This window comes from Hymenobacter glaciei, from assembly GCF_039539585.1.
Taxonomy (GTDB): domain Bacteria; phylum Bacteroidota; class Bacteroidia; order Cytophagales; family Hymenobacteraceae; genus Hymenobacter; species Hymenobacter glaciei.
Genome location: NZ_BAABDK010000035.1, coordinates 111558 through 226900 on the forward strand (window position 1 = coordinate 111558; position 115343 = coordinate 226900).

The 115343-nt window shown below is 63.0% G+C and carries 92 protein-coding genes and 1 pseudogene (2 of these 93 cut by a window edge); 48 read left to right on the plus strand and 45 right to left on the minus strand.

The window, feature by feature from the left end; genetic code table 11:
- The 3 genes from ABD837_RS23895 to ABD837_RS23905 all read left to right on the plus strand — a co-directional run.
- Nucleotides 1-489, plus strand: the 3' portion of a protein-coding gene (locus ABD837_RS23895; protein ID WP_345059619.1) for an alpha/beta hydrolase. The gene continues 312 nt to the left of window position 1, outside the view; only the last 489 of its 801 coding nucleotides appear in the window; its start codon lies beyond the left edge, outside the window; it ends in the stop codon at nucleotides 487-489.
- A gap of 185 nt (nucleotides 490-674) precedes the next feature.
- Nucleotides 675-1175, plus strand: coding sequence for a hypothetical protein (locus tag ABD837_RS23900; protein ID WP_345059620.1), 501 nt, complete (start codon nucleotides 675-677; stop codon nucleotides 1173-1175).
- A 75-nt stretch (nucleotides 1176-1250) separates the two neighbouring features.
- Nucleotides 1251-2147: a hypothetical protein gene (locus tag ABD837_RS23905; protein ID WP_345059622.1), complete on the plus strand. Its 897-nt coding sequence runs from the start codon at nucleotides 1251-1253 to the stop codon at nucleotides 2145-2147.
- A 64-nt stretch (nucleotides 2148-2211) separates the two neighbouring features.
- Here the strand turns inward: ABD837_RS23905 and ABD837_RS23910 are convergent, their stop codons facing one another.
- From ABD837_RS23910 to ABD837_RS23920, 3 genes are read right to left on the minus strand one after another with little or no spacing between them, the layout of a single operon-like run.
- On the minus strand, nucleotides 2212-2400 hold the full coding sequence (locus ABD837_RS23910; RefSeq protein ID WP_345059624.1) for a PKD domain-containing protein: 189 nt from the start codon (nucleotides 2398-2400) through the stop codon (nucleotides 2212-2214).
- A gap of 24 nt (nucleotides 2401-2424) precedes the next feature.
- A complete protein-coding gene (locus tag ABD837_RS23915; protein ID WP_345059626.1) occupies nucleotides 2425-2802 on the minus strand; it encodes a cupredoxin domain-containing protein in 378 nt (125 codons plus the stop codon).
- Nucleotides 2803-2814: 12 nt separating this feature from the next.
- On the minus strand, nucleotides 2815-5091 hold the full coding sequence (locus ABD837_RS23920; RefSeq protein ID WP_345059628.1) for a heavy metal translocating P-type ATPase: 2277 nt from the start codon (nucleotides 5089-5091) through the stop codon (nucleotides 2815-2817).
- 259 nt (nucleotides 5092-5350) lie between these two features.
- On the opposite strand from ABD837_RS23920, the gene ABD837_RS23925 reads away from it, so the two are divergent.
- The 9 genes from ABD837_RS23925 (at nucleotide 5351) to ABD837_RS23965 (ending at nucleotide 15559) form a co-directional block, all read left to right on the plus strand.
- Complete coding sequence (locus tag ABD837_RS23925; RefSeq protein ID WP_345059630.1) at nucleotides 5351-6385, plus strand: DUF1259 domain-containing protein; 1035 nt, start codon at nucleotides 5351-5353, stop codon at nucleotides 6383-6385.
- Nucleotides 6386-6624: 239 nt separating this feature from the next.
- Nucleotides 6625-7092, plus strand: a complete 468-nt coding sequence (locus ABD837_RS23930) for a hypothetical protein (RefSeq protein ID WP_345059632.1) — start codon at nucleotides 6625-6627, stop codon at nucleotides 7090-7092.
- Nucleotides 7093-7222: 130 nt separating this feature from the next.
- A complete protein-coding gene (locus tag ABD837_RS23935) occupies nucleotides 7223-7354 on the plus strand; it encodes a hypothetical protein (RefSeq protein ID WP_345059634.1) in 132 nt (43 codons plus the stop codon).
- Between the two features lie 46 nt (nucleotides 7355-7400).
- Nucleotides 7401-8345 (plus strand): heavy metal-binding domain-containing protein, encoded by a 945-nt coding sequence (locus tag ABD837_RS23940; RefSeq protein WP_345059636.1) that lies wholly within the window; start codon nucleotides 7401-7403, stop codon nucleotides 8343-8345.
- A 26-nt stretch (nucleotides 8346-8371) separates the two neighbouring features.
- Nucleotides 8372-9196 carry a DUF305 domain-containing protein gene (locus ABD837_RS23945; protein ID WP_345059638.1) on the plus strand — a complete coding sequence of 275 codons (825 nt, stop codon included), beginning with the start codon at nucleotides 8372-8374 and terminating at the stop codon, nucleotides 9194-9196.
- Between the two features lie 89 nt (nucleotides 9197-9285).
- On the plus strand, nucleotides 9286-10527 hold the full coding sequence (locus ABD837_RS23950; protein ID WP_345059640.1) for a TolC family protein: 1242 nt from the start codon (nucleotides 9286-9288) through the stop codon (nucleotides 10525-10527).
- Complete coding sequence (locus tag ABD837_RS23955; RefSeq protein WP_345059642.1) at nucleotides 10524-11144, plus strand: hypothetical protein; 621 nt, start codon at nucleotides 10524-10526, stop codon at nucleotides 11142-11144. The genes ABD837_RS23950 and ABD837_RS23955 overlap by 4 nt, the downstream gene beginning before the upstream one ends.
- On the plus strand, nucleotides 11128-12273 hold the full coding sequence (locus tag ABD837_RS23960) for an efflux RND transporter periplasmic adaptor subunit (RefSeq protein WP_345059643.1): 1146 nt from the start codon (nucleotides 11128-11130) through the stop codon (nucleotides 12271-12273). Before ABD837_RS23955 ends, ABD837_RS23960 begins: the two co-directional genes overlap by 17 nt.
- A gap of 28 nt (nucleotides 12274-12301) precedes the next feature.
- Nucleotides 12302-15559: an efflux RND transporter permease subunit gene (locus ABD837_RS23965; RefSeq protein WP_345059645.1), complete on the plus strand. Its 3258-nt coding sequence runs from the start codon at nucleotides 12302-12304 to the stop codon at nucleotides 15557-15559.
- Between the two features lie 324 nt (nucleotides 15560-15883).
- Here ABD837_RS23965 and ABD837_RS23970 read toward each other — a convergent pair whose 3' ends face one another.
- From ABD837_RS23970 to ABD837_RS23995, 6 genes are all read right to left on the minus strand, one after another.
- Nucleotides 15884-20167 (minus strand): T9SS type A sorting domain-containing protein, encoded by a 4284-nt coding sequence (locus ABD837_RS23970; protein ID WP_345059647.1) that lies wholly within the window; start codon nucleotides 20165-20167, stop codon nucleotides 15884-15886.
- Between the two features lie 202 nt (nucleotides 20168-20369).
- Nucleotides 20370-21707 (minus strand): sensor histidine kinase, encoded by a 1338-nt coding sequence (locus ABD837_RS23975; protein WP_345059649.1) that lies wholly within the window; start codon nucleotides 21705-21707, stop codon nucleotides 20370-20372.
- A 107-nt stretch (nucleotides 21708-21814) separates the two neighbouring features.
- A complete protein-coding gene (locus ABD837_RS23980) occupies nucleotides 21815-22489 on the minus strand; it encodes a response regulator transcription factor (protein WP_345059651.1) in 675 nt (224 codons plus the stop codon).
- 20 nt (nucleotides 22490-22509) lie between these two features.
- The gene (locus ABD837_RS23985) at nucleotides 22510-23397 is read right to left on the minus strand and encodes a TorF family putative porin (protein WP_345059653.1); all 888 of its coding nucleotides are present in this window, start codon (nucleotides 23395-23397) and stop codon (nucleotides 22510-22512) included.
- A 2-nt stretch (nucleotides 23398-23399) separates the two neighbouring features.
- Entirely contained in the window at nucleotides 23400-23735 is a 336-nt protein-coding gene (locus ABD837_RS23990; RefSeq protein ID WP_345059655.1) for a hypothetical protein, read from the minus strand.
- 134 nt (nucleotides 23736-23869) lie between these two features.
- Complete coding sequence (locus tag ABD837_RS23995; RefSeq protein ID WP_345059658.1) at nucleotides 23870-24271, minus strand: hypothetical protein; 402 nt, start codon at nucleotides 24269-24271, stop codon at nucleotides 23870-23872.
- Nucleotides 24272-24475: 204 nt separating this feature from the next.
- Between ABD837_RS23995 and ABD837_RS24000 the strand changes: the two genes are divergently transcribed.
- The 8 genes and pseudogenes from ABD837_RS24000 to ABD837_RS24040 all read left to right on the plus strand — a co-directional run bounded on the left by ABD837_RS24000 (nucleotide 24476) and on the right by ABD837_RS24040 (nucleotide 33036).
- Entirely contained in the window at nucleotides 24476-25108 is a 633-nt protein-coding gene (locus ABD837_RS24000; RefSeq protein WP_345059660.1) for a ketopantoate reductase family protein, read from the plus strand.
- A gap of 345 nt (nucleotides 25109-25453) precedes the next feature.
- The gene (locus ABD837_RS24005; RefSeq protein ID WP_345059662.1) at nucleotides 25454-26242 is read left to right on the plus strand and encodes an MBL fold metallo-hydrolase; all 789 of its coding nucleotides are present in this window, start codon (nucleotides 25454-25456) and stop codon (nucleotides 26240-26242) included.
- 397 nt (nucleotides 26243-26639) lie between these two features.
- Nucleotides 26640-27119: pseudogene (locus ABD837_RS25105) on the plus strand (Kelch repeat-containing protein); the annotation flags it as partial.
- A 56-nt stretch (nucleotides 27120-27175) separates the two neighbouring features.
- Nucleotides 27176-27706, plus strand: a complete 531-nt coding sequence (locus ABD837_RS24020) for a T9SS type A sorting domain-containing protein (protein ID WP_345059668.1) — start codon at nucleotides 27176-27178, stop codon at nucleotides 27704-27706.
- Nucleotides 27707-28002: 296 nt separating this feature from the next.
- The gene (locus ABD837_RS24025) at nucleotides 28003-28629 is read left to right on the plus strand and encodes a (2Fe-2S)-binding protein (RefSeq protein ID WP_345059670.1); all 627 of its coding nucleotides are present in this window, start codon (nucleotides 28003-28005) and stop codon (nucleotides 28627-28629) included.
- Nucleotides 28626-29606, plus strand: coding sequence for an FAD binding domain-containing protein (locus tag ABD837_RS24030; protein WP_345059672.1), 981 nt, complete (start codon nucleotides 28626-28628; stop codon nucleotides 29604-29606). The genes ABD837_RS24025 and ABD837_RS24030 overlap by 4 nt, the downstream gene beginning before the upstream one ends.
- An 87-nt stretch (nucleotides 29607-29693) precedes the next feature.
- Nucleotides 29694-31928, plus strand: a complete 2235-nt coding sequence (locus ABD837_RS24035) for a xanthine dehydrogenase family protein molybdopterin-binding subunit (protein WP_345059674.1) — start codon at nucleotides 29694-29696, stop codon at nucleotides 31926-31928.
- Between the two features lie 358 nt (nucleotides 31929-32286).
- Nucleotides 32287-33036 carry a sterol desaturase family protein gene (locus ABD837_RS24040; RefSeq protein ID WP_345059676.1) on the plus strand — a complete coding sequence of 250 codons (750 nt, stop codon included), beginning with the start codon at nucleotides 32287-32289 and terminating at the stop codon, nucleotides 33034-33036.
- A gap of 164 nt (nucleotides 33037-33200) precedes the next feature.
- Here ABD837_RS24040 and ABD837_RS24045 read toward each other — a convergent pair whose 3' ends face one another.
- Together ABD837_RS24045 and ABD837_RS24050 are read right to left on the minus strand one after the other, a co-directional pair.
- The gene (locus ABD837_RS24045) at nucleotides 33201-34754 is read right to left on the minus strand and encodes an alpha-N-arabinofuranosidase (protein ID WP_345059677.1); all 1554 of its coding nucleotides are present in this window, start codon (nucleotides 34752-34754) and stop codon (nucleotides 33201-33203) included.
- Nucleotides 34755-34891: 137 nt separating this feature from the next.
- A complete protein-coding gene (locus ABD837_RS24050; protein ID WP_345059679.1) occupies nucleotides 34892-36940 on the minus strand; it encodes a glycoside hydrolase family 127 protein in 2049 nt (682 codons plus the stop codon).
- A 487-nt stretch (nucleotides 36941-37427) separates the two neighbouring features.
- On the opposite strand from ABD837_RS24050, the gene ABD837_RS24055 reads away from it, so the two are divergent.
- The 16 genes from ABD837_RS24055 (at nucleotide 37428) to ABD837_RS24130 (ending at nucleotide 63119) form a co-directional block, all read left to right on the plus strand.
- Nucleotides 37428-38000, plus strand: a complete 573-nt coding sequence (locus ABD837_RS24055; protein WP_345059681.1) for a Pvc16 family protein — start codon at nucleotides 37428-37430, stop codon at nucleotides 37998-38000.
- 2 nt (nucleotides 38001-38002) lie between these two features.
- Nucleotides 38003-39133 carry a hypothetical protein gene (locus tag ABD837_RS24060; protein WP_345059683.1) on the plus strand — a complete coding sequence of 377 codons (1131 nt, stop codon included), beginning with the start codon at nucleotides 38003-38005 and terminating at the stop codon, nucleotides 39131-39133.
- A 49-nt stretch (nucleotides 39134-39182) separates the two neighbouring features.
- The gene (locus ABD837_RS24065) at nucleotides 39183-41807 is read left to right on the plus strand and encodes a phage tail sheath family protein (protein WP_345059685.1); all 2625 of its coding nucleotides are present in this window, start codon (nucleotides 39183-39185) and stop codon (nucleotides 41805-41807) included.
- Nucleotides 41808-41857: 50 nt separating this feature from the next.
- Nucleotides 41858-42313, plus strand: coding sequence for a phage tail protein (locus ABD837_RS24070; protein WP_345059687.1), 456 nt, complete (start codon nucleotides 41858-41860; stop codon nucleotides 42311-42313).
- 156 nt (nucleotides 42314-42469) lie between these two features.
- Nucleotides 42470-42928 carry a phage tail protein gene (locus ABD837_RS24075; RefSeq protein ID WP_345059689.1) on the plus strand — a complete coding sequence of 153 codons (459 nt, stop codon included), beginning with the start codon at nucleotides 42470-42472 and terminating at the stop codon, nucleotides 42926-42928.
- Between the two features lie 155 nt (nucleotides 42929-43083).
- Nucleotides 43084-43260: a DUF5908 family protein gene (locus tag ABD837_RS24080; protein WP_345059691.1), complete on the plus strand. Its 177-nt coding sequence runs from the start codon at nucleotides 43084-43086 to the stop codon at nucleotides 43258-43260.
- Between the two features lie 55 nt (nucleotides 43261-43315).
- Entirely contained in the window at nucleotides 43316-43972 is a 657-nt protein-coding gene (locus ABD837_RS24085; RefSeq protein WP_345059693.1) for a CIS tube protein, read from the plus strand.
- A 199-nt stretch (nucleotides 43973-44171) separates the two neighbouring features.
- A complete protein-coding gene (gene vgrG / locus ABD837_RS24090) occupies nucleotides 44172-45953 on the plus strand; it encodes a type VI secretion system tip protein VgrG (RefSeq protein WP_345059695.1) in 1782 nt (593 codons plus the stop codon).
- A gap of 177 nt (nucleotides 45954-46130) precedes the next feature.
- Complete coding sequence (locus tag ABD837_RS24095) at nucleotides 46131-46430, plus strand: PAAR domain-containing protein (protein WP_345059697.1); 300 nt, start codon at nucleotides 46131-46133, stop codon at nucleotides 46428-46430.
- Between the two features lie 3 nt (nucleotides 46431-46433).
- On the plus strand, nucleotides 46434-46892 hold the full coding sequence (locus ABD837_RS24100) for a GPW/gp25 family protein (protein WP_345059698.1): 459 nt from the start codon (nucleotides 46434-46436) through the stop codon (nucleotides 46890-46892).
- On the plus strand, nucleotides 46893-50744 hold the full coding sequence (locus tag ABD837_RS24105; protein ID WP_345059700.1) for a baseplate J/gp47 family protein: 3852 nt from the start codon (nucleotides 46893-46895) through the stop codon (nucleotides 50742-50744). It abuts the gene before it with no gap.
- A 36-nt stretch (nucleotides 50745-50780) separates the two neighbouring features.
- Nucleotides 50781-51695: a hypothetical protein gene (locus ABD837_RS24110; RefSeq protein WP_345059702.1), complete on the plus strand. Its 915-nt coding sequence runs from the start codon at nucleotides 50781-50783 to the stop codon at nucleotides 51693-51695.
- A 42-nt stretch (nucleotides 51696-51737) separates the two neighbouring features.
- Entirely contained in the window at nucleotides 51738-54257 is a 2520-nt protein-coding gene (locus ABD837_RS24115) for a hypothetical protein (RefSeq protein WP_345059704.1), read from the plus strand.
- A 78-nt stretch (nucleotides 54258-54335) separates the two neighbouring features.
- The gene (locus tag ABD837_RS24120; RefSeq protein WP_345059706.1) at nucleotides 54336-59297 is read left to right on the plus strand and encodes a contractile injection system tape measure protein; all 4962 of its coding nucleotides are present in this window, start codon (nucleotides 54336-54338) and stop codon (nucleotides 59295-59297) included.
- On the plus strand, nucleotides 59288-60637 hold the full coding sequence (locus tag ABD837_RS24125) for an ATP-binding protein (protein WP_345059708.1): 1350 nt from the start codon (nucleotides 59288-59290) through the stop codon (nucleotides 60635-60637). Before ABD837_RS24120 ends, ABD837_RS24125 begins: the two co-directional genes overlap by 10 nt.
- A gap of 52 nt (nucleotides 60638-60689) precedes the next feature.
- Nucleotides 60690-63119: a glycosyl hydrolase family 18 protein gene (locus ABD837_RS24130; RefSeq protein ID WP_345059710.1), complete on the plus strand. Its 2430-nt coding sequence runs from the start codon at nucleotides 60690-60692 to the stop codon at nucleotides 63117-63119.
- An 18-nt stretch (nucleotides 63120-63137) separates the two neighbouring features.
- Here the strand turns inward: ABD837_RS24130 and ABD837_RS24135 are convergent, their stop codons facing one another.
- The 8 genes from ABD837_RS24135 to ABD837_RS24170 all read right to left on the minus strand — a co-directional run bounded on the left by ABD837_RS24135 (nucleotide 63138) and on the right by ABD837_RS24170 (nucleotide 70219).
- Nucleotides 63138-63353 (minus strand): hypothetical protein, encoded by a 216-nt coding sequence (locus ABD837_RS24135; RefSeq protein WP_345059712.1) that lies wholly within the window; start codon nucleotides 63351-63353, stop codon nucleotides 63138-63140.
- Nucleotides 63354-63528: 175 nt separating this feature from the next.
- Entirely contained in the window at nucleotides 63529-64629 is a 1101-nt protein-coding gene (locus ABD837_RS24140) for an eCIS core domain-containing protein (RefSeq protein WP_345059714.1), read from the minus strand.
- A 70-nt stretch (nucleotides 64630-64699) separates the two neighbouring features.
- Nucleotides 64700-65659, minus strand: a complete 960-nt coding sequence (locus ABD837_RS24145; protein WP_345059716.1) for a LysR substrate-binding domain-containing protein — start codon at nucleotides 65657-65659, stop codon at nucleotides 64700-64702.
- Nucleotides 65660-65706: 47 nt separating this feature from the next.
- Nucleotides 65707-67422 carry an ATP-binding protein gene (locus tag ABD837_RS24150; protein ID WP_345059718.1) on the minus strand — a complete coding sequence of 572 codons (1716 nt, stop codon included), beginning with the start codon at nucleotides 67420-67422 and terminating at the stop codon, nucleotides 65707-65709.
- Nucleotides 67415-67756 (minus strand): circadian clock KaiB family protein, encoded by a 342-nt coding sequence (locus tag ABD837_RS24155; protein ID WP_345059720.1) that lies wholly within the window; start codon nucleotides 67754-67756, stop codon nucleotides 67415-67417. The genes ABD837_RS24150 and ABD837_RS24155 overlap by 8 nt, the downstream gene beginning before the upstream one ends.
- A gap of 9 nt (nucleotides 67757-67765) precedes the next feature.
- Nucleotides 67766-68068, minus strand: a complete 303-nt coding sequence (locus ABD837_RS24160) for a circadian clock KaiB family protein (protein ID WP_345059722.1) — start codon at nucleotides 68066-68068, stop codon at nucleotides 67766-67768.
- Between the two features lie 48 nt (nucleotides 68069-68116).
- Nucleotides 68117-69868, minus strand: a complete 1752-nt coding sequence (kaiC, locus tag ABD837_RS24165; RefSeq protein WP_345059724.1) for a circadian clock protein KaiC — start codon at nucleotides 69866-69868, stop codon at nucleotides 68117-68119.
- Nucleotides 69869-69991: 123 nt separating this feature from the next.
- Nucleotides 69992-70219 (minus strand): DUF1153 domain-containing protein, encoded by a 228-nt coding sequence (locus tag ABD837_RS24170; protein ID WP_345059726.1) that lies wholly within the window; start codon nucleotides 70217-70219, stop codon nucleotides 69992-69994.
- Nucleotides 70220-70488: 269 nt separating this feature from the next.
- On the opposite strand from ABD837_RS24170, the gene ABD837_RS24175 reads away from it, so the two are divergent.
- Nucleotides 70489-70647 carry a hypothetical protein gene (locus ABD837_RS24175; protein ID WP_345059728.1) on the plus strand — a complete coding sequence of 53 codons (159 nt, stop codon included), beginning with the start codon at nucleotides 70489-70491 and terminating at the stop codon, nucleotides 70645-70647.
- Between the two features lie 155 nt (nucleotides 70648-70802).
- Nucleotides 70803-72737, plus strand: coding sequence for a T9SS type B sorting domain-containing protein (locus ABD837_RS24180; protein WP_345059730.1), 1935 nt, complete (start codon nucleotides 70803-70805; stop codon nucleotides 72735-72737).
- A gap of 49 nt (nucleotides 72738-72786) precedes the next feature.
- On the opposite strand, the gene ABD837_RS24185 is transcribed toward ABD837_RS24180, so the two are convergent.
- Nucleotides 72787-73053: a hypothetical protein gene (locus tag ABD837_RS24185; RefSeq protein WP_345059732.1), complete on the minus strand. Its 267-nt coding sequence runs from the start codon at nucleotides 73051-73053 to the stop codon at nucleotides 72787-72789.
- A gap of 347 nt (nucleotides 73054-73400) precedes the next feature.
- Between ABD837_RS24185 and ABD837_RS24190 the strand changes: the two genes are divergently transcribed.
- The 3 genes from ABD837_RS24190 to mgrA all read left to right on the plus strand — a co-directional run bounded on the left by ABD837_RS24190 (nucleotide 73401) and on the right by mgrA (nucleotide 76282).
- Nucleotides 73401-73802: a hypothetical protein gene (locus ABD837_RS24190; protein ID WP_345059734.1), complete on the plus strand. Its 402-nt coding sequence runs from the start codon at nucleotides 73401-73403 to the stop codon at nucleotides 73800-73802.
- Between the two features lie 314 nt (nucleotides 73803-74116).
- Nucleotides 74117-75202: a class II fructose-bisphosphate aldolase gene (gene fbaA / locus ABD837_RS24195; RefSeq protein WP_345059736.1), complete on the plus strand. Its 1086-nt coding sequence runs from the start codon at nucleotides 74117-74119 to the stop codon at nucleotides 75200-75202.
- A 90-nt stretch (nucleotides 75203-75292) separates the two neighbouring features.
- A complete protein-coding gene (mgrA, locus tag ABD837_RS24200; RefSeq protein WP_345059738.1) occupies nucleotides 75293-76282 on the plus strand; it encodes an L-glyceraldehyde 3-phosphate reductase in 990 nt (329 codons plus the stop codon).
- 485 nt (nucleotides 76283-76767) lie between these two features.
- Here mgrA and ABD837_RS24205 read toward each other — a convergent pair whose 3' ends face one another.
- From ABD837_RS24205 to ABD837_RS24235, 7 genes are all read right to left on the minus strand, one after another.
- Entirely contained in the window at nucleotides 76768-77427 is a 660-nt protein-coding gene (locus ABD837_RS24205; RefSeq protein WP_345059740.1) for a hypothetical protein, read from the minus strand.
- Nucleotides 77428-77564: 137 nt separating this feature from the next.
- A complete protein-coding gene (locus ABD837_RS24210; protein WP_345059742.1) occupies nucleotides 77565-79058 on the minus strand; it encodes a hypothetical protein in 1494 nt (497 codons plus the stop codon).
- A 209-nt stretch (nucleotides 79059-79267) separates the two neighbouring features.
- Nucleotides 79268-80413 (minus strand): hypothetical protein, encoded by a 1146-nt coding sequence (locus ABD837_RS24215; RefSeq protein ID WP_345059744.1) that lies wholly within the window; start codon nucleotides 80411-80413, stop codon nucleotides 79268-79270.
- Nucleotides 80414-80426: 13 nt separating this feature from the next.
- Nucleotides 80427-83834, minus strand: a complete 3408-nt coding sequence (locus ABD837_RS24220) for a hypothetical protein (protein ID WP_345059746.1) — start codon at nucleotides 83832-83834, stop codon at nucleotides 80427-80429.
- Nucleotides 83835-83935: 101 nt separating this feature from the next.
- Nucleotides 83936-85417: a hypothetical protein gene (locus ABD837_RS24225; protein ID WP_345059748.1), complete on the minus strand. Its 1482-nt coding sequence runs from the start codon at nucleotides 85415-85417 to the stop codon at nucleotides 83936-83938.
- A gap of 152 nt (nucleotides 85418-85569) precedes the next feature.
- Nucleotides 85570-85980, minus strand: coding sequence for a hypothetical protein (locus ABD837_RS24230; protein ID WP_345059750.1), 411 nt, complete (start codon nucleotides 85978-85980; stop codon nucleotides 85570-85572).
- Between the two features lie 16 nt (nucleotides 85981-85996).
- Nucleotides 85997-87334, minus strand: a complete 1338-nt coding sequence (locus ABD837_RS24235; RefSeq protein ID WP_345059752.1) for a hypothetical protein — start codon at nucleotides 87332-87334, stop codon at nucleotides 85997-85999.
- Between the two features lie 254 nt (nucleotides 87335-87588).
- On the opposite strand from ABD837_RS24235, the gene ABD837_RS24240 reads away from it, so the two are divergent.
- The 3 genes from ABD837_RS24240 (at nucleotide 87589) to ABD837_RS24250 (ending at nucleotide 89666) form a co-directional block, all read left to right on the plus strand.
- Nucleotides 87589-87978 carry a hypothetical protein gene (locus ABD837_RS24240; protein WP_345059754.1) on the plus strand — a complete coding sequence of 130 codons (390 nt, stop codon included), beginning with the start codon at nucleotides 87589-87591 and terminating at the stop codon, nucleotides 87976-87978.
- A gap of 214 nt (nucleotides 87979-88192) precedes the next feature.
- Nucleotides 88193-89209, plus strand: a complete 1017-nt coding sequence (locus ABD837_RS24245) for an NAD(P)/FAD-dependent oxidoreductase (RefSeq protein WP_345059756.1) — start codon at nucleotides 88193-88195, stop codon at nucleotides 89207-89209.
- Nucleotides 89210-89339: 130 nt separating this feature from the next.
- Complete coding sequence (locus ABD837_RS24250; RefSeq protein WP_345059758.1) at nucleotides 89340-89666, plus strand: 2Fe-2S iron-sulfur cluster-binding protein; 327 nt, start codon at nucleotides 89340-89342, stop codon at nucleotides 89664-89666.
- Nucleotides 89667-89909: 243 nt separating this feature from the next.
- Here the strand turns inward: ABD837_RS24250 and ABD837_RS24255 are convergent, their stop codons facing one another.
- The 3 genes from ABD837_RS24255 to ABD837_RS24265 form a co-directional block, all read right to left on the minus strand.
- Nucleotides 89910-90164: an anti-sigma factor family protein gene (locus tag ABD837_RS24255; RefSeq protein ID WP_345059760.1), complete on the minus strand. Its 255-nt coding sequence runs from the start codon at nucleotides 90162-90164 to the stop codon at nucleotides 89910-89912.
- A gap of 15 nt (nucleotides 90165-90179) precedes the next feature.
- Nucleotides 90180-90761: a sigma-70 family RNA polymerase sigma factor gene (locus ABD837_RS24260; RefSeq protein WP_345059762.1), complete on the minus strand. Its 582-nt coding sequence runs from the start codon at nucleotides 90759-90761 to the stop codon at nucleotides 90180-90182.
- A 69-nt stretch (nucleotides 90762-90830) separates the two neighbouring features.
- Nucleotides 90831-91586, minus strand: a complete 756-nt coding sequence (locus ABD837_RS24265) for a DUF1223 domain-containing protein (RefSeq protein ID WP_345059764.1) — start codon at nucleotides 91584-91586, stop codon at nucleotides 90831-90833.
- A gap of 308 nt (nucleotides 91587-91894) precedes the next feature.
- On the opposite strand from ABD837_RS24265, the gene ABD837_RS24270 reads away from it, so the two are divergent.
- Nucleotides 91895-99169, plus strand: a complete 7275-nt coding sequence (locus ABD837_RS24270) for an IPT/TIG domain-containing protein (RefSeq protein ID WP_345059766.1) — start codon at nucleotides 91895-91897, stop codon at nucleotides 99167-99169.
- 71 nt (nucleotides 99170-99240) lie between these two features.
- Here the strand turns inward: ABD837_RS24270 and ABD837_RS24275 are convergent, their stop codons facing one another.
- On the minus strand, nucleotides 99241-100182 hold the full coding sequence (locus ABD837_RS24275) for a DUF4440 domain-containing protein (protein WP_345059767.1): 942 nt from the start codon (nucleotides 100180-100182) through the stop codon (nucleotides 99241-99243).
- Between the two features lie 182 nt (nucleotides 100183-100364).
- Between ABD837_RS24275 and ABD837_RS24280 the strand changes: the two genes are divergently transcribed.
- Entirely contained in the window at nucleotides 100365-100868 is a 504-nt protein-coding gene (locus tag ABD837_RS24280; RefSeq protein ID WP_345059769.1) for a KdsC family phosphatase, read from the plus strand.
- A 302-nt stretch (nucleotides 100869-101170) separates the two neighbouring features.
- Here the strand turns inward: ABD837_RS24280 and ABD837_RS24285 are convergent, their stop codons facing one another.
- Nucleotides 101171-101821: a LuxR C-terminal-related transcriptional regulator gene (locus ABD837_RS24285; RefSeq protein ID WP_345059771.1), complete on the minus strand. Its 651-nt coding sequence runs from the start codon at nucleotides 101819-101821 to the stop codon at nucleotides 101171-101173.
- Nucleotides 101822-102082: 261 nt separating this feature from the next.
- On the opposite strand from ABD837_RS24285, the gene ABD837_RS24290 reads away from it, so the two are divergent.
- Entirely contained in the window at nucleotides 102083-102736 is a 654-nt protein-coding gene (locus ABD837_RS24290) for a response regulator (protein ID WP_345059773.1), read from the plus strand.
- Between the two features lie 93 nt (nucleotides 102737-102829).
- On the opposite strand, the gene ABD837_RS24295 is transcribed toward ABD837_RS24290, so the two are convergent.
- Complete coding sequence (locus tag ABD837_RS24295; RefSeq protein ID WP_345059775.1) at nucleotides 102830-103591, minus strand: DUF1345 domain-containing protein; 762 nt, start codon at nucleotides 103589-103591, stop codon at nucleotides 102830-102832.
- Between the two features lie 81 nt (nucleotides 103592-103672).
- Between ABD837_RS24295 and ABD837_RS24300 the strand changes: the two genes are divergently transcribed.
- Nucleotides 103673-105163 (plus strand): nicotinate phosphoribosyltransferase, encoded by a 1491-nt coding sequence (locus ABD837_RS24300; protein ID WP_345059777.1) that lies wholly within the window; start codon nucleotides 103673-103675, stop codon nucleotides 105161-105163.
- Between the two features lie 190 nt (nucleotides 105164-105353).
- Here the strand turns inward: ABD837_RS24300 and ABD837_RS24305 are convergent, their stop codons facing one another.
- The 12 genes from ABD837_RS24305 to ABD837_RS24360 form a co-directional block, all read right to left on the minus strand.
- Nucleotides 105354-105668 carry a hypothetical protein gene (locus ABD837_RS24305; RefSeq protein ID WP_345059779.1) on the minus strand — a complete coding sequence of 105 codons (315 nt, stop codon included), beginning with the start codon at nucleotides 105666-105668 and terminating at the stop codon, nucleotides 105354-105356.
- A 41-nt stretch (nucleotides 105669-105709) separates the two neighbouring features.
- Nucleotides 105710-106135 (minus strand): hypothetical protein, encoded by a 426-nt coding sequence (locus tag ABD837_RS24310; RefSeq protein ID WP_345059781.1) that lies wholly within the window; start codon nucleotides 106133-106135, stop codon nucleotides 105710-105712.
- 333 nt (nucleotides 106136-106468) lie between these two features.
- Nucleotides 106469-107131: a hypothetical protein gene (locus ABD837_RS24315; protein ID WP_345059783.1), complete on the minus strand. Its 663-nt coding sequence runs from the start codon at nucleotides 107129-107131 to the stop codon at nucleotides 106469-106471.
- Nucleotides 107132-107152: 21 nt separating this feature from the next.
- The gene (locus ABD837_RS24320; RefSeq protein WP_345059785.1) at nucleotides 107153-108244 is read right to left on the minus strand and encodes an AIR synthase-related protein; all 1092 of its coding nucleotides are present in this window, start codon (nucleotides 108242-108244) and stop codon (nucleotides 107153-107155) included.
- 122 nt (nucleotides 108245-108366) lie between these two features.
- Nucleotides 108367-109869: an amidophosphoribosyltransferase gene (gene purF / locus ABD837_RS24325; RefSeq protein WP_345059787.1), complete on the minus strand. Its 1503-nt coding sequence runs from the start codon at nucleotides 109867-109869 to the stop codon at nucleotides 108367-108369.
- Nucleotides 109870-109953: 84 nt separating this feature from the next.
- Complete coding sequence (gene purN / locus ABD837_RS24330) at nucleotides 109954-110655, minus strand: phosphoribosylglycinamide formyltransferase (RefSeq protein WP_345059789.1); 702 nt, start codon at nucleotides 110653-110655, stop codon at nucleotides 109954-109956.
- A gap of 23 nt (nucleotides 110656-110678) precedes the next feature.
- Nucleotides 110679-111968, minus strand: coding sequence for a phosphoribosylamine--glycine ligase (purD, locus tag ABD837_RS24335; protein WP_345059791.1), 1290 nt, complete (start codon nucleotides 111966-111968; stop codon nucleotides 110679-110681).
- Entirely contained in the window at nucleotides 111955-112335 is a 381-nt protein-coding gene (locus ABD837_RS24340) for a nuclear transport factor 2 family protein (protein WP_345059793.1), read from the minus strand. The genes purD and ABD837_RS24340 overlap by 14 nt, the downstream gene beginning before the upstream one ends.
- Before the next feature lie 22 nt (nucleotides 112336-112357).
- Nucleotides 112358-112564 carry a hypothetical protein gene (locus ABD837_RS24345; protein WP_345059795.1) on the minus strand — a complete coding sequence of 69 codons (207 nt, stop codon included), beginning with the start codon at nucleotides 112562-112564 and terminating at the stop codon, nucleotides 112358-112360.
- A 49-nt stretch (nucleotides 112565-112613) separates the two neighbouring features.
- Complete coding sequence (locus ABD837_RS24350; RefSeq protein WP_345059797.1) at nucleotides 112614-113462, minus strand: GNAT family N-acetyltransferase; 849 nt, start codon at nucleotides 113460-113462, stop codon at nucleotides 112614-112616.
- Between the two features lie 11 nt (nucleotides 113463-113473).
- On the minus strand, nucleotides 113474-114892 hold the full coding sequence (gene purC / locus ABD837_RS24355; protein WP_345059799.1) for a phosphoribosylaminoimidazolesuccinocarboxamide synthase: 1419 nt from the start codon (nucleotides 114890-114892) through the stop codon (nucleotides 113474-113476).
- 89 nt (nucleotides 114893-114981) lie between these two features.
- A protein-coding gene (locus tag ABD837_RS24360; protein WP_345059801.1) for a phosphoribosylformylglycinamidine synthase subunit PurQ crosses the window boundary here: on the minus strand, nucleotides 114982-115343 show its final stretch. 1012 nt of this gene lie beyond the right edge of the window; 362 of the gene's 1374 nt are visible here — the last part of the coding sequence; its start codon lies off the right edge, out of view; its stop codon occupies nucleotides 114982-114984.

A 115343-nucleotide genomic window follows, 5' to 3' on the forward strand; every position in this document is an offset into this window, starting at 1 on the left:
GCGGTGGCTGGCGTGGCCATCGAGTCGGCGCCGCCGCTGGGGGTGGTGGTGGCCAACTGGTCGCTGGTCCGGTCGGTGCTGCCCATGCTGGGCCTGTTTTCCTCCCTCAAAACCACCTTTCTGCCCACCTTCGCGCAGTGGCAGTACGCCATTGCCAACGGCCTGGCGCTGGCCGACCAACGGAAATACTACGACCAGCTGGCGGCGCCCGAATCGAAGAAGACCATTCGCGGCGCCCTCAGCCTGGGGGCCCGCGTCGACTTCGGCCGGCCGCACGCGCCGCTGTTGTTTCTGGCCGGTGGCGCCGACCGCATCATGCCGGCGGCCCTTAACCGCGCCAACCACCGCCGCTACCAGCACGCCGAGTCGGTGACCGACTTTGAGGAGCTGCCCGGCCGCTGCCACGCCATGCTGGGCCAGGCTACCTGGCGCAAAGACGCGGCCTTGATTTTACGCTGGCTCGCCTCCCATGCTGTTGAAAGTAAATGAGCCGCCGGCCCCAAACACAAACAACTGAGCAGGCCTAGTAGTCCGCCCGCTTCGTTTCCACCCTGCCACTGTCCTTAAATCTGGCCATTGGCTCCCATAGCTGCCGCACTCCCGGCGCTTATCACCTTGGCATCATCTTCGCACTCTACCTTCCAGCATCTTCAACCGCTAAGCTCTCATTTCTCATGAAAAACTTCCTGCTCGCCGCTTCGGCTGCCCTCTTCTCATTCGCTGCCGCTGCCCAAACCGGCCCCACCACCGTCGCCGGCCAGACGCCCGCCGACGGCCGCGCCTATGGCCAGGCCGTTTCCACGGCCGCCCAGGCCCGAAACGACAAGTACACCAAAACGCCGAAGCCAGTGAAATACGCCAAGCCAGGCAAGCTGGCCAAGCCCCTCACCGAAGAGCAGAAAGCCGCCTACAAAGCCCAGCAAGAGGCGCGCAAGGCTGAATACAAAACCATGACCCAGCAGCAAAAGGACGCGTACAAGGCCCGCGAAGAGGCCCGCAAGGCCGACTACAAATTGCAGCACGATGCCCGCAAGGATGCCGACAAAGCCCAGCACGAAGCCACCAAAAACGCCGACAAGCTGGTGAAGCACGAGCGTAGCGCCCGGGGCGAGCACGCCCACGGAGCTGGCCACATGGGCCACGTCAAAGCAGCCAAAGCCCCGAAAGTTAAATAAGCGGCCCTCTCCGACCATCTTTGCCAGCCGCTGCCTTTCCGGGAGCGGCTGGTTTGCTTTTTGCCCCTTCCCACCATGTCCCACTTTGTTGCGCGCCTGGCGTTGGCCAGCGCCCTGTTGCTCGCCGGCACTGCCGCCTGGGCCCAGTCCAAGCCCCACGCCCAGGCCAGCGCCACTCACCCGGCCACCGCGCCGCCGGTGCAGGACGACGACGACGAGGCCACCGGCTTGCTGAGCGCTGCCCTCGGCTACGGCAACAACTCCGCGTTTTTCGGCCGCACCCAGGCCACCACCTACCCCTATTTCACCCAGGAGCTCACCTACACCAGCAAATACGGCGTATGGGGCTCGGTTTACAACTACGACCTGTTCGACACCGGTTCTCACTTCGACGAAACCGACCTTTCCATCGGGTACGACAAGGACCTGACCAAGAAAGTCGACCTGTCCCTGGCCTACTCCCGCTTCCTGTACGCCCCCAACAGCCCCCTGGTCAAGTCCGCCGTCAACAATTCCATTGATGCGGCGTTGGGCTACGATTGGGGCTACATCTACACCCGCCTCAACGGCTCCTACCTCTTCGGCACCGACGCCCACGACACATTCCTGGTCCTCGACAACTCCCGGGCTTTCGACATCGACGGCGTGCTTACTCCCAAGGACTACTTCACCATCACCCCCAAGTTCAGCCTCGTGGCCGGCACCCAGGACTTTGTGCAAGTCAGCGACGCCCAGCAAGTCCTGCGCGGCAACAAAAAGCCCAAAACCAAACCCGGCACTGCCGCAACCACCAGCACCGACGCCACCCGTTTCACCCTGCTCAGCTACGGCCTGCGCCTGCCCGTGGCCTACACCCTCGGCAAGGTTTCGGCCGAAGTGGCTTACCGCTACCTGCAGCCCGTCAACGTGCTGCCCGAGGATGACTCCGCCGGCCGGTCCTACTTCACCGCCACCCTCACCGTTACCTTGTAGCACTGCACGCACATAAAAAGGTCCGCCCATCCCGGTGGTTTTTTTTAGCTTGTTGCTGCCAGCGTTAGGGCACAATGTTCACCTGCTTGCTGGTCGTCGGTTCTTTGCTGCTGTTCTTCGCCGTGAGCTTAATGGTGAACTGGCCCACCGCGTTGTATTTGTGCTTGGCCTCGGCCCCGGTCGTGCTGAAGCCGTCGCCGAAGTTCCAAACGTAGTTGTCGGCGTCGGTGCTGCAGGCGGCGTTCACTTCCACGTCCTCGTTGGGATTGTTGAGTGCTTACTTCACCACCAGAGCCCCGCGCAGCATGCCCATGCCGCAGGTAAACTCGAACCGGCCCGCTTCCTTGGGCAGCAGCTCCACCAGCGTGGTTTGGAACGCCGGCAGGTCGCGCCGGATGCTGAAGTCGGGCATCAGCAGCTCCTCCGAGCAGCTGTTTTCCTCGTCGCGGTAGAAGTGCAGCTGCACCGGCTTGCCGCGTTCCACCTCAATCACGTCGGGCGAGTAGCCGCCCTTCACCGTGATATCCACTTCCTGCACCCCGCTCGACGAGGACACCGCGCTGGCCGTTTGCCGCGCCGAAAAGAAGAAGTACCAGAGCACCAACCCCGCCAGGCCCAGCCCAACAATGGTCACCATTACTGCTGTCGTATCCATGGTTGCGAAGTATTATTTGTTGTTGAAAGCCCGCAGGCGCAGCGAGTTGGTGAGCACTGACACCGAGCTCAGAGCCATGGCGCCAGCTGCCAGCATGGGCGAGAGCAGCCACCCGAAAAACGGATAGAGCAAGCCCGCCGCAATGGGAATGCCGAGCGTGTTGTAAATAAACGCAAAAAAAAGGTTCTGCTTGATGGTGCGAATGGTTTGCCGCGACAGCGATATGGCCGTCACCACCCCGTTCAGGTCCGAGCGCATGAGCGTGATGCCGGCCGCTTCCATGGCCACGTCGGTGCCGCCGCCCATGGCCAGGCCGATATCGGCCTGCGCCAGGGCAGGCGCGTCGTTGATGCCGTCGCCCACCATGGCCACCACGCGGCCTTCGGCCTGCAGCTCCTTCACCTTGCCAGCCTTGCCGCTCGGCAGCACCTCGGCGAAGTAGCGTGTGATGCCCACCTGCTCGGCCACCTTGGCCGCCGTTTGGGGGTTGTCGCCGGTCATCATCACCACCTCCAGGCCCAGGGCCTGCAGCCGCTGAATGGCGGCTTTTGATGTCTCGCGCACGGTATCGGCTACCCCAATCAGACCCACGGCCTGGCCCGCCACAGCCACGTACAGCACGGTCCTAGCCTGGCTCAGCAGCTGCTCAGCCTGGCGGGTGAATGCCTCCGAAAAAGCCACCTTTTCATCCCGCAGCAACGCTTGGTTGCCAATCAGCACCGCCTGCCCGTTCACCGTAGCTGCCGCGCCTTTGCCTTCAATGGCCCGGAAATCTACTGCCCGTAGCGTGGCCGCTCCCTGCGCATCAGCGTAGCGCACCACAGCCTCTGCCAACGGGTGCTCGCTCTGTCGTTCCAGCGCCGCTACCAGTTGCAGCAGGTGCGCGGCATCCTGGCCAGCCACCGGCACAAAGTCCGTCACGGCCGGCTCGCCCCGGGTGATGGTGCCGGTTTTGTCCAGCAGCACAGTGTTCACTTGGCAGGCCTTTTCCAGCGCTTCCGCGTTGCGAATCAGCACGCCGTATTCTGCGCCCTTGCCGGTGCTTACCATGATGGCTGTGGGCGTGGCCAGCCCCAGCGCACAGGGGCAGGCAATGATGAGGACGGACACGAAGCTGACCAACGCCAAGGGCAGCCGCGTGGCCACCGGCGCCAAATCAAACCACAGCACAAACGTCAGAATGGCAATGACGACCACCGTGGGCACGAAAATGGCGCTGACCTTATCGGCCAGCCGCTGAATGGGGGCCCTACTGCCCTGCGCATCTTCCACCAGCTTCACAATCTGCGCGAGCATGGTGTCGGCGCCCACCTTCGTCACCCGAAAGCGGAAGGAGCCGGTCTTGTTGAGCGTGGCCCCAAACACCGGGTCGCCGGCTTTCTTTTCCACCGGCAGGCTCTCCCCCGTGAGCATGGCCTCGTCCACGGCCGACTGGCCCTCGGTAATTACACCGTCGGTGGCCACCTTTTCGCCAGGGCGCACTACCACCACATCATCCAGCTGCACCTGCTCGATGGGCACGTCGGTTTCCTGTCCGTTGGGCCGCACCACGCGGGCTGTCTTCGCCTGCAGGCCCATCAGCGAGCGAATGGCGGCCGAGGTCTGCGTTTTGGCGCGCAGCTCCAGCACCTTGCCCAGCAGAATCAGGGCAATGATGGTGGCCGTGGTGTCGTAGTACACCTCCGGCATCAGCCCGTGCCGCATAAAAAACCCCGGCACCAGCGTGGCGGCCAGGCTATACAAAAACGCCGCGCCCGTACCCACCGCAATCAGGGTATCCATGTTGGCCGAGCGGTGCTTAAACCCATTCCAGGCCGAGCTATAGAACTCCCGGCCGCTGTACAGCAGCACGGGCAGCGTGAGTAGCAGCAGGGCGTAGTTAAGCGTTTGCATGTTCACGCGCTGCATCATCGCGGGCCACAGCATGAGCATGCTCAGCGGCATGATGACCACGGCCAGCCCCACCGCTACTGCAAAACGCCACTTGAGCTTGACATAGGCGGCCGCTTTCTGGCGGTCAATCTCAGCCTGCCGGTCGGCGGCGCTGGTGTCAGGTGCGCGCTCCGTTACCCCATAGCCCGCATTCACCACCGCTTCTTTCAGCGTGGCGGGGCTGGCCTGGCCCGGCAGGTAGTGTACAGTGGCTTTTTCGGTGGCGAAGTTCACCAGGGCGCTTTGCACGCCCGGCGCCCGGCTCAGCGACTTTTCCACCGCCGACGCGCAGGAGGCGCAGGTCATGCCCTCGATGTCGAGGGTCGCGGTTTCCGTATTTTTGGTGGTAGGTGACATAGTGCAAGGGATTGTGAAGGGCTTGGCAGGCGCAGTTTGAACTGCTTCAGCACGGCGCCAGAAGACCGAACAAAGGAACGGCTGCAAATGGCCCCGGTTGGTACGGAATCCTGCGCCAGACTTGCATAATTTGACGCCTGTTGCCAGCAGGGGACACAGCACCGGCATCGTCTTGTTGTTTATTCGATGCCAGTTGTTGCCCTTGCTATTTCAGCAAACGTGCTACCTTCAGTCATTCCACTTCTACACCGAAACCCTCATGAAGGAAAACATTTCCCGGCGTGATGCCTTGCGCGCCACCGCCTTATTGGGGGCCACTTCCCTGCTAAGCATCGACGACGCACGGGGCGCTGTTTCCGCCCCACCCAAAGGAAAAACGCCCGCTCTAAGCCCCGCTAACGTAGCCGCTATCGACGCGGCCATGGGCAAAAAAGGCACCTACAACGAGGACCAGGCCACTCACCTCATTGGCTTGCCTCGCAACGACCTCAAGATAACCATCAAAGGAGAGCCCGTGCCCATTGCCTTTGGCTTTGGCGGGTGGGTCGCCATCAAGCACACGCTCGACGGCAAGTCGGCCATGCTGATGAGCGACACCGTGCTGCTGCAGGAAGAAGTCAACCCGCTCATATCGGCGGCGCTGGCAAACGGGCTTGAAATCGGAGCCGTGCACAACCACTTTTTCTACGAAGAGCCGCGCATTTTCTACATGCACATTTCGGGCATGGGCGCCCCGGCCGACCTCGCCCGAAAGTTTGCCGCCACCCTCAAGAATTCCAAGCTATTTCCTGCCAACCAGCCGCCGGCTGCCGCGCCGGCCGCGGCCCAATCCGGCAACAACGCGGCCCCGGCCGCCGGCCCGCCCACCGGCAAGGAGCTATTCGACCTGCTGGCCCTCGATGCCGTAGTGAAGTACAAGGGCGTGGTGAACGGCCCCACCTACAAATACACCGTGGGGCGCGACGACCTGCAGGCGCTGATGATGAACACGGAGATGACCGCTGCCATCGGCCTAAACTCGTGGGCGGCCTTCGCCGGCAAGCAGGACAATGCCCACATCGCCGGCGACATCGCCATGCTCGAACACGAAGTCAACCCGGTCATCAAGGCCTTGCGGGCTCACAACCTGGAAGTAGTGGCCGTGCACAACCACATGCTGGGCGACACTCCGCGCATGATGTTTCTGCATTACTACGGCAGAGGCCCGGCCACCCTGCTGGCCACCGGCTTCCGCGCCGCACTCGACCAGCTCGGCAAAGGCAAGCCCATGCGCATGGATGGAATGAAACACTGAACGCGACCTACAAAATCGGGCTGCGAACTTGCATAATTCAGGCGCAGGCTCGTGCTTTTCCGTCGCGCCTTAAGGTTCTTAGCTGAGTGAAAAGCGTGAACGCATCGCATTAACCTGCTTTCGCGGAAGCCAGGCCTCCGCGCCCGGAACATTACATTCGGCAAAATGGTAAAAGACTAGTTCAACCGCTCCCGGGTAATTCTCTACTTTTGCGGTTGCCCGTGTTTTCCCACCGCAGTATGTTCCATAGCCTGTTTCCCTTCCGCCGTTTGCTGGCGACGAGCTTTCTGCTCGTCTTCGTCAACGTGCTGGCGGGCCAGTGCTACTGTGCGAGTATGCGGCCCGTGGCAAGCGCAGCTGCCAAGCCCGCCCCCATGGCTCCGGGCCACGCTTGCTGCCGGGCCGCAGCGGCTGCAAAAGCGAAGCAGGCAGCTAGCAAGTCAACGGCAGCTTCCCACGAAAAGCGCCCGGTGGGTGCCGATGACTGCTGCCGCAAAAAGGCCGCTTCCGTGGTGGCCGGGCTCGACAGCCCCGCTGCGAAGCTGCTGGTGCCGGCTCCGGCCGTGCTGCCCACGGCATTAGCATTTCACTTCCGGCCCGTGGCTGGCAAATGGGACCGCATGGGCGCTGTGGCGCTGGTTCCGCCGAGGCAGCTAAAGCCCAAAATACCCGACATCCGCATTTTCATCCAGTCGTTGACTGTCTGATTCTTCCGACGCGCTTAGGCTCGCGCCGGCATAGCCAAGCTATGCCCGGGGCGGGCCTTTTCGTTTGCCCGTCGTGCCGCCCAAGCTGGCCTTTTCCTCCTTCCATCTTCCGGGTTTGCTCTTTCCAGCAATGCAAGATTGTTGCGAACCGGCGGCCGGCCTGCCACCCCGCGGCCTGCCCTGCATCCTGCGAGCCGGCCTGCTCTACGCCGCACTGGCGGCTGTCGTGGGCTTCGCGCTCTGGCAGCAGCTCCAGGCCTGAGTGCACCGAAGCCCGGCCTCTTCTTACCACGTTATTGCCCCCATTCATGAACCGTTTCCTCGTTTCCCTGCTGGCCACCGCCAGCCTTTTCACTGCCGCAAGCTGCTCTTCGGACTCATCCAGCAGCGCCACCAATACCGTTACCACGCCCACCGATGCCGCGGCCGACAGCACCGCCAGCCACGCCGGTGGCCACACCTACGCCTGCCCCATGGACCCCGAGGTGACCAGTACCAAGGAGGGCGAGAAATGCCCCAAGTGCGGTATGGCCCTGGTGCACAACGACCAGGTGAGCAACGGCAAAACCTACCAGATGAAGTTTGAGCCGCAGCCCATGCAGCTTGTAGCCGGCCAGCCGGCTACGCTCACCTACACCCCGCAGGAAACCGGCAACGAAAAAGCCCCGGTGCCGCTGGCCGTGGTGCACGAAAAGAAAATCCACCTCATCATCGTGCGCAAAGACCTGTCGGCCTTCTACCACGAGCACCCCGAGTACACCGCCGAGGGCAACTACCGCGTACCCTTCACCTTCGCCAAGGGCGGCGACTACGTGCTGTTTCAGGACTACACGCCCGACGGCAGCGGCCACCAGCTTGGCCGCCAAGTGGTCTCGGTGCAGGGCCCCAAGTACACGCCCGTCAAGTTCCGGCAGGACCAAATGCAGTGGCAGCAGGACGGCTACCAGGCCACGCTTTCCTTCGATAAAGACCTGAAAGTGGGGCAGCTGCTGGCTATGAAAATCAATCTCACCAAAGGCGGCCAGCCCGTAACGGACCTCGACAACTACCTCGGCGCGCTCGGCCACGTCGTGGTTATCAGCGAAGACACCGAGCGCTACCTGCACGTGCACCCCAACGACCAAGCCGACAAAGGCCCCAACATTGGCTTCAACACCAGTTTCGAAGCCCCTGGCCTGTACCGCGTGTTCCTGCAATTCAATCACGCCGGCCAGATTCACACCGGCAACTTCACCATCAACGTCAAAGCCTAACCCACGCCAACCTCTCAACCCAACCCATGAAAAAGTCCGTTTTCATCCTCGCTTCTTTGTGCCTCGGCACTGGCCTGCTCAGCAGCTGCAGCGACAACAAAACCGCTGAAACCAGCACCACAACCAGCACCACCGAAACCACCGCACCTGCCGATACCGCCGGCAGCATGGCCGGTATGGACCATTCAACAATGGCCGAAACCAGCGCCGCCGGTAACTCCGGCATGATGACCGCCATGAACACCATGATGAAGAACATGGAGGCGTTCAAGCCCGAGGGCAACACCGACCACGACTTCGCCCACATGATGATGGCCCACCACCAGGGCGCCGTGGAAATGTCGGCCCTGGAGCTGAAGGAGGGCAAAGACGCCACCCTGCGCGCCATGGCCGAGAAAATCAGTGCCGACCAGCAGAAGGAAATCAAGGCCCTCGAAGCCATTGCTACCCGCCTCGACGGGGCTCCCACCAACTACAAGCCCCAGGACCCCGCCGACCCATTCACCAGCAAAATGAAAAGCTCAATGGCTGGCATGATGAACATGGGCCAGCCCAGCGGCAACGTGGATATGGATTACGCCATGATGATGGTGCCTCACCACCAGAGCGCCGTTGACATGGCCAAAGCGGAAGTAGCCCACGGCCGCGACACCAAGCTCAAGGAAATGGCCCAGAGCATGATTGATGCCCAGCAAAAGGAAATTCAGCAGTTCAAGGACTGGCAGGCCAAAAACGGCGGCAAAATGAAGGCCAGCGCCGCTACCTACGAGTGCCCCATGGGCGATGGCGGCAAGAGCAACGCCCCAGGCAAGTGCCCGAAATGCGGGATGGACCTCGAAAAGAAAGCCTAAGCGGGCGCCGGGACTTCCCTGGCTCCTCTCTATTTGGAATACCCGCCCCGCGCCCACAACTGGCACGGGGTGTATGCCACCTCACTCTCATGCAACACCAACCAAGCTCTTCCTGGCCCGCCTGGCTGCTGATGCTCCTGCTGGCGCTGGCCACTGTTCCGGCTCAGGCGCAGCAGGTCATCGTGCGGCCCGACAGCGCCGAAGCCCTTGCCCTCCGGCGGCATCCGCGCCTGCGCCAGTCGGCTCAGGAAATAGAGGAGCAGCGGGCCCTGAAGCGCGGCAGCTTTTCGCTGCGCAACCCTGACTTCCTGTTCTCCGCCCCCACGGGTGAGCGGTGGGCTCCGGGCGTGGTGCAAACCATCGACTTTCCTACGGTGTACCGCCAGCAGGCCCGCAACGCCCAGGCCGGCATCACCCTGGCTGAGCGTGGCCTCGACGTAAACCGCGCCACCGTGCGCCGCGACGTGCGCCTGGCCTACCTCGCCCTGCAAGTGGCCGAGGCCCAGGTGCGCCAGCTCACCTACCAGGACAGCCTGTATCGGGCACTGCAAGTTGCCACCGACCGCCTTTTCAAAGCCGGAGAAGTCACTTCCCTCCAACGCATCAGCACCGAAGCCGAAGCCCGCCAAGTAGCCAACCAGCTGGCCCAGGCGGTGGTAGACCGCCGCTCGGCCCAGCGCCGCTTAGGCTTGCTGCTCGGCCTGCCCGAGGCCGACCTCACCACCGGCACTGACCTGCGCCGCACCGGCCAGGAGCTGGCCCGCGTGGGGACCGAATTGCTGGCGGGCCTGCCCGCACAGGACAGCACCGCCCTGGCCCAAAGTCCCACCCTGGCTTACTATGCCCAAAACGTAGGCCTGAGCCAGTCGGGCATCAGCCTGGTGCGGGCCCGGCGCACTCCGGCCCTCACCGTAGGCTATCAAAACCAGGCCTTCGCCGACTCCCCCATCAAATACCGCCTGCAGTTCGGCGTGTCGGTACCGCTGTATTTCTGGACCTACCGCTCGCAGTTGCAAGCCGCCACGGCCCGCACCAAAGCTGCCCAGGCGCAGGCCCAGGTGCAGCAGTTGGAGCTCGGCACCCAGTACCAGCAGGCCCTGGCCGATACCCGCAAGTTCGCGGCCTCCCTCACCTACTTCGAGCAAACCGGCCTGCCCCAGGCCACGGCCATCATCAGCCAGTCGCAGCGCCTGTTTCGGGCCGGCGAAATCAGCTACCTCGTCTTTATCCAGAGCCTCAACCAGGCGTTTGACATCCAGAATAACTACCTGGCTACCATCCGCGACTACCGGCAAGCCATCACCGAACTCAACTACCTCCGCGGCCAATGAGACAGTCCCTAAAAATCCTTTTGCTGCTCGTGCTGCTGGTGGTGCGCCTGGCTCCGGCCCACGCCCACGGCGGCGAAGACCACGGCGATGCCGCTAAAGCCTCGGGTGGCGCCTTTCCCACCACCTTTTCAGTCGCGGCCCTCTCCGAGAAGTTCGAGCTGATGCTGCGCTTCGAGCCCCTCGAAAAGGGCAAGGATGCTGACATGCGCCTGTTCGTGTCGGATTACGCCACCAACGCGCCCATCAAGGGGGCCAAGCTCACCGTCACCTGCCCCGAAGCCCCCGCGCTCAAGTTTGCGGTGGCGGAGAAAGAGCCCGGCAGCTACCTGGTCGAGGGCACCTTTCCTGAGAATAAGAAGTATAGCCTCGCGGTCAACATCGTGGCTGGCACCCAGGCCGACCTCATGGCGCTGCAGGGTCTGGAAGTCGGCAAGAAGCTTCCTGTGGCGCCCGGCCCACTGGCGGTTGTGGGTGGCCTTTTCTCTTCCTGGAAAACCATCCTGGCCCTCGTTGGGGCCTTTGCCCTGGGTATTCTGCTCACGGTGCTGCTCATGCGCCGCCGGGCGGCTTCTCCCAATTCACCCGCTACGTCTCCTGTCTATGAGAACCACGCGTAAGTTCCTCGCGGCCACGGCCGCCGTGGCGGCAGTGCTCACTGTGCTGCTGCCTCCGCCTAACAACCTCATGGCTCATGGAGGCGAAGACCACGGTGGCGCCAAGCCCACCGCGGGCGTGGGCCTGGTGGATGCCGTGGGACTGCCCAAGGAAAGCCAGTTCCTATTTGGCGTGCGCACGGCTTTGGCGGGTTACTCGGCCACCTACAACCGCCTCACACTTTACGGCACCGTTTCCTCAGCGGCCGGCGGTGAGGGCCGGGTAGTAGTGCCCCAGACGGGGCGCATCGTCAGCCTCACGGCGCAGGTCGGCCAGCAGGTGCGTGCCGGCCAGGCCCTGGCCGTGGTCGACCAGACCCTCGACGCCACCCAGCAAATCGGCCTCAGCACCGAGCGCGCCAATGCCCAGGCCGAGTTGCGCGCCGCCCAGCAGGACTACGCCCGCCTGCAAACCATCGCCGACATCGCCGCCCGCAAAGACGTAGTGGCCGCCGAGTTGCGCCTGCGCCAGGCTCGCCAGAACGCGGCCATCTACAACGGCCAAGCCAGCAGCCGGCGCGTCGCCATTACCTCGCCCATCAGTGGGACGGTCGATGTATTCAACCTCGCCGTGGGCCAGCAGGTGACGCAGGGCGACGAGTTGTTCCGCGTCCTCAACCCCGGCAAGCTGCGCGTAACGGCCGAAGTCTTTGCCCAGGACCTGCCCAAAATCACGCCCGGGGCCCAGTTTCGCATCGAAGGCCTGCAGGGCCAGAAGGGAAGTGCCCCCGCCCGGCTCGTGGTGTTTAGCAACGCCGTCAACCCCGTCAACCAGGCCCGTCAGCTTATTCTAGAGCTTGATGGCGCTGGAACCGACACCTTCCGCGCCGGCCAGGCCGTGAACGTGCAGGTCGTCGGCCAAGCCGGCAACGGCCCCAAGCAGCTCGTGGTCCCCACCTCGGCCCTCACCGACCTCAACGGCAAGCCTGTGGTGTTTGTGCACACTGACCCCGAAACCTTCAAAATCCGCTATGTGCAGCCCGGTGCCGCCAACGGCGAGCAAACGGTCCTGCTCGGGGGCACCGTCAACGAAAACGACCGCGTGGTAACCGTGGGCACTTATCAATTGAAGTCGATTTACCTCAACCAGTAGGGTGCGGGGTCGTACCCTACCTGATACTATGCTCGATAAAATCATCCGCTTTGCCCTGCAGAACCGGCTGCTCCTGCTGGCCTTTGCGGCGGGCCTGCTCATTGCCGGCACCTACACCGCCCGGCAACTGCCCGTCGATGTGCTGCCCGACCTCGACCGGCCCCGCGTCACAGTGTTCCTGGAGTCGCCGGGCATGGCCCCCGAAGAAGTCGAAGCCCTGGTCACGCTGCCCGTCGAAACCGCGCTGAACGGCGCCACTGGCGTTTCCGCCGTACGCTCCAACTCCGCCATTGGCCTCGGCCTGGTGTTCGTGGAATTCGACTACGGCACCGAAATTTTCACGGCCCGCCAGATTGTGGCCGAGAAGCTGCAAACCGTGCAGGGGCAGCTGCCCACGGGCGTCACGCCGGTGCTCGGCCCTATTTCCTCGGTTATGGGCCAGATTATGCTCGTCGGCATGTCCAGCAGCACTGGCAAAACTTCGGCCGCTGACCTGCGCACGCTGGCCAACTACACCGTGCGCCAGCGCCTGCTCAGCATTCCCGGCGTGGCCCAGGTCATTCCCATCGGCGGCGACAACCTGCAGTACCAGGTGCTGCTCGACATGCCTCGCCTCAACGCCGTGGGCCTGACCGTGACGCAGGTGGAAGACGCCCTGCGCCGCTCCAACCTCAACACCACCGGCAACTTCTTCGACCGCAACGGCTCCGAGGTCCTCATCCGCAACCTCGGCCGTCTGCGCTCGGTGGCCGACATCGAGAACATCATCGTCGGCTACCGTGAGAACTCGGCCATTACCATCAAGCAGGTGGCTGCCGTGGCCTTCGGGGCCCGCTTCAAGCGCGGCGACGGTAGCGTGAACGGCAAGCCTTCCGTCATCCTCAGCATCGAGAAGCAGCCCGGCGCCGCTACCGTGGGCCTCACCTCGGCGGTGGAAAAAGCCATAGCCGAACTGCAGCCCTCGCTGCCCAAAGACGTGCAGCTCAACACCCGCCTCTTCAAGCAGGCTGACTTCATCGAGTCCTCGATTTCCAACGTGGAAGATGCCCTGCGCGACGGCGCCATCCTGGTCGTCATCGTGCTGTTTGCCTTCCTGCTGAACGTGCGCACCACGTTTATCTCGCTGGTGGCCATCCCGCTGTCCTTGCTGGTCACAGCCCTGGTGTTCCGCTTCGCCGGCATCAGCATCAATACTATGACCTTGGGCGGCTTGGCCATTGCCATTGGCGAGCTGGTGGATGACGCCATCGTGGATGTGGAAAACGTGTTCCGCCGACTGCGCGAAAACCAGCATCTCCCACAGCCCAAACCGGCGCTGCAAGTCATCTACGCCGCCAGCTCGGAAGTGCGTAACTCCATCGTGTACGCCACCATCATTGTGGTGCTGGTGTTCCTACCGCTATTTGCGCTCGAAGGCATGGAGGGCCGCATTTTCGCCCCCTTGGGCATTGCCTACATCACGAGCATCGTGGCTTCCCTCTTCGTGTCGCTCACCGTCACACCGGTGCTGTGTTACTACCTGCTGCCCCGCATGAAGCAAATTCGAGAAGCCGAGCAGGAAGGCCGCCTCATCCGATGGCTCAAGGGCTGCGACACGCGCTTGCTGAATTGGGGCCTACTGCATCCCAAAGCCATTCTTTCTACCACGGCACTACTGTTCATCGCTGCTGCTGCCATGGTGCCCTTCTTCGGCACGGAGTTCCTGCCACCGTTCAACGAAGGCTCACTTACCGTCAATTTTTCGGCCCCCGCCGGCACCTCGCTCACCGAATCCAACAAGCTCGGCACCTTGGGCGAGCAGCAGATGCTCAAGATTCCGGAAGTGGCCTTCACCGCCCGCCGTACCGGCCGCGCCGAGTTGGACGAGCACGCCGAATCGGTGAATAACTCCGAAATCGAAGTCGCCTTTAAAACCGAAGACGAGCTCAAGAAGGAAGGCAAAACCATGCGCAGCCGCGAAGAAATCCTGGCCGACCTGCGCCAGCGCCTCAGCCTCATTGCCGGAGTGAACGTGAACATCGGCCAGCCCATTTCCCACCGCCTCGACCACCTGCTGAGCGGCGTGCGGGCCCAGGTCGCCATCAAAGTCTTCGGCAACGACCTGCTGGAGCTGCGCCGCTACGCCAGCGACATCCGCAACGCCGCCAGTACCGTGCCCGGCGTGGTGGACCTGCAGGTGGAGAAGCAAGTCCAGATTCCGCAGCTGCTGGTGCGCCCGCGCGATGCCGCCCTGCGCGCCTACGGCCTGGAGCGCGGCCAGGTAGTGGCCACCCTCCAAACCCTCTTTCAGGGGGAGGTGGTATCGCAGATGCTCGATGGCCAGCAACGCTTCGACCTTATCGTGAAGCTGCCCGAAGCCCAGCGCTCCGACGTGGCCACCATCGCCAGTACCCGCATCGAAACGCCGGGCGGCGCCCTCATTCCCGTGAGCCAGGTGGCCGACGTCAGCTACGAGCCCGGCCCCAACACCGTCAACCACGAAAACACCCAGCGCCGCATCACCATCTCGATGAACGTGGCCGGCCGCGACCTCGGCAGCACCGTGCAGGAAGTGCAGGCCCGCATTGCGCAGCAGGTGAAGCTGCCCGCAGGCTACTACCTCACCTACGGCGGCCAGTTCGAGAGCCAGCAGTCGGCCTCCAGCAAGATTCTGTGGCTCAGCTTATTTTCGCTGGCCGGCATCTTCCTGGTGCTGTATTCGCACTTCAAGTCCACCCTGATGGTGGGCCAGATTATGCTCAATATACCGCTGGCGCTTATCGGCTCGGTGGTGGCGGTGCTGCTCACGGGCGGCACCTTCAGCATTGCCTCGCTGGTGGGCTTCATCACCCTCACCGGCATCGCCTCGCGCAACGGCATCATGATGATTTCGCACTACATCCACTTGGTGGAGCACGAAGGCGAGCAGTTCGGCAAGCCCATGATTATCCGCGGCTCGCTCGAGCGCCTGGTGCCCGTGCTGATGACGGCCCTGGTGGCCGCCCTGGCCCTGGTGCCACTCACGCTGGCCAAGGACGCGCCGGGCAAGGAAATCCTCTATCCCGTGGCCACCGTCATCCTCGGCGGCCTGCTCAGCTCCACTTTCCTCGACATCATCGTGACGCCGGTGGTCTTCTGGCTATTCGGCGAACGAGCCCTCGCCCAGTACCGGAATGGCCACAGCGACGTCAGCCTCGACGCGCACCCGCAGGAGCTCGACGCTCAGCCCCTCACACCGCCCGCCGACCAGAATTCGGTGCAGCCCGGGGCATACATCCATCCCGGCTCAGGCTCAACAAACCAGTAGGCGCGGGCGCAAAGCTATGCAAGTGCCCAACCTAATTCCGTACCCATTCCAGCGCCCGCACCAACAACTCTACCTGCTCCTAATCCGATGCCAGACACCTTGGCATTCCGCATTTTGTTGTGCTTGTCACCAGTTCCAGTCCGGTGAGGGCCAGCACCCACACCCGCGCCCGGTTCTTAAGTACTCGTTTACTTTAGCTTGAGTACTTAAAGCCCGCACCAGCCCCAAGCTCAACCCCGTTTCCCAGACGCCAAAGAGCCGCTCCGAAAACATTCGGAGCGGCTCTTTACATAGCATAGTGTATCGTGGACGGATATAATTCGCTTACTGCCGCACCAGGCGGCGCGTCACGCTGCCCTCGGTGCTGGTCACTTTCAGCAGGTACACCCCAGTAGCCAGCGTAGTCAAATCCAGCTCAGCCGTGGCTGCGTTGGCAGCCAGGGTGTTGGTCAGCATTTCCTGGCCCAGAGTGTTGTACACAACCAGTCCGGCCCGGGAGTGGGGGCCGTTCAGCGTCACCGTAAGGCGGCCGGTGGTGGGGTTGGGGAACACCGTCAGTTCCACACCGGCCAAGCCAGCGCGAGTGGCCGTCACCACCACCGGTACCGGGGCCGAAGGCAGCGAAGCGCAGCCCGTGGCGTTAGTTACCACCACGGTGTAGCTGCCGTTCTGCGTGGCGGTGTAAGTGGCGTTGGTGGCGCCGGCAATGGCCACCCCGTTCAAGTAGAACTGGTAGGTGGCGCCCGGTGCGGATGAGGCCGTGAGCAGCGCCCCATTAGCCGTGAGCGTGGGCTGGGCCGGCAGCGCGTTGATGGTAACCGTAGCCGTGGCCGTAACCGCCGCGCAGCCCCCACTGGGCGCCACCGTATTGGTCACCGTGTAGGTACCAGCCGTCGAGGCCGCCAGGTTGATAGCGCCCGTGACGGCGTTCACGCTCAGGCCGGTAGTGGACGCGAACGTGCCGGCGGCACTGCCCGTGGCCAGCGTAGCAGCCGTCGTGCCGGTGGCGCAGTAGCTGCTGTTGGCGTAGCTGAACGTGGCCACGGCTGGGGTCGTGATGGTCACGCTGGCCGTGCCCGTGCTCGGGCAGGGACCGCCCACGGTGTAGGTCACCGTGTAGGTACCGGCCGTGCTGGCACCGGGCCCAATAGCCCCCGTGCTGGTGTTCAAGCTCAGCCCGCTTGGGGCGGCAAACGTGCCGCCCGCCGTTCCCGTTACCGTCGGCGTTGTCACCAACGAACTGCTGCGGCAGAAGCTCGCCGCCGGGTACGCGAAGGTGGCCGTGGTGGCCGGATTCACGGCAACCGAGGTAACTGCCGAAGTGGTGGCGCAGCCGCTGGCGTTGGTCACCGTCACGGCGTAGCTGCCTGCCGCGGTGGCAGTGTAGCTGGCCGTGGTGGCGCCGCTGATGGGCTGCCCGTTGCGCAAAAACTGGTAGGTGAGGCCCGTGCCCGTGGGGGCCGTGAGTGCTACCGAGCCGCCGGCGCAGAACGTCGTTGGCCCACTGGCCGCGAGGCTGGCTATTGGCGCCGCGTTAATCGTCACGGACGCCGTGGCCGATACCGCCGAGCAGGCTCCCGAAGCGGCAATGGTGTTGGTCACGGTATACATGCCGGGCTGGCTCTGCATCAAATCAATGGCGCCCGTGGCCGCGTTCAGGCTGAGGCCGGCCGGAGCTGCGCTGAAGGTGCCCGCGCTGCCGCCGCCCGAGAACGTGGGCAGGGCCGCAATGGCTGCCCCGGCACAGTAGCCGCCCGCCGTGCCGTAGGCGAAAGTGGCCACCGGGGCCGTCGTAATGGTTACGTTCACGATGCTGCTGGCCGGGCAGGAGCCGGCCACGCTGTACGTTACGGCATAGGTGCCGGCCATGCTGGTTTGCAGGTTGATGGTGCCGGTAGCGGGGTCAATCACCAAACCTGCCGGGGCCGCAAACGTGCCGCCGGCCGCTCCCGAAACCGTGGGCGAGGGATTGGCTGCCGTGGGGCAGAACGTGGTGCCGCCCGCGTAAGCAAATGCTGCGCTCGGCGTGGCCGTGATGGTTACCGAAGCTGTGGTGCTGCCCGGGCAGGGGCTGCCGCCGGTGTAGGTAACCGTGTAGGTGCCGGGCTGGCTTTGGCCCAGGTCCAGCACGCCCGTGGCGAGGTTGATGCTCAGGCCCGTGCCCGAAGCCGAAAAGCTGCCGCCGCTAACAGATACTGTAGGGCTGGCCGTGCCCGCGCCCTGGCAGAAGCTGGCCGCCGCGTAGCTGAGCGTAGGCGTGGCAATGGGATTCACGGTAACCGGCGTGGCGGCCGATGTGGCCGAGCAAACGCCCCCGTTGGTAATCACTACGCTGTAGGAGCCGCTGGCCGAAGCCACGAACGTGGCAGTGGTGGCCCCGCTAATGGCTTGGCCGTTGTTCAAAAACTGGTAGGTGCTGCCCGCGCCCCCGCCGTTGGCGGTGAGCGTAACGTTGCCACCCTGGCAAAAAGTCGTTGGCCCGCTGGCGGCCAGGCTGGCCACCGGCACGGTGCTGATGCTGACCTGAGCCGTGGCTGTCGCACTTGGGCAGCCACCCGCCGCGGCCACCGTGTTGGTTACGGTATACGTGCCGGGCTGGCTCAGGCTCAAGTCAACGGCGCCGGTGCTGGCGTTGAGCACCAGGCCTGCCGTCGAGGTAAACGTACCGGCCGAGGCGCCGCTGCCCAGCGTAGGCGTGGGGTTGGTGCCGCCCACGCAGTAGGTGGCGGCGCCGTAGCTGAACGTGGCCACGGCCGGGGCCGTGATGGTCACCGTGGCGGTGGCCGTGCTTGGGCAGGGGCCGCCCACGCTGTACGTTACGGTATATGTGCCCGGCGTGCTGGCCGCCAAGTTAATGGCCCCGGTGCTGGCGTTACCGCTCAGGCCCGCGGGAGCCGACGTGAATGCGCCGCCCATCGTTCCCGTGATGGTGGGCGTAGGCGTAGTGCCGCTGTTTTGGCAGTAAGCCGCCGTGCTGTAGGAGAAGGTGGCCGTGGTTTGCGGGTTCACCGTTACCGTGGTCGGGGCCGAAGTGCTGGCGCAGCCCCCCGGATTGGTGATAACTACGCTGTAGCTGCCGCCCGTCGAGGCAGTGTACGTCGCACTCGTAGCTCCGGCAACGGGCTGGCCGTTGTTCAGAAACTGGTAGGTGGCGCCGGCCGCCCCACCACTGGCCGTGAGCACCACGCTGCCGCCCTGGCAGAAGGTGGTGGCCCCGCCGGCCGCCAGGGCAGCTACGGGCTGCGCCGTGAGCACCACCGAGGCGGTAGCCGAAACGGCCGCGCAGCCAGTAGCTGCGGCCACGGTGTTGGTTACGGTGTAGGTGCCGGGCTGGCTCTGGGCCAGGTCAATGGCGCCGGTGCTGGTGTTCAGACTCAGGCCCGTGGGGCTAGCCGAATACGTGCCGGAGGTGGCCCCCATGGCGGCCGTAGGCGTGAGGGTGCCCGCCGAACCCGCGCAGCGGCTGCCGCCCACGTAGCTAAAGCCCGCCGTGGGCGCGGCCGTGATGGTGACGTTGGCCCTAGCCGTGCCGGGGCAGCTGCCCCCGCTGGTGTAGGCCACGCTGTACGTGCCGGGCTGGCTCTGCGCCAGGTTGATGGTGCCCGTGTTGGTGTTCAGGCTCAGGCCGGTGGTCGACGAGAAGGTGCCGCCCGTGGGCGTCACCGTGGGCGTGGGGTTGGTGGCGCCGCTCTGGCAGTAGCTGGCGGCCGGGTAGCTGATGGTGGCCACGGTGGGCGGCGTCACGGTCACCGTCACGGCGTTAGAAGTTGATGAGCAGGTCGCCGGGTTATCTACTACCACGCTGTAGGTGCCGCTGGTCGTGGCCGAGTAAGTCGAGTTGGTAGCACCGGGAATCTGGTTGCCATCCTTCAGAAACTGGTAGGTATAGTTGGCCGCGCCCGTGCCGCTCACGTTGGCCGTGAGCAGCACCGAGCCGCCCTGGCAAAAAGTGGTGGGGGTGTTGGTGTTCAGGGTCACCACGTTCTGCGGCTGCACCTGAATCTGAATGGAAGAGGAAACGGCTGAGCACCCGGCCGCATCGGTTACCCGCACCGAGTAGCTGCCGCTGTTGGTGATGGTGGCGGTGTACACCTGGCCGGTGGCCCCGGCAATGTTGATGCCGTTGCGCAGAAACTGGTAGGTGTAGCTGCCGCTTGGGCCCGCCACCAGGTAAATGGTGCCCTGCTGGCAAAACCGCGTCGGCCCCTGCGAGTTGATGGTGGCCGTGGGCGGCTGGTTCACCGTAACCGTGGCCACCGTGGAGGTTACCGCGGCGTTAGCCCCGTTCTGCACCACGGCCCGGAAGCTGGTGGTTTGGGTCAGGTTGGAAAAGGTATAGGTTGGGGCCGTGTTGGCAATGTCGACGTAGCCGCTGCCGCTGTTCGCCTGGTATTTGATGATGCTGCCCGTATAGCCCGTGAGCGTGAGGGTGCCGGAGTTGAAGCCCGAGCAGACCGTGCTGGTAGCTGGGCTCAGCGTACCCCCATCTGGCCCTGGCGATTGCGCCAACACTTGGCCGGGCAGCCAGCAGGCGGCCAGCAGCCAGAGCCATACCAGCGGGCTGGACCACCCGTTCAGCGGGCTGGTTATGCGTAGGTGTATATTCATGGAAAGAGAGATAAGAAAATGAGAAGCGTGGGTTGATTGAAAGCAGTAAGCGCGTAGACAGAGCCAAAGCGGCAGGGTTTAAGCCGGAACTGCCCAAATGCGCACATTTCCCGGTATGGAGCAGTCACAAGTGTCCCTGGCCCCGGCCAGGCCAGGGCACAAGAGTAGCTACCCAACATGATGCGAACATGATAAAACGTGCCTAGCGCCCGATGCCGGGCGCCGCCGGGAACGTGAGCAGAAACGACGTGCCCAGCCCTTCAATGGAGTTCACGTCGATTTCCACCCCGTGCAGGTCCGCGATGGTGCGCGCGATGGACAGGCCCAGGCCGTAGCTGTCGGGGTCGGTGGTCGCCCCCTTGTCGAAGCGGTGAAACAGGTGCGGCAGCTGCGCCTTGGCAATGCCCTGGCCCGTGTCGCGCACCTCCAGCACGTAGCCCCCGCTCCCCGGGGCCGGCCGCCCCAGCACGTAAATGCGGCCGCCCGTCCGGTTGTACTTGATGGCGTTGCTCACCAGGTTGAACACCAGCGTAAACAGCAGCCCGCGGTTGCAATTATGCACCGTAAAATCGGGCTCCACCACGTGCATTAGCGTGAGCTGCAGCACCTCCAACCGGTCCTGCACTTCGTCGCACACCTCCGCCACCAGCCCGTCCAGCGACACCGTGTCGGTGCGCGTAAACTGGTCGTTTTCTATCTTGGAAATCATGAGCAGTGATTTGATGATGGTGCGCAGGCGGTGTACGGTGCGCTGCGAGTCCACCACCCGCAGCTGGTTTTCTTCCGACAGGCTCTCGTCCTGCAGCATGTTGTCGAAGCGGTACTGCAAGGCGGCCAGCGGCGTGAGCAGCTCGTGCGAGGCGTCGGCAATGAACTTGCGCTCCTTCGAAAACGAGGCCTGAATGGTGGCCATCATCTCGCGCAGGCTCTCGTCGAGGTAGCGGAAGTCGTCGGTGCTGGTGGGCACCGGCTCGAAATCGAAGGCCGGCGGGTAGTGGCTGTTGCGCAGCCGCTGCCGGATGATGGTGTAGAACGGGGCCAGCAGGTAGCGGAAAAAGGCCACGTCGGCCAGCGTGGTCAGCGCCACGGCCACCAGCAGAATGTAGAGCGCGTAGCGGCGGAAGTTGCGCTCGGTTTCGCCGATGCTGCCCGTGCTGCGTCCGATTTCGAGCAGGTAGTTCTGGCCATTGAGCGCAAATGAGTAGCTCAGCACCCGGTACTGCACAATCTCGTCCTCCACCGCCCGCCGGGAGTCTTCGATGACGTCAATTTTCGGCCCCGGCACAATGGTTTCCAGGGAGATGAACTCCTCCTTGAGCAAGTTGTAGCTGCCGTATGACGACTGCCCGCTTTCAATGAAATCCGAAATGCCGTTGCGCCGAATCAGCCGCAGCACTTTCTCCTTTTTCTGCGCCAGCCGCTGGTCGGTGCTCAGCAGCGCCAGCCGGCTCATCACCAGCGGCAGCACCCCCACCAGCAGCAGCAGAATGGCCACCCGCGAGAGGGCGTTGAATAAAGAGAATTTGGTACTGAGCTTCATCTAATACATCTTGGCGCAGGAGACAAGAACGGTGACATTAAGTTGGTTGTCGTGCTTCGACCGCGGGGAAGCCAGGTGAGCATGCCCGTTTGTTGATTCGTCTTCGGTTACAGCCGCACCTTGTAGCCCACGCCGCGCACGGTTTCCAGCCACTCGGTTTCGGCGTGCGCGCCCAGCTTCTTGCGCAGGTTTTTAATGTGGGCGTCGATAAAGTTGGAGTCGAAGCCCGAGTCGGCCAGGTGGCCCCACACGTGCTCGGTGAGCTGCAGGCGCGTGAGCACCCGGTTTTTGTTCAGCACCAGGTAGCTCAGGATGTCAAACTCCTTCACCGACAAGCTCACCTCCGTGTTCTGGTACAGCAGCCGGCGAGCCTGCAGGTCTAGCACAAAGGCCCCGCACGTCACCAGTGGCTTCACCAGCCCAAAGCGGCGGCGCGTGATGGCGTGCATACGGGCCAGCAGCTCGGGCAGCGAGAAGGGCTTGGCCAGGTAGTCATCGGCCCCCAGCTCCAGCCCGCCGATGCGGTCCTGCACCGCGCCGCGGGCCGTAAGGATGATGACGGCCGCCGCCAGCTCGTTCTCCTTAGCCTCGGCCAGCACCTGCAGGCCGTCGTCGTCGGGCAGGCCCAGGTCCAGCAGCACAAAGTCGAAGGGCGTGTCGGCCAGCTGCCAGCGGGCCTCAGCCGCCGTGCGCGCCACCGTGCAGGCAAAGCCGTGATTATGCAGAAACATGCTCAGCTCGCGGGCCAGGGTCCGCTCGTCTTCCACTATCAGAACGTTCATAAGCGGCGCGGCAACGGGTGTTAAAGGTTCAGCGACAAGCTGCTCGTGAAATAAGAGCGGGCCCCCGACACGTCGTCGGGCAGCAGGTTCACAGGGACGGAATAGCGCCAGGCCACCTGCACCGACACCACGCCCAGCGAATAGGTCACGGGCACGCGCAACTCGTAGTTCAGCACCTCAAGGCGGGTGGTCGAGGTAGTAACGGATTTGCCCCGGCCCGGGCTGTTGCCTCGCCTCGCCTGCTGCACCAGGCTGGTTTCGGAGAAGCGCTGCGTGCCGGTCGTCAGGCTCACGCGAGGCTCGACAGCAACGTAGCCTTTGGGGCTGAACACCTTCTCAAACTCGAAGTTGCGGGAGTTGTCGAGCACCAGAAAGAAGTCGTCGGTGTCGCCAAACAAATAGGCCGCGTTCAGGCGCGAGTACACGTAGCCCCAGTCCCAGCCCAGGTAGCCGTCCAGCGAGTTGTTCACGCTGGACTTTACCAGCGGGCTGTTGGCCGCAAACAAAAAGCGCGAGTAGCTCACCGACGCGTCCACCTTCTTGGATATATCCCCGTCCCAGCCGGCCGAAAGGTCGGTTTCGTCCACGAAGCTGGTCGTGTTGAGCAGATTGTAGCCCACCGCCGAGCCCCACACCCCAAACCGGCTTTTATAGGTCAGCTCGCCGGCCGTATAAGGGTAGCGGGTGGTTTGGGTGCGGCCAAAAAACGACGAGTTGCTGCCGTAGCTGAGCGCTGCCGTAAAGCCGCCGTGGCGGGCGGCGCTGTCGGCGGCTACCGCCGGGCTGCCGGCGGCCTGGCCGCTGCCCACGGCCTGGCCGGCTGCCGCAAAGCACCCCAGCCCGCCACAGCACAGCACCAACACAAGCCAGCTGGTGCAACTGTAGATGCGCAGCAGTCGAGCAGTCACCGTTAGTGCCCCCGCCCAACTCCGGCGGGCCGGCCCGCGCCACCAACCCCACCCGCCCCGCGGGCGCCCCGGCCAGCACCCGCCGGCCGGCCCTGGCGGCCCCGGGCTCCGCGCGCACTCCGCTCCGGGCGGCTGCCGCGGGCCGAGGGTTCTGCTCCCGCGCTTTCGGGCGCGTCTTCGTCCACCCGCTCGGGCTTGCTTTTGCGCTCGGTTTGGGGCACGGCTTTCACGGGTGGCTCCGTGGCCGGGGCACTTTGGGCCGGCACCGTTTGGGCACCGGCTGGTGCCGCCGCGAACAGCAACACCCCCAAGCAGGCGATGCGAAACAACGTTTTCATAAGGCAAACAAGTCAACTCAGGTTATCGGGCAATTTACGGCGTGGTGGCCAGTACCGCCGCCCCGGCCAGGCACCAAAGCCGGCCACGCCCCGGTTGCCCGACGCGCGGCCGGCCCGGCCGGCAACAACGCCGGTTAGTGCCCGCGGCCGTGGCCCGCCCCAGCGTGCCCGCCAGCGGCGTGGCTGCTGCCGGTGGCGCGGCTGCCGCGGCCGCCATGCTCGCTGCCCCTGGCGCTGCGGGGGGTACGGGCCGTGGAGCGACCGTCGCGGGCTACTGCGCTTACGGCCGCACCCTTGTCGGCCCCAGTCAGGGTAGTGGTTTTAGCGAAGGCACTCACTTTCTGGCCGTGGTTATCGGGCTTGGCCGCCTTATCGTCGTTGCGGTCGTCATCCGCATCGTGCTGCTTGATTTTGGTGTCCTGCTTGCGCTCCATCGGCGCAGATTTCGGCGTGGTCGTAGAGGAAGAAGCCGGCGCTTGGGCCATAGCCGCGACCGAGAATAACAGGGCAGCAGCCGAGAAAAGCATCTTTTTCATAATGGACTTCTGATTGAGGAGGTTAAGAATGAGACAAACCTACTGGCCCAACATGATGCGAAAATGATAAAGAGTTTAAAGCCCATTTCTTGTTGAAACCGACTGCTGCAAGCAGCATGTTTTTCCGCGGCTACGGAAGAATTTTCGAGAGTTGTTGAAGTTTTAACACCAATTGGTGTATTCGCCCTCGTTCCCCAAGCCACCATGTCCAAAGCCGAGCGTATCCGCCGGCAGCTGCCGCAGGCCATCATCTTGCCGGCTTGCGTGTGCGTGGCCTCCCACATCAAAGCAACGGGGGTGGTGGAGCACCTGGGCAATCCGGGCAGCATCGTCGTCGGCCCAGACCCGCAACACCCGTCGTTTGACCCGCGCCTGCTGCTGCGCGCCTTCACGGACGCGGGCATTGCCATGGAGTATCAGGCTGATGCCTTTCCCGCCATCTGGACCAAGTTCTTCTTCATTGCCAGCTTCGGGTTGGTATCGGCCCGCTACAACCAATCTATCGGCCAGGTCCACGAAGACCCGGCCCTGCACGCCCGGGCCCGGCGCCTGATGCAGGAAATCGAGGCCATTGCGCGCGCCAAAGGCATTGCGCTGCCGGCGGACCTCATCGAGCGGACGTTCCAAAAGGCCGCGACCTTTCCGTACCATACGCCCACGTCTCTGCAGCTGGACGTGCACACGGGCAAGGCCCGTACGGAGCTGGACCTGTTTGCCGGGGCCATCCTCACGTACGGCGAAGCGCTGGGCCTGCCGGTGCCGGAAACCCGGGCGATATACCAGGAAATCCAGGAGCTGATGGCGGCTGGCAGGCAACAAGCGACGCCGGCTATGTAAGGCAAGGGCGCGAACGCACCGGTAAGCAAAGCACTTGAAAACAGGCCGGGACAGCAGCGGCCACTTATGCTTCCTACTACTTTCTGATTCCGCATTGGGCCAACTGGTACCTCTCGCGTCGGGTGGTGAAGTAATGGAGCCTGCTGCCCGAGCAGAACATTCCTTCTCCTGAGCAACCGGGCAATATGCACTGCGCGGAGGCCTTTATCGGCCTGGTAGTTCACTGGCCTGAACTTGTGCGGGGCGACCGGGTTATGGTGCCGGTTTTGGGTAGCGGCGGCTTCGGCGGGGCTGGGCTTCTGAAAACACCCGGTAACACATTTTATTTAAATAGGCAGAAAACCGATGAAATCCACCCTTGTTCTCGCGGCCGCGCTGGCTGCTTTTACGGTTCAGGCGCAGGCCCAAACCGCCACGACCCCTGCGGCACCGCGCGCGGCCGCCGAACAGATTGCCACCAAGAAAGGTCCGCTCACGGTGCAGCCCATCACGCACGGCAGCGTGGTGTTGACCTGGGGCGGCAAAACCATTTACGTGGACCCCTACGGCGGTGCGGCCGCCTATGCCGGCCTGGCCGCTCCCGACGTCATCCTGATTACTGACATTCACGGCGACCACCTGGACCCGAAGACGCTCGCGGCCCTTTCGGTGGGCAAGGCCCTGATGGTGGTTCCCAAAGCAGTAGCGGACAAGTTGCCGGCCGAGTATAAAGCGCAGGTACGTATTCTTAGCAACGGCCAGCGGCTCGACACGCTGGGCATGAGTGTTTCGGCTATTCCGATGTATAACCTGCCCGAAGCGGCCGATGCCCCCCACACCAAAGGCCGCGGCAATGGCTACGTGCTGAACCTGGGCGGCAAAAACGTGTACCTGTCCGGCGACACCGAAGACATTCCCGAAATGCGCGCCCTCAAGGGCATCGACGTGGCGTTTGTGTGCATGAATCTGCCCTATACCATGGATGTGAACCAGGCCGCGCAGGGCGTATTGGCCTTCAAACCGGGCATTGTGTACCCGTACCACTACCGCGGCACGAGCGGCCTGAGCGACGTAGCCGGCTTTAAGAAAACGGTGAACGCAGCTAACAAGAAGATTGACGTGCGACTGCGCAACTGGTACCCGGCAGCGCAATAGGTTAACAGAACCACGAAAGACGCCCTGCCGAGCCGCTGGCTTAGCAGGGCGTTTTTGCGTTTCAGCACCTCACTAATTCACTGGTTTCTGGAAGCCGAATTGGAAGCTGCCAGCCTGGAGCTAACGCACCTGCAGGGCTGTAAGCGCTGGTGCCAGGGCACAGCTAAAGCATTGATTGCTTGTCGACTAGGGAAAATTATGGCTTGGTGGTAGATTTGGCTATCCGACTAACTTCTTCCCTGCTTCTGTGAAAAACGCTTACACCTCACTGGCTCTTGTGCTGCTGGCGGCCACCCCAGCACTTGCACAAAATGTGCTCACCTTTAGCGCCTTGCCGGGCCTGCCCGATGGGGGGCGCTACGGCATGGGTTACACGCAGGACGCAACTTCCTTCTACATGGTGGGCGGCGGCAGCCCCCAGTCGGCCTTCAACTCCAGCGTGTACCGGTTCGGCATCGCGTCGGGCACCTGGAGTTTAGCGTCGGCCAGCACCGGCCTCACGCCCCAGCGCTGGACTTCGGCGGTGATAGCGCCCGACGCAGCCGGCGCAAGCTTCATTTACGTCCTCAACGGGGCCGATACCTTCACCTCCCCCGCCCCTTCCATCCAAACCGTGAACGTGCAAACCGGAGGCATGGGGCCCAGCTTTGCGAATTCTACGCCTGCCTCCACGGCCGGGGTAGCGGTGGTGGGCGGCATGGTGTATGCCTTTGGCGGGCAGCTGGCCGGCGGCACCTTCACCAACGAGCTGCGGCGGTACAACCCCAGCACCGGTACCTGGACCACCCTGGCGCCAATGCCCGAAGCCAAGGCCACCACTGGGACGGCCGTGAACGGAAAAATATACGCCATTGGCGGCTACAACGGCGTGGTCAATTCCGCCCGCGTGGATGCCTACGACCCGGCCACCAATACCTGGCGCCGCTGGGCACCTTGCCCACTACGGTATCGAGCCAAGCCGTGGCCGTGCAAGGCGAATGGATATGGATGGTGGGCGACTTCAACGTGCAGAATTACTTGGCGGCTTACAACACCCGCACCGGCCAGCTGCGCACTTTCACCGCCAACCTTCCGGCGCGTCGCAACGCCGCCGCGGCCGTCCACAACAACCGCCTCTACGTGTGGGGCGGCAACACAGCCTCGGCCAACTCTTCCACGCTGGCCGATATGTGGTCGGCCGATGTGAGTGCCGTGCTGGCCACCCAAGCCGAAGCCGCCACAGCGCTGGGCCTACGCGCCTACCCCAATCCCAGCCCGGACGGCCTGACGATGCTGACCTTGCCTGCCGGAACGCAGGTGGTGGAAGTATTTGATGCGCTGGGCCGCCAGGTGCTGCCGGAAACGCCAGCCGCTACGGCAACCTCTTTGCTGCTCAATTTGCGCGGGCAGTCGGCGGGCATGTATGTGGTGCGGGTGCGCACAGCGAAGGGGCAGCAGGCCAGCTGCCGGATTGTGCAGCCATAACCAATGTAAGGGCTGGGCCGCCTGCTCCTTCGGTAGCTCCAGCATACCGGTTCGACTAGCAAAGGCAAGGCTGACTCGTTCACTACCAGTTTGTAATTGCACTGACTATGCTATAAAACCGGGCAGCTCAGCACCTCTGGCCTGCGTACTGTTCCTGGGGTTGGGCCAGCGGTGCAAAATCACCTCTGCATAAACCGCCATGCTGAAAAGTGGCGCGTATACTGTTGCCGTGTTGTCGGCAGCTGTGCGAAGCGCCGGGCATTTGCAAGCTTCTGTTACTTCGCTTCCCAATTTCTATGAATACTGAACCCAAAGTGCCGGCCAACCACGACGACAACCGGCGTACATTTCTTAAGCAGTCGTCGCTGCTCACGGCGCTGGCCTTCGTGCCGGGCCCCGTCGCAAGCGCCGCCGCGGCTAAGCTGGATGAACGGGTATCCGAAGCCTTCGAGCAAGTGCCGCTGAGCCTGAAAGTAAACGGCAAGAAATACAAGCTGAAGGTGGAGCCCCGCACCACGCTGCTCGACCTGCTGCGCGAAAACCTGAACCTGAACGGCACCAAGAAGGGCTGCGATTACGGCCAGTGCGGCGCCTGCACCGTGTACGTCGACGGCCAGCGCGTGAACAGCTGCTTGAGCTTCGCCGTGATGCACGACGGCAAAGAAATCACCACCATCGAGGGCCTGGCCGATGGCGACCAGTTGCACCCCATGCAGGAAGCCTTTGTGAAGCACGACGGTTTCCAGTGCGGCTACTGCACGCCGGGCCAGATTATGTCGGCAGTGGCCTGCGTGCGCGAAGGCCATGCCGACTCGGAAGGCGAAATCCGGGAATACATGAGCGGCAATATCTGCCGCTGCGGGGCTTACACCAACATCGTGGCGGCCATTCAGGAAGTTAAAAACGGAGGGAAGAAAGTATGAACCAGTTTCAATACGTGCGGCCCACCAAGGCGCAGGCCGCCATTGACGCAGTCGCCAAAGACGCCACCGCCAGCTTCATTGCCGGCGGCACCAACCTGGTCGACCTAATGAAGCGCGGCGTGATGACCCCGCAAAAGCTGGTCGACATCAACCGCCTGCCGTTCGCCAAAATTGAGCGGGAGAACAACGGCCTGCGCATTGGAGCCCTGGCCCTGAACTCGGCGGTGGCAGATGACAAGCAGGTGCGAGAAAAGCAGCCGCTGCTGGCGCTGGCGCTAAATGCGGGAGCTTCAGCCCAACTGCGCAACATGGCCACGGTGGGCGGCAACATGATGCAGCGCACCCGCTGCCCCTATTTCTACGATACCACCATGCCCTGCAACAAGCGCCAACCCGGCACCGGCTGCGGCGCGCTGGAGGGCATCAACCGCATGCACGCCATCTTCGGCTTTTCGGATAAATGCATCGCCGTGCACCCCTCCGACATGAGCGTGGCGCTGGTCGCCCTCGACGCCACGGTGCTGGTGAGCGGCCCGAAAGGCGACCGCCGCGTTGCCTTCGCCGATTTCCACCGCCTGCCCGGCGACATGCCTCAAAAGGACACCAACCTGGAGCCCGGCGAGCTGATTACGGCCGTGGACATCCCGGATGGGCCCTTCACCAAGCACGTGAGCTACTACAAGGTGCGCGAGCGGGCCAGCTACGCCTTCGCGCTGGTGAGTGCCGCCGCCGCATTGGAATTGGATGGCAACACCATCAAAGCGGCCCGCCTGGCGCTGGGTGGGGTGGCCCACAAGCCCTGGCGCCTCACGGCTGCCGAGCAAATGCTGGTGGGCAAGCCGGCCACGGAAGCAACATTTCAGCAGGCAGCGGAAGTAGCCATGCAGGGCGCCAAGGCCTTCAAGCACAATGCTTATAAGCTGAAACTAGCCCCCAATACTCTTATTCAGGCCCTCAAAACCGCCACTGCCGCCTAGCTGTGGCGTGGACTCTGCGAGTCCGCGCTTACCGGCGTTAACCCAACGACACGCGGACTCGCAGAGTCCACGCTACATCCTTTACCGATGAACACATTAAAGAAGCAAATTGGGGCCGGAATGAACCGGGTAGACGGCCGGCTGAAAGTGACCGGCGCGGCCACGTATTCAGCCGAGTACGAATTGCCGGGCATCACCTACGCCGTGCTGGTGGGCAGCACCATTGCCAAGGGCCGCCTCACCAGCATCGACACGAAAGCTGCCGAGCGCGCGCCCGGCGTGCTGGCCGTGATTACCTACCTGAATGCCCCCAAGCTGCCAGGCCCCAAGCCGGAGGGCAAAGACCCCTCGCAGCCGCAAACGGTGGGCAACCCGCTGCAGGTGCTGGCCAACGACCGAATTCGCTTCAACGACCAGCCGATTGCCGTAGTAGTGGCCGATACGCTGGAGCGCGCCCGCTACGCCGCCGGGCTCGTGAAAGCACAGTATGCCCAGGAAGCGCACCAGACCAACTTGGAGGCCAACAAGGAGAAGGCCTTCCTGCCGACCCAGGCGAAGAAGAACCCCAAGTCGCCGGCGGCCGACTACCAGCGCGGCCAGGTAGACGCCTACAAAACCGGCGCGCTGAAGCTGGAGGCCGAGTACGTGATACCAACCGAAGTGCACCACCCGATGGAGCTGCAGGCCATCACGGCGCACTGGGAGGCGCCCGACCGGCTGACGCTCTACGATAAAACCCAGGGCACCATGGCCACCCGGCGCGACTTCGCCAAGCAGTGGGGCCTGCCCGAGGCCAACGTGAAGGTGATTGCCACCTTCGTGGGCGGCGCTTTCGGCAACGCGCTGCACAGCTGGCCGCATGAGTCGGCCGCCGTCATGGCCGCTAAGGTGGTGAACCGGCCGGTGAAGCTGATGCTGACCCGCGAGCAGATGTTTACGATGGTGGGATACCGTCCCTACACCTGGCAGAAAATCGGGATGAGCGCCACGGCCGATGGTAAAATCACCGCCATCACCCACGAGAGCATTGGGCAGACTTCTACCTATGAGGAGTTTACCGAATCGACGCTGGGCCAGACGCGCATGATGTACCAGTCGCCGAATCTGACTACGCGCTACCGACTGGCGGCCCTCGACATCGGCTCGCCCATCTGGATGCGCGGCCCCGGCGAGGCCACCGGCGCCTTCGCCCTGGAATCGGCCATGGACGAAATGGCCTTCCTGCTGAAAATCGACCCGATGGAGTTTCGCCTGCGCAACTACACCGACCAGGACCCCGAGAAAAACAAGCCGTGGTCGAGCAAGTACCTGAAGGAATGCTACCAGGCCGGCGCCGAGCGCATCGGCTGGAACAAGCGCCAGCTCAAGCCCGGCATGTTGCGCGATGGCGAGTGGCTGGTGGGTTACGGTATGGGTGTGGGCACGTTCGGGGCACACCGCGGCTCGTCGAAGGCCGCTGCCCAGCTGCTGCCCAACGGCACCGTGCTGCTGCAAAGCGCCGTCACGGACATCGGCCCCGGCACCGGCACGGCCATGACCCAGATTGCGGCCGACACCCTGGGCCTGGCTCCCGAGAGAATCCGGTTCGAGTGGGGCAACTCCGATTTTGCCCAAGCACCCACGCAGGGCGGCTCGGCCATTGTAAACACCGTGGGCCCGGCCGTGCAGGATGCCTGCCTGGCCCTGAAAGACAAGCTGCGCGAACTGGCCGCTGCCAGCAACGGTGCCTTTGCCGCGGCCCGCAAAGAAGACGTGGCATTTGCTGACGGCTACCTCACCCTCAACGGCAACCCCACCGCCCGCGCCAACTACGCCGACCTGGTGAAGCAGGCAGGCGGCACGGCGGTAACTGTCGAATCCAAGGCCGGCTCCGACGGTCAGAAGTACTCGATGTATTCGTTCTCGGTGCACTTTGCCGAGGTGCGGGTGCACCCGCTCACGGGCGAGGTGCGGGTGAGCAAGCTGGTGAGCTGCGCCGATGCTGGCACCATCATCAATGAAAAGACTGCTGGCAACCAGATGAAAGGCGGCGCCGTGGGCGGCATCGGCATGGCCCTGATGGAGCACGCCATAATTGACGACCGGTTCGGCCGCTACATCACCAAGGACCTGGCCGACTACCACGTGCCCGTGCACGCCGACGCCCCCGCCGTAGAAGTGTTCTTCGTCAACCAGCCCGACCCGTACGTGAATGCTCTCGGCACGAAAGGCATCGGCGAAATTGCCACCATTGGCGTGGCTCCGGCCATTGCCAACGCCGTGTTCAACGCCACTGGCAAGCGGGTGCGCGAACTGCCGATTACGCCCGACAAGTTGATTTAGAGCAAATTGCAGGTTGAAATATGGGGTAGAGACGCAATATCTTGCGTCTCGTGGTTTAACGATTTGCAGGAGTGCCGCCCCACGAATTCGTTCAACGACGAGACGCAAAATGTTGCGTTTCTACCTCCTCCAAACAACCTTACACCAAGCCGAAAACGGCTCCAAGTAGCTCCATATCACATGGAAGCACCTGACTGGGCCGCTCCTGCTTAATAAGCAGAGCGGCCTATTTGCTTTCGCACTGGCAACTAACTTCCCACGGCAGAGCTACAACGGTAAGTCAGAGCATGTACCGCACCGCTAGGCGGCCCGGGAGCTTCGGCAGTACCTTTGTATCGAAACCGAAACCCATTCCGGCATGCAGCTACTGGCCTTTTTCAAAACTCTGAGCTGGCAGGCAGCGCTGCCCTTGTTCCTGGCCGAAAACCTGCTGGTGCTGTTGTTGGCGCTGGGCTTCGGCTATTTGCTGCAGGCGGCCTTTGGCCGGCGGCGGGCGCTGGGCCCGGTGCATCACCCCATCAGCGGGCAGGAAATACGGCTGGCAACGGCCACGCTGCTTATCAACACGGGCATCACGTTCGCGGGGTTCTGGCTGTGGCGGCAGGGCTTTATCACCATTCGCGAGGAGCTGTCGTATCGGGTGCTGCTCGATTTTGGGGTGCTGTTCATCGGCATGGATTTGCTGATGTACGTCTTCCACTACGCTATTCACCACTCGCCGCTCTACCGCTGGGTGCACGCCCTGCACCACGAATACGCCGAGCCTCAGCCCATCGACCTGTTCGTGCTGCACCCCATCGAAACAGTGGGCTTTGGGTCGCTTTGGCTGTTGCTGATGGCGGTGTACCCGGCCACCTTCCTCGCCATTTTTGCCTACCTCACGGTGAATGTCTTTTTTGGCGTGCTGGGCCATTCCGGCGTCGAGCCTTTCCCCAGTGCCTGGGACCGCAGCCCGCTGTTCAAGTACCTGGGTTCGTCCGGCTTCCACTTCCAGCACCACCAGGACGACAGCCACAACTTCGGCTTCTACACTTCGATTTGGGACCGGCTGTTCGGCACCTTCGCCCCCAGCCCGCCGGTGCGGAAAGAGGGCATGGCTTTGAAGTAAAATACGGATTTTCTTCCTGCTTAGAGCCGTTTCGAAGTCTGAGCGTACGCCCGGGCGGGGCTTGTCCCCGCCCGGGCGTACGCTCAAAACCATCGATGCCGTTCAACGGCGGGCGGGGCTTGCCACCGCCCCTACATCGTTATTCAATACCGCTCCTACCTTCCCTACTTCAGCTCCAGTACCACTACCGACTTGGCCGGCAAAGTCACCGCCAGGTTGTTCCCCTTCTTGCGGGCCCCTTTGAAGTCGGCCAGGGCCACGGTGCCAGGCTTGTCGAAGGTGTTGTAGTCGTTGATTTTGGCCGCAGTCAGCACGCGGCCGGTTACGGTTTTCCAGGTTACACCGGGCAGGGCAGTTTCAATGGTCAGCGCTTTATTGGGGTCGAGGTTGACGAAGGAAATGTGCACCGCGCCGTTTTTGTCTTTCGAAGCCGAAGCATTCAGGGCCGGAATTTTCTCGTTGCCGAAAGCATAGTCCGGGCTGCTGAACTGCAGGGGAAGATACTCGGCGTCCTGGTGCACCTGGTAGAGGTCGAACACGTGGTAGGTGGGCGTGAGCAGCATCTTTTCCTTTTCGGTGAGGATGACGGCTTGCAGCACGTTCACGGCCTGGGCCAGGTTGGCGCCCTTCACCCGGTCGCAATGGTTGTTGAAGATGTTGAGCGTGGTGCCGGCCACCAGCGCATCGCGCAGCGAGTTCTGCTGGTAGAGGTGGCCGGGGTTGGTGCCGGGCTCCACGTCGGTCCACACGCCCCATTCGTCCACGAGTAGCGCGACCTTCTTGTCCTTGTCGTACTTGTCCATAATAGCCGCGTGCTTGGCCACGATGGCGTCCATCTTCAGGCAGTTGCGCAGGGTGCTGAAGTACTGGTCTTCGCCGAAGCCGGTGGCCTTGCCCTTGCTGCCGCTCCAGCTGCCGGTGGGCAGCGTGTACTGGTGCAGCGTGAGGCCCCACATTTGGTTGAGGGGGATGTTCTTCATGCACGTTTCGGTCCAGTTGGCGTCGTCGCCGTTGGCTCCACTCACGATGCGCTTGAGTTTGGTACCGGGGTAGTCGTGGGCGAAGGTGGCGTAGCGCTTGTACACGTCGGTGTAGTATTGCGCCGTCATGTTGCCGCCGCAGCCCCAGCTTTCGTTGCCGATGCCCCACCAGCTCACCTTGTAGGGCTCGGGGTGGCCGTTTTTGCGGCGCTCCTGCACCATCGGCGTGTCCTCGTTCGAGTTCAAGTACTCCATCCAGTTGCTCATTTCCTGCACCGTGCCGCTGCCCACGTTGGCCGCCAGGTAGGGCTCGGTGCCCAGCAGGTTGCACAGCTCCAGAAACTCGTGCGTCCCGAAGCTGTTATCTTCCAAGGTGTTGCCCCACCACAAATTCAGCATCTTGGGGCGCTGGGCTGCCGGGCCCACGCCGTCGTGCCAGTGGTAGGTATCGGCAAAGCAGCCGCCGGGCCAGCGCAGGTTGGGCACGTGGATTTTCTTCAGCGCGTCCACCACATCCAGTCGAATCCGGCCCTGCTTGGGTACGTTCAGCTTCTCATCCACCCAAATACCGTCGTAGATGCAGCGGCCCAGGTGCTCAGCAAACTGCCCCTGAATGTGCTTGCTGATGATAAGCTTCGGGTCGCCGGCTTGCACGGTCATCTGCACAATCTGGGCCGGCGCGGGGTGTGGCACAGTGAGGGCCAGCGCAGCGGCAGTAACAGCGGAAAGGAATTTCATAAGGTGGGTTTTGGGGAGTGTGTTTGGTGTAGGGGCGGGGCTTGCCCCCGCCCGGGCAGTCGCCCCGCTACAACGAGGCCGTTCAACTGTGCGACCGCCCGGGCGGGGGCAAGCCCCGCCCCTACGCCGTTCGACATTTACTTTTTCTCCTCTTTCTGCACAGCCGGCCGCGTCACCACGTCCACATCCACCACTTTGGCCGGAAACCACACCGTCATTTCGCCCTTGCCGCGGTTAGCCCAAGCGTAGTATGGAATGGCCGTGAGCGTCTGCGGCACGGTTTGGACAGTGCCGGCGGCCTCGTCTACCCGCACGGCGGGCACGGTGGCGGTCAGGGTGGTCACGCCATTCAGCAAATCAGGTCGGAAAGTCGCGATAAAGCTGGCGCTGGCGGGCACCAGCAGGTTGCCAGCCTTGCCTTGGTTGTCGGGCCATTCGGCGCAATAGATGAGCGGGCCGCGCTGCAAAGCCACTTTGCCGAGGTCGTCCTGCACGTGGGCGTTGGCTACCACGCGGCGTACTTCCATGGGCAGGGTCACGTCCACCACGTCGCCCTTGTGCCACTGGCGGGCCAGCACGGCGTAGCCGTTGCGCAGGGTGTAAGCCGTTGGTTTGCCGTTGATTTTCACCGCCACTTTCTCAGCCGAAGGGGCGGCGAAGGTGTATAGGTTGGAGGGCATGGCCTCGCCCCGCGCCCAGCCCGGAATGCGCACCAGCAGGTTGAAATCGGTGGTTGAAGCCGGATTTACGGTGAACTTCAGGCCGCCATCCCAGGGGTAATTGTTCTGCTGCACCAGCTGCACGCGCTGCTTGTTCACCTGCAAGTCGGCGGTGCCGCTCACGAACAGGTTCACGTACACGTCGCGCTCGTGCTGGCCGTAGATGTAGCCGGGCAGCGCCGGAAACAGCCGCGCCAGATTCGTCGGGCAGCACGAGCAGTCGAACCAGCCGGCCCGCGCCGGCTCGGTTTGCGCGTAGCTGGCCGAGTTTTTCACCTGCATGGCGTTGCTGTAGAAGAACGACTTGCCATCTAGGCCCACGCCCGAAATCAGCCCGTTGTAGAGCACCTTCTCCAGAATGTCGGCGTACTTGGCCTCGCCGTGCAGCTGGAACATGCGCTGGTTCCAGTACACGTCGGCCACCGAGGCGCAGGTTTCGTTGTAGGCCGTGGTGTTGGGCAGCTCGTAGTTGGCCCCGAACCGCTCGCCGCCGGGCACCGCCCCGGTGCCGCCGGTCACGTAAAACTTCTTGCTCACCATGTTCTGCCAGATGGTATCCACGGCCGCCAGCAGGGGCTTGTCGCCGGTCAGGGCCGCCACGTCGGCCATGGCCGAGTACAGGTATTCGGCGCGCACGGCGTGGCCTTCGGCTTCTTTCTGGTCTACCACAGCTTTGTCGTCCTGCCAGTACTGGCCGTTGCGCCACCCGTCGGGGCTCTTGGCGTCGTAGCCCTTGAACTGCCCGCGCTGGTCGAGAAAGAACTTGGCCGTTTGCAGGTACTTCGCCTGGCCCGTGGCGCGGTAGAGCTTCACCAAACCCATTTCCACGATTTCGTGGCCGGGCGCTACGGCCCGTTTGCCGGGGCCGAAGATGGCGCACACGAGGTCGGCGTTTTTGAGGGCAATGGTGAGGAAGTTCTTCTGGCCGGTGGCCTGGTAGTGGGCCACGGCGGCTTCGTAGAGGTGGCCCGCGTTGTAGAGCTCGTGGCTGAGCTCGCGCTCCTTTTCCCAGCGCGTGCTGCCCGCCCACGGGTGCGGGTGGGCCGGGTCGATGGTGCGGGCGGTGTAGAGGTAACCGTCGGGCTCCTGGGCGGCGGCGACTTTGGCAATCAGCGCATCCACGTATTCCTTCAGGTGCTCGTCGGGGTACAGGCTGAGCGAGTATGCCGCGCCTTCAATGGTCTTGTAGATGTCGGTATCATCGAAGGGAAACGTGGTGGCAAACTTGCCCGACTTCGCGGCGGCCATCTCGAAATTCTTCACCCGACTGGTGGCTTCGCAGCGCTGAAACGAGGCCGGAATGGTGACCTCGGTATTGGTTTTGAGGCGCGGCAGCCAGAAGTTGTCGGCCAGCTTCACCTGCGTGAACGGCACCGGCCGGATGGGGTAATCGGCCACGGCCTGGGCGCGGGCCCCGAAGGCAGCCGGCAGAAAGACTGCCGCTAAAAGGACACGCAGAGAAGACATAAGCACCGGGTAATTTTAAGCCTTAACCTGCACCTGCGGGTAAGCACAAAGGCAGGTCATCAACACAATCGTTTGTGTAAATTAACGACGTAGAACTCAAAGTGCATGCATTGCTCTCCATACCGCACCTTTCGCGGGCGCATTTTGAGCAGCGTCGGGTGGTGCTTGCCTCGCGCTGTTCTTCCAACTATCGGCCAGAATTGGCCCATAGCAAACGAAGCGGTAACGTGCGATAATCTCCTCATTCTACAGTTCATTAGAATTCCATTTAATGAATAAAATAAACTTCGCATATTTAATAATACAGTATCTTTTATTGCATAGCTTTGGCCACACGCTGCTTCCGCATATTTGGCTGCCTTTTCCCAGCCCCAAGAATTGTGCTCGGTAGTGATTTACTCTCAGGTTACCTATCGACACGGGCTTCGCAGCTCAGTGCCCGCGTTTCATTGGGCAGCCAGTGAGGCCGTGAATTTATTCTACCCATATGATTCACCTCGCTCTGCAAGCGCTGGTGGCCGAGCTGAATGCGTACCTGAAACGTGTTTTCAGCCTGGCCGACAGCCAGTCCATTGCCTTACTTTCCGCCCTGACCTCCCCCGACGGCAGCGCCAACGCCGACACGCTTAACAAGCTGTGTCTTACGCTGGTGGGGCTGGAGCAGGAAAGCACTGTCCGCAACGTGCAGGACGGGCGGATGCAGGAAGGGGCCTATACCCGCGCCAACCCGGCGGTGCGCCTGAACCTGCGGGTGGTGCTGGCCGCCAACTTCAGCGACTACGCCGAGGCACTGAAGTTTCTGTCGGCCGCCCTTGCCTTCTTCCAGCGCAAAAACGTGCTGACCCCGCAAAACACCCCGGCCCTCGACGCGCAGCTCGATAAGGTGATTATTGAGCTCGAAACCGTGGAAACCCAGGAATGGAGCTACCTGTGGGGCATGCTGGGCACCAAGTGCCTGCCCGCCGTGGTGTACAAAGTGCGGATGCTGACCCTGCAGGAAGTGCCCGACGGCCAGGCCCGCCCCGCCATCAGCGCCACCGACCAACAAGCCCGCGCCTGACCATGCGGCACACCTACATTCCGGTTTGCTCCCTCGCGCAGCAGCACACTTATTTCCAGCAGCCTGCTACTGCCAGCGTGCGCTTTGCGCCCACGCCCGACACCGCCGAGAAGCTGCGCCGGGCCGGCCTGCTGCTGAAAGCCACCGAACTGGGCCTGCTGCTGCTGCGGGCGCTGCCGGTGCCCGAGCCCGACGAGACGCCCGCCCCGGCCCGCCCACTGCCGGATTTCTTGTTTCCGCTGCGGTTTGCGGTGCAGCCCATCAGCCCGTATTTCTGGAATTTCACGGCGCTGCCCGAGCAGTCGGCACCGGGCCCGCCCAGCCGCATTCCCTCCATCCAGTACTTCCGGGTGGAAGCCGCGCCACCGGATGGCAGCCTGACGCTGACCGTGCCGGATGCCCGCCCGTTGCCCCTTACCACCCTGGCGCTGAGCGTGCCAGCGCCCCGGGCCGATGCCATCGCCGGAAAAGTAGACGAAGCGGAAATTCGGGATGTAGTGCGCGATAAGGCATTGCCAGCCAGCATGGCGCAGAAAAATGCGTTGGGGCTGAACATCGACCTGCGGCCCTGGGGTGCGGGCCACTACCAATTGCAGCGCCACGGCCAGGAACTACTCGAGTGCTACGCCGACGACCAGCTGCACGCCGCGCAGGCCTGGGCCGTGCTCGAAATCGCCCAGGGCGCCCTGGCGGCGGGGCCGCTCAACATCGTGTTCGCGTTTGAGGGCCGCCGCACGCGCTGGCGCTACCTGGTGCGCTACCGCCCCACCACCGACCCCGCCCCGGTCATCCCGGAAAATGCCTCGATAAAGGTAAAAATGGCCAAGGCTGACAAGGTGAAAGCGGTTAAAGACGACCAAGCAAAACCGGCCAAAAACGACGGCCCTCCTTCCCCGGTGAGTTTTGCCGTGCCGAAGCAGCTTCCAGCCACGGGCCCGGCCGCCGACCTCGTTTTTGAGTCGGATGTGGCGCTGCCACTGGCCGAGCGGCCAGTCGTTGCCTGCACCCTCCACTACACCCTCCACGGCACGCCGGTGGAGGTCGCCCTGCCTGCCGCGCAGGGCGACGTGTTGTGCCGGCCCGGCCCCGACCCGCAGCAGCCGGCCTTTTCCGAAATAATGGTACTGCTTTGATTTTCATGCCGCTTCTCTCACTTCTTCTCCCCTAACCCCACTTTTTTCTATGCAACAGCAAACCCCCGGCGTCTACATCAACGAGATAAACGCCTTTCCCAATTCGGTGGTGGAAGTGGCTACGGCCGTCCCCGTTTTCATAGGCTACACAGCCAAGGCCAACTACAACGGCGAAGACCTCGCCAACAAGCCCCGGCGGGTAACATCGCTGAAGGAGTTTGAAACGTGTTTTGGCCAGGGCGCGGTGCCGGTATTCGACCTGCAGCCCCAGGCCGGCAACGACGACCAGCTGGCGGCCCGCAAAGCGCTGGCCGTGCAGGCGCTCACGCTGCAAATCCACGACGTGACCGCGTACGGGCCGGGCTCGGGGGATACGGCCTTGAAAAGCTACGCGCTGGTGCCTGACACCGGCAGCGTGATTTATTACCTCTACAACAGCGTGCGGCTGTTTTACCAGAACGGCGGCGGCACGTGCTACATCGTGTCGATTGGGTACTACGACGGGGACAGCGGCAGCAATGCCTTGACGGAAACGCTGGTGCCGGACGGCGGCAAGGCGCAGGCGAAGGATGCTGGCGGCAACACCGCCGACACGGCGGCCCCCACCGCCAACACGCCCACGAAAGACCAGTTCATCCAGGCCATCGACTCGCTGATTTACGAGCAGGAGCCCACCATGGTGCTCTGCCCCGATGCCCTGTGCCTGAACAAGAACGACTACTACGACGTGGCCAAAAAAATGCTACAGCACTGCAACGAAACCCAGAGCCGGGTGGCCGTGCTCGACGTGTTTGACGGGGCCGTGACCAACCCGCTCGCGCTGAACAGCGACGATACGCCCGTAAGCCGCTTCCGCGACGGCGTGGGCAACAACTACCTGAAATACGGCGTGAGCTACTTTCCGTGGGTGTACACCACGGTGGTGGGCGACACCGAAACCACGTTTCAGAACATGAGCAAAAACATGGTGACGACGGTGAATACCGCCGCCCAGAACGCCCTGACCACCGCCAAAGCCAGCCTGACGGCCAAAGCCCACACCCCCGACCTGCCCGCCGCCCAGCAAACGCTGCGCAGCGCCCTGGCCTATGCCAACCTGGTGCAGGCCGCGCGCCGCATGCACCTGCCCTCGCTGGCCGACGTGCAAAAAGAAGACGCCGACCGCCTGGCCGCCGCCCCCGGTGCGGCAACCCAGGCAAGGACGCTGGCCGGTACGGCTAGTACCGATGCTGGCAAAATTGCTGCCACCATCACGGGGGCAACTGCCGTGGACAAACTCGCGGCTGTCGGTACCACTATTACGACTGCCATCAACAGCGCCGACACCGCCGCCCAGGCGCTGACGGCCATTGGCGGCAGCGCCGCGGCCCAGGCCACCGAAGCGACCACGAACGTAGCCAAGGCGAATGCCGCACTGGCGAAAGTCACGGCCGCGGCCAACGCGGCCCAAACGCTGACGGGTGACGACCTGACCGCCAAAATAAAGGAGGTGACAGATGCCGCGACGGATGCCGCCGCCGCCGCAACCGCCGCCGCCGTTGCCGCGAATGCCGCCGCTGACGCCGCGACCGAAGATGCTAAAGCCGCCGGTGCCGCCGGCGATGTAGCTGCTGCGCAGGCGGCGGCAAAAAAGGCCCAGGCCACTTTTGATTCGATTGCGGGCGGGGTTGACGCCGCGGCGAAAGCAACGGCCACAAAAGGGGCCGTTGCGGATGCCAAGCTCGCATCGGACGCGGCCACGAAAGCTGCCGCTTCGGCCACGGCGGCAGCCGGTAAGTCCAGCAGCGCGGCGGCCATTGCGCTGGCCAAGGCCGCCTCTGATATGGCCGTCGCAACTGCCACGGCCGCCACTACCGCCGTGGGCCTGCCCACGGATACAGACCCGAAGGTCGCCGCCGCCGCTACCGCTGCCCAGGCCGTCATCAAGCAAGCCCAGAGCGCCGCCGACAAAGCCCAGCAGGCCACCGACCTGCTCAGCGGCCAGCCCCCAACCCCGGCCGAGCAAAACGTGGAGGTGCTGCGCCTGCACAACGCCCTGCTGGCGTCAAACTTCGACTACAAGCGCGTCGTCGACAACATTACCCGCTACCGCAACACCCTGCCCGTGGCCCCAGCCATGGCCGGCGTGTACACGGCCGTGGATACCAACCGTGGCGTGTGGAAAGCCCCCGCCAACGTGAGCCTGAGCGGCGTGATAGCCCCGACCGTGAACCTGAGCGACAACGACCAGGCCCGCCTGAACGTGGACGCCGTGTCGGGCAAGTCGGTGAATGCCATTCGGCCCTTCCCAGGCCAGGGCGTGCTGGTGTGGGGCGCCCGCACCCTCGACGGCAACAGCCAAGACTGGCGCTTCATCAACGTGCGCCGCACCATGATTATGCTGGAGCAGTCCATCAAGCTGGCGGCCCGCGCCTACGTGTTCGAACCCAACGACGCCAACACCTGGGTCACGGTGCAGAGCATGATTAGCAACTTCCTCTTCAACCTGTGGAAGCAGGGCGCCCTGGCCGGCTCGAAGCCCGACGACGCCTACAGCGTGGCCGTGGGCCTGGGTACCACCATGACGGCCCAGGACATTCTGGACGGCTACATGAACGTGTTCGTGAAAGTGGCCATCTCGCGCCCCGCCGAATTCATCGTCCTCAGCTTCCAGCAGCAGATGCAGAAGTCCTAACCGGGCTCGCATCCATTCTCCCAATTTTAACTTTTTAACTACCCAAGCTCATGGCTGGTGAAGCACAAGACGCCGTTTGGCCTCTCCCTAAGTTTTTTTTCAAAGTAGACCTCGGCAATGGCGACAGCGACGTGCCCTTTCAGGAGGTGAGCGGGCTCGAAACCGAAACCCAGATTATTGAGTACCGCGCCGGCAACAACCCGGTGTTTTCGACCATCAAAATGCCCGGCCTGGCCAAGGTGGGCAACGTGACCCTGAAAAAGGGCATTTTCGTGAAGGACAACAAGTTCTGGGCCTGGTACTCGCAGATTAAAATGAACCTGATAAAGCGCTCGACGGTGGTTATCAAGCTCTGCGACGAAGGCGGCAACCCCACGATGACCTGGACGCTGAACAACGCCTGGCCCTGCAAAATCCAGGGTACCGACCTGAAGGCCGACGGCAACGAAGTGGCCGTGGAAACGCTGGAAGTGGCGTATGAAACGCTCGTGGTGGCGAATGCTTAAGCTTCGACTGAAATAGGAACGTCATTCCGAGCGCAGCCGAGGAATCTCGCCCGCGCCGTTCGGGTGTCGCTCAACGATTCGAGCGAGATTCCTCGGCTACGCTCGGAATGACGTTCTTTTCTCGGCCTTCTTACATTATCAACGACCTAGCCCTTTATGCCTGACCAAGGATACCCTCCCGTAGGATTCTACTTCGCCCTCGGGTTCAGCGGCGTGAACACGACGGCCGATGCCGCCTTTCAGGAAGTGTCGGGCCTGTCGGCGGAACGTGAAACCGAGACCATCGGCGAAGGCGGCCAGAACCTGTACAAGTACACGGTGCCCACCGTGGCCAAATACAGCAACCTGGTGCTGAAGCGCGGCCTGCTCACGGAAGGCTCGGACCTGGCGACCTGGGTTCGGAACACCATCGGCTCAGACTTGTCGGTGCCCATTCAGCCGAAGCAGGTATACCTCAAGCTGCTCAACGAGCAGGGCCAACCGCTGGCTTTCTGGTCGTTCGAGAATGCCTGGCCGGTGAAGTGGAGCGTGTCCGACTTCAACGCCCATGACAGCACCATTGCCATCGAAACGCTGGAACTGAGCTACACCTGGTTTCGGCAGCAGCCGGTGTAGCCAGAAGGAATAATGCCCGTCATGCCGAGCGCAGCCGAGGCATCTCGCTTGTGATAGTAATCAATTTGATTAGTGGTGGCACGCGAGATGCCTCGGCTGCGCTCGGCATGACGGTCTTTTCCGTGAGTTCATATTCAACCATCCACTCCCCCACCATGCCCATCGAAATCCGCGAGCTCGTCATCAAAGTGACGGTGTACGAAGACAGTCGCCGCCCGACACCCGCAGCGGCAGCCTTCAACGCCGAAGCGCGCGAGCAGCTCCGCCAGGAGCTCACCGAGAGCTGCGTGCGCGAGGTGCTGGCGCAGCTGCGCCGACAGCGCGAGCGGTAGCCCATGCCCTAATTTTCTTCCTTTCTGCAATGAACTACCCTGACTCCCGCCGCACATGACGTTGGTTAAAATGCTCATCCAGAGCTACGAGGATAATACCTTTTCGACCAAAGGCGCGGGTAAATACACGGTTTTCCTGAACCCCGAGTCGTTCACGCACACGTTCGAGGTAGCGTACGACAAAACCGAAACCCAGGGCCAGAGCGGCGCCACGGCCAAGTTCAAGGCCATGGGCGACGAGCAGGTGAGCTTCGACCTGATGTTTGACGGCACCGGCGCGGTCGTGGGCACGGTTATCGACGTGGACACGGAGGTGAAAAAGCTCCGCAGCGTGACGCTCGACTACCAGGGCAAGCTGCATTCGCCCTACTACTTACAGCTGAGCTGGGGCACGCTGCTCTTCAACTGCCACCTCACCAAGTTCGACGTCAGCTACACGCTGTTCCGGCCCGACGGCTCGCCGCTGCGGGCCAAGGTGTCGCTCACGTTTGTGGGCTTCACCGATACCGCCACCAAAGCCAAACAAGCGGATAACCAATCCTCCGACCTCACCCACCACCACTACGTGCAGGCCGGCGACACACTGCCGCTGCTCTGCCACCGCATTTACGGGCACTCGCGCTATTACCTGGCCGTGGCTGCCCACAACCAGCTCATCAACTTTCGGCGGCTGGAGCCCGGGAAGCTGCTGCAGTTTCCGCCGCTGGTGTAGTGGCGTGGCATATTTTCTTTGCTCTCTACTGTCATCCTGAGCATTCTGCGATTCAAGCAGAGTCGAAGGACCTTATCACGCTAGAAAAACATGATGCAATCTCAACGATACAATCGTGATAAGGTCCTTCGACTCTGCTTGAATCGCAGAATGCTCAGGATGACAAACGAAAAAAACTCCTTTTGCCTTTCGACTTATTATGCCTGCTGTAAGCCCTCTTGCTTCCAATACCGACCTGGTTACGTTCCGTATTCTGGCCGATGGGAACGAAATCAATTCGTCGTACCAGGTGCGCTCGATTGAGGTGAGCAAGGGCATCAACCGCATTGGCAGCGCGCGGCTGGAGCTCTACGATGGCAGCGTTTCCAACGAAGACTTCGCGGCGAGCGACTCGGCCGACTTCCTGCCCGGCACGGAGCTGACCATTTCGGCCGGCTACCACACCAACAACCAAGTCATTTACAAAGGCGTCATCGTGAAGCACGGCTTGGAGGTTTCGGCCACTTCGCTGCTGGTGCTGGAATGCCGCGACAAGGCCGCCAAGCTGACCGTGGGCCGCAAAAGCACCACCTTCGCCGACAGCACCGACGGCGACGCCATCGAGAAAATCATTGCCTCGCACGGCCTCACCGCCTCGGTCGACTCCACCACCGTGACGCACCCCAGCCTGGTGCAGCACTATTGCTCCGATTGGGATTTTGTGGTGGCCCGGGCCGAAGCCAACGGCCTAGTGGTCATCAGCGAGCAGGATACCGTGACCGTAGCCAAGCCCAAGCCGGATGCCAACGCCGTGCTGGTTCTCACCTACGGTGCGAGCATCATCAGCTTTGCGGTGGACATGGATGCCCGCTCGCAGTACCAGGCCGTGAAGGTGAAGTCGTGGGACTACACCACCCAGGCCATGCTGGAAGCCGATGCCGCCCCGCCCGGCGTGGGCACGCCCGGCAACGTGCAGGCCTCCAGCCTGGCCGACGTAATGGCCGAACCTTCCTACGACCTGCCCACCGCCGCGGCCACCACCCAGCCCGAGCTGCAGGCCCACGCCGACGCGCTGCTGCTAAAATCGGCCCTGGCGAAGGTGCGGGGCTCGGTGAGCTTCCAGGGCAGCGCGCTGGCGGTGCCGGGCTGCACCGTGGAGCTGGCCGGCATGGGCCAGCGCTTTAATGGCACAGCCTACGTGTCGGGGGTGACGCACACGGTGGCCGATGGCAACTGGGTAACTGAAGTAGCACTGGGGCTCGACGAGCAGTGGTTTGCCGAGCAGCACCCCGAGGTGGCGGCGCCCTCGCTGCTGGGGCCGCTGCCCGGCATTCAGGGCCTCTACAATGCCGTGGTGGCCCAAATTCATGCCGACCCGCTCAACGAATTCCGGGTGCAGGTGAAGGTGCCAACCTTGCAGAATCAGCTGCTGTGGGCCCGAATGGGGCATCCGTACGCCTCATCGGGCAGCGGCGCGTTCTTCTACCCCGAGGTGAACGACGAGGTGATTCTCGGCTTTTTCAACAACGACCCGCAGCAGCCCGTGGTACTGGGCGCGCTTTACAGCAGCACCCGCGCCCCCGCCTATACACCCGCCGAAAAGAATAACCAGAAAGGCTGGAAGACGCCTAAGCTGCTCACCATCGAGCTTGAAGATGAGAAGAAAATCATCACCATCAGCACGCCCGGCGGCAACAAGATAATACTTGACGACGAGGCCAAAAGTGTTACCATCAACGACTCGCACAGCAACAAAGTGGTGCTGTCGTCGAGCGGCATCCTGCTCGACAGCGCCACCAACCTCACCCTGAAAGCTGCGCAGAACATCGAGCTGACCGCCACCAACGGCATCACCCTCACCGCCACAGCCGACCTGGGCCTGAATGGCCTGAACGTGAACGCCACCGCCAAAGTGAGCCTGAAAGCCGCCGGCAACGCCACCGCCGAACTCTCGGCAGCGGGCCAGACCACGGTGAAAGGGGCAATTGTGATGATTAACTAATGTGATGAAGATGAACGAAAATGGCCCGTCATGCAGAGTGCAGCGAAGCATCTCGCGTGCTACTAGTAATCCTTTCGATTGGATTGCGTTGCGCACGCGAGATGATTCGCTGCGCTCTACATGACGGGCCTTTGTCCGCTTTAAAGCACCTATCCACCCCTACTACTTCCCCGCCCTATGCCCCCCGCCGCCCGCCTTACTGATATGCACACCTGCCCGATGGTAACACCGGCCGTACCGCCCATTCCGCACGTGGGCGGGCCGATTGTGGGGCCGGGCATGCCCACGGTGCTCATTGGCGGGCTGCCGGCGGCGCGGGTGGGCGACATGGCCGTGTGCGTGGGCCCGCCCGACAGCATTGTGATGGGCTCGACTACGGTGCTGATTGGCGGCGTGCCGGCCGCGCGCATGGGCGACCCCACGGCCCACGGTGGCAGCATTGCGCTGGGCTTTCCCACCGTGTTGATTGGAGGCTAAGTCATGGCTGATTTCAACCAAAACGACCCGAACGAGCTAACGCAGGCTGGTTTCCTGGGCAAGGGCTGGAGCTTCCCGACGGCATTCGCAGCCACGGGCGGGCCGCTGCGCCTGGAAATGGTGGCGGCCGAGAATGACATCCGCCAGAGCCTGCACATCCTGTTTCATACCGAGCCCGGCGAACGGATTATGAACCCCAACTATGGCTGCGCGCTGCGGCAGTTTCTGTTCGAGCCCATGGACACTTCGGCGATAACGCGCCTGAAGGCCACCGTGGAAAAAGCCGTGCTCAATTATGAATCGCGCATCCGGCTGCAGGGCGTGGAAGTGAACGTGGAGAACCAGCTCGACGGCGTGCTGCTGCTTGAAGTCAGCTACGTGGTGCGCTCGCTCAATAGCCGCCACAACGTGGTCTTTCCCTTCCAACGCGAGGCCACCCTGCTCGCCGACCACTCCGCGTAGATGAATTTTGGCGTGCTCCCTTCGCGGTTTCAGCCGGCCGGCACCTCGCAGCAGGGCCGGCGGCAACCGGCCCTGCTCGAAGGGCCGGTGGAGCTGGTGCACGCCCCGCTCGAAGAGCTGTTGGCTTACATGGCCCGCCTCTCGACGAAGGTGCGCTACTACGAAGCCCGGGGCGGCCAAGTGGAGAGCACCCGCAACTGGAACCTGGCCGAGCAAAGCGAGCTGTTTATGCTGGCCCTCATGGCCCGGCAGCGTCTCACCACCCAGTACGCTCACTTCACGCGGCTGGTGCGGCAGCTCGAAGACCCGCTGGCGCTGCCCCGGCAGCACCAGTTCATTCAGGGCAAAATTCTGAGCCAGGTATTTCTGATGGCCGAGCAGCTGGAGCGCTGGTGGGGCGCGCAGCAGATTAGCAGCATCCGCAGCTCGCTGGAAGGGGAGTTGCGCGGCATTGTGGTGGGCTTGGGCGCGGGCCTGCGCCAGGTGGCCGCCATCGAGCAGGCCCTCAAGGACCAGCAGGTGTGGCAACCGCCCTACCCCGGCCACCGCTACCGCCCCGACCGCATGGAGCACCTCTGGACGATGCCGGAGCCAGCAGTCGACATTACGGCCGACAGCTTCGACAACCAGCTGCGCGATGTGCTCTGGAAGTTCTACCACGCCCAGGCGCAGATTGCCGCTGTGGCCAAGCGCGTGCTCGAACAGGTGGTGTACCACCTACCCCAAGCCCGGTCGGCTGCGGCCAACATGCGGCCCGAAATTGCCCTGCTCGTCACGTTCTGCCAGCTCTTCCAGCACGCCCAGCACGCGCTGAACGAGTTGCCGCGCCGGCAGCTCAACTACTATTACCAGGAGGTGCTGCGGGTGGCGTTGCGGCCGGCCCGGCCCGACCACGCCTACCTGGTTTTTGGGCTGGCGAAGGGCGTGCCAGGCTACCTGCTGCCGGCCGGCACCGCGGCCGAGGGCGAGAAGGATGCTCACGGCCGCCGGCCCACGTTCCATACCACGCAGGCCCAGCCGCTCACGCCCTGGCGGGTGCAGCAGTTCAGCTCGGTGTTTGTGAGTGGAATTGACAAGGGCGCAGTACAGGGCATCTGGGCCGCTCAGCAAGCCGACTCGGCCGATGGCCGGGGCCAGCCGCTGGCCAACCCGGCCGAGGGCTGGGCACCGTTTGGCGAAGCCCAGGAATTGCTGACCCCGTCTCAGCGCAACATGGGCGCGGCGGCGGTGGGCTTTGCGGTATCAGCCCCCGTGCTGCTGCTGCACGAAGGCCACCGCACCATCGAGCTGGACATTGATTTCGAGCCCGAAAGCTTTGCCCGGCAGCTCGCCGCGCACCACGCGGCCCCAGTCGGGCAGCAGGCGGTGCGCGCGTTTGAGGATTTAGTGCGCGATGCCTTCCGCATTGACATTAGCGGAGCCACGGGCTGGCTGCCGCTGCGCGTCGAGGCCGTGTACCGCACCCCCAACGGCACGGGCCTAACTTGGCGGCTGAACCTAGACCGCGCCCAGCCCGCCGTGGTGCCGCACCAGCCGGAGCTACACGCGGGCCAGTTCCGCTCGGCGTGGCCGGTGCTGCGGCTGCGGCTCAATGCCCACGCGCCTACCTACGGCTACTCCAGCCTGGGGGCGCTGCAGCCACACACCATTGCCATTCGGGTGCGGGCGCACGAAATCCAGGGCCTGCAGCTGAGCAACCAGCTGGGACCGCTGGCCTCGGGGCTGCCGTTTGCGCCATTTGGCCCGCAGGCGCGAATGGGGGCTTACCTGCTGGTGGGCTACCCCGAACTGTTCCGCAAGCGCCTGATCGAACTGGCCCTGGGCCTGCACTGGGCTGAACTGCCCACCGAGCCGGGCGGCTTTGCCGACTACTACCGGAACTACGCGCCGACGGTGACCAACGACTCGTTTCGGGTGGCCACGAGCTACCGGCGCGACTGGCGCTGGGTGCCGGCCACCTTGCCGGGCAGCTCAGTGGCACTGTTTCAGCCCTCGGGCCCGCTGCGGCCGGGCACCCCAACGCTGGCCGCCACCACCGAGCTGGAGCTGAACACCGGAGCAGCCACCGATTTCAGCCAGCAACTGATTGATGTGGCGGCCTCACAGCCGTCGGAGGCGGCCACGGGTAGCCTCCGGCTGGAGCTGGTGGCCCCGGGCATGGGCTTCGGCATCGAGCAATACCCCTCGCTGCTGGTCGAGACCATGCAGTACAACGCCCGCCACACCTCCGAGCCGCGCCCGTTGCCGCGCCCGCCCTTCACGCCGCAGCTGCGGAGCCTGGAACTGCGCTACGCGGCCGAGGAAGTGTTTGCGGCGGCTTCGCTGTTTGGGAAGCCGGGGCCAGGCCAGCCGCAGTTCTACCACATTCACCCCTTGGGCGAGTACCCGCCGGGACAGGCGGCCACCGCGGCCAGCGAGGCCCGCACCCTGCGCCTGCTGCCGGAGTTTGCGGCCGAGGGCACGCTCTACATCGGGCTGGCGCAGCTCGCGCCGCCCCAGCAAATCAACCTGCTGTTCGAGCTGGCGCCCTTTGGCCAGTTCCTGCGGCAGCACACGGCCGCTACCGGCGCCGTCGACCAAATGAGCCAGCCCAAAGTGGAGTGGGCCTACCTCAGCCAGGATGAATGGCAGAAATTCGTGCCCGGCACGGCCCTGCCCGACAAGGCCGTGCGCGACGAAAGCCACGGCCTGACCGAGCTGCACCCCGTGTACCTCACCCTGCCCGATGACATGGACACGCGCCACACCGTGATGCCCGACGGCTTGTTCTGGCTGCGCGCCTCGGTGGCGCACGGCACGGCGGCCATCAGCCGGGTGCGGGCGGTGCACCAGCAGGTGGTGCTAACCGAGCGCACCACCCCCGCCGTGGGCGAGCCCGTGCCTTTCGTGGGGCATTTGCCGGCCCGCAGCCTGAGCCGACTGGCGCGCCCCAACCCCGCACTGGCTACGGTAGCGCAGCCGCTGGCTTCGTTCGGCGGCGCGGCTGCCGAGGAAGCAGCGGCCTACAACACCCGGGTGAGCGAGCGCCTGCGCCACCGCGGCCGGGCCGTAACGCCCTGGGACTACGAGCACTTGGTGCTGGAGCATTTCCCGGAAGTGTACCAGACCAAATGCCTGCGCGCCAATCAGGTGCCGGCGGCTATTCGGCGACCGGGGCTGGTAGTGGTGGTGGTTACGCCCTATCCACCTACTGCCACGGCGGGCTACCAGTTGCCCAACTTCAGCCCCCACCAGCTCGACCGGATGCAGGCGCTGCTGCAACGGGTAGCCGCGCCGCGCATTCGGGTGCAGGTGTGCAACCCGTTCTACGAGCAGGTGCAGGTGCGGGGCAAGGTGCGCTTCACGGAATCGGCGAAGCTGGCTACGCCCCAGCCGGGCGCGCTGCTGGCGCGGCTGGAGCAGGAGCTGCGTGAGTTTCTGTCGCCGTGGGCGCGCGCGGCGGGTGCGCCGGGCCAGCCGCAGGGGCTGACTGGTGCCCGGGTGCTGTCCTTCCTCAACCAGCGGCCTTACGTGGAATTTGTGACGGGATTCTCGGCGGTAAAAATGGCCCTGGAAAACGGCCAGTATTTGTTTTATGACACCGATGCGCTGGACGACGCAGCGGCCGAAGCCGGCACCGAGCAGGCCCTCGACGACCTCACCAACCGCCCGTGGAGCGTGTACCTCTCGGCGGGGCACCACCACCTGGCCGAGGTAACGACGGTGGCGGCCAAAAAGGCGGACTTCCAGGCCCAACCCGCCGGCATCGGCAACCTCACCATCGGCACTGATTTCGTGATTTACAACCGCTTCGAGCCCGGGCACGAGCCCAGCCCGCCGCCGGCCCTCGCGCCTCAGCCCAGCCAACCTTAACGCTACGCTACCCTATTGTCTTCCCACCCTTCGCCCATGGACAACTTCGTCGAACAACCCCAGCGCCGCACCACGCTGCGGCAGTATTTCAAGCAGGGACGCATGCCCACCGAGGAGAGCTTCCGCCACCTGATTGATTCGAGCGTGAACAAGTTGGACGACGGCTTTTCGCGGCACCCGGTGCAGGGCCTGCAGCTGGGCGCGACCGAGGCCGGAGCCGACCCCAAACAGGGCCAGCGGCTGCTTTCATTTTACCGGGGCTGGCAGCAGCTGCGCAACGAAGCCACCACCTGGTTTGTAGGCCTGCTGGGGGCCGAGCCGAGCGCCGAAGCGCAGGGCCTGGGCCTGGCCTTTGCCGAGCCGCAGGAGCGCCCCGAAGCCGACCCCGACAACGATGACGACCGCACGCCCCCACCGCCCGTGCGCCTGTATCTGGCCCCCGGCGGCAAGGTGGGCATTGGCACCACCAACCCCAGCGCCCGCCTCAGTGTGGACGGTTTTGTGGGCAGTGTGGGCCGCACGGGCACTTTCCAGAACGAACCCGACCAACCCGGCCAGCCCGGCCCCGAAGCCCTCGACCCGGCCCGCTACACCGGCGCGCTGCTGGTGCCCGCCAACGGCGAGTGGCACCCCATCATCAGCGGCCTGCGCGGGCTGTGGAGCTTTGAGGTAATGGCCGCGGCCTACGGCCCGCCAACCAGCGGCAACTACGCCATGGCCCACGGCGTGGCTCTGGGCGTGCACGGCCGGCAGCAGCCCATCCATCTGCAGGAAGCCCGCTACGGCGGCTGGCGGCAGCGCATCGAGCTGCGTTGGTTCATCGAAGCGCCCGGCACGCGGGAGCAGCCGGCGCCGCTGTATGGCCTGAAGATGCGCACCCGCAAGAATTTCGGCGCTGGGGCGTCCATCATGTATCACATCACCTGTCTTTTTGAAGACCACCGGCCTTAGTAGTTAGGGTGAAAAGAACCGTCATGCTTCGCTGCGCTCTGCATGACGTTCCCGCTGCCCATTTCCTACATCGCCTCTACCTCCCTGCTACCCATGCAATGCATTTCGTCCACCATTTCGAAAAACCAGGAGCTGCCCATCGGGCTCGACTACTTTCGCCTGCGGGCCGAGGGAGTGAGCCTGCTGCAGGCACTCAGCGGCAACGTGTGGACGGATTACAACGAGCACGACCCGGGCGTGACCATTCTGGAGGCCCTGTGCTACGCCATAACCGACCTTAGCAACCGCGCCCGGCAGCCCATTCCCGACCTGCTGGCCCGGCCACCCGGCACGGCCCCGCGCGCGGTTGCGCCCCTGGTGCCGGCTCCCGAGGCCTTTGCCAACCACCCGGTTACGGCCAACGACTACCGGAAAATCGTGCTGGGGGACGCCCAGCTCCGGCAAGCCGTGCGCAACGTCTGGATTAAGCCCCGGCGCAAAAACCCGGGCGAATACACCGTGCGCGTGGGCCTGTATTATGAGGCGAATACGCCGAGTCCCGCCGTGAACCGCCCGGCGCTGGCCGGCCAGGTACTGAGCCTCCTCAACCAACACCGCAGCCTGGGCGAGCAGTTTGGCAAAGTGGTTTTTCTGGAACCCTACCTCGTGGGGATTGGCGGACGGCTGGAGATGCAGGGGACCCAGTTGCCCGAAGACGTGCTGACTGAAGCCCTGTGGCGCGTGTACACCATCCTTCAGCCCACCGTGGCCCGGCACGACCAGGCCAGCTGGCCCAACCTGCCCGGGCATCCCGAAGAAATTCTGGCCGGCCCGCTGCTCGAACACGAGCTGCTGCTGGAACGCGACTTTGCCGCTCAGCCGCGCCAGATGGGGGCCGCCCAGCTACACGCCGAGCTCAGTACCCTGCCCAGCCTGCGCGGCGTAGACGGCCTCAGCTTGTACGAGCCCGGCCAGGACCGGCCGTCGGTGCTGATACAGGTTGGCAAAGACCAGGAGCTGCTACTGGACGTGGAAGCCAGCCTGCAGCGCCTCTGTGTGAGTTTCAAGGGAGTGCTGGTGAACGTGAACCCAGCCCGGGTGCGCCACAAGTTTGAGCAGCGCCGCGCCGAGCAGCAGCGCGCCCTGCGCCGCCCGCTGCCCACCGCCGCCCCGGCCCCGGCCGAGCCCCGGCCCTTCCTCAACCTGGGGCATTACGACTCCATTCAGCACAGCTTTCCGGCGGTGTACAGGCTGGGGCCGGATGGGCTGCCCGCCGCAGCCCCGCCCAACCAACGGGCCCAAACCTGGCAGCTCAAGGGGTATTTGCTGTTCTTTGAGCAGTTGATGGCCAACTTCTGCGCCCAGCTCAGCAACGCCGAAGCCCTGCTCTCGGGCCAGCCGGTGCTGCACGAGGAGCAGCTTTTTGCCCAGCGCCCGGTCGACGTTCCCTCCCTGGACTACCTGCTCGATGAGCCCGGCCGGCCGCGCGCCCCACAAGCCCCCGATGACCGCACGCCCGACCTGCCGGGCTACTCCGCCGTGCCCGATACCACGCCCGACTTCAACCACTCCTACCTGCACAAGCTGGCCGAAGACCCCAGCGCCCTGCGCCGCCGCCGCGACGCGCTGCTGACCCACCTGCTGGCTCGGTTCGCCTACGTTATTGCCCCCTTCCACCCCGCCCCGAGCGACCCCGACGGCATTCCGGCCCACAGCCTGCAGGTGCGCGAAAACCTGCTGCGCCACCTGAACACGGTGATTAGCCACCGCGGCGCGGCCCGGGTGGCCTTCGACTTGCTGCCCCGCACCGATGCCTCGCCTTACGACGTCTCGGGGCTGGAGCTATTCCTGTACCTGCTCACGGGCATCCGCTATTTCGAGCTGGCGGCCCGGCACAAGCTTCTGACCATGCTCGAAAAGGAGGTGTGGCTCGACCAGAGCGCTGCTGGCCCCACAGCCCGGTTGGTGGTGCACGGGGCCGAGCTGGATTTTCCCACGTTCCTGGCCGTGCAGCAAAGCCTGCTGGCCGACCCCAGCCTGGGCAAGTCGACGGAATCGGGCCGCCTGAGCCTGGCAGATGAAAACGGCCACCCCACGGGCCTGGAGCTGGAATTGCTGACCGCCCAGCCCACGCCCGGCAACAGCGCGCCGCAGCAGGTGATGCGCTACCTGGCCCGGCTCGATGAGTACCTCAACCGCTTCATTCTGCTAGACCACTGCACCCTGCAGTCGGCTACCCCCGCGCCGGCCGCCGATAAAGACGAGTCTTACAGTCCGTATGAGTTCCAAATCAGCGTCTGCCTGGCCGCTTTCACCAGCGCCTTTCAGCCCCGGCCCGGCGCACCGGCCAACACGCCCAGCGAGTACCAGGAGTACGTGCAAAACCTGATTCTTACCCACGCGCCGGCCCATTTACTGGTCCACATCATCTGGCTCGATTTCGAGGAGATGAAAGACCTCGAAGGCCGCTACGAAGGGTTCGTGGCCGCCGGGGGCTTGCGCCTCGGCGATGCCAGCCGCAACCCCACCCAACTGCTGGAAAAGCAGCAGAATCTGCTCGAATTTCTGCGTCCACATTTTTAGTAGCCAGCAGTAAAAACCTGAATTCAACCACCAAATAACGCGCCGGCCTTTCCCAACTAAACCCTTACCTCTCCCCTCATGCACGCTCCCCACGCCATCCAGACCCTGCGCTTCGAGCTGCTGGCCGATGCGGTGCCCCAGGCCCGCCGGCTGCCCGAGCGGTTCAGTGCGCTGTGCCGGCAGCAGCTGGCGGTGGTACTGGAGGAGGAGTTTGCCGCGCACTGCCCGCCGCACCAGCAGCTGCGCCTGCCACAACTGGTGCTGGAGCTGCCGCCCGTTGCCGACCGCCGCCTCGAAGCCAAACTGCCCGACCTGCTCCGCCAGGCCCTGCGCACGGCGCTGGCCCGGCTTGGCGCAAGCGCCCAAACAGCCATTACCACCACGTCGGAGGCCACCTCCTGGCTCGATGTGCTGGAGCATTTTCTGCGGCACGGCCGCTTGCCCTGGCAGGTCGCAGCCGCCTCGTTTTCGCTGGATGAAGTGCTGCGCCGCGTGGTGGAGCACCAGGCTGCCGCTTTTCGGGCCCTGCTGCTGCGCCTGGGCCAGACGGCCCAGCGGCGGCAGCGGCTGGTGTGGCAGCTCAACGCCGACCAGCTGCAGCTGCTGCTCGTGGTGCTCGAACCCATTCATGCGCCTTTTCTGCACGCCTTCGTGCTGGCCACGCTGGCTGCCCACCGCCAGCAGCCCCTCGCCCCCATTACAGCCACGGCGCTGCGCAGCATCATGTACGAGCTGGTGTTGGCGGACTTGCTGCTGCACGCGGGCACGGCGTTCAACCGCCGCGCTTTTCTGGAGCGCCAGGTACGCCAGCTGGCCGGGCAGTACAACCTTTCCTTCCCGGATTTGCTACGGCAGCTGGTCGCCGCTGAGCTGGCCCTGACGCCCCGCACCCAATCGGCCCTCTCCGTACTGCTCGAAGACCTGCACCAGCGCTACCGCCCAGCAGATTTGCCCGGGGTGGCCGCGGCGGCCGGGCAGCGGCCGAATATAAGTCGCGCCGACGGGGGCGCTACTTCGCAAGCTGCTGGCACCGCTCAGCAAGTAACCGGTGGGGCAGCTTCGGCTTCGTCGTCATCTGAAAATTCAACCGCAGCTACGGCTACAACAGCTGTTATGGTAGCCAGAGCAGCCGCTGGTACTACCGTTGGCGGAATAGCCGGAGCATTAACTGGTGCGGCAACCAGCGCGGCCAACTCCGAAGCCGCAGCCGACCCTGTAGCCGCCGATTTTTCGGCAAATCCGGCGGCCTCGCTCACCTATTTTCTACAGTATGGCTCGCTGCCGCTGGCCGCCCCGGCTCGCACCGCGCAACAGCTGCTGGCAGCCTTCCCGGCCTGGCTCACGCAGGGTTGGCGCGTGCTGCGACCGGCGCTGCAAATGGGGGGGCCGGCCGCGCTGCACCGGCTGGCGCAGCTCTTGCCGGAATCCATGCTGATGCAAGTGCTTCGGCTGGCCACGCCCGGGCAGTTACGCCCCGTGCAGGGCGTGATGGAGGCCGTATGGCAGCAGCCAGTTGTACAAGCCGCCGGCAACACCCGGTCGGATTTGTGGGAGCACACGCTCAACTATGTGTTGCGGGAAGATTTCCGCGCGTTCAGCAGCCCGGAATTTCAACAGTGGCTGGTGAAACGGTTAGCTGCTTCGGCGGCGGGCAATGTTTCGGCCGTTGGCCAAGCCGCTGCGGCTGCCGCGAACGCACTGACCATGCACCCCTCGGCTGCCAGTGCCGCCAATGGTGCCAGTGCCGCTCAGACAGTCGGCAACCAGGTTTTCGCCAGCCCGGCTTCTGCAGCCAGCCCGGCTTCTGCCGCCAGCAGTTCCGCATCCGACAGCAAGGTTTTCAGCGCTAATCAAACCTCGGCAGTCCATCAGGCATCCGTCGCCGGCGCTCCCGCTGCGCAATCAGCTTCCGCTGCCACTACGCCAGCCACCGGTTTCAGTTCGGCGGCCAGCATGCCCCTTTCAGCTCACAACGCTCCCGGAGCGGGCCAGGCACTCACCGACAGTGGTGCTGCAGCCGCCAGCCATGCTTTTGGTGCTGATGAAGTATTGGCTTCCGGCGATGCTCAGGATGTTACGGCCGCAATTGCTACGCGCAGTGCCCCGGCCGCTGGCAGTGCCCTTTCATTGCCGCAGGCCCAGGAAGTACTCCAACTCCACTTGGCCGGAGGCTTAACGCCGCCGTGGTGGCCGACCAGTACCATCAGCCCCGCCAGGCTGCGCACCCTGCTGGCCCAGGTGCTGCGGGCAGGGGCGCTGCCCGATTTCCTGCGAAACCAGGCCCTGACCGCGGCGGCACAACAGCGGCTGGTAGTGCTGGCCGACTTTTCTCAATTGACCCGCCTATTAACGGCCCGTCGGCTTTCCAGCAGCTCTGCGACTTCTGTAGCGGCACTGGCTGGGTTGGAACGCCGCGAAACTACAAGCGCCGCAGGGCAGCCTTCCGATTGGCTGCTGTTGCTGCGGGCCGCTTATCTGGCGTTTTACCTAAAGGGTGGGCAACCGGCTACGAAAGGCTCGGTTTTGGCGGAAATCCAGCGGTTGGCCGCCTTTTATCAACTACCCATGCCGGCCACCCTGGGAAGAATCCGGCGGCTGCTCGCCGCCCAGCCCACTTTATTGGGTAATGCTTTCTTTAGCGGTCTGAATCAAAGCCTCCAACTGCCGGTAGCTGCCACAGCTGCGCAACCAGCCGAACCACCCAAAGCAACCGCAGCCCCTCAGGTCGCGGAGAAGCAGTACCCGGTACCAGAACCAACTACCAAAACAGTTGAGAGCGGCTTTCCAGATAAGCAGAGCAGCCATTTGGAAGAACAGAGCAGCCATTTAACTAAGCAGAGCACGCAATCAGAGGAGCAGAGCAGCCATTTAACTAAGCAGAGCCTGCAAGCAGCGGGGCAGAGCAGCAATCTAAGAGTGCAGAGCAGCTTTCCAAAGGAGCAGAGCGGCAATACAAGAGCGCAGAGCAGCCAGCCAGAAGCGCAGAGCCGCTTTCCAAAAGAGCAGAGTAGCCAGCCAGAAGCGCAGAGCCGCCAGCTAAGAGCGCAGAGCAGCTTATTGGAAGGGCAGAGCCGCCAACCAGAAAAGCAGAGTCGCCAGCCTGAGGAGCAGCACGGCCTTTCGCCTTACTCGCCTGACGTTACCGGGCGCCTGACCCAGCTTCCGACCGGTATAGCGGCCCGCGACCTGGTGTTCTATCTGTTGCGGCACCAGCAGGCGCCGTGGTGGGCCCCAGCCGGCCTCACGCTTGCGCACCAGCAGCAGCTGCTGACGCAGGTGGCCCACGAGTACCGGGCCGGCTTGCAGGAGTTGGTGCACACGCACGGCCGGGAGCCCGCGTTTCGGCAGGCGCTGGCGGAGCAGGCCAGCTTCGCGCAGTTGGCCCGGTTCGTATCGAAGCCCGGCCCGGCGGCCCCGGGTCGCCTGGCACCGGCTACCCTGGCGGCGCTCGACCAGCAGCTGGCCCGGGCCGGCGAGCCCGTGGCCCGGCTGCTGCGCCTGGCTTACCTCACGGCAGCCTTCCACGCCAACCCTGCCGATGTCCGCACCCTGGCGGCCCAGGTGCGGGCGCAGGCGCTGCGCACGGGCACCGCCTGGCGTACCGTGTTGCGTTACGTAGCCGCGCTGCACCGGCAGCTGCCGGCCCTGGCCACGGCCCCATTCTTCGCCGCGCTACTGGCGGCGGCCGCCACCTACGAGCAAGTAGCCCGGCCGCAGCCGCGGCCCGCTGGCCGCCACACCCGCTCGCGGCCGACTTCCACCAGCGCGACGCACAGCCAGCTGGCGGCCACCGCGTTTCAGGAGCTTGAGGAATACCTGCGCACCGGGCAGGCCCCCGCCTCTACAGCGGATGGAAACGCGGGCGGGCGGGCAGTAGGCGGCACTTTGGCTGATGGAATATCAACGTCGGAAGCACATATAAATGGCCAGTCTGTTGCTGGAGTCCCCGTTCCAAGTGGTCCGTCGGCCGCCAGCCGAAGCGCTACATCTGGTACGGTACCGCAGCCATTCGCGGCGCAATGGAAGCTCCTGCTGCGGTCCGAGCACCGCGCGGCGTTGCAGCCCCTGCGGCCGCTGCTGGCCTCACGCACGGTGCGCAGCCGCCTGCTGGCCGGCCTGGCAGATACGGAGTTTTGGCAGCTGCTGCGGCAGCTCTATCCCGGCCACTACCGGTTGGCCTTCCGCCTGGCAGCCGATTGGCAGCTATTGGCCCGGCAGGGTTTGGTGAAGTTGAACGCACCGGCATTGTTTGAGGTGCTGCTAGTACTGGTTCAGAGTACGCCCGTGGCCTCCTGGCGGCCCGATACGGCCGTGCGGGCGCTGCTCGCGGCCGAGGAAGCACTGTGGCCCCAGGCTGCCGCTAGGCGCGGGCATTCGCGCGCCGGCCAGCTGCTAGCAGCCATTGGCCGGCGTGGGTTGGTGCTGCGCGGGCCGCTGGCGGCCCTGCTCACCCTGCACCACCAGGCCGGCCAGGTGGCCAAGTCTGCCCCGCCGTCCACCCCCATTCCGTTTATCACAGAAGCAGACCGGCCCATGGAAACCGTGTACCTCGCCAATGCCGGGCTCGTGCTGCTGTGGCCCTTCCTGACCATGCTGTTCGACCGGTTGGGCTACCTCGAAAACCAGCAGTTTCGCGACGAGGGCAGCCGGCAGCGGGCGGCCCTGTTGCTGCAATTCCTGGCCTCCGGCGCTTCGGAAGTGCCCGAATACCAGCTGCCGCTCAACAAGCTGCTGTGCGGCGTGCCCCAGGGCCAGCCGCTTCCCCGCGAGCTGGCCCTTATCGCTGCCGAAACGGAGTTGGGCGAAAGCCTCCTCAAGGCCGTTATCGCCCGCTGGGATGCGCTGAAAAGCACCAGCATTGCGGGCCTGCGCGAAACCTTCCTGCTGCGGCCCGGCAAGCTCGAGTGGCTGCCCGACGACCGCATCGTGCTCACGGTGGAGCCCAAAACCCTTGATATTCTGCTGGACCGGCGGCCCTGGTCTATTTCCATCATCAAGCTGCCCTGGATGGCGGCCCCGCTCTACGTCACATGGCGCTAACTACTTCTACTATCAACGGGGCAGTTCTAGCCGCCGAGCTGCACTGGTTGGAGCAGGTTATTGCCACCCGGCTAGCCCTGTACTTCGGCCTTGAAAGCACGTACGCGACGATTACGGCCGTGCCCGTGCCCAAGCTCACCGCCTCGCCCTATTCCACGCTAATGAAGGAGCAGAAGCTGAGTGCGGAGGAGCGGCTGGTGCTGGCCCTGGCGCTGGCCCCGCACGTGCAGCCGCAGGTGCTCGATGCGTTTTTTGCCCGCAACGCCGTGCACTTCGACCGCAGCTTCACCGAGTTTGGTGGCTTGCGGGGCAAAGGCCACGGCGGCTTTCTGCCCACGGGCGAAACTGCGTTGTTTTTGCTGGCCGGCGACGATTTGGCCGAGCGCCTGCGCTGGCAAACCTGCCTCTGGCACGACTCGGCCCTCACCCGCGCCGACCTGGTGCGGCTGGTACCCGCCGAAGCCGGCGAGCCGGCCGCCAGCGGCGCCCTGGCCATCCCTGCCGACCAGCTGGCCCGGCTCCTCACCGGCGCGCGGGCCGAGCCCACCTACAATTCCGACTTCCCGGCCCGGCTCGTGAATACGCCACTGACCTGGGACGACCTCGTGCTCGATTTTCAGGTGAGCGAGGAGATAGCGGAGCTGCGCACCTGGCTCGAAAACCAGCAAGGCCTGCTCGCCGATGAGCACCTGCGCCGCCACCTCAAGCCCGGTTACCGGGCCTTGTTCTACGGGCCGCCCGGCACTGGCAAAACCCTTACGGCCTGCCTGCTGGGCCAGGCCACCGGCCGGCCCGTGTACCGCATCGACCTGTCGATGGTGGTGTCGAAGTACATCGGCGAAACCGAGAAAAACCTGGGCCGCGTGTTCGACATGGCCGAGCACCGCCACTGGATTCTGTTTTTTGATGAAGCCGACGCGCTATTTGGCAAGCGCAGCACGGCCGCCAGCTCGTCCAACGACCGCCACGCCAACCAGGAAACGGCCTACCTGCTCCAGCGCATCGAGGATTTTCCGGGAGTCGTCATCTTGGCTTCCAACCTTAAGGGCAACCTCGACGAGGCCTTTTCGCGCCGCTTTCAGTCCATGGTATACTTCCCCATGCCCGCCCCGGCCGAGCGGCTGCGGCTCTGGAACCAAGCCTTCACGGGCCCGGCCGCGCTGCCGGCCAGCGAAGACCTGACCGACATTGCCGAGAAGCACGCCCTGGCCGGCGGGGCCATCGCCAATGTGCTGCGCTACTGCGTGCTGGCCACATACCGCCACGGCCGGCCGGTTTCGCTGGCCGATGTGCGCAAGGGCATCCAGCGCGAGCTGGCCAAACAAGGCAAAACTTCCTGAGCCCCGGGCCGGCCCGACAGCCGTTTATCTTCGCTTTCCTTTCTACTACGCTATGCGCTTACTTCCTCACCGCCCGCTTTTTCGCTCTGCTACCGCGCTGGTTGGCTTGCTGACGGGGCTGTTGCTGGCAGCCAGCAGCCTGCCCGACTACGGCCAGTCGCCGGGCGCTGGTCAGCGGCAATTACGTCCGGTTGGGTCCCGACAGCCAGTGGTGAGGACGACAACAAAAACGGTGACGAAAACGCTGGGCCCAAAACCGGCGAAAACGAGGGCTGCGGCCCGGCCCGCGGCAACAGTTCAGCTCACTGCCACGCCGGGCCCCATCGTGCTGCTGCCGCCGCCCAGCGTGCAGGACTACCGCCGCTACAGTGCCGAAGACCGCCAGACGTTCAGCATTCCGGAGCAAACCGCCCGGCCCGACTACCAGTACCCGGCCTTCCTGATGCCGCCGCTGCCCGATACGCTGCGCCTGCGGCCGGGCGCGGTGGTGTTCGGCTGGCACCCGTTCTGGATGGGTACGGCCTACGTGAACTACGATTTCGCGCTGCTGACCCACGTGGCTTACTACGGCTACCAGGCTACCGACCAGGGCGAATTGCAGTTGCCCGCCCCGGCCGGCCAGGGCCCCGAAAAGCTGATTACCCAGGCCCGCCAGCAAAATCCGGCCTGCCAGGTGCTGCTCACCATCAGCTACCCCGGCGCGGAGGGGCGCACCTCGCTGCTCACCCCGGGCGGGGCCGCCCGCCAGCAGCGGCTGGTCGAAGCAATTGTGCAGGAAGTGGCGGCTACCCACGCCGACGGCGTGAACCTCGACTTCAGCCCCCCCGACCAGAAACCCACCCGCCTGAACCTCATCGGCCAGCAGAAAAAAGCCGAAGCTGCCGCGCTGCAGAAAAAAACCAAACAAAGCGCCGCCCGCAAAAAAGCTTTGCTGAAACAACAGCAGGCCCAGGTGCCCCTTCCTGCCGACGCCCTGGCTTTGGCTACCGCTAAAGATGAGTACACCGACTCGCTGCGGCAAACCACCGAGCAGCTCCAGGAAGTGAATCGGCGCATTGTTGCCCACAAAGCCGCCCTTCCGCACCGCCCGGCTCCCCCCCCAACCCAATACTCCCTCTGGCAGCGCGCGCTCATAAAGCTGAAGCTGCAAACCCCCACCCCGGCCGCGCCGGCTGCCTTCGATACCACCCAGTATCACCAGGCTGGGCAAGCGCTGGCAGCCGCGCAAAAGGGCCTGCTCGTGCGCAGCAAAAAGCTGCGCCAGCAGCTGGCTGCCAACGCCGGCCAGCTGCGCCAGGCCGATGCCGCGCAAACGGCCGGGCAGCCCGTAGTGGCCGCCAACGTGGCTGAAATTGCCCGCACTATTTCCCGCAGCCAGGACTCGCAGGCCGTGGTGCAGCAGCAGCTGGCCGCCACCGGCGAGGCCCTGCGCGTGCTGCAACGCCGCAAGCAAACGTACCGGTACGTGGTGCCGGCCAGCATGCTCCCGCTGGCCAACCGCTCGCAGGAGCTCCAGAATTTCCTGCGCCTGCTGAGCGCCCGCCTGAAGGCCGGGCCGCACAAATCCCTCATCGCCCTGAGCATGCCGGCCGTGGACAGCACCCGCACCTACGCCAACCTGCAGCACGTGCAGGATGTGGTGCAGCTGTTCATCCTCAAGGCCTTCGACTACACGCCCTACAACCAGGTGGTGCCCGGCCCGCTGGCCCCCCTGAACCCTGGCGACCCCTGGGGGCCCTACAGCGTCACGACTTCGGTGGCGTACTACCTGCAGTTTGGGCACGTGCCCCGGCCGCAGCTGGTGGTGGGCTTTCCGCACCTGGCCAAGTACTGGCAGGTCGATAGCGTGGGAAACGAATTGGTGGGCGACGAGCACGCCCCCGAGTACTGGACCAACCGCCAGTTGCGCAGCCACCTGCCCCTCGGCGACACCAAGCTCGACCTCACCAGCCTGAGCCGCAACACCAGCAGCTTGGCCCGCACCTACGGCCTCGACCCGCCCCAGGCCTGGTGGGAAGACTCGGCCAGCCTGGCCCCCAAATACGCCTGGGTGAAGAAGGAACAGCTGGCCGGCGTCGGCATCTGGGCGCTGGGCTACGACGACGGCTCGCGCCAGACCTGGCACCTGCTGCAAGCCAGCTTCACCACCACAAAGCCCCCAGAGCCGCCCCGCAGCCTACTCGAAGACCTCTACTCCCTGCGCCATGTATTGCTGTTTGCGGGGGTGGTGCTCATTGGGTTTATGCTGCTGGGCCTGCTCATCGCCTTCTTTCGCAATGCACACGCCCTGGCCGCCCGCCCGCCGGTGCTGGCCGTGGTGGGCTTGCTCATCGGGCTGTGCCTGGTGGCGCTTGCGGGCTACCTGGTGTGGTTTGGGGGCCTGCCGCTGGCCGAAGTGCTGCTGGCAGGGCTGGGCATGGCCACGCCCATTCTGCTGGTGGTGCTCTACCGCCGCATAGCGCAGCACCGCATTATCCCGTGAGTCATGCACAACAACACCTCAGCCCGCTACCAGCGAACCAATGGCAGCCCCGGCCACCCGGCCCACGTACACGCCCAGCACGCACAGCCCGAATAGCAGCAGCTTCAGTGAGAACAGGGCTTCGGTGGGCAACTCGCGTAGCAGTGGGGCGTGCAGGGCAGGGTTTTGCTCGAGCAGCAGGCGCAGGCCTACGGCAAAAAACGCGGCCACCAGCAGGGCGCCCAGCAGCCACATTAACTCCCTTAAAACGACGGGTAACAATTTGGCCAGCATATGCTTCGTTTTGGAGACAGTTTACAGCAAATAGGTTGATAGCATCGTACTGCAGCAGCACTAGGGGAGTATTTCAGCGCCGTACCGGCCGCAGCAGCACGGGGCCTTTCACGCTGGCTTCCGCGTTGCCGCTGCTTTAGTCGTCTGTGTCTGAGTCCGGCTCCTTTTCCGGCGGTGCTTTCGCCTGGGCAGCATGGTACTCGGCCAGTGCGCGCTCCCCTGCGGCTACTTGTTCATCCTCCGTCCGGAGGTTATGGTCGGCAACTCTGGTTTTCATCTCGATACGGTCAAGCAGCGCTTGGTCGTGGGCCAGTTTGGCCGATTCCAAATGCGCAATCCACATTTGATTCGTCATTGCCCCTCCTCGCCGGTTTAGCCCAAGGTCAATTGCTTGCTTGCCGGCTTTCTGGCCCGAGCCATCGGCATTGCTCGTAATCCAAAAATACTCCCCGGCGGTTGGCTTGACAATGGGCTTGGTGGCTTTATCAAATTCATCCTGCGTAACCTGGCCAATCAGGTGCTCAAGTTCCGTCTTGAGCTCCGGGCCTGTTATTTTGATGATGGTGTTTTTCCCTCCCCGAGCCGCAGCTTTCTTGTGCGCGTTGTAGAGCGAGAAATTGGGCGTATCCGCGGGGTGGTTCATGCCAAAACCAACATTCACGATATCCGGGCCGATGTGGCTTTTCGGGTTCGGCATGCGCTGCACAACGGCCGCGCTGGCTGCCGCTTTCATCTGCTGCACCGGTCTTGCGGGCGCGGGCATGCGCTGGGCGGCTTTCGTGCCCATTGCATCCGCCTCCGCTTCCAGCCCGGCATCGTCGTTGATGGGATGCTGTCCTTTGAGCTGCGTCGTCGGCTTCACGCGACCCTGCTTTTGCTGCACCACGTGCCAGGCCTCGTGCGGCAGGTGCTGTTCCTGGCCCGGGGCTAGGTGAATATCGGTACCCTGCGCGTAGGCGTGGGCTTGGAGGTCGGCGGGCTTGGCCGAATTGTAATGCACCTGCACGTCGTCGAGCGAGTGGCCCGAAAGGTTTTCCACGCCGGCCTTGAGCTGGTCGGGCAGGCCGGTTTTGTTGGCTTTCAGCTGCTGTGCTTGCTGGCGGGGGCTGCTGGCAATGGCTTCCTGCATCTTCCGTTGCTGCACCGCCGTGGCGCGGTTGTCGGTCATCGCAGGGCCGGAACTAGCGGGGTTGGCGGCCGTTTTGCCGGTAGCCGTGCGGGAGGCAGAAGTTTTCATGGGCAGAACTGACGGAACGCAGGTGGCTGAAGCCAACAAGATATATAGCCAGAATCTAATAACCCCACTTTTATTCCGCACTGCTATTCGGCGGGTACGCTCTGCGCGATAAGCCAGCCGCTGCCGCACCCGCCAGCTGCCCGTGTGCAAAGCTCAGAAACCGCTGCGCCGGGCGCGGCAGCGGCTGGCCCTGCACCCACACGGCATCGAACTGGCGCGGCAGGTGCAGCCCGGCAATGGGCACGACTTCGAGGTGCCCGCTGTCTAGCTCCCGCGTCAGAGCGCGGCGCGATACAAAGCCCAAGGCCTCGGGGGCGGCTTCCAAATAAGTTTTAATGGCCTCCGTGTTGTCGAAGTAGAACGCCACGGACAGGCTGCCCAGCCGGATGCCCTGCCCGCGCAACGCAAACTCCAGCACTTCGAGTGTGCCCGAGCCCCGCTCGCGCAGCACCAGTGGGTGGGCCAGCGCCTCGGCCAGCAGCAGGGGCGCGGTGGGCGGGCCGGCGGGCGTCGCCCGACGCACGGCCACCAGCTCGTCGGGCAGCAACAGCTCGTAGTGCAGGTCGCGGCTTTTCGAGCGGCCCTCCACAAAGCCCAGGTCTAACTCGCCGCGCAGCAGAGCCTCGGCAATGTGCTCGGAGTTGGCGTTGAGCAGGGTGAGCTGCACGCGCGGGTGCCGCGCCCGAAAGGCGGGCAGCAGGCCCGGCAGCACGTATTGGGCCAGCGTGGTGCTGGCCCCCAGGCGCAGGCGGCCGGCAGCTTCGGCCGGGTCGCGCAGGGTGTGCAGCTGCTCGTCGAGCACCTGCTCGGCGGCGGCTACAGTTTCGGCATGGCCCAGCAGCAGGCGGCCGGCTTCGGTGAGGGCTACGCGGTTGCCGCGGCGCTCGAACAGGCGCTGGGCGTAGTGCTTTTCGAGCTCGGCCACGTGCTTTGTTACGGCCGGCTGGCTGATGAACAGGGCCTGGGCCGCTTTGGTGAAACTCAGGTGCTGGGCCACGGCCTGAAACACGCGGAGGCGGAAGTCGGACATGGCGGCAAGGTAACCGGGACGGTTCGAATGGGGGTAGCGGGCTTGGCCTAGCGCACCGGCAAATAGACGGTGAAGGTGGAGCCCCGGCTCAACTCCGACTGCACCGCGATGCGGCCGCCGGCGTTTTCCACCATCTTTTTCACCATGTAAAGCCCTATGCCGGAGCCTTCTACATGGTCGTGAAACCGCTGAAACATGCCAAATAGCCGCTGCTCGTTGGCCGCATTCAGCCCCAGTCCATTATCCTGCACTTCAAACACGGTGGCATCGGCATCGGCCCAAGCGCGCAGCCGTACCCGGGGGGCGCGGTCAGGCGCGTGGTATTTGAGGGCGTTGCTGAGCAGGTTGAACACCACGCTACGCAGGTTTTTCTCCGAAAACGACACCGTGGGCACTGCCTGCACGTCAATTTCGAGCTGTGCCGCGGTGGCGCGGATGAGCGGCTCCAAATCGAGCCGCACGTCCTGGACAACGGCGGCCAGATTCACTGCCTCGTTGGGGTGGCCGTGCTCCTTTTGCAGCTTGCTCACGTCGGTGAGGTGCTCGATGGTTCGCTTGAAACGGTTCACTGCGTCCTGCATCAGCCCCAGGATGGGCTGCACTTCCTCGCTTTGGAGCTCGGCGGGCAATTCCTGACGCAACACCTCGAGCAGCCCCTCGATGTTGTTGATGGGAGCCTTGAGGTCGTGCGAGGCGGTGTAGATGAAGTTGTCGAGGTCGACGTTGACGCGGGTGAGCTGCTCATTCTTCTGGCGCAGCTCGCGTTGGGCCTCGTCGATGCGCTCCAGGGCCAGCTTGTGCTCGTGGATGTCGGTGTAGGTGCCCACCCACTGAATAATTTCGCCCTGCTCGTTGCGCGAGGGCAGGGCGCGGCCCAGCATCCAGCGGTAGTCGCCGGCGGCGTTGCGCAGGCGGCACTGAATTTCCAGGGGCTTGCCCGTGGCCAGGCTGCGCTGCCAGCGGCGGGTGGCCATGGGCATGTCGTCGGGGTGCACCGCGGCGGCCAGCCATTGCGCCCGGGGCTGCCCGTTCTGCAGCTCGGCGTACTCGGCCCAGCGGCCGTTGAGGTAGGTATTATTGCCCTGCGGGTTAGCCGTCCAAGCAATCTGGGAAATGCCCTCGAGCAGGCGGCTGGCTTCGGCGGCGGCCCGCTCGCCGGCCAGGCGGGCAGCCTCTTCGCGCTTCAATTCCTCGTTTTTCTGGTCGAGCTGCGCGTTCTGCTCGGCCACGCGGGCCCGAATGGCCGTGATTTCGCGCCGCGCCGACAGGTCTGTCACAATCACGGCCAGCGCGGGTGTTTCGTTAAATTCGAGTACGTTCATCGCCACGGCAAAGGGCACCAGTGCCCCACCAGCCGTTTGCAGCGGCAGCTCGCCCCGGCCCCGCTGCTGCCAGCTGCGCTGCAGCAAATCGGCCCAATAGGCGCGGTAGGCCGGCGGCACAAAGTCTTCAAACGCGCTGCCCATCACCTCGCCCAATGGGCAGCCCAGCAGGTTGGCCAGGCAGGCATTGCAGTAGAGTACGGTGCCGTTTTGGCTCAGCATCAGGGCGCCTTCGTTCATCTGCTCGATGAGGGCGCGGTAGCTCTGGTCGGCGCCTTGCAGCGTAAAAATGCGCGGGCCCTCGGGGCTCTGCACGGCCAGGGCGTCGACCGCGCCGGTGCGAATAGCATGAATTAGGTCCTGGGCTTCCTCCAGCTGTGCGCGCAGCTCTTCGTTGGCTTGGGCCAATTCGGTGGGGGTGGGCAGCGGCACGCTACTCATAGCGCAGGGGGCCGTCGGCGGTCGGTTCAATTCCCAGGGCTTTCAGTACCCGCTCGCGGTCGGAAAGGTCGCCCACTAGCCGGCGCACCAGTCCCGGGCTGCGCTTGATGAGTGTGGGCACGCCAATGAGGTCTTCCTGCTGGGCCAGCTTGGGCTCCTGGTAAACATCCACAATCAGCAGCTCGTAGCGTCCCTTCAGGAATTCCTCGCAGATGGACTTGATGTTGTGCACGGCGCGCGTCGAGTTGGGCGTGGCCCCCGTGATGTACAGGTGCAACACATACTCGGGCGCGGCGGGTGCGGGCCAGGCTAATGGGTCCGTGAGTGGGTCCATGGGCGGGGCTTATTTACGAAGGGCCGGACGCACGTCCAAGCCCACCAGCACCCGCTCTTCGTTCGAGAGGTCACCGATAATTTTGCGGATTGGTTCGGGCACCTTGCGCACCAGGGTTGGGATGGCCAGAATCTGGTCGCCTTCGGCCAACTGCGGGTTCACAAGCAAGTCGATAACTTCCAGCTTGTAGCGCCCTTTCAGGTGCTCTTCGCAGTAGCGGCTCAGGTTGGTGATGGCTGCTACCGACTTCGGGGTTTGGCCGGCTACGTACAGGCGCAATTCCCAGGTTTCTTCTTCAATGGTATCTAACATGGCTGGGCGGGTTGGAAGCGAGGGCGCGGGGCTACTCGGCTGTACGGATTACTGGCCGCTTTCGCTGCTGGGCGCGCTGCCGCGTGCGCCGGCATTGGGCGGGTTGGCCGCCGTAATGCGCTGCTGGCCGCTGGTGAGGGCCTGCTGGCGGCCCTGCTCGTTGGAGCTGATTTGGCGCAGCTCTTCCTCCACCGACTCAAACTCGGTGCGCAGGTTGGCGATGTTGGCTTCCAGCATGCGGCGGCGGCGTTCCAGCTCGCGGTCGCGGCGGTCGGCTTCCTGCTGCACCGCCACCGATTCAGCGTTCAGCTGCATTTGCTGGGTGAGGCGGCTGGCCCCGGTTACGATGCCCGTGGGCCCGAGCACCACATCAAGCAGCTCGATGCCCTGGCTGGTCACGATGAACTCGCGCACTTGGTTGGAATGCGCCATCCCGCGCGATTTGAGGATGCTCAGCCCGCGGTTGCGCTCGCCAATGCCTTCGAGGTCGCGCACCGAAATCCAGGTATCGACCAGCGACGACACGCCTTCTTCAGCCATCTCGTTGCGGCTTGAGCCAGTGTTCACCAGGGCCGTGAACAGGGCCGTAATGTTGCTCACCTTCAGAAAGTCGATGAGCCGGGTGAGCATGCTGCGCACCTCGTTCTGGTTGCCCACCGTAATCAGGTTGGTGATGGGGTCGATGACCACCGCATAGGGGTCAAAATCCTTCACCAGTTTGTGAATGGTGACGAGGTGGCGCTCCAGGCCGTTGAGGGTAGGCCGCGAGGCTTCGATGCGCAACAGCCCCTGCTGAACAAACGGCGCCAGGTCGATGCCCACCGAGTGCATGTTGCGAATTAGCTGCTGCGGCGACTCTTCAAACACAAACATGAGGCAGCGATGGCCGGCCAGACAGATTTGCTGAGCGAAGGCAGCGCCGAGCGTGGTTTTGGCGGTGCCGGCGGTGCCGGTAATGAGCACGCTGCTGCCGTGGTAGAAGCCGCGCCGGCCAAACATCTCGTCCAGCGCCGGAATGCCCGACGAGTCGATGTCGTCCGACACCTTGTGGTCGAGCTGCAGCGAGGTTACCGGCAGCACCGAAATACCATCCTCGGTAATCAGGTACGGGTACTCGTTGGTGCCGTGGGTACTGCCGCGGTACTTCACAATGCGCAGCCGGCGGGTGGTAATCTGGTCAATCACCCGGTTGTCGAGCAGAATCACGCAGTCCGACACGTACTCTTCCAGGCCCTGCCGGGTGAGGGTGCCGTCGCCGCGCTCCGCGGTGATGACCGTCGTGACGCCCTTGTCCTTCAGCCAGCGAAACAGCCGGCGAATTTCCGAGCGCAGCACGGCCTGGTTGGGGAAGCCCGAAAACAAGGCCTCAATGGTATCGAGCACCACGCGCTTGGCCCCAATGGAGTCGATGGCGTAGCCCAGACGAATAAACAGCCCCTCCAAATCGTACTCGCCGGTTTCCTCAATCTCGGAACGGTCGACGTGCACGTGGTCGAGGCGCAACATCTTGCGGGCCTGCAGCTCGTTCAGGTCGAAGCCCAGCGAAGCCACGTTGGCCGTCAGTTCCTCGCCGGTTTCCTCGAAGGCCATGAGCACGCCCGGCTCGTTGAAATCCTGAATCCCTCGCACGAGAAATTCAATGCCCATCAGGGTTTTGCCGCAGCCGGCGCTGCCACAAACCAGCGTGGGCCGGCCCAGTGGCAGCCCGCCTTCCGTGATTTCGTCGAGGCCGTCGATGCCCGTAGGGGCTTTGGGCAGTTGGGGCAGGGCAGAAACGGGGGTGGGTGACAATTCGGACATGAATAGAAGCGCTGGGCCTAAAAGTACGAGCGGAATAAAAAACCCGGCCGTGCAGGCAGCACTACCGGGTAGATTAATCAGCTGGCATTACGCGCTAACCACAGCAGTGGTTTCGGGCGGCTATCAGCGGCGGCCGGCTTCGAACTCACGCCAGTCGGCGCGGTGCTCGTCCAATTCGGCGGGGCTCACGTTGTAGGCAGCGCAGGCTTCATTGGCGTTCATCAGGCCCTGGTCTACCGCATTCAGCACGGCCCACACCTTGAGCTTACGCTCGGCCAACTCTTCCGCAGCATCAACCGGCGCGGAGTGGCCATCGGTATCGAAAAAGTCGGGCGTAGTCGGGTTGCTCATAACGAAGGCAAGGTAGTCCGGTTAGTATTAACGTAGCATGAATATTAGTCGGATTGCCGGTCGGCAACAAAAGTTTATTTCCAGCGGTTGAAAAACTGGTCAACGGGTTCGCGCAAGCCGTCGCTCATAGGCAGGGGTTCGCCGGCCAGCTGGCGGCTAGCGTCCTACGCCACGCTTGTTGGCCGCGCCTTTGGCGGCGCGGCCGCCGCCCGGCCAGCAGCCTCGGCAAGGCCCTTACCTTCTTCGAGCGCACACTGCTGGCCATCGACTTGCCCCTCGACCGCTGCCAGCGCGGCGACCAGACAGCCCTCACGGCCCAGCCGGTGCAGGGCCTGAAGGCCTTTTTGGCCAGCGCTGCCGCGCTGCTGGCTTCCATAAGCAGCTTCTCGGGCTGCGAAAAAGAGAATGTGGGGCCGAACGGCAGCTAAAAAAAACCGCTACTACTCCGACCGGCACCGGTACCAGCACAGGCGCCGCTAACCACGGGTGCCCGCTCCTGCCCCACCCTGCAAGGCCCGGCGCACCCACGCCGAACCGGTCCCTGCAGGGCATTTTTCGCTTGTTTTCAGTATCTTCCTTCCCTATGAGCCGTGTGATATACCGAATGCCAGGCCTGAGCTGGCCCCTGTTGAGCCTGTTACTACTGTGGCTGCTGCCGCTGGCGGCTTCGGCTACGCACATTGTGGGCGGCGAACTCGATTTGCAGCACAAGTCCGGCAATACCTACAGCCTGACGCTTAACCTGTATTTTGATGCCATTTATGGGAATTCGGGCGCTGTTCGGCCCACGTTGCTGGCAGGTATTTTTGAAAAAGGCACCAACAAGTATATTGCCACCGTGCAAATGCCCAAGGTGAGCGACAGCTTTGTGCAGTACACCAGCCCCGCCTGCTCCATCGGCTCGCTCAGCACCCGCAAGCTGATATATGCGAACAACGTCATCATCGATGCTTCGGTCTTCAACAAACCCGACGGCTACTACGTGGCCGTGGAAAATTGCTGCCGCAACGCCAGCATCGCCAACATTATCGCCCCCGGCGATGCGGGCCAAACGTACTACCTGGAGTTTCCGGCCGTGGTGCGCAATGGCCAGCCATTCATCGATTCGACGCCTCAGATTTTTCCACCCCTGAGTGACTACGCCTGCCGGGGGGAGTTATTTTACTACGATTTCGGCGGCCAGGACCCCGACGGCGACTCGCTGGCCTACGACATGGTGACGCCCTTGAACGGCCATGCCACCCCAGGCAACCCCGACCCCGGCCAGGCTGTGGCGGCCCCCTACTCGCTGGTAACCTGGAAGGCCGGCCTGAGCACCCAAAACCAGATTCCGGGCTCGCCCACTTTGCAGGTCAATGCCCGTACGGGTCGCCTCACGGTGCGGGCCTCCGACCTGGGCCTGTTCGTGTTCGGGGTGCGCTGCTCAGAATACCGCAACCATGTAAAGATTGGCGAAACCCGCCGCGACTTTCAGCTACTGGTGGTGAACTGCCCCGCCAACCAGCAGCCCAAGCTGCAGGTGAACGTGCCGGGCACTGCCGTGCCCTACCGCTTCGGGCGCGACACCCTGCGGCTGCTGCCCGGCGGCAACCGCTGCCTGAGCATTCGCTACACCGACCCCGACCCTGGCTCGGTGCTCACGATGACCACCCGTGCCGTAAACTTTACGGGCCAACTGCCTACCTTCACCACCCGCACAAGCGGCACGGTGCACGCGGCCGGGCAGCCCGATACGCTCACGGCCACGCTCTGCTTTCCAGAATGCACCGATACCAAGGGCAAGGTGTTTTTGCTCGACCTGATTGTGGCCGACAACGGGTGCAGCCTGCCCAAGCACGACACCCTGCGAGTGGCTTTCACGGCTACACAGCTGCCCAATGTTGCACCGCAGCTAAGCAGCACCTTTCCGCCGGCCCCGGTGCCTGTTTCCAATGCCAACCCGGCGGTGGTGCGCATCGTCATCGGCCAGCCGTATAGCGCCACGCTGCTGGGCACCGATTCCGATAACCACGCCCTGACCTTGACGGCCGTTGGCGAGGGCTTCGACCTGGCGGGCGCCGGCATGCGCTTCACCGCGCAAAACGGCGCGGGCCGGGCCACCGCCACCTTTGTGTGGGCGCCCGATTGCGGGGCCGTGGCGGCCAGCGGCACCGGCGAGGGCCTCCTGGTACACTTTAAACTCACCGAAACCGGGCCCTGCCTGCCCTTGCTGCAAGAGCGGGTGGTGCGCTTCATAGTCGACCCGGTACCCGAGCCCAAGCCTTTCAGCCCCTCGAATGTTATCACGCCCAACGGCGACGGCTACAACGACTTCTTTCGGATGCCCGACCTGCCGCTCGATTTCTGCGACCGCAAGTTTGCCAGCATCGTCATTTATTCGCGCTGGGGCCAGAAGGTGTTCAAGTCCGATGAGCGGGGCTTCCAATGGGGTGGCCAGAATTCGGGCGGGCTGTACTACTACCTCGTGACGTACACCGACGGCCGCCGCTTCAAGGGCTGGGTGGAGGTAATTCCGTAGCGACCAGCCAAGCCCGGTGGGGCGGAAATAGCCCGTCATGCCGAGTATTCTACCCTTCTCCATTTCCCGGTTTCCCAGTTACTGCCGCAACTGGCAAGCTGTGCGGCCGTGAGGGCCACGGCCATTTCACCGTGGCCGTCCAATGGCGCTTCACCACCCGCCCGGCCACCCGCACCCGGCGCGTGCGCGCCACTTGCCCGGGCAGCAGGCTCACGGCGGCCGGTACTTCCTGAAACAGCGCCGCGCCGGTGCCAATGAGGGCCTGGGCCAGCACAACAGGCCAGATGCGGGGCGCAGCCATTTCGGAATCGCGCATTTGGGCGGCGGCCGGGCGGGTAATTAGCGGAGTCAGAAGAAGAAATGAAATGGTGGAGACTTCCCAGGTTCAGCCTGTTGGCGTTGCTGGTTCGAAGGTGCAGCCTTGGGGCGCCGCGTGCCTTGGCCAATCGCCGAGAAGCCCCCTTTGCACCGACCAACCGGCTCCCATGCCATCCAATATAGAGCCGGCGCCATTGGTACCGGCCAGGATGGTATTCGCCGAGTCGAGTGCCCAGTCCGCCGATTTACGGGCCGGCTTGGCCGCAATTGTCATTTTATTTATACTGGAATTACTTCTCCCACCATTCTCAGACTATTTATCGCCCACTCTTACCTTCTCTCTGCATGGCCTTTACCCCTTCCCAGAACCAACTCGCGGCGCAGGTACTTAGCGCCTTGCCATTTCCACGCCCAGTGGGCCTGGGCGCGCACCGCTACACCGACCGTGAAGTTACTCCGCTCGTCCTGAGCCAGAATGTGCCGAACCCGCACGAGGGCGAAACAGTCATTCCCTTCACCCTTCTTTACGCGGCCGATGTGCGCCTCGAAATCTTCGACCTGTTGGGCCGCAAGATGGCGGCCGTGGTGCGCAAGGGCCTGAGCAGCGGCGAGCACCACATTCAGCTTAACCTGCGCGGGCTGTGCCTGCCGGAAGGCGATTATCCGTACCAGTTGCAGGTCACTTCCGCCTACGGCGTGCAATCCCTGACCCGGGTGATGACCCTGACGCTGGACACGGCCGAATAAAGCTTTTTTTTCTGGGTTGGTTTGGGTACTTCAACAACCCGGGCTATATTGCCTCTTGAAAATCAAGAAGAAGTGTGCGTGTGAAATTGTGCTGAGAGGCTGGCTGCTGCAACGGCCAGCCTCTATTTTTTTGCCCGCAAGCCCGCAGTGCGGGCTAGGTGCCATCAGGCTACTTTGGGTAAACGCTTCGTTTGGGAACGGGCTTTCAGGTTCGGCGGGGCAGCCCGTACTTTGCACGCGCGGCCCGGCCCTGGTTCGCGCGCTTGCCTTTGCCCATCCATTCCACCGCGGCTCTGGCCGCACATCCCCTTTTTATGGCTGACCAAACCCTTACCGGCCTGCGCGCCGGCGTGCTGCACGGCGACGAAGTGCAGGCCCTCTTCCGCAACGCCAAAGCCAACGGCTACGCCTTGCCCGCCGTGAACGTGACCGGCACCAACACCGTGAACGGCGTGCTCGAAACGGCCAAAGCCGTGAACTCGCCCGTAATGATTCAGTTCTCGAACGGCGGTGCGCAGTTTTTTGCCGGCAAGTCGGTGCCCAACGACAAGCAGCAGGCCAGCATCGCGGGCGGCATTTCGGGCGCTTACCACGTGCACCAGATGGCAGCCCTCTACGACGTGCCCGTGGTGCTGCACACCGACCACGCTGCCAAAAAGCTCCTGCCCTGGATTGATGGCCTGCTCGACGCCGGCGAGAAATACTACCAGCAGCACGGCCAGCCGCTCTACAGTTCGCACATGCTCGATTTGTCGGAAGAGCCGATTGAGGAGAACATTGAAATCTGCAAGCGCTACCTCGAGCGCATGGCCAAAATCGGGATGACGCTGGAGATTGAGCTCGGCGTGACCGGTGGCGAAGAAGACGGCGTCGACAACTCCGATGTGGATTCGAGCAAGCTCTACACCCAGCCCGAGGAAGTGGCCTACGCCTACGAGCAGCTGAGCGAGGTGAGCCCCCGCTTCACCATTGCGGCCGCTTTCGGCAACGTGCACGGCGTGTACAAGCCCGGCAACGTGAAGCTGCAGCCCAAAATTCTGCACAACTCGCAGGAGCACCTGCGCAGCAAGCACAGCATTGCGGAGCTGCTGCCCATCGACTTCGTGTTCCACGGCGGCTCGGGTTCCAGCCAGGAGGAAATCCGCGAAGCCATCAGCTACGGCGCCATCAAGATGAACATTGATACCGACCTGCAGTGGGCGTTCTGGGAAGGCATCAAGGACTACTACGTGAAGAACGAAGGCTTCCTGCAGGGCCAGATTGGCAACCCCGGCGGTGCCGACTCGCCCAACAAGAAGTACTACGACCCGCGCGTGTGGCTGCGCAAAGGTGAAGACACCTTTGTAGCGCGCCTGAAGCAGGCCTTTGAGGACCTGAACTGCATCAACCGCCGGTTTTAACGCCTGCGGCTTAATGAAGAATGAGGAATGAAGAATTGAGCGCACATTTGCTCATTCTTCATTCCTCATTCTTCATTAAGCGTAAGCGTAATGTACCAGCCCAGCCCCGCTCGCTACCAGGAAATGACGTACCGCCGCTGTGGCCGCAGTGGGCTGAAGCTGCCGGCGATTTCATTGGGCCTGTGGCAAAATTTCGGTGGGGTCGACACGTTCGAAAACTCCCGCGCCATTCTGCACCGGGCCTTCGACCGGGGCATCACGCATTTCGACCTGGCCAACAACTACGGCCCACCGCCCGGCTCGGCCGAGACGAATTTTGGCCGCATCCTGCGGGAGGATTTCCACGCCCACCGCGACGAGCTCATCATTTCGACCAAAGCCGGCTACCACATGTGGGAGGGCCCCTACGGCGAGTGGGGCTCGAAAAAATACCTGGTTTCCAGCCTCGACCAGAGCCTGAAACGCATGGGACTGGACTATGTCGACATCTTCTACCACCACCGCCCCGACCCCGATACGCCCCTGGCCGAAACCATGGCGGCGCTCGACCTCATCGTGCGCCAGGGCAAGGCACTGTATGTGGGCCTAAGCAACTACCAGCCGGCCGAAGCAGCCGAAGCATTCGCGCTGCTGCGCGGGTTGGGCACGCCCTGCCTCATTCACCAGCCCAAGTATTCGATGTTTGAGCGCTGGGTGGAAGACGGCCTGCTCGATTTGCTCGGCACCGAAGGCGTGGGCTGCATCCCCTTCTCGCCCCTGGCCCAGGGCCTGCTCACCAACAAGTACCTGGACGGCATCCCCGACGACTCGCGCGTAGCCAAGGGCGTGGGTTTTCTCACCGAAAGCAACCTGACGCCCGAACGCCTCTCACAGGTGCGCCGCCTGAACGACCTAGCCCAAACCCGCAACCAAAGCCTCGCCCAAATGGCCCTCGCCTGGCTGCTGAGAGATGAACGGGTAACGTCCGTGCTCATCGGGGCCAGCAAACCCGAGCAACTCGACGACTCGCTGCGCTGCCTGGAGAACCTGGCGTTTAGCGCGGAGGAGTTGGCCGCGATTGAGAAGATTTTGCAGGCGTAAGTATCCTGAACCCGTGCTGCAAGATGAATCTGAATTCACTATTGGTTAGCACTTGGTTGATAATTCAGAGCAGCTTGAGCAGTGTTCAAGCCCAAACCAGAAATAAAAACACTGTTTATTCCGACCCGGAAGAGATACGAATTGAAAGGCCGGAAACTATTAACCAGGCAGCCCGAAGGGTATTCACGCCAAAGCAGCAAGCTGCATTATGCCGAAGAGGGAAAGGCTTTGTATCTTTTAGTTGTCAGGTAGCTGGTAACGGGCGTATTGATGCCATAACCAGCATGAAACTCTATCAAGCAGCTAAAGGGTTACAACCGTCAAGCATAGCCAAGTTGAAGGAGAGCATCCTTCAAAACGTCGTTTTTTATGTACCTGCCGCACTACAACCTGCTCACATGAGTCGTTTTAGGCAGCCAGGGATAGTTATCCCACTGAAACTCTTCTGCCGCTGAGCCCCTGCTGCATCAATTTAATGGCATTAGTCACTTCCCAATCGAACCAATTTTGGGCTGAATCTGGATGATAAACCGCTTGTTGAGCGCTTCCTGGTTGCCCGTATAGCGCCCGGCTCCCCGGAAGCCGCTGCCGGCCGCTACCACTTCCAGATTCGCCGGAAACCGCAGCCCCGCCTGCTCCCAGAGCCGAATCACGGCCAAGGCCCGGCTGTAGCTGAGCTGGCGCACGGCCGGGCCATCGAGGTTGTGCGGGTCGTTGGCGGGGTAGCGCAGGTCTTTGGCGGCGCGGCCCTCTACCACGATGAGGTACTGCACGTTGTCGTCGTTTTTTATCGACTGCATCTCGCGCAGCAGGAAACGGCCGGCTTTCACCAGCGGCGTTTGCGCTTCGTAGGGCAGCACGTCGCTCTTAGGCGCGAAGGTGACCGGAAACTTCAGCTCGTAGCGCTTGTAGGCAGGGTTGTATTCGAAGTAATTGCTTTCCAGTCGCTTAAGTGCTGCCTTGATTTCGTCGAGCTTGCGCTTCTCCTGCACCTGCACTTTCAGCTCTGAAATCAGATTCTCGTTGTCGCGCTGCTTGTCGTTGGAGCGCTTGAAACCTAGCACGAACAGCACGAGCATGATGAGGAACAGGGCCGTCATAAGGTCCACGTAGCTGGGCCAGAAGAAGTCCTTGCTCTCTTTCATATCAGAACGTCATGCTGAGCGAAGCCGAAGCATCTCGCGTGTGGTAGTAATTCGTTTTTTGGATGCATCAATTATTAGTGGTGGCACGCGAGATGCTTCGACTGCGCTCAGCATGACGTTTCTGCGCAGGTGCAATCTCACTTCTTGCCCAGCACGGTGCGCTGAAACCAGTTCGGCTTGGTGATTTCTTCCAGCACCTTGTTGGTGCGGTCCACTTGCTGCAACAGCTGCTGCTGCAGCTGCGCGTCGGCCAGCAGCCGCGCCTCCATCCGCTGCATGGCTTGCGCGGCTAGGCCGGCCTGGCGCTCCTGCAGCACGTTCAGGTCCTTTTGCTGGGCCGGAAGCTGGGTGAAGGGGTTGAGGTACTCGGTGATTTTCTGGTAGATGTTGTCTTGGTTCAGGCGACGAAAATGCTGCTGCCACTGCTCGTGGGCGGCGCTGGCTTCCTTTTGCAGCTCCTGCAGACGGCCGTCGAGTTCGGCGTCCATGCGGTGCACGCCTTCGCTCACGCCCTGGCGAATTTGCGCGCCCAAATCGACCAGCAGCTTGCCGTGCTGGCTGAAGAAAGCCACTTGCTGGCGTAGCGCATCGTCGTGCTGTTGTAGGTACTGCGGCACGCTGGCGAGGCCCTCCTCCAGCGCCGTGAGGCGGTTGAGCAGCGAACCGATGGTTTGGGCGGCCTCGTTGCTGTGGATGACGGTGGTATTGAGCGCCTGCTGGTAACCCAGGAATTTCTCGAAGGTCTGGGCGCTTTCATCCACCCGGTCAAATACCTTAATAGTAGCGTTGGCCAGCTCCGAGTAGCCAATTTTCTCCAGCTGCTCCAGGAAACGCTTCTGCACGCTCACGTTCTCGGTGATGCTGGCGATGAGCGGCGTGAACTCGTGAATCTTGCTGAAAAAGTCGTTCTGAATCTGGCTGAAGAACTCGGCGTTGAAGCTATCGAGCACCGATTTCAGGTTGCTCATGCCGGCCTGCATGTCGGAGTTCAGCTTGGGCAGCAGCGCCTTTTGCAGGAAGGTGTAGTAGGCGTTTTTGTTGCGGTCACGGATGGCACGCGCCTGCTTCAGCAGCTGGTTGCCGGCCAGGGTGAAGGCCAGGCCAAACAGGCTGCCTATCATGGCGATGAGCACACCACCGAGGAAGTGCTGCACGTCGGCGTTGCTGAACGACGTGTCCTTGGCGGGGTCGACCGCCGCGTCGGCAAACGGATTGCCCACCAGCGACAGCAACCCCAAAATAGCGCCGGTGAAGGTGCCCAGCAAACCCAGGTACAGCGGCGTAGCAATCTGGGCCTGAATCTCCTCGTCCAAGGCCTCGGCGTGACGCTCGGAAATGTCTTTCAGAATGCCGAAATCGGCAGCCGCACCGCGGTTGTTAAGGAGGTATTCGTTGGTGTCCGTGATGATTTGACCGAACTCCGGCGAAGCATCGCGGGTGATGAGGGCATCGTACTGAATGTCGAAATTCTTCTCGGGCTGCGCGGCTGTGAACGTGATGGGCTGCACGGCAACCGCTCCGGCCAGCGGATACATAACCTGCACCCGGGCCGTAAGCTGGCGGTTGCGCAGAAACACCAGCGCCTGCCAGGCCACCAGCGCCAGGATGAGCAGAATTTCAATTAAGAGCATAAACGCTTTTCAGATAATAGCCGAAGGTACGGCAGCACTGCAGAGATGCATTATTTGGCCTCTCGTCGCTGCATCGATAAGAACGTCATGCCGAGCGTAGCCGAGGCATCTCGCGGGCCGAAGTAATCCAATTAATTAGGATTAGTGGTGGCACGCGAGATGCCTCGGCTGCGCTCGGCATGACGGTTATTGAAGCAATGTCAGAACGGCTAGCTCAACGCGATTTCAGCTTTTTGCACCACGTGCCAGGCATCATCGCGCTTTTCGAGCTTGCCGGGTTTCAGGTTTTGGATAGTAGTAAACTGCTCGGTGGGCGGCAACTCAAACTGGAAAAACTCCTTGAGCTCCCGCACGCCATTGCCAATAATGCGCGACTGGTCGGCCTGGGGGCTGAACGAAAATTGTGCCGTGGTGGCCTCGGCGTGCGGCAGCGTGATAAGCACCGGCATTTGCGGCAGCGGGTTGGGGCTGAGCTTGCGGTGCTCAATGCTGGGCACATCGGGAGCCGGCGCGTAATAGTGCGCGGGCCCATTGCCCGGGGCTGCCGCTTCGGGCGCAGCCGCAGTAGCGGGAGCAGCCGGCGGGGCGCTGGCCTCAATTAGCTCCTGAATAGCGGCTGGCGTAGATGTTGGCGCGGCCCACTCCACGGTCTGGCCGGGTTCCAGGGGCTGATTATCGGCGGGGGGCACCAAAGGCGTGTTTGGGTTCATAGCAGGGGCGCGTTGAGGAATCTGCGGCCACGCCTCGGATGACTTGGGCGCAGGGCTAATGGAGTTGAAATTCGGCTTGTTCTTTTTATTCGTCGATGACGACTTGCCCGCTGGTTTCGGCACGCCTTGCACCTCGCGCAACGACTTGGCTGACACGATTTTGGCCGGCCCATCGGGCGACGGCGCAGCTTCTGCTGGCCCAGGTGCTACAGGCACTACAGGGGCCACAACAGTCGGCGCAGCAGTTTCCGGTTTTGCGGGCTGGCTTTCGGGCGCTTTCCGCACGTTTTGGGCGGGCGCCTTGGGTGCGGGAATGGCCGGCGCTTCCGGCGCAACATTGGCCGGCGGTCGGGCCGCGCCCTCTGGCTTCGCCATCCGCCGGGCCCACAGCCACGCGCCAAATGCCCCGACGACGACTCCCCCCAGCACGGCCCATACCGTGCTCCAGTTGGTTGCCGGGGCAGTCGTCACGGTTGTTGACGTAGTCGCTGAATCAGTAGCGGCACCGGGCCCGCCATTTTCGACGCCCCCCTGGGCCCATGCTGCCGGGCTGCTCCCCAACACCGCGAGCGCGAGCAGGAAAGCACATAGCAGCAACGGCCGGCTGCCCTTACGTGGGCAGCCGGCCGACTGGAGCAGACTCATCTGGCCTGTTGACCTAGTTGAGCGGCTGCGCGTCATGAAGCACCTTGGATAGCTCATACAGGGCGTTTTTAAACGGCAGGAAGAACAGCGTTTCAGGCACGGTATCACCATCGCGCAGCACGTCGGCGTACTGCTGGCGGTAGAGGTTGAAGGAATCGCCAAGGCTGCGCTCCAGCGTTTGCATCACCAAGCCCTGGTCGTTTTTGACTCCCAGGTCAGCCTGTACCCGTTTGAGTTCGGGGTCTTCGAGCAGTAGCTTGAGGCAGGCGCGGGCGTTGTTCAGCACGGCCTGCTTTATTTCGTCGGTCACGGCCGTGGCTTCGAGGTGGTGCTCACCTTTGTCGGCCAGCGGGTTTTCCGGGTCGGGCAGCACGCCCACGGGGCGCACCATGGGCGGGTCCTGCGGAATCTGGCCGGTGGCCAGCACGCCGCCGTTGGCGGTGGTTTGCTTGGGGTCATCGGCGAGTTTGATGCGGAAATCGGTCGGTACGGTCTGGCCAGTGGCTTTTTCCATGATGAGGCGGGCCAGCTTCTCCACCGGTTGCAGGTTGGAGCCAGCGGCCAGCAGGCGCACGTAGAGGCTGCCGCGCCCTGTGAAGCACAGGTAGCGCGGCAATTGTTGGCCGTTAGCCACCGTCACCTGCGCCACGTGGTAAATCAGCGCGCCGAAGTGCAGGTAAAACAGCACGCGCAGGTGTTCGGCCCGCAACAACCGCTCGCTGAAGCCCAGCAGCTGGTCGTAGTTGAACAGGAAGCTAGCCACGTCCTCGGACCCGAAGTTGTCAGTTCCCTCGGCCACCAGCACGTATTCGCGGGCCCGGCGAGCGGCGGGACTCAGCACCGCGCTCTGCACCCCAGCTACACCAAAACGCACCAAGCCGTTGTCCTTCGAGCCCCGCACTTCGGCCCCGCCATCACCCCACAAGTCGTTGCCGGCGAAGCGGAACGAAGTGCTCAGCACCGGTTTGCGGTCGGCGTAAAGCAGCACATCGGTCGTGCCGCCGCCGATGTCGATGAAGGCCGCGTTTTCGCCCGGTCCCAGCGTTACGATGTTGCGGCGGGTGAGGTAGTAGTACGGCGCCGTCGACTCCACCATGCAGGGCATGGAGTTGGTCGTTTTGAACACGTCGTGAAACAGCGTGTCCCACTCGCGCTGGTAGAGGTTGCGCTGGTAAGTCGAAAAGCTCAGCGGAGCAAACCAGGTGATTTGCGTGGCCGCGAGGTTGCCGCCGTTCAGGGCCACCTTGGCGCGGCACAGCAGCAGAATTTCCTTGAAAAACGCCCGCACCCGGTTGGTGTTGGCGATGTTCAGCGAGTTATCCCACTTTAGGTTAGTGTGGTAATTCGGCCGGCGCTGCTCCTCGGTGATGATGCCGAAAGCCACGTTGATGTTGCCCAGCACGCTCAACTCCTGGGTGGCGTAGTTGGCCGCCTCGTAGGTGGCGGTGCGCGCCGGGAAGGCGTACGGCGAGCTGTCGGCCCCCAGAATGGGCGGCACGAACTCGCGCTCCTGGTACTGCTGCCAGCGTTTGATTTGCACGAAGTTGGCCGGGTCGTCGTCGATGCCGCGGTACAGGCGCTCGTAAGCCGTACGGTCGGGCTCGGCAGTGCTCTTTTTCAGCAAAGCCACCGGCGTATCACTCAGGCCGAAGCTGAACGGCTTGGGCTCCTGGCCGGGGCTGTCCTGCATGGCCACGTGGGTGTTCGTGGTGCCAAAGTCGATGGCAAAGCGGTATTCCTTGGTGCCCTGGCGCTGTTCGGGCCAGCGCGGGATGATGAGCGCGCGGCCTTCGGCCGGGGCCGGGTTCAGCACTTCGAGGTAGTCGAAATGCGTGCCCCGCACCTCGTAGTAGGTGCTGCCTTCGTCCTGGCTGGTTTTGGGGGTGCGCTCGTAGCGGGTGGCGCTCTGGTCGGTGCCGGTGTCGCTGAGCTGGTGGCCGTTGGCCCAGAATTTCAGGTCGACTTTCTTGGTCACCATGCTCGGGTCGATGTTGTTGGCGTCGACCAGCATCACTTTGTAGAAGTCGTTGTACTGCGGCGCGTCGGCCACCTTCACGAACGGAAACACCGACAGCGCCACGTTGGTCACACGCAGGCGGCCCATGCCCTCCCCTTGCGGGTTGTCGTAGTAGGCGCGCTCATAATCCACGTAGTCGCCGCCGCTCACCGGTATGCGCAGCCGCACCCGGATGCAAGCCGATTCGAGCTCCAGCGAGAGGTGCTCGGCCAAATCCTGCTGCGTAAAGTAGTCGAAATACGCCGGCTTGATGGGCAGCAGCGGCCAGCTGCTGGGCCGGAAGCCGGGCGCAATTTTCAGGTTACCACAGAAGAACCGGGCCTCATCCACCTCATAAGGCACCGCCAGCAGGGTTTCTTCCAGCAGGTCATTCACCGTGAGGTACGGATACGGCAATTCCGGACCAGGCAGCGTGCGCTCCTTCAGCGGCCGGGGGTCGGCGGCGGGCACGGTGGCACCGCTGTCGGCAAACAGGGTTTCATTGTAATACTTCTTGCCAATGGCTTTCAAACCCGGGCGCAGCACAATGGGCAACGGCCCCGCAACGCCCGCCCGCGTGGGCCGGATGAACAGGTCGGAGCCACGCACCGAGCCCTCGTCGGAGCGCACGCGCAGCAGCACACCGGCCACGTCAATCTGGTTGTTGGAAGCGTCCGTCAGCACCGGGTAGTTGGCGAGGCTGGCGGTACCATCCATGGCCCAGCGCTGCAGTTGGCCGCGGTCCAACGTGTCGCGCACCAGCGGGGCCATCGTCGTCAGGGCCGGGTCGCCCACAAACTCCTGATACACGTAGTCGCGGAAAGCGGCTTCGCGGTTAGCCAGCGGCACGTACTGGTTATCAAAATAATAGCCCCCACCCTGCGGGCGCTGCACCGGCAGCGGCTTCACATTGGGCGCGGGGAAAAACAGGGTGAGCGGCGAAGTGCCGCCGATAAGCTGCGGCACGCCATTGGCGCCGGGGAAATAGATGAGGTGCATCTCGGTCAGCTTTGCGAAGCGGCCGTCGAGGTACAAACTCAGCACGTCGGCCAGCGGGCGGGTGGCGGGGTTGGCACGCAGCTTGGCCAGTTCCTCGTCCTTGCGCCAGGCCCGGATTTGCAGGCGCTGGCTGGCCAGCTTGCGCTGGTGAAAGTTGAACACCATTTCCCACACGTCCCAAAAGTGGCTCACCAGCTGGTGGTACACCGAGTCCTGGCTGGTGCCGCCCTGCGTCACGAAGCGCAACGCGGTTTCTACCAGGTGCATCCGGGCGAAGGGCGAGGGAATCGAAACCGCCACCTTGGCGGCGCGTCCGCCTTGCGGGTCGAGCAGGCGCTCCACTTCGTGGGGGCCAATTTTACCAGTCGGTCCCCAGCCCTCGTGGGTGCTGGAGCCGGTGTCGTGTAGTCGCAGGATTTTAGCCATTAATCTATTAGTTGTCAGTTGCTAGTTGTCCGTTGTCAGCCGCTATTGTTTCCGCATTGTCATTTTGCCTGACAACGCACAACCAGCAACTGATAACTAGATTAGGAGTATTGCAGCTTCTTGTCCAGAATTTCCCCCGTTGCCTCCTCAAAAGCTTTCACTACCCAGCGCAACGCCTCGTTCTCCGTCGGGTTGTTCAGCGTGGCTTTGCCTACTGCTTTCGTGAGCTCATCGCGGAAAAAGCCGGGCGTGATGCCTTTGCTGAAAATGCCGGTTTCCACCGTTTTATCGGCCACCATTTTGTTGAAATCCATCTCATCGGCGCGGATGGCGGTGTAGCGGCGCTGGTTCACGCCCAGCTCGCGCAGCCACTCGTTGTATTCGCCAAAAAAGTCGGTCAGCTCGCGTAGGGCGCGGTTATTGCGCAGTTGGGCCGAGAGGTCGCCCGCCTCGTAGTAGGGTGCTTTGGCATCCTCGGGTGTGTGCTTGAGGAAGTAGCGAGCGAAGTAGTGCAGCTGAATGAGCGGGCGGGCCACTTCCTGGCGCATCTCGGTGGGCAGCTGGCCGAAGTCGATGTCGGTAGTGTCGGCTTTCAGGCCGTACTCGTGGTAGAGCGGCTGGTTGCTGTCGAGCTGGTTGTCGGGCACTTCCATGAAGTGCGGCACAGCCAGCGCACCCAGCAACTCCAGTAAATGGGCTTGGTTGCGCTGTTCGGCGCGGCCGGGGTGGTTAGCCAGCGGCTGGCCCGGCTGGTCGCCGAGGTAGTACATGGCTTCCAGCCCCTTCAGGTTGTCGGCGTAGTACGAAAGGGCCGTTTTGGTCTTCGTAATGAAGGTGTTCGAGTCGATGAAATCCTGACCAGCCGACTTTTCATCGGCCGAAGGGTCCTGCAGCTTGAAGTACGGCAGCATCACCAGCGCGCCGGCCTTGAGGCGGCGGCGGATTTCGGGGTGGGCCAGCGGCGAGTTGGCGTCACGCAGGTTTTTCACCAGCAGCGGGAAGCCAGCCGCGCCCGTGCCCCCAAAAATTGAGCTGATGAAAAACGTCCGGTCGCCGTCCTGCAGGCTCTGGGCGAGGTAGCGCATTTCCTTGGATTGCACCACCGCGTTCAGCACCACCGAGCCCACGTTGGGCGAACCGCGGAAACCCACGTCGAGGTTAGCCGCAAGGCTGTCCTGCGTGAACAGCAAATCAACCAAACCCTGCGTTTCCACCGAGAGGTCGTTGTATTTCAGGTAATCGCGGAAGGGCTGGCTGATGCCGCCGAAGTCGTACACGAACGAGTCGCGCAGCTCCTCGCCGCCCCCGCTGGTGTTCAGGTGGGCCAGCGTGTTCATGGGCTGGCTGAAGAAGCCGGTTTTTTCCTTCTGCCCATCGCTGTACAGCGCTTCGTGAATGCGGGCGTAGCGCTTGAGCAGTGCCACGGTGCGGGTCACGTCGCCGTTCTGAGTATCGGGGTCGATGAGGACGGGCACCACCTGGTCGCAGTTCGGAATGCGCACGCCCGAGGCCAGCAGCATGGTGAGGGAGCGCAGTACGCGGGCCCCGGTGCCGCCCACGGCGAAGATGAATAGTTTAGACATTGCTTGTTCTGGCGGGTGAACCCCACCCCCGGTCCCTCCCCGGTAGGGAGGGGTGCCGAGGCAGCGAGGCTATTATTACTACTACTAAAATGAAAGCCCAACCTGAGAATCGTCAGGCACCCCTCACCACCGGGGAGGGGCCGGGGGTGGGGTTAAAACGGTCCCACAAACGGCGTGGTGCGCGCATACGTGCTCCAGCGCTTCAGCAACACCGAAAACAACAGGAACCACAGGGCCGCCACAATCATGTTCACGACCATGAAGTAACCCAGGTAGCTGCTGGCCTCAGCGCCGTGGCTCTTGCTGAGGCTGTTGGCTAGGAACACGCCCAGGCCCGCGGCCAATGCCAGCGTGAGGGCCCAGTGCGGCGTGCGGAACATGCCGGTGCGCATAGCCGAGTTGAACACATAGTAGAACAACAGCACCAGCAGTAGGCTCACACCCAGCGTGCTCCAACCCACGAGCGAGAACAAGTCCGTTTTATACAAGCCATAATCAGCCGGGCGCTGGCTTTGGAAAATGGAAATCAGGGCCGAGTACAGGCTGGTGAAGAAGGTTTGCATGAGTTAAAAAGGCAGGTTATTTATCGTTTTTAAGCGGAAGCTGAACCGTGAATACGGGCGGCAGCGTGGTTGGATACGACTGGCGAACGCCTGCCAGAATTTGGTCGAGGCCAAACGTGCGGGGCGCGGGCGTATTGTCGTTGGTCGTGGCCCAGGCACCTACCCAGTCCGGCGTTTCCGGGGCGGGCAGCGAAACGGTAAGCGTGGCGGTGGGTGCCGCCAGCTTGCTCACCCGCAGGCGCAGCACGTGGGTGTAGGGCGCCAGCACTGGCTGGCCGCTGTGCTCTTCATCGGTGAGCGGGCGCACCGAATTGGGCAGCAGGCTGGCTTGGCCGTTGGGCAGGCGCACGAGCAGATGTTGGGCCAGAAATGTAGGATTCTGCCAGGCAAGCGGTAATTCCTTTAAATCGAGGCCCACCGAAAAGTCCACCGGGTCGTCGGAAGGATTCAGCGTCAGGCCGTTGTTTTCGGCGTAGACCGTACCACCGCTCGACTTTAATTTTGGGTCAGTGAGCTTGGTGAGCAAGGGCGCAAAGGCGGGCGTGCTGGTTTTCAAGCCAAAAAAAGCCTGCTGGGCCGGGGCATTCTTAAAGACTTCGGCGGCGTAGCGCGCTACCTGGGCGGGTGGCCCAATCACCCACACGTAATAGGGCACCTTCTCGCCGTTCAGGGTTCGTTTCTGCACCGGCGTTTTCACCGCGGGAAAGTAGCTGCCATAAAAATGCGACGTCTCACCGAACACCGCCACGGCCAGCTGCTGGCGGTTGACTGGCGCAATGGAGGTGCGAATCAGGTTGGGCAGCTGCGAAAAATCGGACTTACGGGCCGGGCCATAGATGAAATCCGAAATCACCACGCTCACCTCCTCCCCGGCTTTGGGGCGGTTGAGAATGCCTTCCAGCATCTGCGGCAGCTCGGTGCCGAGGGCGGCCTGGCTCACTTCGCCCTGCACCACGTCGCGCAGCTCTTCAAATTTCACGGGCCGGGGTGCGGCGTTTTCGCACAGGTAGTACTTCCGCTCGCCCACCGCGCCATTCACCTGGGTTTCGGTGATGAGCGCGCCGATGCGCTTTTGGAATTCGGTGGCTGGCTTGTCGGCCCCGCCACGCGGCACGAAGCCCTTCATGCCGCCCGAATATTCCAGAAAAACACTCACGTGCAGCGGCGCTGCCTCGGTGGTAGCGGGCGTTTCGGCAGTTGTTTTGGTGCCTTTGGTGGGCTTGGTGGCGGTGGTTTCAGCGGGCTCGGTGTTGCAAGCTGTCAGCAGTGAAACGGTCCCCAGAAGTACTCCGGCAAGCCGGAAATCCCGAAAAAGACGCAACGCGGGACGGAGCCCGAAATCGGATATTGGCATAGGGGAAGCGCAAGGCGAGGTTTGGGGGCGAAGTATAGGCATTACGCAGCAAAATGCCGGCCGGCCGAAAACCACTGCCTCCAAACGCAGGCAACGCACTGATGGTACACAGCCGCACGCTGAACGGGATTTGGCGGCACGCGCCCTGTCAACAATACGCTGTTGCCGGTGCCCACTGCCGCCTTCTGCGGGGCTGTGCCAGCACGTGTTTGGGTTGTATGCCCGAACTTTGCCATACCCTTCCCATTTTGTTAATGCTCCTGATTGCCTTTCGTTCCGAATATCAACTCACGGTAGACCCCGCTAAAAACCGCATTTTCTACCAAAATTTTGGGCAGATGCAGGGCGCTACCGAATTGCCCCACTACCGTGCGGACTGGTCTGCGGCCCTGGCCCAGGTGCAGCCAGGCTTCAGCATTCTCAGCGACATGCAGGTGGTCAACCAGGCTAGTCCGGCGTTGCGCGCCGAGTTTGTGGCCGTCGAGCAGCTCATTGTAGCCCGAGGGGTTCGCATCGTGGCCGAAATTCATATTCCCGGCCTTCCCACCCGCCACCTCAGCGATGCCGTGACCACCAGCCAGGCCATGCCTGTGCGCCAGTTTCTGAACCTGTGGGACGCGGCCCAGTTTCTGGACGAGGGCTGATGCAACCCGTTGGCAAAGTGGCTGCACCGGGCCAGCCCCGGCGTTTGGACAAGAGCAATTTGCTGTGTGTCAGCCAACGTTTTGGTGCCTGCCGTTGTTATAAAACCTGCTGCCAATTGGCCGCCCCAACCCCGAACCGTACCTTTGCGCCAACGGCCTCCTACGTTGTGGCCGCTTCAAAGCCGACGCCCGGTTAAAGGCACTTAGTTTCCTTATGTCCAATACTATTTCCACCGATATCTGCATTATCGGAGCCGGCCCGGTCGGTCTGTTTGCAGTTTTTGAAGCGGGTTTGCTCAAGCTCCGCTGCCACGTTGTTGATGCGCTGCCCCAGCCCGGCGGCCAGCTCTCCGAGATTTATCCGAAGAAGCCGATTTACGACATCCCGGGCTTCCCGGAAATCCTGGCCGGCGACCTGGTCGATAATCTGATGAAGCAGATTGAGCCCTTCCACCCGACCTTCACCCTGGGCGAACGGGTGGAGCAGTTCAAGAAGCTCGACGACGGCTCCTTCCAGCTGTTCACCACCGACGGCACCGAAATTCACTGCAAGGCCGTGGCCATTGCCGGCGGCCTGGGTTCGTTTGAGCCGCGCAAACCGGCCGTCGAAAACCTGGAGCATTTTGAAGGCGGCAAAGGCGTGCACTACATGGTGCGCGACCCCGAGCACTTCCGCGACAAGAAAATCGTGATTGCCGGCGGCGGCGACTCGGCCCTCGACTGGACCAACTTCCTCGCCAACGTGGCCTCCGACGTAACGCTTGTGCACCGCGGCACCACCTTCCGTGGCGCCGCCGACTCGGCCGAGAAAGTAAAAACCCTGCACGAAGCCGGCAAAATCAAGCTCGTACTGAGCTCGAACGTGACGCATCTGCACGGCAACGGCACCCTGAAAGAAGTGACCATCACCGGCAACGACGGCACGGCCGAAACGGTCCCGCTCGACTGCTTCATTCCGCTGTTTGGCCTCACGCCCAAGCTCGGCCCCATCGGCGAGTGGGGGTTGGAGATTGAGAATGATGCGGTGAAAGTTGATACCGTGGACTACAGCACCTCGCTGCCCGGCGTGTTCGCCATCGGCGACATCAACACCTACCCCGGCAAGCTGAAGCTGATTCTATGTGGCTTCCACGAGGCCGCGCTTATGTGCCAGGGCGCTTTCAAATACATTTTCCCCGATAAGAAGTACACCCTCAAGTACACGACCGTCAACGGAGCACCCAGCATGTAATCTGGCGTTTTCAGCACATCATGCTGAGTTGGCCGAAGCATCTTTATCGCAACAGTAGTCCTGATTGCGCAGTAGAGAGGCTCGGCCAACTCGGCATGACGTTCTTTTGTGCTGCCTACCCAATAGTTCTATGGAAAACGATATCCGCATCTACGTTGAAGAAATGCCCGGCCAGCGCCGTGAAATCATTGCCCCCACCGACATGGGCCTGAGCCTGATGGAGGTGCTCAAGGCCGATGGCTACGACATTCAGGCTACCTGCGGCGGCATGGCTCTGTGCGCCACCTGCCACGTCGAAGTACTGTCCGGCCCGGCCCTGCCCGAGCCCGAAGACGCCGAGCTCGACATGCTCGAAACCCTGCCCGTGGTGCTCGAAGGCTCGCGCCTAAGCTGTCAGATTCGCCTCACACCCCGCACCGATGGGCTGGTAGTGCGCCTGGCCCCAACGGGCGCGTAGGCAGGCCCGCCTGTCATTGCGAGTGGAGCGCAGCGCAACGCGGCAACCGAAGGTCAGCGGAGCTAATCCGTCCGGTAAATGCGACCACCCTCACAATGTAAAAAGCCCCGGCTCTGCAGTAGAGTCGGGGCTTTTTGCGTTTTAAAAATAGTGTGTCACAACTTAAGCCTAGTTGCTGAGAGAGGACGAATTAGCTCCGCTGACCTTCGGTTGCCACGGCCTGCGGCCTCACAATGCCGGGCGCTAGCCTGCCGCAACCAGCTGTTCACGCATCCGCTCCTTGGCGGCCGCCGATAAGGCCGGGCCCGCCTGCGCCCGGGCCGCAGCGGAGGCGCGCGCCCAGTCCGCAATCAGCATAGATTGCTTTGAATAGCGCTTGCAGTTGGGGCACAGGTGCAGATGCAGCCACAGGCTGGCGCGCTCGCGGCGCGGCATGGTAGGGTCTTCGTGCTGCTCGATGAGCAAGGTGGCGTGCTGGCAGGTAATAAGTCGTAGCATAGCGAATAGAATAGATTAGGACTGGCCCAGGCCGTGTTTTTCGAGGCAGCGGCGCAGCTGGAGCTTGGCCCGGTGCACGATAACCCAATAGTTGGCCGAAGTCAGCCCGAGCTCCTGACAAATTTCTTCGGCCGATAATTCCTCCACGAAACGCATAGCGAACACCGCGCCCTGCTGCGCCGAGAGCCGCTCCTGGCACAGGCGCAGAATCTCGTGCAGTTCCTGCTGCTCCAGCGCGGCATCGGCCCGGAGCCAGCTGGCGGGGGCCTGCGGGCCAACCCAGTGCCCGTTGGTCGGGTTAAAGTAGTCCGTTTCGGGAGTGCTGCCGCCGTCGCTCAGCGCATCGAGCCCGATGTGCGGGGCGCGGGCCTGACGGCGGTAGTGGTCGATGATTTTGCGGCGCAGGATAACGAACAGCCAAGTGCGCTCGGAGGCCTCGGCCCGGAAGGTGGCCAGGTTGGCCAGCGCGCTGAGAAAGGTTTCCTGCACCAGCTCTTCGGCCGTCTCGGCATCGGAAACGCGGCTCAGGGCAAAGCGGTAAAGCTCGTCGCCGAAGCGGGCGGGCCACTCGGCCGGAACGGGGGGTGCTGGGGTCATGCGGAGCGACGACTAAGCGGGTTGGGTCGCACCACAATATTACGCTTGGCTTGGCGAGCAGTGAACGACTCACTGCATACTTTCGATTGATGCCGTGGCAGCACCCACAATGCGGTGCGAAACCACTTCCTGCACCAAGGCCACGGCTCGTAGGTTGGAGCGCTTCCAGCCGGGAGGTAGCTGCAGGGCCTGGCGGGCGCTGAAGGTACCAGCAGCGCCTACCTGGCCCAGGGGCAGCAGCTGGCGCACCACGGCCGCGTGCCGCAGCAACAGGCCGGAATTCTCGCCCCGCCCAATCTGCGAAGCCAGCCCGCTTTCGGTGATGGCCAGCAGCACTTCGGTGGCCGGCGTGCCGGCAGGCAGGCTCCGCACCTGCACCTGGGCCATGGCCGCCGTAGCAGTAACCGATACCGCGGCCTGCGGCTCCTGGGCTGCTTTGGCAATGGCAGTGGCCAGTGCAGCGCTCCGACTGCCCACCAACTCGTAGCGGCCATTCACCACGGCCTGGGGCGTGTAGGAGCCCGAGCCAAATCCGGTGGCGTACTGCCGCTGCCGCTCGGTGTAGGTTGCTGATGAGAAGCTGTCCTTCCAGCCTAGCCGGTTCCAGTAGTCGACGTGCTCGCCGAGGGCGATGATTTCGACGCCGGGCACCGACTGGGCCAGCACCAGTTCGCGCAGGGCCGCATCGGCCGCCGGGCAGCTGGAACAGCCTTCGGAAGTGAACAGCTCGACGACCACCGGCACCCGGGTAGGCGGCACAGAGACAGGCCCCGGCGCAGAACCAACGGCGGCAACCAGAGGCAAGAGCATCAGCAACGTTTTCATGGCGCAGGAAAAGTAAAATGGACTTGAGGCCCCGAACGGAGCAGCACTTAGCCAGACGCTGCTGCTCGCCCTGCCTTACATAAAAGATAAGGCCGAGCGTAAATAATCGTGAAATACTATAATAATTATTTGGATATTTTATTGTATTTTATTATATTTGAATTATACGCTTCTAATTCTTTGCTATGAAGACTAGTATCCCCCAAGAACCGGCAGCCCGGGGGCTGCGGGCTGCTCCCCTATGCACACTTCAATGGCTGAACACCTGGCTAAGCGGAAAGCGAGGATTTATAGCAAAACTGCTGGCATTGAGTCTGCTAGCCTTTACAGCGCAGGGCCAGCAACGGGGTGGCATTGACCTGTTCCGGGAAGATGGCGCGGCGCGCCAGGTCGCCTACGCCTCGCCGGTAGCGGCCCAGCTACGCCAGGCCCGGGCCTTAAGCCTCGAGGTGGTGGCCCTTGATGCGGCGCTGACTCCTGCCCGGCGGGGCGGCGAAGTGGTGCTGGTGCTGCCCTTGCCCGATGGCCGCAGCGCCCGCTTCGGGGTGCGAGAAGCGCCCATTATGAATGGCCCCACGGCGGCCCGCTTTCCGGAGCTGCGCACCTACGCCGGCCGCGGCCTCGATGACCCCGATGCCACGTGCCGGCTCGATATCACGCCCTACGGCTTTCATGGGCAGATTTTGTCGAACGCGCTGGGGGCCGTGTACCTCGAACCAGCCCGGCCGGGCGATGTGGCCCACTACCTGAGCTTTTTCCGGGCCGATATAAACCGCAGTGCTGCTACGACAACCTCCGCTTGTTTGTGGCAGCCGGGGCTCGACCGCGGCGCGCCGGCCCGGGCCGGGGGAGCAGGTGGCCCCGCGCATCGCACACTGCTAGCCACCGGTACCACGCTGCGCACCTACCGCCTGGCTGTAGCAGCCACGGCCGAGTACACGGCCAACCGCGGCGGCACGGTAGCCAGTGCCCAGGCGGCCATTGTGACGACGATAAACCGCGTGACCGGCGTGTACGAGCGGGAGCTGGCCGTGCGCCTGCAGCTGGTGCGCAACGACGGCACCCTCATCTACACCAACGCCAGCACAGACCCCTACACCAACAACAACCCCAACAGCTTGGTGAGCCAGAACCAGAGCAACCTCACCGCGGTGGTGGGCACGGCCAACTTCGACATTGGCCACGTGTTCAGCACGGCCGGCGGGGGGCTGGCGTATGTGGGTGTGGTGTGCAACGCGTCGTACAAAGCGGCCGGGGAAACCGGAATTTCCAACCCGGTGGGCGACTTTTTCGACATCGACTACGTGGCCCACGAAATGGGCCACCAGTTTGGCGGAAACCACACCTTCAACAGCAATTTGGGCAGCTGCGGCGGCAATGCTAACCCCAGCACCGCCCACGAGCCGGGCTCGGGCTCGACGATAATGGCTTACGCGGGCATTTGCGGCAGCGACAACCTACAGCCGCACACCGACCCCTACTTCCACGTGGTGAGCTACGAGGAAATTGAGAGCTCCCTGGCTACTACCTCGTGTGGGGCCGTGAGCAGCACCGGCAACAGCGTGCCCAGCGTGAGCCTGCCCCCCGGCGGCAAAACCTTGCCCATCAGCACGCCCTTTAAGCTGACGGCCAGCGGCACCGATGCCGACGGCGACCCGCTCACCTTTTGCTGGGAGGAATGGGACCTGGCCCAGAACGGCGCGCCACCCCTCTTCCGCTCGTTTCCGCCCAATCCCAGCCCTACGCGCTACTTCCCGCGCCTGAGCGACCTGCTGGCTGGCACCATCACCATCGGCGAAACACTGCCCACCGTCACCCGCCCGCTGAACTTCCGGGTGACGGTGCGCGACGCCCACAACGGCTTGCAAGGCGTGGTGGGCGGCATCAACAGCAGCCCCGTGCTGGCGTTGAGCGCGAGCAGTGCCGCTGGGCCCTTCGTGGTGACGGCCCCCAACACGGCCGTGAGCTGGGCCGCCGGCTCGACGCAAACCGTGACTTGGAACGTGGCCAACACCACGGCCGCCCCGGTGAGCTCGGCCATCGTAAACATTCGGCTGAGCACCGACGGCGGCCTCACCTACCCCACCGTGCTGGTAGCCAGCACGCCCAACGACGGTTCGGAAAGCATAACCGTACCCAGCTTGGCCACCACGCAGGCCCGCATCATGGTGGAAGCGGCCGACAACTACTTCTTCGACATTTCGAATGCCAACTTCACCATTTCGGGCTCAGTAGCTGGTCCCACCCTCAGCAGTTTGAGCCCAACCAGCGGAACAGTCGGGGCCAGCATAATCATTACGGGCACGAACCTAAGCGGAGCCACGGCTGTGAGCTTTAATGGAACGGCGGCCACTTTCGTTATCAACTCGGGCACTCAGATAACGGCTACCGTACCTGCTGGAGCCACCAGCGGCAACGTAACCGTGACCACGTCCGGCGGTACCAGCAACGGCATCACCTTCACCCTCACCGTACCAGCGCCTACGCTCAGCAGCCTGAGCCCCACTACTGGCACTGTTGGCACTCCCGTTACAATTACCGGCACCAACCTGACTGGTACGACAAGTGTCACCTTCAACGGCACTGCTGCCAGCTTCACGATAAACTCGCCTACCCAGATTACGACCAGTGTGCCGGCCGGGACCACCACCGGCAACGTGACCGTGACTACCCCAGGCGGCACCAGCACCGGCCTGCCCTTCACGGTAACGGCTCCGCTGCCCACGCTCAGCACACTGAGCCCGACCAGCGGGCCGGCGGGCACCAGTGTGGCCATTACCGGCACCAATCTTACAGGCACGACGAGCGTGACCTTTAATGGCACCGCGGCCACGTTCACCGTGAACTCAGCGACCCAGCTGACGGCTACCGTGCCGGCCGGGGCCACCACTGGCAATGTAGTTGTGACGACACCGGCGGGTGCCAGCAACGGCCTGGCCTTCACGGTGACCATTCCGGCTCCCACAATTTCTGGGTTGAGCCCGACCAGCGGCACAGTGGGCACGAGCGTGGTGATTACGGGAGCCAACTTCACGGGTACCACGGCGGTGAGCTTTAACGGGACGGCGGCCACCTTCGTTCTGAACTCGGCGACCCAGCTAACCGCTACTGTACCCTCCGGTGCCACTACCGGCAGCGTGACGGTGACCACCCCTGGCGGAACCAGCAATACGGCCGTGTTTACGGTGCTGCCGCCTGCTCCCACCATCAGCAGCCTGAGTCCGACCAACGGTACTGTAGGCACCTCGGTAATCGTTACGGGCACGAACCTGACGGGAGCTACGAGCGTGAGCTTTAACGGGACGGCGGCGGCTTTCATTATCAACTCAGCCACCCAGCTAACGGCTACTGTGCCGGCCGGGGCAACTACCGGCAACGTAACCGTGACCACGCCCGGCGGCATCAGCAATGGACTGCCCTTCACCATTACCGTCCCAGCTTCTACCATTACCAGCCTGAGCCCGACCAGCGGCACCGTGGGTACCAGCGTCGTTATTACGGGCACCAATTTCAGCGGGGCCACGGCCGTGAGCTTTAACGGCACGGCCGCCACGTTCACTGTTGATTCCAACTCGCAAATAAGCACTGTGGTGCCGGCCGGCGCCACCAGCGGCAGCGTGGTCGTAACTACGCCCGGGGGCACCAGCAATGGGGTGGCTTTCACCGTGGTTCCGCCTGCGCCTATCCTCAGCAGCCTGAATCCGACCAGCGGCACTGTAGGCACCTTGGTAACCATCACCGGCACGAACCTGACAGGGACGAACAGCGTGAGCTTTAACGGGACGGCGGCCGCCTTCCTTGTGAATTTGGCGACTCAGCTAACGGCTACCGTGCCCGCCGGAGCCACTAGTGGCAACGTGACCGTGACCACGCCCGGCGGCACCAGCAACGGGCTGCCCTTCACAGTATCGGCCCCGGCCCCTTCGCTCACCAGCCTGAGCCCAACCAGTGGCGCAGTGGGTACCTCGGTGGTAATAACCGGCACCAGTTTCACGGGAGCCTCGGCCGTGACGTTTAATGGCACACCGGCCGCCTTCGTTCTGAACTCGGCCACCCAGCTAACCGCTACTGTACCCACTGGTGCTACTACGGGCAATGTGACCGTAACTGCGTCCGGTGGCACCAGCAACGGCCTGTACTTCACAGTGCTGCCCCCGGCCCCAACGCTCACCAACCTGAGCCCGAGCAACGGCCCTATCGGCACAAGCGTCACCATCACGGGCACCAACCTGACGGGAACGACCAGCGTGAGTTTCAACGGCAGCAGCGCCTCGTTCGTGGTGAACTCGGCCACCCAGCTAACGGCCACTGTGCCAGCCGGAACCACCACTGGCCTTGTAACCGTGGCCACGCCCGGCGGCACCAGCAACGGCATTACGTTCTCGGTAACAGCCCCAGCGCCGGCAATTAGCACATTGAGCCCAGCCAGCGGCCCCGTGGGCACCAGCATCACCATCACGGGCACGGGCCTGACGGGGGCCACAGCCGTGAGCTTCAACGGCACGGCGGCCACGTTCACGGTGCTGAATGACGGCACGATTACAGCTGCCGTGCCTGCTGGTGCGACCACGGGCAATGTAACCGTAACCACCCCGGGCGGCACCAGTGCCGGCCTGCCCTTCTCCGTCACCATTCCGGCTTCCACCATCACGGCCCTAAGCCCGACCAGCGGCCCGGAGGGTACCAGCGTCATTATTACTGGCACCAACCTGGCCGGGGCCACCGGCCTAACCTTCAACGGTGTAAGCGCCATATTTGTAGTAAACTCGGCCAACCAGCTAACCACGAGCGTACCCACCGGCGCTACCACCGGCAGCGTGGTTGTGGCAACACCGGGCGGGCCCAGCAACGGCATCCTGTTTACGGTGGTGCCGGCCGCGCCCACCCTCACCGCCGTTTCGCCCAACAGCTCGCCGGTGGGCACCACCGTGGTGCTCACGGGCACGAACCTGACGGGCGCAACCGCCGTGAATTTCAACGGCACGGGGGCCACCTTTGTGGTGAACTCGGCCACGCAGATAACCACCCTGGTGCCCAATGGGGCTACCAGCGGCCCCCTAACCGTAGCTACTGCCGGCGGCCTGAGCAATGCCGTTGCCTTCACGGTCGCCATTCCTACTTCCACCCTCACCACGCTTAGCCCCAACAGCGGCCCCATCGGCACCCCCGTGGTAATAACGGGCACCAATTTCACGGGCGCGGGTTCGGTAACATTTAATGGCGTGAGTGCGCCATTCACGCTGAATTCGCCGACCCAGATAACCACTGTGGTGCCTTTTGGCGCCACATATGGCCCGGTGGTTGTGACGGTAACCGGCAGTAGCAATGGCCTCATTTTCACCGTCATTCCGCCGCTGCCCGTCATCACCAATTTCTCGCCGATGGGTGGACCGGTGGGCACGGTGGTTGCCATTACCGGGACTGATTTTGTGGGCACCACGGCGGTGGCGTTCAATGGGGTATCGGCTCCGTTCACCTTCATATCGGGCACCGCGCTTACGGCCACGGTGCCGGCCGGGGCCACCACCGGGCCCATTACCGTGACCACGGCGGGCGGCACGGGCAGCAGCACTACCAGCTTCACGGTACTCACGCCTACGCTGCCCAGCCTCACAGTGACCTCGCTGCAGATTATTCCGCCCGGTGCCTACAACAACATCGACATCACGGGCACGGGCGAAGGCACGCTGAGCGGAGCAGTATCAGTGGCCGGGGCCTTCACGGTGCAGGCGGGCGGCATTTTCGACGATGGCTGCCAGCTGCTGACCGGCGCCGGCAGCTTCGCGCTGGCGGCCGGGGCTACTCTGCGGATTTGTAACCCTGGCGGCATCAGTGCCAGCGGAACCACGGGCAGCATTCAGGTTGGGGGCACCCGCACCTTCAGCCCCGATGCCAGCTATGTATATAACGGTACCGTGGCCCAGCTTACCGGCTCGGGGCTGCCCGCCACGGTGCGCAACCTCACGGTGAACAATGCTGCCGGCGTGGGCCTGACCCAGAACTTGGGCATTACCCAAGTGCTCACCATTCAGTCCGGCGAACTGAACCTGGGGGCCAGCAACCTGAAACTGCTTTCGAACGCCAGCGGCACGGCCCTGGTCGTGAACCGGGGAAGCAGTCGCGTGCAAGAAACCGGCCCCGGCCGCGCCATCATGGAGCGCTTCATCACCCTCGACCCAGCCCAGCCCTACCCCGGCCCTGGCTACCGCCACTACAGTACGCCGGTGAGCAACACCACCATAGCCGACCTCGAGGTGCCGGGCATTTATACGCCGCTGGTAAACCCGGCTTACAACGCCCTGCCTACGCCCACCCTGCCGCCGGCTCAGTTCCCCAACGTGTTCGACTTCCAGGAAAGTCGCATTATCCCTACTTTCCCCGATTTTGACGTGGGCTTCCGCTCGCCTACCAGCCCGGCTGAAGCATTGGTACCCACCGTCGGCTACACCGTGAACATTGCGCCAGCTGCCACCGTCGACCTTAGTGGCCAGCTGAACACCGGCGCTCTGAATACCGGGCCGCTCACCCGTGGGGCCACGGCTAATTCGGGTTGGCAATTCCTGGGCAACCCCTACCCCGCTCCGCTCGACTGGGGCATGGTAGAAGCTACGCCCGGTGCGCTGCCCACTGGCCTGGGTGCCGCCATCTACGTGTTCGAGCCAACCAGCCAGTACAGCGGTTTCTACCGCAGCTACGTGGGCGGCGTGGGCACGGGCGGCTTCGAGGGCGTGCTGCCGGCCATGCAGGGCTTCTTCATCCGGGCCACGCAAACGGTGCCGGGCGGCTTCACCTTCCAGGATTTGTTCCGCGTCACGACGTATCAAAACCCGCCCTTCCACCGTCAGACCGCCGGCCCCGACCTCCGTCCCCGGCTGCGCCTCACGCTGAGTTCTGCCAACAGCGCAGCTGGCCTGCTCGATGAAACGCTGGTGTACTTCGACCCGCTGGCCACGGCTACCGGCACCGATGCAGCCTTTGATGCGCCCAAGCTGCCCAATTCCAACCAAATTGGCCTAGCCAGCCGCATACCCGGCTTGCCTACCAGCGAGGCCTTGGCCATCAACGGACTGCCGCCCGCGCTGCTGGCCTCGGGCGTGCGCATTCCGCTGGAGCTGAAGGTGCCCGCCGCCGGCCCTTTCCAGCTCCACGCTGGCGAGCTGGCCAACTTCGCCCCCGCTTTGGCGCTGGCCCTGCTCGACCTGGCTACCGGCACCCGCACCGACCTCCGCGTCGCCCCCACTTATGCCTTCGCGGCTGCCCGGGCAGGTATGCTGGCGGGCCGTTTCGAACTGCTAATAGGCCGTACGGCTACGTCCACCACCAGCCCTATCCCCCCCTCAGTCTTTAGCGTGTGGCCCAATCCGGTAGCCAGCGGCGAGGGTCGCCTGCACATAGCCCTGGCCACGGCCGCCCCCACTGCCACGGCCGTGCTGCGCACCATACTAGGGCAGCCGGTGCGCACCCAGCCCCTGCGCAACGGCACCGCCGAGCTGCACACCGAAGGCCTGGCCACTGGCACCTACCTGCTCACAGTACAGGTACCGGGCGCGCCCGGAATTACGCAGCGCGTGGTGATAGAATAAAGTGGGCATGCACAAAAAAGCCCCCGTCAATATCTTGACGGGGGCTTTTTTACTAACTATAAAGCCGTATGCTACTGCTTGTTGCTGGGGGCTGGTGCAGCTGCTGGCGCAGTACCAACGCCCTGGGCTACGGGTGCCGGACCAGCCGGTGCCGCAGACGCGGCGGGTGAGTTAAACATTTCGAGCGCCAGGCGCCAGCCGGCCTCCGCCTCGCGGCGCCAGATGCGCACGTACGTACCCGACTCCTGCGGATGCTTGGCATCGCCGGGGTGGCGGTAGGTGCCCAGCACATAACCTAGGTCGCCTGCAGCCGACAGGTAGCCGGTGGTAGGAGCGAAAATGTAGCCCTTCTCCAGGTTTTTCATGTTGGCCACGGCGGCCAGGCCCTGCATCATCGACAGGCCCGGGCGGTACAGCCGCGCTTCGGTGCTGAGGTATTGCTGGTAAGTAGCACCTGGCTTCAGCAGCTCGGCCGTGGCAAACTTGCTGTCAAGGTCGAGGAGCACGCTAGTGGGTGCCATGCTGGGCGTGGCCATGGCCAGGAGCTGGCGCGGAGCCGGCACGTTTGCCGGGGCGCTTGGGGGCACGCCAATGCGCTCAATCTTCATGTCGACCACGTATTTCCATTGGCCATCGGCCTGCTTGCGCCACAGCTTCACGTACTCGCCCGAGGCCTGGGCCCGGTCGTTTTGCAGCATGGTCCAGGGGCCGGTGGTGTAGCCCAGGTCGCCCGATTGCGCCACATCGGCGAGGAGTGGGTACCAGGTCATGCGGGTATCGGCCTTCACCGAGCGGGAGTTCCATAGGGCTTGCGCCTCTACTAGCTTACCATTTTCCACGGCCATTGCGGTGGGAGAGGCATTGGCAATGAATGCTGTTTTCATCCCATTCTTCGTTACTTGCTCAGCAAACGAAGATTCCGCTGCCAATACCGCCTGGCGGGGAGACTGGGCATAAACTGCGCCCGAAAGCAACAGGGTAGCCAACGAGGCAAGAGTCAAGTTAGTCTTCATAAGATTCAATCGCAAGTAAAATATAATACTAAGGTAGTAACTACGGGATAATTATACTTTCCCGCAGCTCACAAAGTTCCTCAAAAAATATCCATTCCCGATTCTTTGTCCGCGTGACGGCTTCCAGCGCAGCGTGCGGCCTACTTTTGCATCGTCTTTTTTTACTCGCTTTCCGCCATTTTATGAATCTTGCCGACCTCACTGCCCGCGCCCGCCGCATTCGCCTCGTCCTCACCGATTGCGATGGCGTGCTCACCGATGGCGGCGTGTACTACTCCGAGCGCGGCGAGGAAATGAAGCGCTTTAGCATTCGCGACGGCATGGGCGTGGAGCGGCTGCGCGCCCAGGGCATCATCAGCGGCATCATGACCGGCGAAGTTTCGCCTTCGGTACGCACCCGCGCCGCCAAGCTCAAGATTGAAGAGTTGCACCTCGGCATCAAGGACAAACCGGCCTGCCTGCGCGAGATTATGGCCCGCACCGGCTTTGCAGCCGAGGAAATTGCCTTTATCGGCGACGACACCAACGATGTGGAAATTCTGGGCATGGTAGGCTTTGCCGCCTGCCCCGGCGATGCCACCTCCTTTGCCCGCGCCGTGGCCGACTTCCACTGCCAGACGCCCGGCGGCTACGGCTGCTTCCGCGAGCTGGCCGAATTTATTATAGCTGCCCAGGCTGGGGAATAGGGAATAGGGAATAGGGAATAGGGAATAGGGAATAGGGAATATTGGCACGTCATGCTTCATCTGGCGTCCGCTTGTCGAATCATCTCTACCGCGAAGAGCAATTAAGTACTCGTTCAAAAGTAAACGAGTAAAAGCACGTCATGCAGAGCGCAGCGAAGCATCTCGCGTGCAGCGGTAAATCAATCGTTTGACAATGCGAGCGAGATGCTTCGCTGCGCTCTGCATGACGGTTACTTTTGCTTGGGCACTTAGTTATTACTGCCGTAACAGCATGACATACTGTGCTATTTCGCTCGGCCCTTCTACTCCGGCAGCAGTCTCTGGCTGACAGCTAGCTTGATGAGGGCAGCCGTGTTGCGAGTCTGGGTCTTGTCCATGATGTTCTGGCGGTGGGTTTCGATGGTGCGCTTGCTGGTGAACAGGCGCTCGGCGATTTCGGCGTTGGTAAGGCCATTGGCTACCAGCGACAGCACCTCCATCTCGCGCTTGCTCAGGCCCAGGGCGGCGCGGGCCATGTCGCCCTGCGCCGGGCTACTCATGCAGAGCCGCCCTAGCAACGACAGGCCAATGGCCGCGCACAGAAACGGCCGGCCGGCCGCCACCGTACTCAGGGCGTGCACCAGCTCCGAGGGCAGCGAGGTTTTGAGCAGGTAGCCGTGAGCGCCTAGGTCGAAGGCCCGCACCACGTAGTGCTCGTTGGTGAGCTCGCCGCGAGCCAGCACCCGCAACTGCGGAAACTGCTCGCGCACCGCTACCAACAGGGCGAAGGCGTCGCTCCCGGGCAGGGCCAAGTCGAGCAGCAGCACCCCGGGGGCCACGAGTTCCAGCGCGGCCAATATCTCGGGGCTGGTGCTAGCTTCGGCCACTACGTCGAGGCCCGCAGCCGCGGCCAGCCCAAGCCGGAGCTCCTGCCGAACAGTGGCGTTGCCTTCCGTGAGGAGCAGTCGAATCATAGAGGGTAGATGAATCGCAGGGACTAGAAATGCATTAATTTTTGCAGCAGCGAGCTACCTTTTTTGCTTTTGGCAACCCGAAACTACGGCCTTTACAAGCTCAACTATTATGCAGCAAACAAAAGCCGTATAAATCCCTTGAAAAAGGATGGCCCAACTGGATGCGCTTGGTACAAATACGGAGCCAGTAGCAGCAGCCCGCTGCCTGAGCCAACTTTGTGCGCTGGAACTCGTTTCGACAACCTTATCCCTGCGCCTGCCATGACCCGAATCATTCTCGCCGACGACCACACCATCCTGCGCGACGGGATTCGCGCGCTGCTTTCGGCCGAAGCAGACCTGGAAGTAGTGGGCGAAGCCAGCAACGGGGCCGAAGTGCTTTCCATCCTGGAAACGACCCCCGCCGATGTGGTGCTGATGGACGTGCAAATGCCCATACTCGACGGGTTTGCCACCATGCCCGAGCTGCGGCAGCGCTTCCCCGAGGTACGCGTGCTGGTGCTCACCATGCTCGACCACGAAAACTACGTGGCCCGCATGCTTGATGCAGGTGCTCTGGGGTACGTGCTCAAGAATGCAGCTATTAGTGAGATTACCCACGCCATTCGCACGGTAGCGGCCAACAACCCGTTTTTGTGCACCGAAATTGGCCTCAACATGCTATACAAGGCCGTGGCGCAGTCGGCTAGCCTGGCCCCCGAGGACGGCGGCTCGTCGGGGGCCGACCTCACGGCCCGCGAGCTGGAAGTGCTCAAGCTGATTGCCGAAGGCATGACCAATGGCGAAATCGCCGACAAGCTGTTCACCAGCAAGCGCACCATCGAAACCCACCGCCAGAACATCATCGCCAAAACGCAGGCTAAAAACACGGCCGCCCTCATTAAGCTGGCGGTGAGCCGAGGACTGATTTCGTAGCCTCTGCGCCTTCGGTATAAGTACGTAATTTTCGTTTTCAGTGGCAGATGCTGTCGAGCGCCGGTGGCAGCGCCCCTTCGATGCCCTTCCGCGCTAATTCAGCAGGCCGCCCACCGTGCCGATGGTGAGGGCCACAATAACGGTATTGAACAGAAACGACACGCAGCCGTGCAGCAGGGCCACGCCGCGCAGCGCCCGGTTGGCAATGGCAATATCAGCGGTTTGGGCCGTCATGCCGATGACGAAGGAGAAGTAAGCGAAGTCGATATAGTTGGGGGTGAGGCGGGGTTTGGCACCGTCCTGGTCGTCGGGGAAGAGCAAGCCGCCGACATCGAGGCCGGTGGCCTCGTCCTTGTCGTAGTAGGTATGGGCGTAGCGCAGCGTGAACACCAGGTGCACCAGCACCCAGGCCAGCACCACCGCGGCCAGGCTAAGCAGCACGTGCAGGGTGCGCGCGTGCAGCGACAGCTTGTCGAGCGAACTTAGCAAGCCCACCACCGTGCCCAGGCTGGCAATGGCGGCCCCCAGCACCAGCACGAAGCCCAGGGTACGGGGCAGGTCTTCGGTGCCAGCCACGCAACGAATATCTTCGGAATCGGCTTTCCACATACCCAGCAGAATCTGCACCAGGTCAGTTGCTCCAAAACCGACCCAGGCCATGACGGTGCGGGGCAGCAGGCCAATCTCGGCCGGGGCAATCCACGGGGCTAGGGCGCGGGGCAACAGCCAGGCTGCCAGGCCGCCCACCAGCAGCGCCACGCCCAGCCGCCAGCGCACGTCAAGCGAGCGCACCATTTTGGCGGCGGCTGGTTTGGTGGTGGTGCTTGCGGGGGCTGCGTCGAAATTTTTGCTCATTGGGCCGCCAAGGTAGGGTTCGGCCGGGCTGTCGCGGCCACTTAGAAAAGTAAATGCGCCATCCGGCTGTTATTTCGCAGGATGAATGCAGCTCCCCTCTCCGGCCTCTACGCGCCCTCGCTCGCCCTCGTCACCGACCTCTACCAGCTCACCATGGCCTACGGCTACTGGCAGCAGGGCCTGCAGGACCGGGAGGCCGTGTTTCACCTCTACTTCCGCAAGGCGCCGTTCCAGGGCGGCTACGCGGTGGCGGCGGGCCTGGCCCTAGCCGTGGACTGGGTAGAGAACCTGAAGTTTTCGGAAGACGACCTGGAGTACCTCGGCAGCCTGCGCGGCAGCAAAGGCAACGCCATGTTCCCGGCCGAGTTTCTGAACTACCTGCGGCACCTGAAGTTCAACTGCGACATCGATGCCGTGCCCGAAGGCACGGTGGTGTTTGGCAACGAGCCCATTATGCGCATCCAGGGCCCGCTGCTACAGGCCCAACTGCTGGAGACAGCCTTGCTTACGCTCATCAATTTCCAGACCCTGATTGCCACCAAGGCCGCCCGCATCCGTGAAGCGGCCGGGCCTACCGACCAGATTCTGGAGTTTGGCCTGCGCCGGGCCCAGGGCTTCGACGGTGGCCTGGGAGCCAGCCGGGCCGCTTTTCTGGGTGGGGCCGATGCCACCAGCAACGTACTGGCCGGGCAGCGCTACGGCATTCCGGTGCGTGGCACGCACGCGCACAGCTGGGTGATGTCGTTTGCCGATGAGGTGACGGCGTTTTCGGCTTATGCGAAGGCATTTCCCGATGACTCGGTGTTTCTGGTCGACACCTACGACACGATTGAGGGCGTGCGGCAGGCCATCAAAGTGGCCCGCGAGATGCGCGCCAATGGCCACGAGTTGGCCGGCATCCGGCTCGATTCGGGCGACTTGGCCTACCTCAGCCGCGAGGCGCGGGCGGTGCTCGATGAGGCAGGTTTTCCCAACACCCGCATTGTGGCCAGCAACGATTTGGAGGAAAACCTCATCACCAGCCTCAAGCAGCAAGGCGCGCGCATCGATACCTGGGGCGTAGGCACCCAACTCGTGACGGCCTACAATCAGGCGGCATTGGGAGGCGTGTACAAGCTGGCTGCGCTGCGCAAGGCCGACAACTCGGGCTGGGACTTCACCATCAAGCTGTCCGAGCAGGTGGCCAAAACCAGCATCCCCGGCATCCTGCAAATCCGCCGCTACCTGAACGAGCACGGCAAGCCCCGCGCCGACATGCTGTACAACACGGCCGAAGACCTGCCCAACCACCTGATGCTCGTGGACCCCGCCGACAGCACCCGCCGCCTGCCCATCCGGCCCGACACGCAGTACCGCGAGCTGCTGGAGCCGGTGTTCCGCAAAGGCAAGCGTGTGCTCGACCTGCCCACCCTGGCCGAAAGCCGCGCCCACGCCCAGCGCGAAGTGCAGAGCCTCGACCCCAGCGTGCGCCGCTTCCTCAACCCGCACATCTTCCCGGTGGGCCTCGAAATGGGCCTCTACGAGTACCGCACCCGCCTGATTCTGGAGAAGCGGCCCATGCGCTCGGCGTAGGGGGGGTTAAAGAATGGTCCGAACACTAGCCCCAGCGGGGCGACACATCGGTAGTCCCAAACACAGCATATAGCAAAAGCCCCAGCGGGGCGACACTCGTTCAACGAATGTCACCCCGCTGGGGCTTTTGCCATGCATAGATGGCGGGTGTTACTACCGATATGCCGCCCCGCTGGGGCTAAAGTGCCAATCATTCCGCATTGACCAGGAAAATGTTCGCCAATCCCATCGAATACTGCATAGCTGCGGCTGTGACGACGGCCCGGTTCACATTGGGCAGTTTTTGAACGTAGCACATCACATTCCCCGCTTTAATTCTTCCGTGCCCACTACTTGAATTTACCAGAAGCATGTAAGGGTCGCCATTGTCAACCAACAGGTACTCGTAATAATCATCTTCTTCGTTGACATTAGACATACCCACTTTATAACTTCTGAAACGTGTGCCACGAAAGAACTCAGCATCACTGGCAATCTCATTTAGTGGAATTAGCTGACTTGCCATGAATTAATGTATTGAGTAAAGGATGACTTCGTACCGATTCGCTAACCCACCGGCCGCCCCGGCGGCACCTCGCACCGCCCAACGGCCAGCAGCCAGTCCTCGCCCCAACGGGTGAGGCGGTACACCCGGCGCGGGCCGATGCGCTCCCACGTCAGCAGCCCGACGGTAACGAGCGCGGTATGGGCGCGGCTGCCGGCCACCCGACCGATGTTGGCAGCGGCCGCCATATCGTAGCCGGTCTGGGTTTCGTTCCGCAGAAAAAGAGCCATCATACGGGCCTGGGTGTCGTTGCCGCGCCCGTTGCTGTGGGGCACCAGCGGCTCCAGCGCCGCCATCAGGCGCGCATGAAACTGCCCGGGCTCGTACGGGTCGGTGTAGACGTCCACGGGCGGCAGGTCGCGCCGGGCAATGCGTTCGGCGAGGCCGTCGAGCAGCGGTTCGATGGTGCGTTTAGCGGGGGTAGCCATAAGGCGCGGCGGCAGCGGAAGAACCTGCCGCCACCAAGTTACGATACAAAGTTGGGCCGTTTGTATCGTTGCAACTGCGCGTTGTTCGCATTTACATGTGCTTAGTATCGTTGTACGCACGCGTTGTCCGCGTTTTCAATCGGGTAGTAGCGTTGTGCGCACGCGCTGTCCGTATTTCTAAATGCGAAGTAGCGTTGCACGCACGCGTTGTCTGCTTTGTTAGACAGCGTGTATCGTTGTATGGACACGTTGAGCGCATTACTGCACGCTTTGTATAACTGCGAGCATCCGTTAGGTTGTATTTGGTGAGGTTTGTATCGTGTTACTTTTTCACTACAAGTATTCATTTGCGGCTCGCAATTCATCCCTTAACTCTCTTATCCGCTGCTCTACTCCTCGCTTCGCCAGCAGATAGGGTTTCACCGCTAACGCGCCAGCGCTTCGTTGTTCCCGCAGTATCTCCAACCGCCGCTGTTGCTGTCGTAGCTCAGCAGCTTTTTGGCGGAGAGCGAAGTCAGCCTCCTTCAGGCCCCTCACTTCTTCTGAGGCAACAAAAGCAGCATCGGGCACGCGGCTGAAAGAACTTTCGCCACGTTCCTCCAGCATGATTTGCTGGCCGATTTGCAGCGTGGGTGGACAACGTATTATTTGCTGGAAGGAATCCGTTATGATTATGATGTCGCCCTGATGGGTTTCAAGGCACCACTCCGTAAGCCCAGCATCAGTAATGCGGCGATGGATTCCTTCGATTTCCAACTGCTGCCCAAACCGGAAATTAACATTGAACACAATGCTTCGCGGCTCAGAAAAAATGAGTGTAACAGGCGCGATATAAAAGGAGAAAAAGTCATCCTTATCGGCTTGTACCCATTCAAAAATGTAGTCAATGTCAAAACTGATATCTTTCCCAAACTGCACGGCATAAATGGTGGCATCGTGCCAGCCCATCTGGGCGAAATCAGCCTCAGTCCAGACCCATTTCTCTAATTCGTACATAATTCTTATTAGGCCTTGCCGCTATTCATACCGCAACTCGGCCGAGCCCACACGCAACGTCACGCCGGGCTCCGCGGTTAGGTGGCCTGCTACTTGAGCCAAGTAGCCGCTGGCTCGTAGCGAGGCCACCACGGCAGCGGCCGAAGCTTCTTCGGTCACAATCAGCATGCCGGTGCCCATGTTCCAGTAGAGGTAGGCGGTTTCGGGGCTCAGCTCGCCGAGCTCCATCAGGCGCTGCATGGAGGGCAGTGGCTCGAAGAGGTTATCCAGCACTGCACCGAGGCCGTTTTTGAGCACCCGCTTGAAGTTGTCGGCCACGCCGCCGCCGGTGATGTGGGCCACGCCGTGCAGGGGCAGGCCGGTATCGAGCAGGGCCGCCACGCCGGGCGAATAAATAAGGGAGGGCTCCAGCATGGCTTCGCCCCAATTGGCGAACTGGTCGGGGCCGTCGTAGGGCGCCTCGTGCCAGTTCTCGCCGAATAACCGGGTGAGGGTTTTGCGGGCCAGCGAGTAGCCGTTGGAGCGGAACGAGGGCGAGCGCAGCGCTACCACCACGTGGCCGGCCTGGGCCGTTTTGCCGCTCAGGGGCTGGGCCAGGCTGGGGTGCAGCACCCCAATGGCCGTGGAACACCAGTTGAAGTTCATCTTGGCGCCCGGCCAGCCACCGATGCGGTTGCCGAGCTCCGCGATTTCGCCGCCCGTGATGGCGATTTGGGCGAAGTTGGCGGCGTCGTGCAGGCCGCGCATCAACTGGTCCACCACGTCGTAGTCGAGGTGGTTCACGTCGATGATGTTGGAGAGGTTGGTGGGCACGAAGCCGGCGGCGATGAGGTCGTCGGCCGTCATGGCGATGAGGTCGTAGCCGAGCGAATCGTAGCGGTTCAGGCGCTCGGCCACTTCAATCTTGGTACCGATGCCATCGGAGCTGATGCCGAGACGCTCGGCGCCGAAACGGATTTCGTTGGAGAAGCCGCCGTCGAGGTCCTGAGCGGGCTCGCCGGGCTTGCCACTGCGGTTAGCGAAGGTCTTCTTCGACCAGTTATAGGCGTTGCGCGAGGCGGCGTTGCCTTCTTCGATGGAGTAGCCGGCGGGGTTGTTTTTGGTGTCGTTCATGCGGGGTAACCCCACCCCCCGGCCCCCTCCCCGATGGGGAGGGGGAGCCAGACAGAGGCCACTGGGGCTTTTGGTTAAGTAAATCAAAAGCCCCTCCCTATCGGGGAGGGGTTGGGGTGGGATTAATGCTCCGTTGGTTCCGGCGCTTTGGCACTCACCGAGAGACTTTTTTTCTCCTTTTTATCGCTGCGGTGGCTGGCGCGCTCCTCCTGCACATGGCGCAGGTAGTGCGTTACGTCGCCCGTCGGGTACTTGCCCGAGAAGCAGGCGAAGCAGCTGCCGCCGTGGCCTTTCTCCTCGGCAAACAGCTCCTCCAAATCCTGCAAATCCTGGTAAATGACTTTGTCGGCTTCGATGTAGCGGCAGATTTCGTCTGTCGAGTAGTTAGCCGCAATCAGCTCGGTGCTCATGGCCATGTCGATGCCGTAGATGCAGGGCGACACAATGGGCGGCGCGCTGGAAATGAAGTATACCTCCAAAGCCCCGGCCTCGCGCAGCAGCCGCACAATGCGGCGCGACGTGGTGCCGCGCACAATGCTGTCGTCGACCACCGCCACCTTTTTGCCCTCCACGAACTCGCGGATGGGGTTGAGCTTCTTCTTCACCACGTCCTCGCGGCCGGCCTGGGTGGGCACGATGAAGGAGCGGCCCATGTGGTTGTTCTTCACCAGCGCCCGGCGGTAGGGCACGCCAATGGCTTCGGCCAGCCCGGAGGCGGCGAAGTAGCCGGATGAGGGCACGTCTATCACCATGTCCGGCTTCAAGCCAGCATCAACCACCTTGCGGGCCAATATTTTGCCCAGCCGCACCCGTTCCCGCGCCACCAGACGGCCGTGAATTACGGAGTCTTCGCGGGCAAAGTAAATCTGCTCAAAGGCGCAAAAGTTCTTCGGCAGCGCGTACTGGTTTTTGCGGTGTACCTGGTAGTTGTTGTCGATGAAAATGGCCTGGCCGGGGCCGACGTTCTCCACGAACTCAAAATCCAGGTAATCGAAGCAGGTGCTTTCCGACACAAAGGCGTAGACCGGGCCGTTGGGTGTGTCGCGCTTGCCCAACGCCAGCGGCCGGATGGCCAGTGGGTCGGTGAAGGCCAGCAGACCGTGTCCTGCTATCATGGTGATGGTGGCGTACGCGCCCTTCACCAGCTCCTGGGTGGTTTCCACGGCGTCGAAAATATCGATTACCGAAATGTGGTCAAGGTCTTTCACGCGCAGCTCCGAGGCGAAGGTGTACATGATGAGCTCCAGGTCGTTGGTGGTTTTGGGCAGCACGTGGTACTTGTCGTGCAGGCGCTTGGCCACTTCGCGAAAGTTGATGACGTTGCCGTTGTGCACCATCGCCAGGCCGAAGGGGTAGCTGGTGGTGAAGGGCTGCGCCAGGTCCGAGTCGTTGGCGCCCTGGGTGGTGTAGCGCACGTGCCCGATGCCGAGGTTGCCCTTCAGCTTCTTCACGTGCTTGGGCTTGAACACGTCGTTGACGAGGCCCTGGCCCTTGTAAACGTGGAAAGAATCATCAAACGTGGCGATGCCAGCCGCGTCCTGCCCCCGGTGCTGGAGGGCGGTGAGGCCGACTATCATATCAGCCACAACGTTATCGGGACCGTGAAAACCTACTATTCCGCACATGGGATGGGGTGGCTAGTTGTTAATTTAATGGGGGTGAACGTCATGCAGAGCGCAGCGAAGCATCTCGCGTGCCGCCACTATTCTTTATTCTCGCGATGGAATTACTTGAGGCACGCGAGATGCTTCGCTGCGCTCTGCATGACGTGCTGATTTAATCAACTCGGCCAATGCCCGGGCGTACAGCTCATGCTCCACGGCCAAGCCGCGGCGCTCCACTTCGGCCAGCGTGTCGGCCCCGCGCAAATCCACGGGTTGCTGCGCGAGAACGGGGCCGGTATCAAGGCCTTCGTCCACGAGGTGCACGGTGATTTTGGTTTCGGTCAGCTTGTTCTCAAACGCCCATTCGTAGGCGTGCAAGCCCTGGTGCTGGTGCGTATCAGCGGGATGAATGTTGACGATGCGGCCCGCAAACGGCTGAATAAACGCCGGCGAGAGAATCCTCATGTAGCCCGCCAGCACCACCAAATCGGGCTGATACTGCTGCAACAGCGCAGCCGCGTCGGCATCGAAAGCTTCGCGTTTGCGGCCCTGGCTGGGCAACGAGGCAATGGGGCAGCCAACTGCGGCAGCCGCTTCGAGGCCAAAAGCATCAGGCTTGTTGCTGAATACAACTACCACTTCGGCAAGGCCTTTCAAAATGCCGGTTTTAGTAGCTTCAACCAGTGCCAGCATGTTGGAGCCCCGGCCCGAAAGCAGGATGGCCACACGGGCCCGCCTCCCCTCCTGCCCCTCGCCAAACGAAAAGGTAGGCTGCTTAAACTGCTCAAAGGAGGTAAGGAGCTTCATGAGTTTCAGTTGCGCTTCTGGTCTCAATTTACAACGGCGGCGGTGAGGACCGGCGCGGGGCGTTGCGCGATGTCAGGGCGGAAGTAGGCCCCTTCGAACGTGACGCGGGCGCAGGCTTCGTAGGCGCAGGCCGTGGCTTCCTCGAGGTCGTGGCCGTGGGCCGCGAGGACGAGAACACGGCCGCCATTGGTCACAATTTGACCGTCCTCGTTGCGCGTGGTGGCCCCGTGAAAGGCCCGCACGCCGGCCGGCAGGTTGTCGAGGCCGGTAATGGGGAAGCCAGTGGGGAATTTCGGGGCCGGGTAGCCGCCCGAAGCCAGCACCACGCCCACGAATGCGCCGGGGCGTTGCTTGACTCCCTGCCGGGCCAGCGTGCCGTCGAGGGTAGCTTCAATCAATTCCAATAGGCTGCTGTCCAGGGCGGGAAGCAGCACTTCGGCTTCGGGGTCGCCGAGGCGTACGTTGTATTCGAGCAGCTTGGGGCCATTGGGCGTGAGCATGATGCCGAAATAGAGGAAGCCCCGAAACTCGAACTGCTCGTGCTGCAGGCCGCGCAGCGTGGGGTCGATGATGTCGCGGCGCAGGGCGGCGAGCACGTTGTCGTCGGCGAAGGGCACGGGGCAGTAGGCGCCCATGCCGCCGGTGTTGGGGCCCAGGTCGCCGGCCAGCAGCTGCTTGTGGTCCTGCGAAGTGGCCAACAGCTTGATTTCGTGGCCGTCCGTGAGGCCAATGATGCTGATTTCGGGACCGGTCAGTTTCTCTTCCAGCAGAAAGGAAAACCAACCCGAATAGCTCGTCTGCAAGTCATCGAAAGCCGCTTCCGCTTCTTCCGGCGACGAGCACACGTACACGCCCTTGCCGGCGGCCAGGCCGTCGTACTTCACCACCACGTGCCCGCCCAGCTCAGCTGCTTTGGCGCGGGCAGCGGCAATGTTGTCGCTCCGAAACGGCCAGGCTTGCGCCGTAGCCACGCCGTGGCGGCGCATGAATTCCTTGCTCCACACCTTCGAGCTTTCGAGCCGCGCTGCCGAGCGGGTCGGGCCAAATACCTGAATGTCGGAGCCGGCAAAAAAGTCGGCAATGCCAGCCGCCAGCGGAGCTTCAGGACCTACTACAATCAGCTTGGAGCCGTGGGCCTGGGCGAAGGCTCGCACCGCCTCAAAGTCCAGCGGGTTCACCTCGGGGTGGCTGTTGGGGATGCCGGCGTTGCCGGGCAGCACGTGCACCGTGGCCCCGTCGCGGGTCAGCTTTTCGGCCAGGGCGTGCTCGCGCGCGCCGGAACCGAGGAGAAGAAGGATGTTAGAGCTGGTCAAGGAAATGAATCGATTTGATGTTCATGCGTTTAATAAGGCCGCCTTCAAACTCGTAAATGTGCGTCACCTGGTTGTCGATGACGACCGCACCCACCACGTCGTGGGCCAGCTGGCTTACCCGCGTGGCTACCCGGCCATCGGGCAGCGCATGGTAGCCCAATGGCTGTATAACCACGTCCAAATGCTGCCACTGCGTTGTCCAGAAGTTGCGCAGGGCTTCGTAGCCGGACAGATACTGGCCTTTGAACCCAGACGACCATTCCACGTCGGGCTGCATCAGGGCAAGCGCGGCGGTCACGTTGCGGGCGTTGAAAGCGTGGTAAACCATATCGAGCAAAGCAGCGTGGGCGGGGTCAAGGGTGAGCATGGACGCGGAGCAGGGAGTATCCCTACAATATCCGCAATTCCGCGGCGGCGGCCTTCAGGTTTTCTTTGATGGCTTGGATTTCCTGGCTGAGCTGCTTGCACAGGCGGGGCAGGTTCAGGATGGGCAGGGCGGCCTGGGCGGCGTTGTGGGGACGTATGTGCACCGTGGCCCCGTCGCGGGTCAGCTTTTCGGCCAAGGCATGCGCGCGCGCCGGAACCGAGGAGGACAAGGGTTTTGGAGTCAGTCAAGGAAGTGAGGGCTGAGGCTGGCGCCGCGGACTATATAATGTCTTCGATGGAAATAATCTGGCCGTTCTCAATCTCAAAAACGGACTTGCCCTGCATCTGCAAAGCGTTGCCCGGTTTCAGGCCGTTGGGAAATTCGATGGCGGCAACCGCCGTGTAGTCAATGGCTACTTCAACCCGCTGGTCGTTCACCTGCCAATTGGTAACGCGCTGCTCGCGCTCGGAGAAATACTGCGTGGCCTGCTCGGCCTGCCGACGGAAATTATCTTTGCCGGTCGTGGTCAGGTTCACTTCGCCGTTGGAAACGTTGCGGAACACCACGTTCTCGTGCAAAGGCGCCAGCATGCCGGCCACATCGAAGCGGTTGTACGCTTCGATGTATTCCTGAATCAGTTGCTGGGAGTTAGCCACAGCGGATGAAGGGAGGGTTTTACTAAAGCAGGCGGAGTCGTCGCGGCCAATGTACTGGCCGTAGTTGGCGCGGCGCCGGTAGCCGTTCTTCGCGTAGAACTGGCAGGCTTCGGCGTTGGCTACCCGGGTTTCAAGCAGCAGCTCGTAGTAACCAGCCGCTTGGGCAGCAGCTTCCAGCGCCCGCAGCACGGCAGCTCCAATGCCTTGCCGCGGGTACTTGGCAAATATGCGCTTCACCTCGCCCACGCCCGCTGCCAGAGGCCGCACCGCGCCACAACCCACCGCTTTGCTGCCGGTGCGCGCCACCAAAAAGATATAGCGCGCATCAGCCGGCTGCCACTCCGTGAACGAAGCCCGACCGTCGCTGCCAAACCGAGCGCCCAGGTCAGCCGATAAGGCGTCCAGCAACGGACCCACCTCCGGCGCATCGGGGGCAGACGGCTGAATGAACAGGGCGGTTTCGGTCTTCATCAACAGTTTAATTACAGCACCCGCAGTTCTGCATCGGCCGCTCTCAGCTTGGCTTTGGTAGCAAGAATGTCCTGGTTCAGGCGCTCGCGCAGGCGGGGCACGTTCAGGGCGCGCAGGGCGCCTTGGGCGGCGTTGTCGGGGCGAACTACGGTGAGATTGGGCGTGCCGCTGGGCATGATGACCGACGAGTTCAGGTTCATGGCCAGCTCGGCGTAGTCCTTGTAAGGCGGGCACGAAATTACGGGCACGTTCACGTTGGCGGCCAACGCGCCGCCGAGGCCGTTGCTCAGGCCGGCCACGGCGATGATGACGCCGGGCTCGATGCTGTTGTTCCAGATTTCGGCCATGCCGGCGATGGCTTCGCCGTTTTTGTGGGCCGAGGTCACGCGCAGCTGCGTGAAGACATCGTAGCCCTCAAACTGCTGGCGGATTTTCTCGCAGTGTTCCTTGTCGGCGGGCGAGCCCATCACGATGTTCACCCAGGCATCCTTCAGCAGGCCGGACTGCACGAGGTTGGCCAGCAGGCGGGCACGGGCGTCGTGGCGGCCGGAACCGGGGGCATCGGTAGTTTCGGGCTCGGCGGTGGGCAGGGCCTGGCCGGTGATGCGCTCGTAAATGTCGAGGTAGCGGCGGCTGGCTTCCCGGGCTACTTCGGGCGTGAGGGCGCGGGGGTACTGGCCGTCCTGCTTGTTGGCGATGAGCCACTGGCGGACGTACTCCTTATCCATTTGCTCGGCCGTTTCGGGGTTGCGGGCGTAGTCCTCGGCGCTCCAGAAGCGCGACGAGTCGGGCGTGTGCATCTCGTCGATAAGAATCAGCTCGCCATTCAGCAACCCAAACTCATACTTGGTATCGACCAGAATAATGCCCTTTTCGGCCAATAATTCGGAACCGACCTTAAAGAGGGCCAGCGACTTCTCCTTCATCTGGTCGTACAGTTCCTTGCTCACCCAACCCTCGCTCACAAGGTTTTCAGGAGTGATTTCTCGGTCCGACTCTTCCTTGGTCGTCGGCGTCACGATGGGCTCCGGAAACTGCTGGTGCTTGGTTAGGCCGTCGGTCACGGTCACGCCCGAGAACGTGCGTTGGCCCTTTTGGTAGCCCCGCAGCATCGAGCCGGTGATGTAGTTGCGCACAATCATCTCCACCTTGATGGGCTCGGCTTCCTTCACCAGCATGGCGTTGGCATCGATGAGCTTGATGACGTGGTTAGGAATGATGTGCGCGGTTTTAGCAAACCAGAAGTTCGCCAAGCCGTTGAGCACCGCGCCTTTGTGCGGGATGGCCGTTTCCAACACCGAATCGAAGGCCGAGAGGCGGTCGGTTACGATGATGAGGCGGTCGCCGGAAGGTGCGCGCAGGCTGTCGCGCACTTTGCCGCGGTGCAGCAGGGGGAGTTGAGGAGAAGCGAAGTGGGTGAGTGTGTTCATGTGGCGACCCCACCCCCGGCCCCCTCCCCGGTGGGGAGGGGGTGCCAGGAGACAGTGGGCTGTTTTGAGGTTAATGAATAAGCTTAAGTTTAGGAATTTGCGCGCAGGCGTTTGGTCTGGTTGGTTTGCGTTAGGTGCTCTTCGATGGTAGTCAGAACCTTATCTAGGTCATTGAGAACTTCGTCGTTGCCAAAGCGCAATACTTCGTAGCCTAACTCGCGCAGGGTATGCGTGCGGCCAGCATCGTATTCCGCTTGGCTGATTTCGGCATGAACCTCCCCATCAACCTCCCCATCAACCTCCACAATCAACTTATTCGGGATGGTAACGAAATCAACGATGTAAGAATCTATGGAATGCTGCCGCCGGAATTTCACTGCCAGTTTTTGACCACGTAGGGCTTCCCACAGCACTTCTTCGGCAGGAGTCGGCTGTTTGCGCATGTCCCGCC

Bases quoted from the DNA above. Each gene is read 5' to 3' on its own strand.
- ABD837_RS24030 (WP_345059672.1), top strand. From the start codon at position 28,626: ATGAACCAGTTTCAATACGTGCGGCCCACCAAGGCGCAGGCCGCCATT.
- ABD837_RS24250 (WP_345059758.1), top strand. From the start codon at position 89,340: ATGGAAAACGATATCCGCATCTACGTTGAAGAAATGCCCGGCCAGCGC.
- ABD837_RS24170 (WP_345059726.1), bottom strand. From the start codon at position 70,219: ATGAGCAACCCGACTACGCCCGACTTTTTCGATACCGATGGCCACTCC.
- ABD837_RS24080 (WP_345059691.1), top strand. From the start codon at position 43,084: ATGCCCATCGAAATCCGCGAGCTCGTCATCAAAGTGACGGTGTACGAA.
- ABD837_RS23970 (WP_345059647.1), bottom strand. From the start codon at position 20,167: ATGAATATACACCTACGCATAACCAGCCCGCTGAACGGGTGGTCCAGC.
- ABD837_RS24065 (WP_345059685.1), top strand. From the start codon at position 39,183: ATGCAACAGCAAACCCCCGGCGTCTACATCAACGAGATAAACGCCTTT.
- ABD837_RS23950 (WP_345059640.1), top strand. From the start codon at position 9,286: ATGCAACACCAACCAAGCTCTTCCTGGCCCGCCTGGCTGCTGATGCTC.
- kaiC (WP_345059724.1), bottom strand. From the start codon at position 69,868: ATGTCCGAATTGTCACCCACCCCCGTTTCTGCCCTGCCCCAACTGCCC.
- ABD837_RS23965 (WP_345059645.1), top strand. From the start codon at position 12,302: ATGCTCGATAAAATCATCCGCTTTGCCCTGCAGAACCGGCTGCTCCTG.
- ABD837_RS23915 (WP_345059626.1), bottom strand. From the start codon at position 2,802: ATGGATACGACAGCAGTAATGGTGACCATTGTTGGGCTGGGCCTGGCG.
- ABD837_RS24290 (WP_345059773.1), top strand. From the start codon at position 102,083: ATGACCCGAATCATTCTCGCCGACGACCACACCATCCTGCGCGACGGG.
- ABD837_RS24185 (WP_345059732.1), bottom strand. From the start codon at position 73,053: ATGCGCGATTCCGAAATGGCTGCGCCCCGCATCTGGCCTGTTGTGCTG.
- ABD837_RS24280 (WP_345059769.1), top strand. From the start codon at position 100,365: ATGAATCTTGCCGACCTCACTGCCCGCGCCCGCCGCATTCGCCTCGTC.
- ABD837_RS24150 (WP_345059718.1), bottom strand. From the start codon at position 67,422: ATGAGTAGCGTGCCGCTGCCCACCCCCACCGAATTGGCCCAAGCCAAC.
- ABD837_RS24210 (WP_345059742.1), bottom strand. From the start codon at position 79,058: ATGCTCTTAATTGAAATTCTGCTCATCCTGGCGCTGGTGGCCTGGCAG.
- ABD837_RS24285 (WP_345059771.1), bottom strand. From the start codon at position 101,821: ATGATTCGACTGCTCCTCACGGAAGGCAACGCCACTGTTCGGCAGGAG.
- ABD837_RS24235 (WP_345059752.1), bottom strand. From the start codon at position 87,334: ATGCCAATATCCGATTTCGGGCTCCGTCCCGCGTTGCGTCTTTTTCGG.
- ABD837_RS24110 (WP_345059702.1), top strand. From the start codon at position 50,781: ATGGACAACTTCGTCGAACAACCCCAGCGCCGCACCACGCTGCGGCAG.
- ABD837_RS24300 (WP_345059777.1), top strand. From the start codon at position 103,673: ATGAATGCAGCTCCCCTCTCCGGCCTCTACGCGCCCTCGCTCGCCCTC.
- ABD837_RS24275 (WP_345059767.1), bottom strand. From the start codon at position 100,182: ATGAAGACTAACTTGACTCTTGCCTCGTTGGCTACCCTGTTGCTTTCG.
- ABD837_RS24005 (WP_345059662.1), top strand. From the start codon at position 25,454: ATGAAATCCACCCTTGTTCTCGCGGCCGCGCTGGCTGCTTTTACGGTT.
- ABD837_RS24000 (WP_345059660.1), top strand. From the start codon at position 24,476: ATGTCCAAAGCCGAGCGTATCCGCCGGCAGCTGCCGCAGGCCATCATC.
- ABD837_RS24260 (WP_345059762.1), bottom strand. From the start codon at position 90,761: ATGACCCCAGCACCCCCCGTTCCGGCCGAGTGGCCCGCCCGCTTCGGC.
- ABD837_RS24140 (WP_345059714.1), bottom strand. From the start codon at position 64,629: ATGAAAACTTCTGCCTCCCGCACGGCTACCGGCAAAACGGCCGCCAAC.
- ABD837_RS24115 (WP_345059704.1), top strand. From the start codon at position 51,738: ATGACGTTCCCGCTGCCCATTTCCTACATCGCCTCTACCTCCCTGCTA.
- ABD837_RS23945 (WP_345059638.1), top strand. From the start codon at position 8,372: ATGAAAAAGTCCGTTTTCATCCTCGCTTCTTTGTGCCTCGGCACTGGC.
- ABD837_RS24075 (WP_345059689.1), top strand. From the start codon at position 42,470: ATGCCTGACCAAGGATACCCTCCCGTAGGATTCTACTTCGCCCTCGGG.
- ABD837_RS24105 (WP_345059700.1), top strand. From the start codon at position 46,893: ATGAATTTTGGCGTGCTCCCTTCGCGGTTTCAGCCGGCCGGCACCTCG.
- ABD837_RS24310 (WP_345059781.1), bottom strand. From the start codon at position 106,135: ATGGCTACCCCCGCTAAACGCACCATCGAACCGCTGCTCGACGGCCTC.
- ABD837_RS23990 (WP_345059655.1), bottom strand. From the start codon at position 23,735: ATGAAAACGTTGTTTCGCATCGCCTGCTTGGGGGTGTTGCTGTTCGCG.
- vgrG (WP_345059695.1), top strand. From the start codon at position 44,172: ATGCCTGCTGTAAGCCCTCTTGCTTCCAATACCGACCTGGTTACGTTC.
- ABD837_RS23960 (WP_345059643.1), top strand. From the start codon at position 11,128: ATGAGAACCACGCGTAAGTTCCTCGCGGCCACGGCCGCCGTGGCGGCA.
- ABD837_RS24315 (WP_345059783.1), bottom strand. From the start codon at position 107,131: ATGTACGAATTAGAGAAATGGGTCTGGACTGAGGCTGATTTCGCCCAG.
- ABD837_RS24180 (WP_345059730.1), top strand. From the start codon at position 70,803: ATGAGCCGTGTGATATACCGAATGCCAGGCCTGAGCTGGCCCCTGTTG.
- ABD837_RS24245 (WP_345059756.1), top strand. From the start codon at position 88,193: ATGTCCAATACTATTTCCACCGATATCTGCATTATCGGAGCCGGCCCG.
- ABD837_RS24145 (WP_345059716.1), bottom strand. From the start codon at position 65,659: ATGTCCGACTTCCGCCTCCGCGTGTTTCAGGCCGTGGCCCAGCACCTG.
- ABD837_RS24100 (WP_345059698.1), top strand. From the start codon at position 46,434: ATGGCTGATTTCAACCAAAACGACCCGAACGAGCTAACGCAGGCTGGT.
- ABD837_RS23920 (WP_345059628.1), bottom strand. From the start codon at position 5,091: ATGTCACCTACCACCAAAAATACGGAAACCGCGACCCTCGACATCGAG.
- ABD837_RS24265 (WP_345059764.1), bottom strand. From the start codon at position 91,586: ATGAAAACGTTGCTGATGCTCTTGCCTCTGGTTGCCGCCGTTGGTTCT.
- ABD837_RS24205 (WP_345059740.1), bottom strand. From the start codon at position 77,427: ATGAAAGAGAGCAAGGACTTCTTCTGGCCCAGCTACGTGGACCTTATG.
- ABD837_RS24225 (WP_345059748.1), bottom strand. From the start codon at position 85,417: ATGTCTAAACTATTCATCTTCGCCGTGGGCGGCACCGGGGCCCGCGTA.
- ABD837_RS24340 (WP_345059793.1), bottom strand. From the start codon at position 112,335: ATGCTCACCCTTGACCCCGCCCACGCTGCTTTGCTCGATATGGTTTAC.
- mgrA (WP_345059738.1), top strand. From the start codon at position 75,293: ATGTACCAGCCCAGCCCCGCTCGCTACCAGGAAATGACGTACCGCCGC.
- ABD837_RS23925 (WP_345059630.1), top strand. From the start codon at position 5,351: ATGAAGGAAAACATTTCCCGGCGTGATGCCTTGCGCGCCACCGCCTTA.
- ABD837_RS23940 (WP_345059636.1), top strand. From the start codon at position 7,401: ATGAACCGTTTCCTCGTTTCCCTGCTGGCCACCGCCAGCCTTTTCACT.
- ABD837_RS24190 (WP_345059734.1), top strand. From the start codon at position 73,401: ATGGCCTTTACCCCTTCCCAGAACCAACTCGCGGCGCAGGTACTTAGC.
- ABD837_RS24220 (WP_345059746.1), bottom strand. From the start codon at position 83,834: ATGGCTAAAATCCTGCGACTACACGACACCGGCTCCAGCACCCACGAG.
- purC (WP_345059799.1), bottom strand. From the start codon at position 114,892: ATGAACACACTCACCCACTTCGCTTCTCCTCAACTCCCCCTGCTGCAC.
- ABD837_RS24215 (WP_345059744.1), bottom strand. From the start codon at position 80,413: ATGAGTCTGCTCCAGTCGGCCGGCTGCCCACGTAAGGGCAGCCGGCCG.
- ABD837_RS24155 (WP_345059720.1), bottom strand. From the start codon at position 67,756: ATGGACCCACTCACGGACCCATTAGCCTGGCCCGCACCCGCCGCGCCC.
- ABD837_RS24135 (WP_345059712.1), bottom strand. From the start codon at position 63,353: ATGTGGCTGCTGGGCGCCCTGCTGGTGGCCGCGTTTTTTGCCGTAGGC.
- ABD837_RS24095 (WP_345059697.1), top strand. From the start codon at position 46,131: ATGCCCCCCGCCGCCCGCCTTACTGATATGCACACCTGCCCGATGGTA.
- ABD837_RS23980 (WP_345059651.1), bottom strand. From the start codon at position 22,489: ATGAACGTTCTGATAGTGGAAGACGAGCGGACCCTGGCCCGCGAGCTG.
- ABD837_RS24240 (WP_345059754.1), top strand. From the start codon at position 87,589: ATGCTCCTGATTGCCTTTCGTTCCGAATATCAACTCACGGTAGACCCC.
- purN (WP_345059789.1), bottom strand. From the start codon at position 110,655: ATGAAGCTCCTTACCTCCTTTGAGCAGTTTAAGCAGCCTACCTTTTCG.
- fbaA (WP_345059736.1), top strand. From the start codon at position 74,117: ATGGCTGACCAAACCCTTACCGGCCTGCGCGCCGGCGTGCTGCACGGC.
- ABD837_RS24255 (WP_345059760.1), bottom strand. From the start codon at position 90,164: ATGCTACGACTTATTACCTGCCAGCACGCCACCTTGCTCATCGAGCAG.
- ABD837_RS24120 (WP_345059706.1), top strand. From the start codon at position 54,336: ATGCACGCTCCCCACGCCATCCAGACCCTGCGCTTCGAGCTGCTGGCC.
- ABD837_RS23995 (WP_345059658.1), bottom strand. From the start codon at position 24,271: ATGAAAAAGATGCTTTTCTCGGCTGCTGCCCTGTTATTCTCGGTCGCG.
- ABD837_RS24060 (WP_345059683.1), top strand. From the start codon at position 38,003: ATGCGGCACACCTACATTCCGGTTTGCTCCCTCGCGCAGCAGCACACT.
- ABD837_RS24040 (WP_345059676.1), top strand. From the start codon at position 32,287: ATGCAGCTACTGGCCTTTTTCAAAACTCTGAGCTGGCAGGCAGCGCTG.
- ABD837_RS24025 (WP_345059670.1), top strand. From the start codon at position 28,003: ATGAATACTGAACCCAAAGTGCCGGCCAACCACGACGACAACCGGCGT.
- ABD837_RS23955 (WP_345059642.1), top strand. From the start codon at position 10,524: ATGAGACAGTCCCTAAAAATCCTTTTGCTGCTCGTGCTGCTGGTGGTG.
- ABD837_RS24070 (WP_345059687.1), top strand. From the start codon at position 41,858: ATGGCTGGTGAAGCACAAGACGCCGTTTGGCCTCTCCCTAAGTTTTTT.
- ABD837_RS24295 (WP_345059775.1), bottom strand. From the start codon at position 103,591: ATGAGCAAAAATTTCGACGCAGCCCCCGCAAGCACCACCACCAAACCA.
- ABD837_RS24085 (WP_345059693.1), top strand. From the start codon at position 43,316: ATGACGTTGGTTAAAATGCTCATCCAGAGCTACGAGGATAATACCTTT.
- ABD837_RS24045 (WP_345059677.1), bottom strand. From the start codon at position 34,754: ATGAAATTCCTTTCCGCTGTTACTGCCGCTGCGCTGGCCCTCACTGTG.
- ABD837_RS24350 (WP_345059797.1), bottom strand. From the start codon at position 113,462: ATGAAGACCGAAACCGCCCTGTTCATTCAGCCGTCTGCCCCCGATGCG.
- ABD837_RS24125 (WP_345059708.1), top strand. From the start codon at position 59,288: ATGGCGCTAACTACTTCTACTATCAACGGGGCAGTTCTAGCCGCCGAG.
- ABD837_RS24035 (WP_345059674.1), top strand. From the start codon at position 29,694: ATGAACACATTAAAGAAGCAAATTGGGGCCGGAATGAACCGGGTAGAC.
- ABD837_RS24230 (WP_345059750.1), bottom strand. From the start codon at position 85,980: ATGCAAACCTTCTTCACCAGCCTGTACTCGGCCCTGATTTCCATTTTC.
- purF (WP_345059787.1), bottom strand. From the start codon at position 109,869: ATGTGCGGAATAGTAGGTTTTCACGGTCCCGATAACGTTGTGGCTGAT.
- ABD837_RS24050 (WP_345059679.1), bottom strand. From the start codon at position 36,940: ATGTCTTCTCTGCGTGTCCTTTTAGCGGCAGTCTTTCTGCCGGCTGCC.
- ABD837_RS23935 (WP_345059634.1), top strand. From the start codon at position 7,223: ATGCAAGATTGTTGCGAACCGGCGGCCGGCCTGCCACCCCGCGGCCTG.
- ABD837_RS24305 (WP_345059779.1), bottom strand. From the start codon at position 105,668: ATGGCAAGTCAGCTAATTCCACTAAATGAGATTGCCAGTGATGCTGAG.
- ABD837_RS24055 (WP_345059681.1), top strand. From the start codon at position 37,428: ATGATTCACCTCGCTCTGCAAGCGCTGGTGGCCGAGCTGAATGCGTAC.
- ABD837_RS24320 (WP_345059785.1), bottom strand. From the start codon at position 108,244: ATGAACGACACCAAAAACAACCCCGCCGGCTACTCCATCGAAGAAGGC.
- ABD837_RS23930 (WP_345059632.1), top strand. From the start codon at position 6,625: ATGTTCCATAGCCTGTTTCCCTTCCGCCGTTTGCTGGCGACGAGCTTT.
- ABD837_RS24130 (WP_345059710.1), top strand. From the start codon at position 60,690: ATGCGCTTACTTCCTCACCGCCCGCTTTTTCGCTCTGCTACCGCGCTG.
- ABD837_RS23905 (WP_345059622.1), top strand. From the start codon at position 1,251: ATGTCCCACTTTGTTGCGCGCCTGGCGTTGGCCAGCGCCCTGTTGCTC.
- ABD837_RS23975 (WP_345059649.1), bottom strand. From the start codon at position 21,707: ATGAAGCTCAGTACCAAATTCTCTTTATTCAACGCCCTCTCGCGGGTG.
- ABD837_RS24160 (WP_345059722.1), bottom strand. From the start codon at position 68,068: ATGTTAGATACCATTGAAGAAGAAACCTGGGAATTGCGCCTGTACGTA.
- ABD837_RS23900 (WP_345059620.1), top strand. From the start codon at position 675: ATGAAAAACTTCCTGCTCGCCGCTTCGGCTGCCCTCTTCTCATTCGCT.